94 protein-coding genes (2 of these 94 running past the window's edge) are annotated in these 115,343 nt (G+C 67.0%); 52 read left to right on the forward strand and 42 right to left on the reverse strand.

Annotated features, from left to right (window positions below; genetic code table 11):
- On the forward strand, positions 1-451 hold the end of the coding sequence (locus AC3G88_RS10015) for an ImcF-related family protein (RefSeq protein ID WP_488893368.1). 3,017 nt of this gene lie to the left of the window's left edge; only the last 451 of its 3,468 coding nucleotides appear in the window; its start codon lies beyond the left edge, outside the window; the stop codon is at positions 449-451.
- A gap of 28 nt (positions 452-479) precedes the next feature.
- Here the strand turns inward: AC3G88_RS10015 and AC3G88_RS10020 are convergent, their stop codons facing one another.
- Genes AC3G88_RS10020 through AC3G88_RS10030 form a run of 3 tightly spaced genes read right to left on the reverse strand, consistent with a single transcriptional unit; the run spans position 480 to position 3,551 of the window.
- Positions 480-1,331: a citryl-CoA lyase gene (locus AC3G88_RS10020; RefSeq protein WP_487522848.1), complete on the reverse strand. Its 852-nt coding sequence runs from the start codon at positions 1,329-1,331 to the stop codon at positions 480-482.
- A complete protein-coding gene (locus AC3G88_RS10025; protein WP_488772656.1) occupies positions 1,328-2,527 on the reverse strand; it encodes a CaiB/BaiF CoA transferase family protein in 1,200 nt (399 codons plus the stop codon). Before AC3G88_RS10025 ends, AC3G88_RS10020 begins: the two co-directional genes overlap by 4 nt.
- Before the next feature lie 34 nt (positions 2,528-2,561).
- Positions 2,562-3,551, reverse strand: a complete 990-nt coding sequence (locus tag AC3G88_RS10030) for a Bug family tripartite tricarboxylate transporter substrate binding protein (RefSeq protein WP_488772655.1) — start codon at positions 3,549-3,551, stop codon at positions 2,562-2,564.
- 241 nt (positions 3,552-3,792) lie between these two features.
- Here AC3G88_RS10030 and AC3G88_RS10035 point away from each other — a divergent pair, with 241 nt between their 5' ends.
- Positions 3,793-4,458, forward strand: a complete 666-nt coding sequence (locus AC3G88_RS10035; protein ID WP_488772654.1) for a hypothetical protein — start codon at positions 3,793-3,795, stop codon at positions 4,456-4,458.
- A gap of 87 nt (positions 4,459-4,545) precedes the next feature.
- On the opposite strand, the gene AC3G88_RS10040 is transcribed toward AC3G88_RS10035, so the two are convergent.
- The 5 genes from AC3G88_RS10040 to AC3G88_RS10060 all read right to left on the reverse strand — a co-directional run bounded on the left by AC3G88_RS10040 (position 4,546) and on the right by AC3G88_RS10060 (position 9,114).
- Positions 4,546-5,232 (reverse strand): phosphorylase, encoded by a 687-nt coding sequence (locus AC3G88_RS10040; protein WP_488772653.1) that lies wholly within the window; start codon positions 5,230-5,232, stop codon positions 4,546-4,548.
- Between the two features lie 5 nt (positions 5,233-5,237).
- Positions 5,238-7,238: a squalene--hopene cyclase gene (gene shc / locus AC3G88_RS10045; RefSeq protein WP_488772652.1), complete on the reverse strand. Its 2,001-nt coding sequence runs from the start codon at positions 7,236-7,238 to the stop codon at positions 5,238-5,240.
- A gap of 74 nt (positions 7,239-7,312) precedes the next feature.
- Positions 7,313-8,161: a presqualene diphosphate synthase HpnD gene (hpnD, locus tag AC3G88_RS10050; RefSeq protein WP_488772651.1), complete on the reverse strand. Its 849-nt coding sequence runs from the start codon at positions 8,159-8,161 to the stop codon at positions 7,313-7,315.
- 85 nt (positions 8,162-8,246) lie between these two features.
- Positions 8,247-8,786: a BON domain-containing protein gene (locus tag AC3G88_RS10055; protein WP_488772649.1), complete on the reverse strand. Its 540-nt coding sequence runs from the start codon at positions 8,784-8,786 to the stop codon at positions 8,247-8,249.
- 124 nt (positions 8,787-8,910) lie between these two features.
- Positions 8,911-9,114, reverse strand: coding sequence for a cold-shock protein (locus tag AC3G88_RS10060; protein ID WP_008650922.1), 204 nt, complete (start codon positions 9,112-9,114; stop codon positions 8,911-8,913).
- Positions 9,115-10,057: 943 nt separating this feature from the next.
- On the opposite strand from AC3G88_RS10060, the gene AC3G88_RS10065 reads away from it, so the two are divergent.
- The 9 genes from AC3G88_RS10065 (at position 10,058) to AC3G88_RS10105 (ending at position 26,679) form a co-directional block, all read left to right on the forward strand.
- The gene (locus tag AC3G88_RS10065; RefSeq protein WP_488772648.1) at positions 10,058-12,979 is read left to right on the forward strand and encodes a bifunctional glycoside hydrolase/polysaccharide deacetylase family protein; all 2,922 of its coding nucleotides are present in this window, start codon (positions 10,058-10,060) and stop codon (positions 12,977-12,979) included.
- The gene (locus AC3G88_RS10070) at positions 12,942-17,126 is read left to right on the forward strand and encodes a tetratricopeptide repeat protein (protein ID WP_488893369.1); all 4,185 of its coding nucleotides are present in this window, start codon (positions 12,942-12,944) and stop codon (positions 17,124-17,126) included. The genes AC3G88_RS10065 and AC3G88_RS10070 overlap by 38 nt, the downstream gene beginning before the upstream one ends.
- Positions 17,127-17,168: 42 nt before the next feature.
- Entirely contained in the window at positions 17,169-17,717 is a 549-nt protein-coding gene (locus tag AC3G88_RS10075; RefSeq protein ID WP_488893370.1) for a penicillin-binding protein activator LpoB, read from the forward strand.
- A gap of 26 nt (positions 17,718-17,743) precedes the next feature.
- Entirely contained in the window at positions 17,744-19,255 is a 1,512-nt protein-coding gene (locus AC3G88_RS10080; RefSeq protein WP_488772645.1) for a PelD GGDEF domain-containing protein, read from the forward strand.
- A 3-nt stretch (positions 19,256-19,258) separates the two neighbouring features.
- Positions 19,259-20,245, forward strand: a complete 987-nt coding sequence (locus AC3G88_RS10085) for a tetratricopeptide repeat protein (protein ID WP_400393885.1) — start codon at positions 19,259-19,261, stop codon at positions 20,243-20,245.
- The gene (gene pelF / locus AC3G88_RS10090; protein ID WP_488772644.1) at positions 20,242-21,843 is read left to right on the forward strand and encodes a GT4 family glycosyltransferase PelF; all 1,602 of its coding nucleotides are present in this window, start codon (positions 20,242-20,244) and stop codon (positions 21,841-21,843) included. Before AC3G88_RS10085 ends, pelF begins: the two co-directional genes overlap by 4 nt.
- Before the next feature lies 1 nt (position 21,844).
- Positions 21,845-23,215: an exopolysaccharide Pel transporter PelG gene (pelG, locus tag AC3G88_RS10095; RefSeq protein ID WP_092597606.1), complete on the forward strand. Its 1,371-nt coding sequence runs from the start codon at positions 21,845-21,847 to the stop codon at positions 23,213-23,215.
- A 240-nt stretch (positions 23,216-23,455) separates the two neighbouring features.
- Positions 23,456-24,157 carry a response regulator transcription factor gene (locus tag AC3G88_RS10100; protein WP_488772643.1) on the forward strand — a complete coding sequence of 234 codons (702 nt, stop codon included), beginning with the start codon at positions 23,456-23,458 and terminating at the stop codon, positions 24,155-24,157.
- A gap of 86 nt (positions 24,158-24,243) precedes the next feature.
- Positions 24,244-26,679 (forward strand): CHASE2 domain-containing protein, encoded by a 2,436-nt coding sequence (locus AC3G88_RS10105; protein WP_488772642.1) that lies wholly within the window; start codon positions 24,244-24,246, stop codon positions 26,677-26,679.
- Positions 26,680-26,839: 160 nt separating this feature from the next.
- Here the strand turns inward: AC3G88_RS10105 and AC3G88_RS10110 are convergent, their stop codons facing one another.
- Positions 26,840-27,718 carry an MlaA family lipoprotein gene (locus AC3G88_RS10110; RefSeq protein WP_488772641.1) on the reverse strand — a complete coding sequence of 293 codons (879 nt, stop codon included), beginning with the start codon at positions 27,716-27,718 and terminating at the stop codon, positions 26,840-26,842.
- Between the two features lie 95 nt (positions 27,719-27,813).
- Positions 27,814-30,540: a hopanoid transporter HpnN gene (gene hpnN, locus AC3G88_RS10115; RefSeq protein WP_488772639.1), complete on the reverse strand. Its 2,727-nt coding sequence runs from the start codon at positions 30,538-30,540 to the stop codon at positions 27,814-27,816.
- A gap of 176 nt (positions 30,541-30,716) precedes the next feature.
- Here hpnN and AC3G88_RS10120 point away from each other — a divergent pair, with 176 nt between their 5' ends.
- Positions 30,717-31,346: an MlaC/ttg2D family ABC transporter substrate-binding protein gene (locus AC3G88_RS10120; RefSeq protein WP_488772638.1), complete on the forward strand. Its 630-nt coding sequence runs from the start codon at positions 30,717-30,719 to the stop codon at positions 31,344-31,346.
- A 109-nt stretch (positions 31,347-31,455) separates the two neighbouring features.
- Here AC3G88_RS10120 and hpnH read toward each other — a convergent pair whose 3' ends face one another.
- Both hpnH and ispH read right to left on the reverse strand, forming a co-directional pair.
- Positions 31,456-32,622: an adenosyl-hopene transferase HpnH gene (gene hpnH / locus AC3G88_RS10125; protein ID WP_092597627.1), complete on the reverse strand. Its 1,167-nt coding sequence runs from the start codon at positions 32,620-32,622 to the stop codon at positions 31,456-31,458.
- Between the two features lie 33 nt (positions 32,623-32,655).
- Entirely contained in the window at positions 32,656-33,654 is a 999-nt protein-coding gene (ispH, locus tag AC3G88_RS10130) for a 4-hydroxy-3-methylbut-2-enyl diphosphate reductase (protein WP_488772637.1), read from the reverse strand.
- A 238-nt stretch (positions 33,655-33,892) separates the two neighbouring features.
- Between ispH and hpnA the strand changes: the two genes are divergently transcribed.
- On the forward strand, positions 33,893-34,873 hold the full coding sequence (gene hpnA, locus AC3G88_RS10135) for a hopanoid-associated sugar epimerase (protein ID WP_488772832.1): 981 nt from the start codon (positions 33,893-33,895) through the stop codon (positions 34,871-34,873).
- A 30-nt stretch (positions 34,874-34,903) separates the two neighbouring features.
- Here the strand turns inward: hpnA and AC3G88_RS10140 are convergent, their stop codons facing one another.
- The 4 genes from AC3G88_RS10140 to AC3G88_RS10155 form a co-directional block, all read right to left on the reverse strand.
- Positions 34,904-36,049, reverse strand: coding sequence for a glycosyltransferase (locus AC3G88_RS10140; RefSeq protein ID WP_488893371.1), 1,146 nt, complete (start codon positions 36,047-36,049; stop codon positions 34,904-34,906).
- A 5-nt stretch (positions 36,050-36,054) separates the two neighbouring features.
- Positions 36,055-36,915, reverse strand: a complete 861-nt coding sequence (locus AC3G88_RS10145; RefSeq protein ID WP_194946577.1) for a ferritin-like domain-containing protein — start codon at positions 36,913-36,915, stop codon at positions 36,055-36,057.
- A 320-nt stretch (positions 36,916-37,235) separates the two neighbouring features.
- Positions 37,236-37,511 carry a hypothetical protein gene (locus tag AC3G88_RS10150; protein ID WP_488772635.1) on the reverse strand — a complete coding sequence of 92 codons (276 nt, stop codon included), beginning with the start codon at positions 37,509-37,511 and terminating at the stop codon, positions 37,236-37,238.
- Between the two features lie 140 nt (positions 37,512-37,651).
- Entirely contained in the window at positions 37,652-37,906 is a 255-nt protein-coding gene (locus AC3G88_RS10155) for a hypothetical protein (RefSeq protein WP_488772634.1), read from the reverse strand.
- A 199-nt stretch (positions 37,907-38,105) separates the two neighbouring features.
- On the opposite strand from AC3G88_RS10155, the gene AC3G88_RS10160 reads away from it, so the two are divergent.
- Positions 38,106-39,227 carry an AGE family epimerase/isomerase gene (locus tag AC3G88_RS10160; RefSeq protein WP_488772633.1) on the forward strand — a complete coding sequence of 374 codons (1,122 nt, stop codon included), beginning with the start codon at positions 38,106-38,108 and terminating at the stop codon, positions 39,225-39,227.
- Positions 39,228-39,284: 57 nt separating this feature from the next.
- Here AC3G88_RS10160 and AC3G88_RS10165 read toward each other — a convergent pair whose 3' ends face one another.
- Complete coding sequence (locus AC3G88_RS10165) at positions 39,285-40,139, reverse strand: LysR family transcriptional regulator (RefSeq protein ID WP_488772632.1); 855 nt, start codon at positions 40,137-40,139, stop codon at positions 39,285-39,287.
- Positions 40,140-40,270: 131 nt separating this feature from the next.
- On the opposite strand from AC3G88_RS10165, the gene mdtD reads away from it, so the two are divergent.
- A complete protein-coding gene (mdtD, locus tag AC3G88_RS10170; RefSeq protein ID WP_488772631.1) occupies positions 40,271-41,683 on the forward strand; it encodes a multidrug transporter subunit MdtD in 1,413 nt (470 codons plus the stop codon).
- Positions 41,684-41,699: 16 nt separating this feature from the next.
- Here the strand turns inward: mdtD and AC3G88_RS10175 are convergent, their stop codons facing one another.
- The 4 genes from AC3G88_RS10175 to AC3G88_RS10190 form a co-directional block, all read right to left on the reverse strand.
- A complete protein-coding gene (locus tag AC3G88_RS10175; RefSeq protein WP_488772630.1) occupies positions 41,700-42,866 on the reverse strand; it encodes an AAA family ATPase in 1,167 nt (388 codons plus the stop codon).
- Between the two features lie 101 nt (positions 42,867-42,967).
- Positions 42,968-43,339, reverse strand: coding sequence for a hypothetical protein (locus AC3G88_RS10180; protein WP_153949304.1), 372 nt, complete (start codon positions 43,337-43,339; stop codon positions 42,968-42,970).
- A 106-nt stretch (positions 43,340-43,445) separates the two neighbouring features.
- Entirely contained in the window at positions 43,446-44,117 is a 672-nt protein-coding gene (locus AC3G88_RS10185; RefSeq protein WP_488893372.1) for an alpha/beta hydrolase, read from the reverse strand.
- Positions 44,118-44,204: 87 nt separating this feature from the next.
- Complete coding sequence (locus AC3G88_RS10190; protein ID WP_400397355.1) at positions 44,205-44,507, reverse strand: hypothetical protein; 303 nt, start codon at positions 44,505-44,507, stop codon at positions 44,205-44,207.
- Between the two features lie 492 nt (positions 44,508-44,999).
- On the opposite strand from AC3G88_RS10190, the gene AC3G88_RS10195 reads away from it, so the two are divergent.
- The 6 genes from AC3G88_RS10195 to AC3G88_RS10220 all read left to right on the forward strand — a co-directional run bounded on the left by AC3G88_RS10195 (position 45,000) and on the right by AC3G88_RS10220 (position 57,026).
- Positions 45,000-48,998: a cobaltochelatase subunit CobN gene (locus tag AC3G88_RS10195; RefSeq protein ID WP_488893373.1), complete on the forward strand. Its 3,999-nt coding sequence runs from the start codon at positions 45,000-45,002 to the stop codon at positions 48,996-48,998.
- A 270-nt stretch (positions 48,999-49,268) separates the two neighbouring features.
- Entirely contained in the window at positions 49,269-50,333 is a 1,065-nt protein-coding gene (gene cobW / locus AC3G88_RS10200) for a cobalamin biosynthesis protein CobW (protein ID WP_488772626.1), read from the forward strand.
- A 29-nt stretch (positions 50,334-50,362) separates the two neighbouring features.
- The gene (gene cobN, locus AC3G88_RS10205) at positions 50,363-54,145 is read left to right on the forward strand and encodes a cobaltochelatase subunit CobN (protein WP_488893374.1); all 3,783 of its coding nucleotides are present in this window, start codon (positions 50,363-50,365) and stop codon (positions 54,143-54,145) included.
- A complete protein-coding gene (locus tag AC3G88_RS10210; RefSeq protein WP_488772623.1) occupies positions 54,142-55,173 on the forward strand; it encodes a magnesium chelatase ATPase subunit I in 1,032 nt (343 codons plus the stop codon). Before cobN ends, AC3G88_RS10210 begins: the two co-directional genes overlap by 4 nt.
- Before the next feature lie 146 nt (positions 55,174-55,319).
- Positions 55,320-55,853 (forward strand): vWA domain-containing protein, encoded by a 534-nt coding sequence (locus AC3G88_RS10215; protein WP_488772622.1) that lies wholly within the window; start codon positions 55,320-55,322, stop codon positions 55,851-55,853.
- Between the two features lie 99 nt (positions 55,854-55,952).
- Complete coding sequence (locus AC3G88_RS10220; protein WP_488772831.1) at positions 55,953-57,026, forward strand: methyl-accepting chemotaxis protein; 1,074 nt, start codon at positions 55,953-55,955, stop codon at positions 57,024-57,026.
- A gap of 4 nt (positions 57,027-57,030) precedes the next feature.
- On the opposite strand, the gene AC3G88_RS10225 is transcribed toward AC3G88_RS10220, so the two are convergent.
- A complete protein-coding gene (locus AC3G88_RS10225) occupies positions 57,031-57,915 on the reverse strand; it encodes an alpha/beta hydrolase (protein ID WP_488772621.1) in 885 nt (294 codons plus the stop codon).
- Positions 57,916-58,378: 463 nt separating this feature from the next.
- Here AC3G88_RS10225 and AC3G88_RS10230 point away from each other — a divergent pair, with 463 nt between their 5' ends.
- Positions 58,379-58,882: a copper resistance protein CopQ gene (locus AC3G88_RS10230; RefSeq protein ID WP_488772620.1), complete on the forward strand. Its 504-nt coding sequence runs from the start codon at positions 58,379-58,381 to the stop codon at positions 58,880-58,882.
- Positions 58,883-59,152: 270 nt separating this feature from the next.
- Positions 59,153-59,767, forward strand: a complete 615-nt coding sequence (locus AC3G88_RS10235) for a TetR/AcrR family transcriptional regulator (RefSeq protein ID WP_487522862.1) — start codon at positions 59,153-59,155, stop codon at positions 59,765-59,767.
- Between the two features lie 116 nt (positions 59,768-59,883).
- Here AC3G88_RS10235 and AC3G88_RS10240 read toward each other — a convergent pair whose 3' ends face one another.
- From AC3G88_RS10240 to AC3G88_RS10260, 5 genes are all read right to left on the reverse strand, one after another.
- The gene (locus AC3G88_RS10240; protein ID WP_488772619.1) at positions 59,884-60,816 is read right to left on the reverse strand and encodes an MBL fold metallo-hydrolase; all 933 of its coding nucleotides are present in this window, start codon (positions 60,814-60,816) and stop codon (positions 59,884-59,886) included.
- A 327-nt stretch (positions 60,817-61,143) separates the two neighbouring features.
- Positions 61,144-62,724, reverse strand: coding sequence for an isocitrate lyase (locus AC3G88_RS10245; RefSeq protein ID WP_488772618.1), 1,581 nt, complete (start codon positions 62,722-62,724; stop codon positions 61,144-61,146).
- A 295-nt stretch (positions 62,725-63,019) separates the two neighbouring features.
- Positions 63,020-63,769 (reverse strand): alpha/beta fold hydrolase, encoded by a 750-nt coding sequence (locus AC3G88_RS10250; RefSeq protein ID WP_488772617.1) that lies wholly within the window; start codon positions 63,767-63,769, stop codon positions 63,020-63,022.
- Positions 63,766-64,797 carry a M14 family zinc carboxypeptidase gene (locus AC3G88_RS10255; protein ID WP_488772615.1) on the reverse strand — a complete coding sequence of 344 codons (1,032 nt, stop codon included), beginning with the start codon at positions 64,795-64,797 and terminating at the stop codon, positions 63,766-63,768. The genes AC3G88_RS10250 and AC3G88_RS10255 overlap by 4 nt, the downstream gene beginning before the upstream one ends.
- A 24-nt stretch (positions 64,798-64,821) precedes the next feature.
- Positions 64,822-65,736: a LysR substrate-binding domain-containing protein gene (locus AC3G88_RS10260; RefSeq protein WP_488772614.1), complete on the reverse strand. Its 915-nt coding sequence runs from the start codon at positions 65,734-65,736 to the stop codon at positions 64,822-64,824.
- 193 nt (positions 65,737-65,929) lie between these two features.
- On the opposite strand from AC3G88_RS10260, the gene AC3G88_RS10265 reads away from it, so the two are divergent.
- Positions 65,930-67,189, forward strand: coding sequence for a glutamate carboxypeptidase (locus AC3G88_RS10265; protein ID WP_488772613.1), 1,260 nt, complete (start codon positions 65,930-65,932; stop codon positions 67,187-67,189).
- A 2-nt stretch (positions 67,190-67,191) separates the two neighbouring features.
- On the opposite strand, the gene AC3G88_RS10270 is transcribed toward AC3G88_RS10265, so the two are convergent.
- Both AC3G88_RS10270 and AC3G88_RS10275 read right to left on the reverse strand, forming a co-directional pair.
- A complete protein-coding gene (locus AC3G88_RS10270) occupies positions 67,192-69,342 on the reverse strand; it encodes a phosphocholine-specific phospholipase C (protein ID WP_488772612.1) in 2,151 nt (716 codons plus the stop codon).
- Positions 69,343-69,406: 64 nt separating this feature from the next.
- A complete protein-coding gene (locus tag AC3G88_RS10275; protein WP_488772611.1) occupies positions 69,407-69,589 on the reverse strand; it encodes a hypothetical protein in 183 nt (60 codons plus the stop codon).
- 470 nt (positions 69,590-70,059) lie between these two features.
- Here AC3G88_RS10275 and AC3G88_RS10280 point away from each other — a divergent pair, with 470 nt between their 5' ends.
- On the forward strand, positions 70,060-70,542 hold the full coding sequence (locus AC3G88_RS10280; RefSeq protein WP_343655674.1) for a hypothetical protein: 483 nt from the start codon (positions 70,060-70,062) through the stop codon (positions 70,540-70,542).
- Between the two features lie 17 nt (positions 70,543-70,559).
- Here AC3G88_RS10280 and AC3G88_RS10285 read toward each other — a convergent pair whose 3' ends face one another.
- Complete coding sequence (locus tag AC3G88_RS10285) at positions 70,560-71,708, reverse strand: DSD1 family PLP-dependent enzyme (protein WP_488893375.1); 1,149 nt, start codon at positions 71,706-71,708, stop codon at positions 70,560-70,562.
- Positions 71,709-71,873: 165 nt separating this feature from the next.
- Between AC3G88_RS10285 and AC3G88_RS10290 the strand changes: the two genes are divergently transcribed.
- The 3 genes from AC3G88_RS10290 to AC3G88_RS10300 all read left to right on the forward strand — a co-directional run bounded on the left by AC3G88_RS10290 (position 71,874) and on the right by AC3G88_RS10300 (position 74,445).
- Entirely contained in the window at positions 71,874-72,248 is a 375-nt protein-coding gene (locus AC3G88_RS10290; RefSeq protein ID WP_488772609.1) for a DUF6152 family protein, read from the forward strand.
- A 3-nt stretch (positions 72,249-72,251) separates the two neighbouring features.
- Positions 72,252-72,752: a DUF6644 family protein gene (locus tag AC3G88_RS10295; RefSeq protein ID WP_488772608.1), complete on the forward strand. Its 501-nt coding sequence runs from the start codon at positions 72,252-72,254 to the stop codon at positions 72,750-72,752.
- A gap of 148 nt (positions 72,753-72,900) precedes the next feature.
- Positions 72,901-74,445, forward strand: coding sequence for a methyl-accepting chemotaxis protein (locus AC3G88_RS10300; protein WP_488772607.1), 1,545 nt, complete (start codon positions 72,901-72,903; stop codon positions 74,443-74,445).
- A 45-nt stretch (positions 74,446-74,490) separates the two neighbouring features.
- On the opposite strand, the gene AC3G88_RS10305 is transcribed toward AC3G88_RS10300, so the two are convergent.
- Complete coding sequence (locus AC3G88_RS10305) at positions 74,491-75,084, reverse strand: 2-hydroxychromene-2-carboxylate isomerase (RefSeq protein WP_488772606.1); 594 nt, start codon at positions 75,082-75,084, stop codon at positions 74,491-74,493.
- A 167-nt stretch (positions 75,085-75,251) separates the two neighbouring features.
- On the opposite strand from AC3G88_RS10305, the gene AC3G88_RS10310 reads away from it, so the two are divergent.
- The 6 genes from AC3G88_RS10310 to AC3G88_RS10335 all read left to right on the forward strand — a co-directional run bounded on the left by AC3G88_RS10310 (position 75,252) and on the right by AC3G88_RS10335 (position 81,478).
- Positions 75,252-75,959, forward strand: a complete 708-nt coding sequence (locus tag AC3G88_RS10310; protein WP_488772605.1) for a PadR family transcriptional regulator — start codon at positions 75,252-75,254, stop codon at positions 75,957-75,959.
- A gap of 2 nt (positions 75,960-75,961) precedes the next feature.
- On the forward strand, positions 75,962-76,798 hold the full coding sequence (locus AC3G88_RS10315; RefSeq protein WP_488772604.1) for a siderophore-interacting protein: 837 nt from the start codon (positions 75,962-75,964) through the stop codon (positions 76,796-76,798).
- Between the two features lie 71 nt (positions 76,799-76,869).
- Positions 76,870-77,259 carry a hypothetical protein gene (locus AC3G88_RS10320; RefSeq protein WP_488772603.1) on the forward strand — a complete coding sequence of 130 codons (390 nt, stop codon included), beginning with the start codon at positions 76,870-76,872 and terminating at the stop codon, positions 77,257-77,259.
- A gap of 121 nt (positions 77,260-77,380) precedes the next feature.
- The gene (alaC, locus tag AC3G88_RS10325; protein ID WP_400396295.1) at positions 77,381-78,598 is read left to right on the forward strand and encodes an alanine transaminase; all 1,218 of its coding nucleotides are present in this window, start codon (positions 77,381-77,383) and stop codon (positions 78,596-78,598) included.
- Positions 78,599-78,699: 101 nt separating this feature from the next.
- Positions 78,700-79,641, forward strand: coding sequence for a LysR family transcriptional regulator (locus AC3G88_RS10330; protein ID WP_153949329.1), 942 nt, complete (start codon positions 78,700-78,702; stop codon positions 79,639-79,641).
- 229 nt (positions 79,642-79,870) lie between these two features.
- Positions 79,871-81,478, forward strand: a complete 1,608-nt coding sequence (locus AC3G88_RS10335; RefSeq protein ID WP_488893376.1) for a methyl-accepting chemotaxis protein — start codon at positions 79,871-79,873, stop codon at positions 81,476-81,478.
- A 138-nt stretch (positions 81,479-81,616) separates the two neighbouring features.
- On the opposite strand, the gene AC3G88_RS10340 is transcribed toward AC3G88_RS10335, so the two are convergent.
- Entirely contained in the window at positions 81,617-81,754 is a 138-nt protein-coding gene (locus AC3G88_RS10340; protein WP_153949331.1) for a hypothetical protein, read from the reverse strand.
- Between the two features lie 196 nt (positions 81,755-81,950).
- Here AC3G88_RS10340 and AC3G88_RS10345 point away from each other — a divergent pair, with 196 nt between their 5' ends.
- Positions 81,951-83,756, forward strand: coding sequence for an ATP-binding cassette domain-containing protein (locus AC3G88_RS10345; protein WP_488772601.1), 1,806 nt, complete (start codon positions 81,951-81,953; stop codon positions 83,754-83,756).
- A gap of 41 nt (positions 83,757-83,797) precedes the next feature.
- Here the strand turns inward: AC3G88_RS10345 and ggt are convergent, their stop codons facing one another.
- A complete protein-coding gene (gene ggt, locus AC3G88_RS10350; RefSeq protein ID WP_488772600.1) occupies positions 83,798-85,423 on the reverse strand; it encodes a gamma-glutamyltransferase in 1,626 nt (541 codons plus the stop codon).
- A gap of 10 nt (positions 85,424-85,433) precedes the next feature.
- A complete protein-coding gene (locus AC3G88_RS10355; RefSeq protein ID WP_488772599.1) occupies positions 85,434-86,417 on the reverse strand; it encodes a Bug family tripartite tricarboxylate transporter substrate binding protein in 984 nt (327 codons plus the stop codon).
- A gap of 121 nt (positions 86,418-86,538) precedes the next feature.
- On the opposite strand from AC3G88_RS10355, the gene AC3G88_RS10360 reads away from it, so the two are divergent.
- A complete protein-coding gene (locus AC3G88_RS10360; RefSeq protein ID WP_488772598.1) occupies positions 86,539-87,477 on the forward strand; it encodes a LysR family transcriptional regulator in 939 nt (312 codons plus the stop codon).
- On the opposite strand, the gene AC3G88_RS10365 is transcribed toward AC3G88_RS10360, so the two are convergent.
- Together AC3G88_RS10365 and AC3G88_RS10370 are read right to left on the reverse strand one after the other, a co-directional pair.
- The gene (locus AC3G88_RS10365) at positions 87,439-88,452 is read right to left on the reverse strand and encodes a LysR substrate-binding domain-containing protein (RefSeq protein ID WP_488893377.1); all 1,014 of its coding nucleotides are present in this window, start codon (positions 88,450-88,452) and stop codon (positions 87,439-87,441) included. The two genes, AC3G88_RS10360 and AC3G88_RS10365, sit on opposite strands and share 39 nt — an antisense overlap.
- A gap of 39 nt (positions 88,453-88,491) precedes the next feature.
- Positions 88,492-90,336: a CocE/NonD family hydrolase gene (locus AC3G88_RS10370; RefSeq protein ID WP_488893378.1), complete on the reverse strand. Its 1,845-nt coding sequence runs from the start codon at positions 90,334-90,336 to the stop codon at positions 88,492-88,494.
- A gap of 359 nt (positions 90,337-90,695) precedes the next feature.
- Here AC3G88_RS10370 and AC3G88_RS10375 point away from each other — a divergent pair, with 359 nt between their 5' ends.
- Positions 90,696-91,670 (forward strand): Bug family tripartite tricarboxylate transporter substrate binding protein, encoded by a 975-nt coding sequence (locus tag AC3G88_RS10375; protein ID WP_488893379.1) that lies wholly within the window; start codon positions 90,696-90,698, stop codon positions 91,668-91,670.
- A 37-nt stretch (positions 91,671-91,707) separates the two neighbouring features.
- On the opposite strand, the gene aspT is transcribed toward AC3G88_RS10375, so the two are convergent.
- Together aspT and AC3G88_RS10385 are read right to left on the reverse strand one after the other, a co-directional pair.
- Positions 91,708-93,396, reverse strand: coding sequence for an aspartate-alanine antiporter (gene aspT, locus AC3G88_RS10380; RefSeq protein WP_488772594.1), 1,689 nt, complete (start codon positions 93,394-93,396; stop codon positions 91,708-91,710).
- A 63-nt stretch (positions 93,397-93,459) separates the two neighbouring features.
- Complete coding sequence (locus AC3G88_RS10385; RefSeq protein WP_488772830.1) at positions 93,460-95,079, reverse strand: bifunctional aspartate transaminase/aspartate 4-decarboxylase; 1,620 nt, start codon at positions 95,077-95,079, stop codon at positions 93,460-93,462.
- A 281-nt stretch (positions 95,080-95,360) separates the two neighbouring features.
- Here AC3G88_RS10385 and AC3G88_RS10390 point away from each other — a divergent pair, with 281 nt between their 5' ends.
- Both AC3G88_RS10390 and AC3G88_RS10395 read left to right on the forward strand, forming a co-directional pair.
- On the forward strand, positions 95,361-95,486 hold the full coding sequence (locus AC3G88_RS10390) for a hypothetical protein (protein ID WP_488772593.1): 126 nt from the start codon (positions 95,361-95,363) through the stop codon (positions 95,484-95,486).
- A 111-nt stretch (positions 95,487-95,597) separates the two neighbouring features.
- On the forward strand, positions 95,598-95,831 hold the full coding sequence (locus AC3G88_RS10395) for a hypothetical protein (RefSeq protein ID WP_488772592.1): 234 nt from the start codon (positions 95,598-95,600) through the stop codon (positions 95,829-95,831).
- Between the two features lie 44 nt (positions 95,832-95,875).
- Here the strand turns inward: AC3G88_RS10395 and AC3G88_RS10400 are convergent, their stop codons facing one another.
- The gene (locus AC3G88_RS10400; RefSeq protein ID WP_488772591.1) at positions 95,876-96,784 is read right to left on the reverse strand and encodes an ATP-dependent Clp protease proteolytic subunit; all 909 of its coding nucleotides are present in this window, start codon (positions 96,782-96,784) and stop codon (positions 95,876-95,878) included.
- A gap of 33 nt (positions 96,785-96,817) precedes the next feature.
- Here AC3G88_RS10400 and AC3G88_RS10405 point away from each other — a divergent pair, with 33 nt between their 5' ends.
- Positions 96,818-97,681: a hypothetical protein gene (locus AC3G88_RS10405; protein WP_488772589.1), complete on the forward strand. Its 864-nt coding sequence runs from the start codon at positions 96,818-96,820 to the stop codon at positions 97,679-97,681.
- Between the two features lie 155 nt (positions 97,682-97,836).
- Positions 97,837-99,564, forward strand: coding sequence for a cation:proton antiporter domain-containing protein (locus tag AC3G88_RS10410; protein WP_488772588.1), 1,728 nt, complete (start codon positions 97,837-97,839; stop codon positions 99,562-99,564).
- 19 nt (positions 99,565-99,583) lie between these two features.
- Here the strand turns inward: AC3G88_RS10410 and AC3G88_RS10415 are convergent, their stop codons facing one another.
- The gene (locus tag AC3G88_RS10415; protein WP_488893380.1) at positions 99,584-100,603 is read right to left on the reverse strand and encodes a hypothetical protein; all 1,020 of its coding nucleotides are present in this window, start codon (positions 100,601-100,603) and stop codon (positions 99,584-99,586) included.
- 94 nt (positions 100,604-100,697) lie between these two features.
- Positions 100,698-102,221: a MocR-like pyridoxine biosynthesis transcription factor PdxR gene (gene pdxR / locus AC3G88_RS10420; RefSeq protein WP_488772585.1), complete on the reverse strand. Its 1,524-nt coding sequence runs from the start codon at positions 102,219-102,221 to the stop codon at positions 100,698-100,700.
- A 140-nt stretch (positions 102,222-102,361) separates the two neighbouring features.
- Here pdxR and AC3G88_RS10425 point away from each other — a divergent pair, with 140 nt between their 5' ends.
- From AC3G88_RS10425 to AC3G88_RS10465, 9 genes are all read left to right on the forward strand, one after another.
- Positions 102,362-103,627 (forward strand): 4-aminobutyrate--2-oxoglutarate transaminase, encoded by a 1,266-nt coding sequence (locus AC3G88_RS10425; RefSeq protein WP_488772583.1) that lies wholly within the window; start codon positions 102,362-102,364, stop codon positions 103,625-103,627.
- A gap of 301 nt (positions 103,628-103,928) precedes the next feature.
- Positions 103,929-104,906, forward strand: a complete 978-nt coding sequence (locus AC3G88_RS10430; protein ID WP_488772582.1) for a Bug family tripartite tricarboxylate transporter substrate binding protein — start codon at positions 103,929-103,931, stop codon at positions 104,904-104,906.
- A gap of 71 nt (positions 104,907-104,977) precedes the next feature.
- Positions 104,978-106,567 (forward strand): gamma-glutamyltransferase family protein, encoded by a 1,590-nt coding sequence (locus AC3G88_RS10435; protein WP_488772581.1) that lies wholly within the window; start codon positions 104,978-104,980, stop codon positions 106,565-106,567.
- Positions 106,568-106,768: 201 nt separating this feature from the next.
- Positions 106,769-108,208, forward strand: coding sequence for an FAD-dependent tricarballylate dehydrogenase TcuA (gene tcuA / locus AC3G88_RS10440; RefSeq protein WP_488772580.1), 1,440 nt, complete (start codon positions 106,769-106,771; stop codon positions 108,206-108,208).
- Positions 108,195-109,367 (forward strand): tricarballylate utilization 4Fe-4S protein TcuB, encoded by a 1,173-nt coding sequence (gene tcuB / locus AC3G88_RS10445; RefSeq protein ID WP_488772579.1) that lies wholly within the window; start codon positions 108,195-108,197, stop codon positions 109,365-109,367. Before tcuA ends, tcuB begins: the two co-directional genes overlap by 14 nt.
- 47 nt (positions 109,368-109,414) lie before the next feature.
- Positions 109,415-110,203 carry a class II aldolase/adducin family protein gene (locus AC3G88_RS10450; RefSeq protein WP_488772578.1) on the forward strand — a complete coding sequence of 263 codons (789 nt, stop codon included), beginning with the start codon at positions 109,415-109,417 and terminating at the stop codon, positions 110,201-110,203.
- 236 nt (positions 110,204-110,439) lie between these two features.
- Positions 110,440-111,438 carry a Bug family tripartite tricarboxylate transporter substrate binding protein gene (locus tag AC3G88_RS10455; RefSeq protein ID WP_488772577.1) on the forward strand — a complete coding sequence of 333 codons (999 nt, stop codon included), beginning with the start codon at positions 110,440-110,442 and terminating at the stop codon, positions 111,436-111,438.
- 8 nt (positions 111,439-111,446) lie between these two features.
- Positions 111,447-112,451 carry a D-2-hydroxyacid dehydrogenase gene (locus AC3G88_RS10460; RefSeq protein ID WP_488772576.1) on the forward strand — a complete coding sequence of 335 codons (1,005 nt, stop codon included), beginning with the start codon at positions 111,447-111,449 and terminating at the stop codon, positions 112,449-112,451.
- A gap of 159 nt (positions 112,452-112,610) precedes the next feature.
- Positions 112,611-112,991 carry a response regulator gene (locus AC3G88_RS10465; protein WP_488772575.1) on the forward strand — a complete coding sequence of 127 codons (381 nt, stop codon included), beginning with the start codon at positions 112,611-112,613 and terminating at the stop codon, positions 112,989-112,991.
- A gap of 23 nt (positions 112,992-113,014) precedes the next feature.
- Here the strand turns inward: AC3G88_RS10465 and AC3G88_RS10470 are convergent, their stop codons facing one another.
- Entirely contained in the window at positions 113,015-113,656 is a 642-nt protein-coding gene (locus AC3G88_RS10470) for an HD domain-containing protein (protein ID WP_488772574.1), read from the reverse strand.
- Positions 113,657-113,832: 176 nt separating this feature from the next.
- Here AC3G88_RS10470 and AC3G88_RS10475 point away from each other — a divergent pair, with 176 nt between their 5' ends.
- Both AC3G88_RS10475 and AC3G88_RS10480 read left to right on the forward strand, forming a co-directional pair.
- A complete protein-coding gene (locus AC3G88_RS10475) occupies positions 113,833-114,819 on the forward strand; it encodes a GlxA family transcriptional regulator (RefSeq protein ID WP_488772573.1) in 987 nt (328 codons plus the stop codon).
- Positions 114,820-114,939: 120 nt separating this feature from the next.
- Positions 114,940-115,343, forward strand: the 5' portion of a protein-coding gene (locus AC3G88_RS10480; RefSeq protein ID WP_488772572.1) for a PAAR domain-containing protein. Its footprint extends 193 nt past the window's final position; 404 of the gene's 597 nt are visible here — the first part of the coding sequence; its start codon is at positions 114,940-114,942; its stop codon lies off the right edge, out of view.

Consider the following 115,343-nt stretch of genomic DNA (forward strand, 5'->3'; position numbering starts at 1 on the left):
GCCGCTGCATTACTTCAATCAGAAGGAAGCCTGGATGTCCATGCGCTGGCCATCCGACAATCTGCAGGACCCTGGCACCCGCCTGCAATGGCAGACCGAGACGGCTGGAGCGAGCAAGAATCATGAGTTTGCCGGCGCCTGGGGGTTCGTGCGGATGCTGGAGCGGGCGAGCGTTACGCCCGTCGATAGCGCAACTTTCCAGTTGAGCTGGCAGGCCGTTGCCGAAACCGGCGTACGCAGTGACGGAGGCGGTGACAATGAAAGCCTGAACGCCCGCCTGCCGCGTGAGGCCGCGCCAGCGGATATGACGTATCCGATTCGCTACCTGCTGCGCTCGGAAGTCGGCCATGGACCGCTGGAAATGCTATGGCTGCGCAACTTCGTATTGCCTTCGCGCATCTTCACGGATCAGGCGCCGGCGTCGGGGGGCGCGCCGGCGTCCCGCGCGTAGTGGCCGTCAGGCGGTCGTCACGCAGCCATCAGGCCGCAGGGTCTCCTGTCGGCACATCCCGCTGCGGGTGGCCGTCGTATGTCCACAGAAACTGCCGGGGGATCGGGCCCTTGTTGCGGCCGCCCTGCTGGGTCTGCTCCCAGGCGTGCGACAGGATGCCCACCGAGCGCGACAGGCAGAACAGGCCGCGCGCCAGCGGTGCCGGGAAGCCCAGTTCCGCGTAGATGACGGCGGTGGCGCCATCGATGTTCATCGGGATCGGCTTCTCCCGGCCTTCGCCGAGCTTCTTTTCCACGGCGCGTGCGATGGCGGCATAGCGGCCCGAGACCACGCCCGCGTCGGCGGCCTGGTCCACCAGCGCCAGCAGGCGCGGGGCGCGCGGGTCCAGCGGGTGGAAGCGGTGACCGAAGCCTGACACGAACTTGCCGTGTAGGTCGCGGTAGTTTGCCAGACCAGCGGCCACGGCGTCGTCGAACGGCACGCCTTCGTCGAAGCGCCGCGCGATGTCCTGATACAGCTCCACGGCCTGCTCGCCGGCGCCGCCGTGCACGTCGCCCAGGACATTGACGGCCGAAGCCATCGCGTTGTTCAGCCCCACGCCACAGGTGGCGGCCATGCGGGCGATGGCGATGCTGGGTGCCTGCGGACCGTGGTCGACGGCGGCCATCAGGGCTGCGTCAAGCAATTCGCCCTGGCGCTTCTCGGGCAGTTCGCCACGCAGCATCAGCCAGATCATCTGGGCAAACGACACGTTGCCGATCAACTGCTCGATCGGGTAGCCGCTGTAGCGGATCTCGCCGGGCTTCATGTCGATGATCTTCGTGCGCCACCAGTCCTGTGAGGCCTGCCGGCCCGCGTCCATCGGAAATGCTTCGCTCATAGTGCGCGCTCCTGTTTCAGGGTGGCAATGTCGTCGGCCGCGTAGCCGAGTTCACCAAGAATGTCGTCGGTATGCTGGCCCAGCTGCGGCGGCGGGGTATCCACCGACGGTGCGGTGCCATTGACCTTGAAGCCCGTGCGGAGCAGGCGGATGTCGCGGCCCACGCCAGGCACGTTGGCAAAGTCGCCGATCATGCCGCGATCGCGTACCTGCGGATGCGCGAGCACGTCGGGCACCTTCAGCACCGGGCCGGCAGGCACGCCGGCTTCGTTCAGCAACTGCCACCATTCGGTGGCCGGCTTCTTCGCCAGCTCGGCTTCGAGTTCGGCGGTCAGCGCGGCGCGATTGGCCAGGCGCGACTGGCGCTCGGCAAAACGCGGGTCGCCGGCCAGATCGGGACGGCCCACCACGCGGCACACGGCCTCGAACTGTTCCTGCTTGTTGGCCGCGATGTTGAGCGGCCCGTCCCCGGTACGGAACGTGCCCGAAGGGCTGGCCGTCATGTTCTCGTTGCCCATCGGCACCGGGTCCTTGCCGGCCACCAGGTGGTTCGACACCACCCAGCCCATGGTGGCCATGGTCGCTTCGAGCATCGACACGTCGAGGAAATAGCCCTCGGTGCGGTCGCGGTCGGCCAGCGACGCCGCAATCGCAAACGCGGCCGTCATGCCGCCGATGGTGTCGGAAACCGGATAGCCCACGCGCAGCGGCGCGCTGTCCTTGTCGCCGGTGATGCTCATCACGCCCGACATGCCCTGGATGATCTGGTCGTAGGCCGGCAGGTCGGACAGCGGGCCGTCCTGGCCGAAGCCCGAGATCGCGCAGTAGATCAGGCGCGGATTCACCGGTTTCAGGTCGTCGTAGCCCAGGCCAAGCCGGGTCATCACGCCGGGGCGGAAGTTCTCCACGACCACGTCGGCGCTCTGCACCAGCTTGCGGAACACTTCCTTGCCACGCGCGTGCTTGAGGTTGATCGTGATCGATCGCTTGCCGGGGTTCTGTGCCAGGAACGACACCCCCATCAGGTTACGGTTCAGTTCGGCGTCGGCGCCCAGCTGGCGCGCCAAGTCGCCGGTGCCCGGGGTTTCCACCTTGATGACCTCGGCGCCCATATGGGCCAGCTGGTGGCAGCAGAAGGGCCCGGCCAGCACGTTGGTGAGGTCGAGCACGCGGATATTGCGAAGCGGCTTGTGCATACGGTTCTGCCAGGAAATGGTTAGTCGGCGCGGATCAATCGACGCGAGCGCCCGATTCCTTGACGATCGCGCCCCAGCGCGTGTTCTCGCTCTTGATGAAGGTGGCCAGCTCTGCCGGCGTGCCGCCGCGCGGCTCGCTGCCTTCGTCATGCAGCTTGGTGATCGTGTCCTTGTCCTTCAGCGCCTTGTTGACTTCGGCGTTGAGCTTGGCCACCACATCGGCCGGCGTGCCGGCCGGTGCCACCAGTGCCTTCCAGTCCTCGGCCTGGAAACCAGCATACCCCTGTTCCGCCACGGTTGGCACGTTGGGCAGCAGCGCCACGCGCTTGGCCGATGTCACAGCCAGCGCGCGCAGCTTGCCGGCCTTGATCATCGGCATGGCGATGGGCGGCGTGGCGAAGTAGAAATCGGTCTGGCCGCCCATCAGGTCGGTCAGCGCGGGCGACGCACCCTTGTACGGCACGTGCAGTGCCTTGATGCCGGCGCGGCGCTGGAACATCTCGCCCGTCAGGTGGCCCACGGTGCCGGTGCCGGCCGATGCCATCGACAGCGGCTTGGTCTTGCCGGCGTTCACCAGATCGGCCAGCGTCTTGTACGGCGCGTCCTGGCGCACGATCAGCACCACCGGCTGCGCGGCAACCAGCGCCACGGGCGTGAAGTCCTTCACCGCGTCATAGGGCATCTTGGGGTACAGCGTCGGGTTGATCGCCAGGTTGGCGGTCTGCCCCATGCCGATGGTGTAGCCATCGTTCTTCGCCTTGGCCACGAGGTCCAGGCCAATATTGCCGCCCGCGCCGGCACGGTTTTCTACGACCACGGTCCACTTGGTGGCGACGCCCACCTTGTTGAACACCAGGCGCGACAGCACGTCGGTGCCGCCCGCCGGCGGGAACGGCACCACCAGGCGGATGGGCTGCGCGGGGTAGGCGTCGGCGGCGATGGCGGGCGCGGACAGCAGCGCCGGGGCGGCGGCGAGGGCCAGCAACGTGTACGCAAACTTGCGGCGCAAGGGCAGACGGGTCATGCTTGTCTCCGTTTTATGTTCTATTGTACAGAACAACGATCTTAAAGAAGGAATGATCGTGAGAATAGGAGCGATGGGGAGGGCTGTCAAGCGGGGCTTGGCCGTAGCTGCTGCAGTCGGCCTGAATGCGCAGTGCGTGGATTTCGTTGTTTGCCGATCGAACTTTGGCCGGAGTCTCGATAGCCTTTCGATCCTTGTGCCGAGTTCATCACGGCGCTCACCTTGAAGGGGCTATCCAATCATGCAACGTTCGATCCCGCCGTCACCGAACCGTCTTGAAGTCTCCAGAAGCCGACGCATCCTGATGCTCTCCATGCTGTCTTTGCCTGGCGTGTCGGGCTGTACCGGTGCGATGTTGTCCGATGCGGTCCGACTGGAACGCAGTGGCGAGTACAAGGAGATTATCGACCAGGTCATGTTGACCGTAGATGGCAAGAAGCTCGTAGTGATCGCCCCCACATACCACTACATCTTCGACGTGCAGCCGGAATTCTCCGACCTTCTGCGTTTACCACTGCACCGGAAGCTCAGTGCTCGGTTCTCTACGTTCGATATTCATCCAGGCGGCATCGCGTCCGGCACCGTTTGGCTGACGCTGAACGATCCTGACGATCAGGAGTATGCCAAGGCGCTATCGCTTGGATTCAAGGGGCCAAAGACGGAGGCCCGCAAGCGTTACGAAATTTCGGGCGAACGTTATCTCGCGCGCGACTTCAAATTGCCGGCCAATCTCAAGCAGCTAAACCGATCCTACGAAATCACGGTTGTGGAATGGTCCCGAGGGGCTAAGCAGGCAAAGATTCTTCTGACGCCGCTGACCGTGGCAGCTGACGGTGTCATTCTCCTGGCCGCGATTCCACTAGGGTTACTGTGGTATTTCTCGGGTGCGAAGATGAGTCTTATGTGAGTAGCGCCCACGGCGGCCTTTTGTGCGCCGCCCAACGGTGTTACCCCTTGGCTCGGCGACTTCTGGGAACAGGCTCGAAACGCCGCCTCAAACAGCCACGGGAGCCGGCAGCGCAAAGCCGGCGCCCACAGCACGACGCGCCTCCGCCAACGCCTTCTTCGCAATCGAAGCGTCGCGGCCCAGCCGCAGCAAGCCGCCGAGCTGGTGCGGCGCCTTGAGCAGTCCGAGGACGACCGCGCCAACGTCGGTACTGCCGTCTTCGGCCATGCCGGCGAATGCCAGCGGTGGCACGGCGCGGTCGGCCGGGTCGATCACCACGCGCAGCGCGGCGAACGGGATGCCCAGCGTCTGGGCGGCGCGTGCGGCGATATGCGATTCCATGTCGACGGCCAGGGCGCCATGCGAATCATGGAGCGCCGTCTTGTCGGCTACGGTCAGCACCGGTGTGTCGGAGCCGGCCAGCAGGCCGCTTTCGGCGTGGGGCAGGGCACGTCGCAATGCGGCAGTCCAGTAGGGCGCCGTGCTGTACGACGTCTGACCGCTGCGCACGGCCGTGGCGACAATGACGGCGCCGGGCGGCAGCGTGGGATCGAGGCCGCCCGCCACGCCAAAGCTGATGACGCCGGCGCAGCCCTGCATCAGGCGGATATCCAGCGCACGCGCCAGCATCACGCCGCGCTGGCCGTACAGCGTCTGCACATCGGGGCTGGCCGCGATGCGGGCTTCGAAATCCATGCCGCAGACCACCAGGACCGGCGATTGCGGGGATGCCACGGCGCTCACAGCCCCCAGGCCACGGCGTGGTTGCCGTCGCGTAACAGGTTGCGGAAGCGCGCCAGCGCCCAGAGCGGGAAAAAGCGCGAATAGCCGTGGTAACGCAGATAGAACACGCGCGGGAAGCCTACTGCCGTGAAGTACGGCTCGTCCCACAAGCCGTGGCTCGCCTGGGTGCGCAGTAGGTATTCCACGCCGCGCGCCACGGCCGGGTGATCGCCGGCGCCGGCGGCCATCATGCCCAGCATGGCCCACGCCGTTTGCGATGCGGTGCTGGGCGCCTTCTCGTAGCCGCGGTACTCGAGCTTGTAGCTGTCGCCCGATTCGCCCCAGCCGCCATCGGCGTTCTGTATCGACGCCAGCCACTGCGCGGCGCGCTGCATCTCCGGCGCGTCGGCGCCGATGCCGGCCGCGTTGAGGCCGCACAGGGCGCTCCACGTCCCATAGATATAGTTGGTGCCCCAGCGGCCAAACCAGCTGCCGTCGGCCTCCTGCTCGTCGAGCACGTAGCGCAGCGCGCGCGCCGCCGGTTCGCTATTGGCCGGCATCTGGCCAAGCTGGCACAGCATGGCCAGGCATCGCGCCGATACATCGGTGGTGGGCGGGTCCAGCAGCGCGCCGTGATCGGCGAACGGGATGTTGTTCAGGTACAGATGCGTGTTCTCGGGCTCGAACGCGCCCCAGCCGCCGTTGCTGCTCTGCATGCCGATGACCCACTCGCAGGCGCGCGCGATGGCGGGCGTGTACCGGTTCGAGCAGTCGCCGCGCTCGGCGCGGTCCATCGCGGCGGCCACCACGGCCGTGTCGTCCACGTCGGGGTAGTGCGCATTGTTGTACTGGAAGGCCCAGCCGCCGGGCCGCACGTTCGGGCGCCGCACGGTCCAGTCGCCGCGCAGTTCCAGTTCCTGCAAGGGCACCAGCCAGTCCAGCCCGCGCGATGCCGCGGCTATCGCGCGCGGCTCGCCCACTTCCAGCAGGGCATGGGCCGCCAGCGAGGTGTCCCACACCGGCGACAGGCACGGCTGGCAGTAGGCTTCGTCATCGCGTACCACCAGCAGCTTGTCGATGGACTTGCGGGCAATGGCGCGGTCGGGGTCGTCGGGCGGCACGCCCAGCACGTCGAACATCAGCACCGAGTTGACCATCGCCGGGAAGATCGCGCCCAGGCCGTCCTCGCCGTTCAGGCGCTCGACCGTGAAGGCGCGCGCGCGCTCGATGGCGCGCTGGCGCATGCTGCGCGGAAATAGCGGTTCGACCACGCGTACCACGGCGTCCAGCGCGCGGAACACGCCCACCCACATGGGGCTCTGGTGCGGCGCCCGGCGCGGCAGGCGGGCGGCCTGGCAGGGGCGCAGGAACAGTTCGTCGATGCCGATCTTGCGGGGGTTGCGCGCCTGCGGCCGCAGGCTGTTCAGCACCAGCAGCGGCACGATGACCGTGCGCGCCCAGTACGAGACCTTCGACAGATGGAACGGAAACCATTCGGGCAGCAGCATGATTTCCACGGGCATCATCGGCACGGCCTGCCACGGCATCACGCCGTACAGTGCCAGCAGCGTGCGCGTGAAGACATTGCTTTCCTCGGCGCCGCCCATCGCGTGGATGCGACCGCGTGCCCGGCGCATATGCTCGGCCTGGGGATCGTCGCCAGCCATCTTCAGCGCGAAGTACGCCTTGACGCTGGCGCTGACGTCGGAGCCGCCCGCGTGGAACAGCGGCCAGCCGCCGTCGGCATTCTGGATGCGGCGCAGGTAGTTGGCGATCTTGCCTTCCAGTGCCAGGTCGGGGGTCTCGCCCAGGTAGTGCACCATCAGGATGTACTCGGCCGGGATAGTGGCATCGGCTTCGAGTTCGTAGACCCAGTGGCCGTCGGCCTGCTGCTGCGCCAGCAGCGCATCCACGGCGTGCGCGATGCCGTCGTCGAGCGGGTCGGGCAGGGACGCCTCGGTGGAGCGCCGGTTCAGCGTGTCGTCATGAGGGCGGGTGATGGTTGCAGCCTGGTTCATCAATTCGGGGGCACTTCTCTCATGGCAATGCGGCGGCCACGGCCGCGTGCATCACATCGGCAGAAAACATGCGGTCACGCAATGGCATGCCGCAGCACGATCCAGGCAAGCTTGGCCTTGTTGACGCGCACGCGCGTGCGCGGGGCCAGCCAGCCACGGGTCAGCAGGCGCGTCAGGATCTCGTGATAGACCTCGTACATGATGCGCGGCGAGCGCACCACGCGCGACGGGCAGCGCGCCATGATGGCGGCCGACGCGTCGTAATGTGCCTGGGCGTCGCGGGCAATGCCGCGGCAGACCGTATCGATCGACGGATGATCGATCACGGCCCGTGGGGTGCCGGCCGGAATGCCGGCGGCGGCCAGCGCCTCGGCGGGCAGGTAGAGCCGGCCGATTTCTGCGTCTTCGTCCAGGTCGCGCAGGATGTTGGTCAGTTGCAGCGCGCGGCCCAGGTGGTGCGCCAGTTCGATGCCCGGCTGTTCGTCCAGGCCGAACACGCGCACCGCCAGGCGGCCAACCGCGCTGGCAACGCGGTCGCAATACAGGTCGAGCGTGGCCGCATCGGGCGCCACGATCGTGCTGACGACGTCCATGATCATGCCGTCGATGACGGCGTGGAAGTCCTGCTGTTGCAGGTTGAATGCCTTGATCTGCTCGTCGAGCGAGCGCAGCGCGGCGGGCGCGTTGCCCGCGTAGCAGGCTGCGATGTCTGCGCGCCAGTCTTCCAGGGCTGCCAGGCGGTCCGCGTGCTGGGTGTCGCCGTCGGCGATGTCGTCCACGGCGCGGCAGAACGCGTAGATCTCGAACATGGCCTGACGCTGCGACGGCGGCAGGATCCGCATGGCGGTATGGAACGAGCTACCGGAAGACACGGCGGGTCCGGCGAGCGGAGCGCCAGGCGTTGCGATTTCAGAACCGGCCACGGGTTTCCTCGGCACGCTATATATCAGGCGGTCTATGGGAAGCCGCCCGGTTAGGGGTTTTCAGGGTCGGGCGATTATAGCAACATCACCGATTCGGGGTATTTGTGACGGTTGAGGCGCCCGATGCCGGGTATCGCGCGTAGGGAACGCCACGTGACGGCGTGGCCGTGGTCTGGTCGATCACCTTTTCCACGTCGGGAATTTCACGCATCGCGGCCACGAAGGCCGGCCGGTCGAAATCCTTTCCCACGCAGCCTTGCACCGTCAGCCAACGGCCGCGCACCATGATCCAGAGCGAACTGTTTTGCCAGGCAGGCAGCGTGCGGCGCAGGTCCTGCAGCCGCCGTTGCAGCGATTCGGCGATTTCCGTGTCGTACTGGTATGCGTTGGCCAGCCGGCAGCGGCCTTCCGCATAGCAGTGGTTGCCTTCCTCGATGCGGTGGTGTGCCTCGCGTTTCCAGTCGTCCTCGGAAATCCGTGGCCCGGCTGGTTCGGGACAACCCGGAACGGCACTGGAAACGCGCACGAACGGGTCATTGCCATAGTTGCGCAGCGATTGAGCATGCACGATTTTTGTCGCCACGATAAATAGCGCGACAAACGCAATCGCGACAATCCATACCATTCGCCTATTAATCGACCAGCCGGTCGAAACGTCAGCAAGGCAATACATTATCGGCGGCATAAAAGCAGAAAGCCCCGCCGAAGCGGGGCTTCCCAGGCCAGATAATTGGCCCGGCGATTCAGGCTTAGATGGCCTGGATCTTCGTGGCCTGCTCGCCCTTCTGGCCCATGGCCTTCACGTATCGGACCTTCTGGCCTTCCTTCAGCGACTTGAAGCCATTGCCTTCAATCGCCGAGAAATGCGCGAACAGGTCGTTGCCGCCTGCGTCCGGGGTGATGAAGCCAAAGCCCTTGGCGTCGTTGAACCACTTAACGGTACCGGTTTCCATATATCTATCCAACCTTGAATTTCAAATGAGCGTGATTGCCCGACCAAGCATGTTGCCCACAACGAACCGGAGCAATAACGCTACAGGCCGGTGCACATGCGAGCAGCCATTCTGACGGTTTTTTTTCGCGTGTCAATCAGACTATCCCCCTAACGGTATTTCGGCATGCGAACAGCAGATATTAGAGATTTCTAGATCATTTGGGGGTTTGTCTGACATCAGACTGAATCGCCTGGCGGTATGACACGCATTTCCGTATCTGTGGTATCGACAGTTGGTACGCAGCCGTAACCCCCGGCGGCACCACGCTGCCATATATGCCACAAAACCGTTCCGCCAACGCTACTCCATATGGACTATGGCTACCAATGGATGATGCCGTGACAATGCGCGTCATACCAAAAACCGGTTGCCGCAGCGATGCGCGCGAGCCGGAAAAATCCCGGGGCACCAGGCACCGGATCCGTGAACGGGGAATCAGATGTCATCACATAGTTAGCCAGTCCTTGGCACGCGGGCCTTGCCGCGCCCGCTGCCGGCATCATGCCGGCCGTCTTCCTGCCGCATTTCCCTGCCGCGTCATTCTTCAAAGCAGGCCCATGCCATACCAGAACCGGGCAGGGTGGCACGCGCCTGTGTCGGCCGCATGACAGGACGGCGTCGGCACAATTTTTGACAATCTCGGTCCGGCGAATGGCCTAGCATCCGACCTGCCCGTGAATTAGTAAAAACACTAGTTCCGACGGGGCGACGGCATAATGCGGGGCCCGCGACGCCAGGAAGCGGATGCGGCGGACGCGCGGCGACGTACCGCGCGCCATACCAACAAAGAAAAAGCGGACAACAACGAGTGAAGCCATTGCAGCGTTTAATCCGGGGACTTTTCCATGAAGTTGGCAGCGATGCGCCACGCCGCGCCGTGGGGCGCGTTTGCCGGCATGCGATGCTGGCCGTGGCCGTCGTCGCATCGGCGGGTGCCGTGATGCTGGCCGCGCTGACGCCGTCGGCCGATGCGCTGGCGCAGGCAGCCGAGGCGGCCCAGGCTCCTGTGGCACCCAAGGCCGCCCGGGCAGCCAGCACGCCCGCCGCGCCCAACGTCGCCTTCCACTACGGCAGCAAGCCGCCCGTCGATCTGCTGCAGGCATTCGACGTGGCCGTGGTCGAACCCGACAGCGGTTTCGATCCGCGCCAGGCGAAGACCCCGAACACGGCATGGTTTTCCTACGTGAGCCTGGGCGAAGTGCTGCCCAGCCGCGCGTACTTCAGGGACATCCCCCAGTCTTGGCTCACCGGCAGCAATGACGCCTGGAATGCCCGGGTGGTTGACCAGGCCGCCGATGGCTGGCCCGCCTTTTACGTCGACAAGGTGATCGCGCCGCTGTGGGATCGCGGCTACCGCGGCTTTTTCATCGACACGATGGACTCGTACCACCTGGTGGCCCGGACCGACGCCGAGCGCGCCAGGCAGGAAGCCGGCATGGTGCGGGTGATCCAGGCCATCAAGGGCCGCTATCCGGATGCGAAGCTGCTGTTCAACCGCGGCTTCGAAATCCTGCCGCAGGTGCATGCGCTGGCCTATGGCGTGGTATTCGAATCGCTGTTCCGCGGCTGGAACCAGGCGCAGGGCGCCTATACCGAGGTCAGCCAGCAGGACCGCGACTGGCTGCTGAACCAGGCCCGCATCATTCGTGACCAGTACAAGCTGCCGGTCATCTCGATCGACTATTGCGCACCGGCCGACCGCACGTGCCAGCGCGATACTGCGCGCCGTATCCGCGCACTCGGCATCACGCCGTACGTGACCGATTCCGGCCTGCAGACGGTGGGCGTCGGCCAGATCGAGGTGCTGCCGCGCCGCGTGCTGGTGCTGCAGGAAAGCCAGCCGGGCGTGTCGATCGACAACAGCGAAGGCGTGCGCTTCGTGTCGATGCCGCTGAACTACCTTGGCTATCGCGTCGAGTTTGCCGAGACGCGTGATCCGCTGCCGGAGATCACGCCGGACCGCTATGCGGGCGTGGTGGTCTGGTCCAACGGCTATTTCACGCGCAACGCAGCCCGCTACCAGGCCTGGCTCGAAAAGCTGAGCGGGCAGGGTGTGCCGGTGGCATTCATGAACGGCTTCGGCATGCCCGCGAACAGCCCGCTGCTGCGCAGCCTGGGCTTGAAGGCGGTGAAGGGGCGCGTATCGAGCCCGGTGCAGATCGTGTCGCAGGACAAGATGATGGGCTTCGAACAGCCCGTGGCGCCCGATGCCACCGAGGCAGTCGCCGTGCAGGTGCAGGATGGCGCTGCCAACACGCGCTCGCTGCTGCGCCTGCGCGCGGGTACGCTGACCTACGACGCCGCGGCCATCACCAGGTGGGGCGGTTATGTGACCGGCCCCTATGCCGTCCGCCAGAACTACGCGATCCGCCAGAATTCCTCCAGCGACCAGGACCGCTGGATCGTGCAGCCGCTCGATTTCCTGCGCGAGGCCCTGCGACTGCGTCCGATGCCGGTGCCCGACACCACCACCGAAAGCGGGCGCCGCCTGCTGACGATCCATATCGACGGCGACGGGTTTGCCTCGAAGGCCGAGATTCCTGGCGGCGGTTTCGCCGGCGAGGTGCTGTTCCGGGAAATCTTCGACCGCTATCGCCTGCCGATGACGATGTCGGTGATCGAAGGCGAGGTCGGCAAGTCGGGCATGTACCCAAAGCTGACCGCCGAACTGGAGCCGATTGCACGCAAGATCTTCGCGCAGCCGTATGTCGAGGTGGCCAGCCACACCTATTCGCACCCGTTCGAGTGGGGCCGCACGGTGCCCGGTCAACAGAGCGACGCGCGGGTCACGGAGGGCGACGAGGAATTCCACCTGGCCATCCCCGGCTACAAGATGGACCTGAACCGCGAGATCGGCGGCTCCATCGACTACATCAACAAGGTGCTGTCGCCGAACAAGCCGGTGAAGATGCTGCTGTGGCCCGGCGACTGCCAGGCGCCGCCGGAAGCCATCAAGCTGGCCGATGCCGCCGGCGTGCTGAACATGAACGGCGGCGACACGCTGATCACGCGCAGCAATCCCACCTGGACCGCCATCGCGCCGCTCGGTATCCACAAGGCCGACAACACGTTCCAGGTATTCGCGACCAACCAGAACGAGAACGTCTACACGAACCTGTGGCGCGGCCCGTACTACGGTTTCGAGCGCGTGATCGAGACCTACGAGATGACCGAGAAGCCATATCGCTTCAAGGCCGTGAACATCTACTACCACAGCTACGCGGGCACCAAGGCGGCATCGCTGAAGGCGCTGCGCAAGGTGTACGACTACGTGCTGACGCAGAATGTGTTGCCGATGCACTCCACGGACTACGTGCTCAAGGTGCTCGACTGGCAGGACATGGCCGTGGCACGCGAACTCGGTGACGGCGCCGATGGCGCCCCGGCCAGCGGCGCATGGGTGGTGCGTGGCGACGGCAACCTGCGCAACCTGCGCTGGGTCGGCGCCGGTGTGCCGGACGTGGCCACGGCACAAGGCGTGACCGGTTCGTCGCCAGCCCCGGGCGGCGGCGTTTATGTGCACCTGGACGGCGGCCATGCGCGCTTCAGCGTTGTGCCGGCCGCCACGCAGGCGGTGCCCGAACTGCCCGAGGCCAACGGCCTGGTGCGTGACTGGCACCGCGATGGGGGCACCACCCGCTTTGCTTTCTCCGGCTACTACAAGCCGTTCTTCCGGCTTGCCAATGCCGGCCAGTGCAGCGTCACCGTCGATGGCAAGCCCGCTCGCGGCGTGCGCGAGAACAACACGCTGCGTTTCGATACCCCTGCGGTGAATGATCCGATCCATGTCCAGCAACAAGTCGAAGTCCGCTGCGGCGCCTGAGCGCGAGCGGCTGTTGCCGCCGGCGCTGGTTCTGACCTTTACCGCGATGGTGGGGGTGGGCCTGGCGCTGATGTTTCCGCGCGAAACGCTGCGCGAACGCCTGCTAGGCCAGGGCCGTACGGTTGACGGCCTGACCGTCGCCTATCTCGAGGCGTGGTCGCGCGTGGCCCCCAACGACACGAGCTTCATGAGCGTGCTGGCCGAGCAGTACGCGCGCAGCGGCCGCCTGGACGACGCCGAGAAAATGCTCGAACGCATGATGGCCGTGCAGGGGCAGGACATGACCGGCCATATCCTGCGCACGCGTATCGAGATCACACAGCAGCGCGCCTATGCGGCGCAGCCCGAATCACCCGAGCGTGCCGAGCGTCTGGCGCTGATGAAGGACCTGCTCAAGCAGGCCACCGCCGACGGCGCCATGCGCGGCTGGTCGCTGGCCGACCTGCAGACGCTGGCCACGCAATCGCGCCAGATCGGCGATGCCGACGCGGCCAGCGTGCTGTTCCGCGCGCTGGGCAGGCGCGATCCCGCCAATCTCGATTTCTACAACCGGCAACTGGCCAGCATCGCCCTGGCCGGCGGCAACTATCGCGATTCCGCGCAGGCGTTGTTCGACGCGCAGGCGCGCAGCAAGAACCTGTACGAACAGCGCACGCTGTTCCTGCAGGCGCTGCAGACGCTGCAGGCGGGCAACCTGCTGGATGAGGCGCTGGTGGAAGCCGAGCGTCGCGGCGCCAGGCTGCTCGAAGATCCCGACGTACTGCGCTACCTGACCAGGCTGGCGCTGGCCGCCAACAAGCCGGACGTGGCGGCGAAGTACGTCGAGCGGCTGCTGAAACTGTCGGCCGGCAAGCCGTCGGGCGCCGCGCAGATCGCGCTGGCGGCGCTGCGCCGTGATGCCGCACGTGCCCAAGTGCGTCGCGTGTCCGACACCGAGCCGTGGCTGGCCCGGGGCGATGTTTTCCTGGATGGCCCGCGCGGCGTTGCCATGCGCGACCGGATGGGCGATTTCGGCCTGCGCCGCGTTCACGTGCAGGCCGCGCAGGCACCGATGCCGGCCCAGGCCACGCCCAAGCCGGGTCCGGGCAATCCGACGCAGGCCGAGGCCCAGGCCGCCGCCAAGGATGAAGTGGCTGCAGCCGTGGCGGCCGGCAAGGCGTTCAACGCCGACGACTACGACCTGGCCTACCGCGTGTTCCTGGCGGCGGGCAAGCTCCACCAGGCCCAGGACGTGGCGCGGACGGCGGTGCGCAAGCTGCCGAACGAGCCCGTCTGGCGCGAGCGGCTGGCGCAGGTAGCCGAATGGAACCGCCAGCCGATGATCGCGCTGCAGAGCTGGCTCGAATACGCGCAGGCGACCAACGACGAGCGCGCCTGGAACAACGTGATGCGCCTGGCGCCGGGCCTTAACGACGATCGCGCCTACCTGGCCGCGCTGCGTCACCGTGCCACGGGCGGCGACCTGAAGACCATCGACGAGGTGGTGGCTGCCTACGAGCGGCTGGGGGAGCCGGAGGCCGGCATGGCCTTCCTGGACACGCTGGCAAACGGCCCGAACGGCCGCCAGGCGATGGAACGCAATGCCGATCTGGCCGAGCGCGCGGGCAAGGACGATCGCGCCTTCGAACTCTACGGTCAGCTCGAGAAACGCTTTGGCGCCCGGCCGCGATACGCGGTCAAGCGCGCCAATATCTTGTTTGTGCGGGGCCGTCTGAATGAAGCGATGGATGCGCTGCTGCCGGCGCGCAAGCAGGCGGGCCCGCAGGACCTGCTGTACTGGCGCACGTACACCGAGCTGGCCCGTCTGACGCAACGCGACGATCTGCTCAAGGACGGCTATCGCCAGATGATGTTCGCCATGGCCGAGACCCGTGACGACCACTGCATGCAGTTTCCGCCGGGTGCCGCCCGCAACGACTGCATTGCCGAGGTGCGCGACACGGTGGAGGCCGACTATTCGAACCTGATTGCGTACTACGACCGCTCGCCCATCGACGCGGGCCGGATCGCCGAAGCAAGCTGGCGCAAGAACGGCAAGTTCGACCAGTTCCAGCTCGCGGTGTACTACTACACCCGCGCGCATGCCTGGCGCCGTATCGACCAGCTGCTGGCGGACCTGCCTCCCGAGCAGCGCAGCGAAGCCGAATCGTCGGCGGTGTTCCTGATGCGTCGCGCCGAATACTGGCGCCTGACCGGCAACCGCGACCGCGCGCTGGCCGACCTGCGCCGTGCCGCCGCGCAGCCCGATGCGGACAGCGAGACCTTCGGCGCGCTGCTGTGGGCGCTCGTCGACAGTGGCACCGACAGCGAAGTGCGCGCGGTGATGCAGCGACTGAAGCCCAGTGCCGAGCAGGACCCGGGCCTGTGGGGCGCGTATGCCGCGGGCGCCATGCGCTTCCAGGACGGCTATACCGCGCTGCACTACCTGCGCAAGATGCAGCAGGGCAAGAACGCCGATCCGCTCTGGCTGGGCCTCACGGCCGACGCGTACGAAGCCATCGGGCAGACATCGACGGCCTGGCGCATCCGCAGGCAGGCGTGGATCGACCTGCACCACGCGTGGGCTGCGGGGGGCCAGCACTGGGCCAATGCATCGGCAAGCGACGATGAAGACGGCGACACGGAAGACGACACACAGGATGGTCCGGCACGGGGCGACCTGCGCCGCCAGACGGTGGCGCTGGGCCAGATCTTTGCGTCCGGCGATGTGTCGCGCAGCCTGGTCATCGAGATGCTGCGCCGCGACCGTGCCGAAGTGGCCGCACGCCGCGCCGCGCCGGGCGATGCGAAGTCGCCGTCGCAACTGGGCAATGTGCCGGGGCTGCCGTCGCTGGACGCGGTGCCGCCGGCCGCGCTGACCGAGGCACAGCGCCGTCGCCAGGGCCAGATATCGGCAGCCAGCCGCGAGGTGGCGCTGGCCTGGGCGATGTCGTCCGAATCGAACGATCTGGCCCGGGCGTGGTTGGCCCGGCAGTATGCCGACCGCATGCAGCGGCCCGCGTATGCCGAGATTTCCATCGCGCTGGACAGCAACGACATGGACCAGCTCGACCGGATCATGGAGCGCCAGGCGGGCCGGGTGCCGGTGGCGAACCAGATCGAGGCCAACCGCCAGCTCGACCGCCTGTCTACCGCCCAGACCCAGGCGTTTGAAACGCAGGAGCTGGCCCGTACCGACGACGCGCTCCAGCAGACGCTGGAAGATGCGCTGCTGTTCAATGCCCAGGCCATCGAGCCGCGCGTCACGTTCCAGCGCCAGAAGCCGCTCGAGTACTACGAGTACAGCCTGGCGGGCGGCGCGCGCCTGTGGGACGGCTATGCGGTGAACCTGCGCGGCGTGTTCCGCGACCAGCGCAGCGCCGACCGCACGCAGCTGGACAACGTGCCGGCATCGGACCGCCGTGCCGAACTGGCGCTGAGCTATCGCGACAGCCAGAAGAACTGGCTGCTCGGGATTGGCCGCCGTGACGGCCTGGAAAACTTCACCACGGCACGCCTGACCGGCAACTGGAACCAGGAAGGGCGCATCCAGTACACGGGCACGGTGGGCTACAACCAGCCGGCCGACGAATCGGCACAGCTGCGCGTGGGCGGCATGAAGGATGTGGTGGAACTGGGTGCCACGTGGCGCCTGGGCCTGCGGGAGTTCATCAGCGGCCGCGCCCAGTACAACCACTTCCACGGTCAGGACCGCACCGCGCTGGGCCATGGCATGGTCTTCGACGTCGAGGCCGGCTATCGCATCCGCACGCAGTATCCGGACTACACGGTGCGCATCGTCGGCACGCGCGGCATCTACAGTGCCAATGGCGGCACGCTGTCGCCGACCATGCAGCGGCTGCTGCCGGCCGGGGATGACGAGGCCACCCCGGCGTTCTACATGCCGCAGAGCTTCACGCAGGCCGGCGTGCTGTTCGGGTTCGGCACCGACCTGATCGACGACTACACGCGCAAGTGGCGGCCCTTCATGGAAGCCGGTGCTCTGTACGACACGCGCGCGGGGCACAACTTCCGCGGGCAGGTGGGCGTGGCGGGATCGGTGTTCGGCAACGACCATCTGTCGCTGTACGTCTCGCACGACACCGCGGCCCGCACCACGGGAACGCCGCTGACCGAAGTTGGCCTGCGTTATCGCTGGCTCTATTGATGAACAATTGACTGGATTTCAAGGTAACGAGGGGGATCGAAGATGAACAAGACCAATACCCGCATGGGTCGCCTGATGGCATGGGTGGTGGCAACCGGCGCCGCAATGTGGCTGGCTGGCTGCGCCGTGACCGACGTGGGCCGCGCGCCGCCGATGGCTGCCGGCGATACCGTGGCCGTGCTGCCGATCGTGAACTACACCGAAACGCCGCAGGCGGGTCTGCGCGCCGAAGCCATCGCCGAGTCGCTGCTGAAGACGGGCGGCGTGGCCAACCTGAAGCGTTATCCGGCGGCGCTGAACCCCGAAACGCTGTTCGAGCCGGCCGAGCGCGAGTCGGTGAGCAAGACGCTGGAATGGGCGCGCGGCGAACGGGCGCGCTACGCGCTGACGGGCGCCGTGCAGGAATGGCGCTACAAGGTGGGTGTCGATGGCGAACCGGCTGTGGGCATCTCGCTGCAACTGATCGACGTGTCGAGCGGCCAGGTGGTGTGGTCGGCCACGGGCAGCAACGCCGGCTGGAGCCGCGAGTCGCTGTCGGGCGTCGCCCAGAAGCTGCTGCGCCGCCTGCTGGCACCCTTGATGCAGGGTTGAGTTGAACCGGGTAGACAAAAGGACGGGTGACAAGCGTGGCTAACACCGCCGATAACAAGCGTCAGGCGACCCGCCAGGGCCAGGGCATTGGCCTGGGCGGGCGCTATGCGCGCTGGCTGGCGCCCGCGGGAGGCGGCGCGGCCGCCGTGCTGGAGATGATCGTCGTGATGGCGGTGGCCATGGCCATCGCCTGGGCGATCCTGCCGCAAAACCCGCTGCTGCTGGGTCTGGGCTTTCCGTGGGCATGGCTGCTGCCGGTGATCCTGGCGCTGCGCTATGGCACGCTGGTGGGCGTGGGGGCGGTGCTGATGCTGCTGGGCGGCTGGTTCTTCTTCGACACCATGGGCAGCCATGGCGAAGCGTTCCCGCGCATGTTCTTCCTGGGCGGCCTGCTGCTGGTGCTGGTGACCGGCCAGTTCGGCGACGTGTGGAACACGCGCCTGGCGCGCGCACGCGCTGTGAACCGCTACCTGGACGAGCGGCTCTCCGCGCTGACCAAGAACCACTACCTGCTGCGCATTTCGCACGCCCGGTTGGAGAACGATCTGCTGGCCCGCCCGACCACGCTGCGCGACACGCTGTCGCAGCTGCGTGCCGTGGCCATGCAGGACGCCGCGCGCGGCAGCAAGGCGGAGCTGCTGGCCGGCGCCCAGCCGATGCTGCAGGTGGTGGCACAGGCGTGCCAGATCGAAGGGGCCGCGCTGTTCGCGTGCACGGGCGAGCGCGTCGTGCCCGGGGCGGTTGCCGCCATCGGTCCCGACTTCGCACTGGACGTCAACGATCCGCTAGTGCGCCACTGCCTGGAGACGCGCGAACTCGCGCATCTGCGCACCACGGGCCTGCAGCAGGACGCCGAAACGCGCTACGTGGCCGTGGCGCCCGTGCTGGCCGGTTCGGACCGCCTGATCGGCGTGCTGGTCGTGGAGCGCATGCCGTTCCTGTCGCTGACCTATGAAAACCTGCAGCTGCTGATGGTGCTGATGGGCTACTACGCCGACGGCGTGGAGCATGCCCAGGCCACGCACGGCATCCAGGAGCTGGCCCCGGCCATTCCGTACGCGTTCGCGCTGGACTATGCGCGCCTGTCGCGTCTGCGCCGCGAGACCGGCATCCAGAGTTCGGTGGTGGCGCTGGTGTTCGACCTGGACGAAGCGCGCGACGCGCTGTTCGAGCAGGTGGTGCGCAGCCGCCGGGCGCTGGACGTGGCCTGGCCGGCGCGCGGGGTGCATCAGCGTGCCATGCTGACGCTGATGCCGCTGTCGGACAGCCAGGCGGTGTCGGCTTACCTGGTGCGCATCGAAGACATGCTGCGCGCGCAGTTCGGTACCGATTTCGCCAGCGCGCACATCGGTGTCTACACGCTGCCGGTGCCGGCCGCCGGTGCCGAAGAGGCGCTGGTGCGCCTGCTGCACCGCTGCCATCTTGACGGCAAGGACGGCACCGATGGCAACGATGGCACCGTCAAGCCGGCGGTCAGTGCCGCTGTCCCCCCCGGACCGGGCGCGGCCGCGTCGGCCGGACAGACGCAGGCGGGCTGACGCATGGGCAAGCTGACCATCGGTGGCACCGCCTCGCAGATCGCGGCACTGTACCTGCTGTTTCACGGCGGCACGGGGTTGCCGCTGCTGCTGTCGTTCCTGGGCCTGCAGGCCGTCGCCGCCGGGCTGCTCGGCCTGGCGGTGTGGCGTCTGCTGCCGCGGCGCTTTCGTACGCCGTTCGGGTGGAGCTACGCGTACATGGCGGCGTTCTGCTTCTTCGTGCCGCTTGGCGGCACGCTGGTTTGCCTGGGCAGCCTGCTGTTCTCGAAGCTGTTTCCGCATCGGCGCGACAGCGCCGGCATTGCCTCGGTGGCGCTGCCCGAATTCGTGACGCACCTGATCCAGCGCGTGACGCATGGCGGCGGTGCGCGCCTGCGCGCCCAGCTGGGCAACACGCGCGCGCCGCTGCCGGAACGCATGACGGCGCTCGTGGCGATGCAATCGATGCCCACGCGCACGGCCAGCCCCGTGCTGCGCGAACTGCTGGCCGACAGCACCGACGACATCCGCCTGCTGGCCTACGGCATGCTGGACGGCGCGGAAAAGCAGTTGACGCAGCAGATCCTGGCCGAACTGCCGCGCCTGGAATCGGCCGATACGCCGCAGGCACGGCTGGAAATCAACAAGCGCCTGGCCGACCTGTACTGGGAACTGATCTACCAGAACCTGGTGCAGGGCGATGTGTATCGCTACACGGCGAGCCAGGTGGAACGCTACGCCAGTGCCGCGCTGGAGATCGACGACAGCAATGCGGCCCTGTGGTACATGCGTGGCCGCCTGGCGCTGACACGCCACGCGCCCGGCGAGGCGCGCGACTTCCTGGGCCGCGCCGAGACGCTGGGCTTTGCGCGCGAGCGCGTGCTGCCGCTGCTGGCGGAAGCGGCCTATCAGGAACGCGACTATGCCGCGGTGCGCCGCCTGATGGCGGCTTTCGACAGTCCTTCGCCGCTCCCGCTGGTGCGGCCTCTGCTGCGGTACTGGCAATCATGAGCGAAATTCTGGTCAAGGGAACGTCCGCCGACGTCATGCTGCTGCTGGAAGGCACGTTCCCCTATGTAAGCGGTGGCGTGTCGAGCTGGGTCAACCAGATGATCCGCGCGTTTCCCGATATCCGGTTCGGCATCGTCTTCATTGGCAGCCGCCGCGAGGACTATGGCGACATGGCCTACCCGCTGCCCGGCAACGTCGTGCACCTGGAGACCCATTTCCTGTACGACTTTCCGCCGCCACCGCTGGTGCATGGCACGGCGGGCGACGCGCGCGCGTTCGACAAGTCGGACACGCTGCACGAACTGCTGCGCGAGCCGGGCAAGGAAGCCGAGGCCGGCGAGCTGATCCGCGAACTGATGCCGCAGCTGCGCGAGGGCGGGGCGCTGTCCGAGGACGCGTTCCTGTACAGCAAGCGGGCCTGGGACACGATCACGAGCCAGTACCGCCAATTCTGCACGGACCCGTCGTTCACGGACTACTTCTGGACCATCCGCATCATGCACAAGCCGCTGTGGCAGCTGGTGCGGATTGCCGACGGCCTGATCCCGGCCAGGGTCTACCACACGGTGTCCACTGGCTACGCCGGCTTTCTGGGCGCGATGCTGCGCCACCGCAACGGCCGTCCGCTGCTGGTGTCCGAGCACGGCATCTACACCAAGGAACGCAAGATCGACCTGTTCCAGAGCCAGTGGATCCGCGACAACCGCAACATCTTCGAACGCGACATTTCCCAGATCAGCTATTTCCGCGAACTCTGGGTGCGCTTCTTTGAAACGCTGGGGCGCGTCTGCTACGAGGCCGGCGACGAGATCACGGCGCTCTACGAGGGCAACCGCCGCCGCCAGGTGCTGGACGGCGCGATGGCCGAGCGCACGCGCAATATCCCGAACGGCATCAACCTGCCGCGCCTGTCCGCGCTGCGCGAGAAGCGTGCGCCGGGCGTGCCGCCGGTGCTGTGCCTGATCGGCCGCGTGGTGCCGATCAAGGACATCAAGACCTTTATTCGCGCGATGCTGACCGTGGTGCGCGAGTACCCCGAGGCCGAAGGCTGGATTGCCGGCCCCGAGGACGAGGACCCCGAATACGCGCGCGAATGCCGCAGCCTGGCCGAAAGCCTGGGCCTGGGAGCCAAGGTCAGGTTCCTGGGCTTCCAGAAGATCGACGAACTGCTGCCGAAGGTGGGCGTGCTGGTGCTGAGTTCGATCTCCGAGGCGCTGCCGCTGGTGGTGCTCGAAGGGTTCGCCGCCGGCGTGCCATGCGTGACCACCGACGTGGGATCGTGCAGCGAACTGGTGTTTGGCCTGCCCGGCGACGACGCCGCGCTGGGCGCCGCGGGCGACGTGGTGCGCATTGCCGATCCGGCCGCGCTGGCCGGCGCCGCGCTGGGCCTGCTGCAGCATCCTGACCGCTGGCACGCGGCGCAGGCCTCGGGCATTGCGCGCGTGGAAAAGTACTACACGCAGGAGCAGATGGTGGGCAGCTATCGCACGCTCTATACCGGGCTGATGGCGATGCCGGACAACACGCGCCGCGCGCATGGCGGCGCCAGCCCCGCGAAGTGCCCGGTGCACCACGGCGCGCAGGCAGGAGGACGCTGAGATGGCCGGTATTGGATTCGAACTTCGCAAGATGCTCCGGCGGGACAGCCTGTCGGGCATGCTCAGCGCGTACGCGTATGCAGGCGTGATCAGCTCGGGCCCGTGGGTGCTGTCGATCCTGGGCATCCTGCTGATCGGCCTGCTGTCGATCGGCTGGGTGATCCCCGGGGCGCTGATCACGCAGTTCCAGGTGTCGGTGACGTATCTGATAGCGTGCAGCCTGATCCTGACCGGGCCGATGCAGCTGTCGTTTACGCGCTTCACGTCGGACCGCCTGTTCGAGAAGCGCGCCGACCTGGTGCTGTCGAACTATCACGCCGTGGCGCTGCTCTGCACGGCGCTGGCCGGCGCCATCGGCCTGGCCTGCGCGGTCTGGGCGTTCCCGGAACAGTCGGTGCTGTACCGGCTGCAGATGATGGCCGGCTTCGTGATCATGAGCAATATCTGGATCGCGGCCATCTTCCTGTCGGGCATGAAGCAGTACAAGGCCATCGTATGGACGTTCTTCGTCGGCTACACGATCACCGTGCTGGCGGCGCTGGCGCTGCGTTCGCATGGGCTGGAGGGCCTGCTGGGCGGCTTCGTGTTTGGCCAGCTGTGCCTGCTGGTGGGCATGATCACGCTGATCTACCGCAATTACACGAGCCACCGGTTCATGTCGTTCGAGGTCTTCCAGCGCCGCTTTGCCTACCCGAGCCTGATCGCCATCGGCCTGTTCTACAACCTGGGCATCTGGATCGACAAGTTCATGTTCTGGTACGCGCCGTCCACGGGCCAGCCCGTGATCGGCCCGCTGCATGCGTCGATCATCTATGACATCCCGGTGTTCCTGGCCTACCTGGCCATCATCCCGGGCATGGCCGTGTTCCTGGTGCGGATCGAGACCGACTTCGTGGAGTACTACGACGCGTTCTACAACGCGGTGCGCGGCGGCAGTTCGCTGGAGCACATCGAGGACATGCGCAATACGATGGTGCAGACCATCCGCCTGGGCCTGTACGAGATCGTCAAGGTGCAGGCCATCGCGTCGCTGCTGCTGTTCGTGGTGGGGGGCTGGCTGCTGCGGCTGCTGGGCATCTCGGAGCTGTACCTGCCGCTGCTCTACGTGGACGTGATCGGCGCCAGCCTGCAGGTGGTGCTGCTGGGCGTGCTGAATATCTACTTCTACCTGGACCGGCGCCGCGAGGTGCTGATGCTGACCGGCACGTTCGTGGTGCTGAACTTCGTGCTGACGCGGCTGACGCTGTCGCTGGGGCCGGCCTGGTACGGCTATGGTTTCGCGGTGTCGCTGCTGATCGTCGTGGCGCTGTCGCTGTACCTGCTGGACCGCAAGCTCGACCGGCTCGAGTACGAAACCTACATGCTGCAGTAAGCCGGCATGTACCGGGGCCGCCGCGCAGCGTGGCAGTGCCCCGGCTGCTTCCCGCCCGCGGTGGCCTCGCGGCGCGCCACGTTTTCATTACGCCCGCAAGGCAGGGCGACGACCTGCGGCGCGCCTGCAACACCCCCGGCGGTGCCTCCCCTCTAACGTAGCCTCGACGCGCCATGGCGCGTTTCGGTAACATGACGCCGCCGTGCCCGACACACAGGCCGCAGTCATCAGAGGGATGTAATGAGAATTGCCTCAGTAGAGGACGATGCCGCCCAGGCCGAACAGATCCGGCTGCTGCTGGAAGAGGCCGGGTTCAGCTGCACCAGCTTTCCGACCGGCTCCGCCTTCCTGCGCGCGCTGCGCGATCAGGCGTTCGACCTGATCCTGATGGACTGGCAGTTGCCCGATACCAGCGGATACGAACTGGTCATCTGGGTGCGCCAGCACTCGGGCCGGCTGCCGCCCATCCTGTTCCTGACCAGCCGCATCGACGAGGCCGATATCGTGGCGGGCCTGGGCGCGGGCGCCGACGACTATCTGGCCAAGCCGCTGCGCCCGTCCGAATTCGTGGCGCGCGTCCGTGCGCTGCTGCGCCGTGCCTACCCTGACACCGTGCACGACGACGAACTGATCCGCCAGGGCGACTACGTGGTAGACGCGCGCCGCCGCAGCATCGCGGTGGCCGGGCAGATTGCCGACCTCTCGCCGCGCGAATTCGACCTGGCGCTGTTCCTGTTCCGCAATATCGGCCGGCTGCTGTCGCGCGAGGTGATCGAGCAGGCGGTCTGGGGCCGCGCCATGGATGCGGGCTCCCGCACGCTCGATACCCACGTCTCGCGCCTGCGCATCAAGCTGGCGCTGCGCCCCGAGCACGGGGTGCGGCTGACGTCGGTGTATTCGCACGGCTACCGCTTCGAGGCCGGAGGCGCCGCCGATGCGTAGCCGGCGCTGGCCTGGGTGTGCGGCGCGGTGTGGCGGCATGGTCGGCCTGATTCTGCCTGGCAGATCAAATCGTGGCGTCGAGACGGGTGTCCGCTAGCCGGGCCGCCGCCTTCTTTCATCGTCGCACCCGCGTGGAGTGGGTGCTGCTGCTGGCCGCCGTGGTGGTGGCCACGGCGGTGGTGGCGCGTTTCAACTGGTTCGAGCGTGCCGACCTGGCGCTGCTGGACTTTTCCATCGCCAGCCAGCCCCATGCCCCGCGCAACGACATCGTACTGGTGGCCATCGACGATGCCAGCATCGGGGCCATCGGCCGCTGGCCGTGGCGCCGCACGGTGCTGGCGTCACTGATCGACCATATTGCGGCCGACAAGCCGCGCGTGATCGGTCTGGACGTGATGCTGTCAGAGCCTGACATCCGCTATCCGGCCGACGACATGGAACTGGCCCAGGCCATTGCCCGCGCGCGCAACGTGATCCTGCCGGTGGTGGCGGAAGCGAGTGCGGCCGGCCCCGTCATGCGTCATCCGCTCGAAGCGTTCGCCGCCACCAACGGCCATATCAACCTGAGCGTCGATGCCGACGGCGTGGCCCGTTCCGTCTATCTGCGCGAGGGCGATGGCGATTCGCCGCCGGTCTGGCATTTCGCCGCCGCGATGGCCGCGTACGGGCAGCCGTCGCCGCCGTCGCCGGAGTCGTTCCGCCACGAACGAGCACGGCGCATCGACAGCGCGGGCTGGATCAGCCAGGACCGCCTGCGGATTCCATTCGTGGGGCCACCCGGCACCTTCGCGCGCGTGTCGGTGCTCGACGTGCTGTCCGGCCAGTTGGGCGCTGGCTTCTTCCGCGGCAAGGACGTGATCGTGGGCGCGATGGCCACCGGCATTGGCGACGTGGTCGCCACGCCGGTGTCGCGCGACCGACGCGGCATGAGCGGCGTGGAGATCCTGGCCAACACGCTGCAGGCGCTGCGCGACGGCACGGGCATCGTGCGCGTGCCTGACCTGGCCGGATGGTTCGCCACATTGCTGCCCGTGCTGCTGGCCGCGCTGGCGGCCTGGATGCTGACCCCGCGTGACGCGTTGATCGCCGTGGCCGTGCTGGTGGCCGCCCTGATCGGCGGCAGCATCATGCTCGTGGGCAGCATGCAGCTCTGGTTTGCGCCGTCCGCGGCCGTATTCGGCTGCCTGCTCGTCTACCCGCTCTGGAGCTGGCGGCGCCAGGAGGCCGCGCTGCGGTTCCTGTCCGAGGAACTGGCGCGCCTGATGCGCGAGCCCGGGCTGCTGGGCGCCCCGGCCCGCATTGACCATTCGCTCGATGGCCGCATGCAGGCCGTCTACGACATGACTGCCCGGCTGCGCGACATGCGGCGTTTTCTGTCGGACGGGCTGGAAAGCCTGCCCGAGGCCACCGTCATCTGCAACCTGGACGGCGGCATCCTGGTGGCCAATCGCCGTGCGGTGGCGCTGGTGCCTGTGGTGCTGCAGGGCATCAACGACCTGCCGCAGCCTGCCCGGCTGGGCGAGTTGCCGACCGCCGATGCCGATGCCTATGCCGATACCTACGCCGACGCCTACGGCGGTCTCGACCGCCCGGGGCTGCCGGACGTCATCGAGACGCTGTTCCCGGTGCCCGGCCCCGGCCTGGCGTACTGGGATGCCCTGTGCGGTGCGCTGGATGCCGACGCGCCCGTGATGTCCTCATCCGATTCGCACGGCGTGGAACTGGCTACCGAGGACGACCGCCGCTACCTGCTGCATGGCGCGCCGCTGCACGGCGAGGCGGGGCGGCCGGCGGGCGTCATCGTCAGCCTGATCGACATCACCACCGTGCGCCGCGCCGAACGCCAGCGCGAGCAGACGCTGCACTTCCTGTCGCACGACATGCGCTCGCCGCAGGCGTCGATCCTGGCGCTGATCGACCTGCAGTCGCGGCCCGAGCGGGCGATGACACAGGAAGAGTTGCTGGGCCGCATCGGCGAGCATGCCCAGCGCACGCTGGCGCTGGCGGACGATTTCATCCGGCTGGCGCAGGCCGAATCGCAAAGCCTGCCGTTTGCCGAGGTGGACCTGACGGCGCTGGTGCTGGATGCCACCGACGAGCTATGGGCGCTGGCCAGGACCCGCGGCATCGAGTTGCGGCTCGACCTGGACGGCGACGGCGTGACGTTGCGCGCGGCGCCCGCGCTGCTGGTGCGGGCCATCGCCAATCTGGTCAGCAATGCCATCAAGTTCAGCCCCGACGGCGCGCCGGTCACGGTGGGTCTGCGACGGCTCGGGCCTTACATGGCCATCGAGGTGACCGATCTGGGCCCAGGCATCGCACCCGAGGCGCAGGCGCGCCTGTTCCGGCCGTTCAGCCGCGTGCATGCGCCGGCCAGCGATGCCCCGTCGGGCAGCGGCCTGGGTCTGGTCTTCGTGAAAACGGTGGCGGAACGCCACGGCGGACGGGTGATGCTGCGCAGCGCGGCGGGCGAGGGTGCCACATTCTCGATCTGGCTGCCGCTGCGCTCGCGCGCCGGCTGACGGCGATCATCCAGCGATCAAGTCGCAATGCTTGCCGACACAATTGTTGGCAATCTCTTTTGAAGAAATTGCCTACGATCTGTCGGGCCACGGACACCGCATCCGTGGTCTTGCTGCCCACGCCGTGCCCCGGCGTGGGCGTTTTTTTAGCAGGCGGCGCCTACTTGGCCATGCCCGGTGCCGGGGCCGGCGTGGCCGGGGTCTCGGGTTTGGTCGATGTGTCGGGCTTGGCTTCGCCTTCCGGGGTCTTGGGCGCTGCCTTGCCTCCCGGTGCGGACGGCGACGATTCCTCTTCCTCGTCATACGTCGGCAGCGTGTCGCCGCCGCCGGTCAGCAGGTACTGGCGGCGCTGCGTGTAGGCGTCGCGCACGAAGGCGTACTTGTCCAGCGCGGCCTGCGACAGCAGGTCGGTGGCGCCCAGCATGTTGGTGCGGGTGTTCACGACGTTGAGGCCGAACATCGAATAGCGCCAGGCCGTATCGAAGTAGTGCGCCGGGTCCAGGAAGATGCTCCCCGCCACGCCCACGCCGTCACGGATCGAACTGGGGCCGAACAGCGGCAGCACCAGGTATGGGCCGGCCGGCACGCCCCAGGTGCCCAGCGTCAGGCCGAAGTCCGTGGAATGGCGCGGCATGCCGGCGGCCGTGGCGACGTCGATCAGGCCGCCGATACCCAGCACCGTGTTGACCGCCACGCGCATCATCGTTTCCACCGCTTCCACGGGCTTGCCCTGGAGCACGTTGTTGGCGAAGTTGCCGACGTCCGAGAAGTTGTTGAAGAAGTTGGTGACGGCCAGCCGTGCCGGTTCCGGCGTGACGGCCTTGTAGCCCTTGGCCAGCGGCTGGGCCACGTAGGTGTCGGCCTTGTCGTTGACCGTGAAGACGACCCGGTTCATCGGCTCCAGCGGGTCCGCCGGGTTGGCATTGGGGCCTGTGGCGCAGCCGGTGGCCAGCAGGGTCAGCGATGCGGCGGCCAGGGCGGTGGCAAGCCGGGGCGATGCAGGCGCCGCGGCGCGCAGGAGCGAAAGACGGGAGAGCATGTCGAGACAGTCTTTTTCGTTTCTTGTGATGTGGGGACGGCGCACCCGGCAGCGCCGGGACACGTCCATCCGAACTGCGCCGGTAGGCGCCCCGGCTACCGCCGGGACTTGCCAGCGTCCGACCCTGAAGATTTATCGGCAGATTGTGCCATGGTCGTAGCCACCGTGAGAGGGGGAAGCGACGGTCCCAGCGGTTCCGCACGGCCGTTCAGTTCGCGGCGCGGGCGGCCCATCAGGATCGGCTGGAAGAATACGGCACCGGCCAGCGTGCAGATCAGCGCCAGCGCCAGCAGCTTGCCCATGCTGGCCGTGCCGGGGTGATGCGACAGCCAGAGGCTGCCGAAGGCCGTGGCCGTGGTGCCGGCGCTATATAGCACCGCATGCGTGAGGCTGGACTGCAGCAGCTTGGTCTTGCCGTGGCGCCAGGCGATCACGTAGTAGATCTTGAACGCCACGCCGATGCCCAGCAGCAGCGGCAGGGCGATGATGTTGGCAAAGTTCAGCGAGATGCCGAGCACCACGCACAACTCCAGCGTGACCAGCCCCGACACCAGCAGCGGGATCAGGGTCCGCAGCACGTCGCCGACGCGGCGCAGGGTGATCCAGAGCAGCACCGTGATCGACAGCACCGCCCAGATGCCGGCATGGATGAAGGCGTTCATGATGGTATCGGCCGATCCCTTGATGGCGATGGGGCCGCCCGTGGCGTCAGGCTGCACGCGGGCCATCACGGCAATGAACTTGCTCAGCGCCGCCTCGCGGGCGGCTTCGTTCTTCGCACCGGGCGGCGGCAGCTTCGGGCTCACATTGACCAGCGCCTGTCCATTCGGCGCGAGCCAGTCGCGCGCCAGTTCGGGCGGCAGCGTCTGTTGCGACACCGGTTCGGGCTGCAGCGCGTTCTTCAGCGAGCCCAGTGCCAGGCGCAGCGGCAGCGCCACGGCCAGCTCGGCGCGGTCGCGCACGGCGGGCGTCGCGTCAGCCAGCTGCTTGAGCGCGCGCGACAGATGTTCGGCCGATTCGGCGCCCGGGCCCGGGTGATCGAGCGCGGCCAGCGACAGCTGGCGCGACGCATTGCGCAGCGACGCCACGCGCAGCGCGTCGGTGGCCGGCGTAGCGGTCGGCTGCGTCAGCACCGGCATCAGGCTCTTGGCCATGCCGGCGATGATGGCCAGCTTGGGAGCCTGATCGTCTGGAATGAAGGTCTTCAGCGTGACCACGCGCGCCACCTCGGGCAGCGCCTTGAGCCTCGTGGCGGTGGCTTCGGCATCCTTCAGCGTGGGCGCCAGCACCTTGATGTCGTCGGTGCCGGCCTGCGGCGCGTCCTTCAGCGCCAGCAGCGTGGACATCGATTCCGAGTGCGGATCCTTCAGGTGCAGCGGGTCGAAGTCGAAGCGCAGGTGCGGCAGCAGCGGGGCGCCGCCGATCAGCACGGCCAGCACGCCAACCAGCGTGCCCTTGCGATGGCGCTCGAAAAACGCGTCGGCCGGGGCCAGCCAGCCGAAGCCGGGCATTTCTTCCTCGGCGCGCGGCGCCAGCACGCGGATCAGCGCCGGCAGCATCGTGAACGTGGTGGCGAAGGCGATGAACATGCCCACGCCGGCAATCTTGCCCAGTTCGGCCACCCCGCGGTAATCGGTGGGCAGGAAGCAGAAGAAGGCGGCCGCCGTGGCGGCTGCGGCCAGCGTCAACGGGCCGGCCACGTCGCGGGCGGCCAGCGTCAGGGCCTGATCCAGGTCGCCGTGGTCGTGCCGTTCGGCACGATAGCGCACACCGAACTGGATGCCGAAGTCCACGCCCAGGCCCACGAACAGCACCGCGAAAGCCACCGAGATCATGTTCAGCGCGCCGACCATCATCAGACCCAGCGCGGCGGTCATGATCAGGCCCGAGAGCAGGCTCACCAGCACGGCCGTGATCAGGCGGGCGGAGCGCAGTGCCATCCACAGGATGCCGATCACCACGATCAGCGTCAGCACGCCGTTGAGCACGGCGCCTTCGCTGACCGAGGCGAATTCATCGTCGGCCAGCGGCTGCGGGCCGGTCAGCCGCACCACGGCGTTGTAGCGTTCGGTCAGCTTCAGTTGCGTGGCGGCGGCGCGGATGGCATCGCTGGCGCCCGAGCCGGCCTTGAGGTCGCTGAAGTCCAGCACCGGCGACAGCGTGACGAAGCTGAATGCGCGGCCGTCGGCATTGGGTTTGAGGCTGTCGTCGACCAGCCCTGCCCATGACAGCGCCACGGGCTTGTTGGCCAGCACGCCATCGATGGTACGGGCGCTTTCGCCCAGCAGCTGGTCCATGTCGGACAGCTTGATCTGGCCAAGCTGCAGCGGCAGGTTGAGCGTGGTGGTGAGCAGGTCGGACAGGCCGCGCAGCGTGGGGTCGTGCGCCAGGTTGTTCAGCAGCGGCCGGGCCTGCCCGAGCTTGCCGGCCATGTCCTGGACACTGGCGGTATCGGCAAACAGCAGGCCATTGCGTTCGAAGAACGGGCCCGAGCCGGGCTGGCCCACGGCCTTGAAGCGGTTGGGCTGCTGGCGCAGCGCGTCGGCCAGTTCGTTGGCGGCGGCGTCGGCCAGTTCCTTGGCCGGGGCCTGCACGACGGCCAGGATCATCTTGTCGCGCTGCGGGAACGCTTCGCTGATGGCCGCGTCGTTTTTCGCCCACGGGGCGTCCGATTCCAGCAGGCGGCTGATGTCGGTATTGATGGCGAAATTGCGAGCAACATAGACGCCGCTGCCGAGGGTGAGCAGCAGGGCGATGCCGATCACGAGCCAGGCGTGAACGGTGGCGAATTTGACGGTGCGAACCAGCAGCGGTCTGATCATGAGTCCTGTATCTTCAGCGCCCGATGCGGCGGGGGCGCATGGGCGGCACCCGGAGTATAGCGGTTGAAGCGGGGCATTCCGCACCCGCCGCCACGCGCGCCTGGCAGCGAGGCAACATCGCGATCCGCTATATACTGGCTCGACTGGCCAACCCGGCCGTATTGCTTCGATGAGTCATGAACCGTTACGGAATCCTTCCCGCCGCCATCATCGCGCCGATCGCCGCGGTGGTCGTCGTGTCTGCCGCCCACGCGCAAGTCAATACCAGCGCCGCGCCGGACAAGCTCGTGCAGTCCGCCGTCGAAGGCGTGATCACGAAGATCAAGTCCGATCCTGAAACCCGCGCCGGAGATCTTGCAAAAATTACCGCCGTTGTCCAGCGCGAATTCCTGCCCTTCACCGATTTTGGCCGCACCACGCGGCTGGCGGTCGGCAATGCCTGGAAGCAGGCCACTCCAGAGCAGCAAAAAACGCTCCAGGAACAGTTCACGGCACTGCTGGTGCGCAGCTATGCGGTGTCGCTGTCGCAACTGCGCGAACAGAGCCCGAAGTTCTCGTACAAGCCCGCCAAATCTGGCAATAACGCCAGTGACGCGGTCGTGGCGACGCGTGTGATGAACAACGGCGACGAAATGCTGATCGACTACCGCCTGCAGAAGGGCGCCGACGGCTGGAAGATCTACGACATCAACATGATGGGCGCGTGGCTGATCGAGGTGTATCGCAAGCAGTTCGCGGACATCGTGGCGCGCGACGGCATCGACGGGCTGATCAAGTACCTGAACAGTCACAACGCGCGCGCGTAACCGGCAGGCGCTGGGGACCCAGCATAAAAAAACCGGGTCTGGTCGCCCAGTCCCGGTCTTTCTTCAAGCGGCCGCCGATCGAAGATCGGGCGGCCGTTTTTCATGGTGCTCAGTGAACCTGCGCGGCCTGGACGGCCTCGGCGCGGCTGCCCTGCGCCTTCTTCAGGTTGCCGATCTCGGCCAGCTTGATCTCCACGTGGCGCGAGAACACGTATTCGGCGGGGCGCTGCTTGTCCAGCGGGATGTCCGGGGCCATCGGGCCGTCGGTCTTCACGCCGCGCAGGCTCACGCCCAGCGCCTTGAGCGGGTGCGAGAACGTGTCGGCCACGGCCGTCGCCTCGAAACCGCTGTGCACCATGCAGTTGGCGCACTTTTCGTAGTTGCCAACGCCGTAGGCGTCCCAGTCGGTACCTTCCATCAGTTCCTTGAAGGTCTTCACATAGCCTTCGCCGACCAGGTAGCACGGACGCTGCCAGCCGAACACGGTGCGTGCCGGGTTGCCCCACGGCGTGCACTTGTAGGTCTGGTTGCCGGCCAGGAAGTCCAGGAACATCGTCGACTGGCTGAACGCCCACTTCTTGCCGGCGTTGCCGCGCGCCAGGATGTCGCGGAACAGTTGCTTGGTCTTGCCGCGGTGCAGGAAGTGCTGCTGGTCCGGCGCGCGTTCGTAGGCATAGCCCGGCGACACCGTGATGCCGTCCACGCCCATCGCCTTGACCGAGTCGAAGAACTGGGCCACGCGGTCCGGCTTGGCATCGTTGAACAGCGTGCAGTTGATGTTGACGCGGAAGCCACGTTCCTTGGCCATGCGGATGGCTTCGACGCAGCGGTCGTACACGCCTTCCTGGTTGACCGAGTGATCGTGCATCTCGCGGTCGCCGTCCAGGTGGATCGACCACACGAAATACGGGCTCGGCTGGTACTGGTCGATCTTCTTTTCCAGCAGCAGGGCGTTGGTGCACAGGTAGACGAAACGCTTGCGGGCGATGATGCCACGCACGATTTCCGGCATGTCCTTGTGCAGCAGCGGCTCGCCGCCGGCGATCGACACCACGGGGGCGCCGCATTCGTCGACCGCTTCCAGGCATTCCTGCACCGACAGGCGCTGGTTCAGGATGGGGTCCGGATAGTCGATCTTGCCGCAGCCGGAGCAGGCCAGGTTGCAGCGGAACAGGGGTTCGAGCATCAGGGCCAGCGGGTAACGCTTTTGCCCGGACAGATGCTTGCGTGCGATGTAGGCGCCTACGCGGGCGACCTGGAGAAACGGAATGGCCAAGGGGGTGCTTCCTGTCAGGTTCAGTGTGTCGGTTCAGCCGGCCGCCGTCTGGTCGGCAAGCTGGGCGTCACTGATATCAGTTGTTCGTCTGGCCCCTGGGGCCAGCGTTGCATCGGCTAGTTCAGCCGGCAGGCGGAATTCGGCATGTTCCTCGATGCCTTCCATGACCGATACGTTGACCGGACCAAGGCGTCGCAGGGCGGCAATGACGTCTTCCACCATGTCTTCGGGTGCCGAAGCACCCGCGGTAATGCCAACCACGTCGGCGTTGCGGACCCAGGCCGGGTCCAGTTCGCTGCCGTCGGCAATCAGGTAACTCGGCACGCCACTTTCCGTGCCGATTTCGCGCAGCCGGTTCGAATTCGAACTGTTGGTGGCCCCGATCACGAGAATGACATCCACGCGCGCGGATAATTCCCGTACCGCACTTTGCCGATTTTGCGTGGCATAGCAGATATCGCGCGTGCTCGGCCCCACAAGATCGGAAAAACGCCGGTGGAGCGCCGCAATGATATTACGGGTGTCGTCCACGGACAACGTGGTCTGGGTGATATATGCCACAGGTGCGTCGGCCGGCAGGTCCAGCGCGGCCACTTCAGCCTCGTCCTGGACCAGCAGCACTTTGCCCGGAATCTGCCCCATCGTGCCCTCCACCTCGGGGTGGCCGGCGTGGCCGATCAGGATCACGTGGCGACCGGCGGCGGCGTACTGGCGGCCCTGGTTATGGACCTTGATCACCAGCGGGCAGGTGGCGTCGATCGCGTGCAGATCGCGGCGCTGTGCCTCGGCGATCACACTACGCGCCACGCCGTGGGCGCTGAAGATGGTGACCGCGTCACCCGGCACTTCGTCGAGTTCCTCGACGAAGCGCGCGCCTTTTTTCCGCAGCGATTCCACCACATGCTTGTTGTGGACAATTTCGTGGCGAACATATACGGGAGCGCCGTGCTTGATCAGGGCACGGTCCACGATTTCGATCGCACGGACCACGCCCGCGCAAAAGCCCCTGGGTTTGGCAAGGATCACCTGCATGGAGACGGCCCCCCGACCCTCTTGTGAGGATTCGAAGACATCAGTTATTTTGGTATTCCGGCATCACTTTTCCGGTTCACGGTAGGTACTATATACCGGGTCGGATTTTCATGCCGCCGCGTTGGCTGTTGCCAACAGGGTCATTCCGGTGAAAATGCCGCCCTGCGTCTTGGTATAACGGCGGATTCTCGTTCAACGCGTCCGCAACGCCCATAGGGGATTTGAAATTCACAATTGCATTCTCGTGACAGGGGCTTCGGGCTTCCTGGGTTCTTCGGTCATGCGCCAGGCGCTGGAGCGCGGCTTCCAGGTGCGGGTGCTGGTCCGTGCCACCAGTCCGCGCGCCAACCTGGCCGGGCTGCCGGTAGAGATCGTGGAAGGCGACATGCGCGATCCAGCCGCCATGGCGCGTGCCATGGCCGGCGTCCGCTACCTGTTCCATGTGGCGGCCGATTACCGCCTGTGGGCGCCCGATCCCGAGGAAATCGTCCGTTCCAACGTGGACGGCACGGTCACGACGATGAACGCGGCGCGGGACGCCGGCGTCGAGCGCATCGTCTATACCAGCAGCGTCGCCACGCTGCGGGTAGCCGGCGCCACCGGTCCGGTGGACGAGACCGCCGCCATGGCGGGCCACGAGGCCATCGGCGCCTACAAGCGCAGCAAGGTGCTGGCCGAGCGCGAGGTGGAGCGGCTGGTGGCCGAGGGGCTGCCCGCCGTGATCGTGAATCCGTCCACGCCGATCGGGCCACGTGACGTGCGCCCCACACCGACGGGCCGGATCATCGTCGAGGCGGCCACGGGAAAAATCCCGGCATTCGTCGATACCGGCCTGAACCTCGCCCACGTCGACGATGTGGCGAACGGTCATTTCCTGGCGCTGGAAAAAGGCCGCATCGGCGAACGCTACATTCTTGGCGGCCAGGATGTGCTGCTGCGGCAGATGCTGGCGGACATCGCCGGCATGGCCGGGCGCAAGGCGCCCACCATCGAACTACCGCGCTGGCCGCTGTACCCGATTGCCCGGGTGGCCGAAGCCGTTGCCCAGTTCACGAAAAAGGAGCCGTTCGTGACCGTTGACGGCCTGAAGATGTCGCAATACCGGATGTTCTTCACGTCGGCCAAGGCCGAGCGCGAGCTGGGCTATACCGCGCGCCCATACCAGGAGGCGCTACGCGATGCGCTGAACTGGTTCCGCGATAACGGTTACTTGAAATAACCGGCCGGGCGCGGCCCGACCGCCAGGTGCTCAGGAGCGGACGGGCGCCTGGTTGCGGCCCTTCCACTGACCGCCCCTGCGCAGATAAAAGCGGCGCGCCGAATCGAGCGTGGCGCCCAGATAGAACAGCGCCGTCAGCGGCAGCAGCGGTGCCAGCCATGCGGGCTGCCGGTACTCGCGCAGCATCGGACGGTAGCTGATTGCCATCAAGACCCAGGCCAGCCAGGCTGGCCATGCCGCTGCGCCGCCGGCCAGCGCCAGCACGGGCGGGGCCAGATAGGTCAGGATCATGCCCAGCGTGGCACCCGCCAGCATCAGCGGCGAATAGTGCAACTGCGTATAGGCACTGCGCGCAATCATGTTCCACAGGCTTTGCCAGTCGTCATACGGGCGCAGCGACACGCTGTCGTCGGCCAGGTCGAGCCGGATGGAACCGCCTGCCTTGATCTTCGCCGCCAGGCTGCAGTCGTCGATGAGCTCGCCGCGAATCGCCGCAAAGCCGCCGATCCGGGCCAGTGCCGAACGCCGCGCCAGCATGCAGCCGCCGGCCGCGCCGGCCACCTTGCTGTGCGGGTCGGCGACGCGCTGGAACGGGTAAAGCTTGGCGAAGTAGAAGACAAAAGCCGGCACGATCATGCGTTCCCACCACGATTCGCAGCGCAGACGCACCATCAGGGACGTCAGGTCGCGCTGCTCGTGTTCGGCGCGGGCGACCAGTTCACGCACGGTGTGCGGGCCGTGCCAGATGTCGGCGTCGGTCAGGAACACGAACGCGGCGTCGGGCATGCGCTGGTCGGCAGCGGCCAGCCCCTCGGACTGCGCCCAGACCTTGCCGCTCCAGCCGGCCGGCAGGTCGCGCGCGCCGATCACCGTCAACGCTTCGCCCTTGCCGATGGAAACGGCGGCGGCCCGGGCGATATCGGCCGTGCCGTCGGTGCTGTGGTCGTCCACCACGACGAGCTGCAGGCGGCCAGGATATTGCTGGCTTAGTACCCCGGTCACGGCGCGGGCAATCACATCGGCTTCATTGCGGGCCGGAATCACGCCGATCACAGGCGGCCAGTGGGCCGGTTGAGGGGAGGGGGCGGGTTTGCGCACGCGCCAGAATCCGGCGCGGGCGAATACCAGTACGCACCAGACCACCAGGGTCAGCAGGGACAATCCGAACAGCAGCATGGGTCTTATTTGATGAATCGCCGCGCCAGGCGGGCCAGCCTGGGCACGGTGGTGGGCCGGACAAGGCGCGCATCATACCCCGCCATGCGCCGTTCGTTCTCGGCCAGGCACAGATCGATCATGGCGCCGGCCGACAGCGTCTGGCCCAGCGATCCGGCGGCGTTCATCGGAAAGTTGGCGTCCTGCGCGGTGCCGTCCGCCTTGACGTCGATGCCCTTGGCCAGGCCGATGCGCTCGCGGATCAGGAACAGCCAGACGCGTGCGACCTTGAGTGCGAAGGCCGGGCGGCGCCACCACGGCAGGCTCTTGCGATACCAGGCCACCCAGTTGGCAAAAAACAGGATATGGCGGCCTTCTTCCTGGATCACCGGCTCGAAGGTCTCCACCAGCTCGGCCGGAAAGAAGCCCGAATCCTTGGCTGCCGCGAACAGGCCGAAAGCGGCGAAGCTGTCGATGCACTCGCTGTAGCCGGTGACCAGCCAACCCCATTCGGCGTCGGCGGGCGGCAGGTATTCGGGTTCAGGCGCCAGCGTGATGCCGTACGCCTGTACCAGCTTCGAGAGCACCACCTTGTGGCGCGCTTCCTCGTCGGCATCCATTTCCAGCGCGCTGCGCAGCAGGGCATCCTTCTGGCGGGCGGCAAAACTGTGCACCCGTACCGATGCGCGCCCTTCGGTCTGTACGGCGATATCCCAGATGGGCAGCGAGGTCACGCGCTTGAGCGCGTCGGGCGGCAGCTTTGGCCAGTCGATGACCGACGGCTTGTACGGGTTGTGGGTCTGCAACAACATGTTGCAGAACATGCGCAGGTGTTCGGCCGAGCCGATGCGCACCGGCCCGTCCAGCGGGTCGGTCCAGTTGCGCATGGCGTGGTCCGCCAGATCGATGGCCGTGCGGGCCACGGTGGCGGCCACGGCAGCGGCGCGGGCCTCACTGGTTTCCGGGATCGACTGGACGCGGGCAACGGGCAAGCCGTCTACCGCGCCTTCGATTTCGAATGCTTTCTTCATCGGCGCTCCGGGCAGGGATAGCGGCAGTCATTGTATCCAGCCGGAGCGGTTGGTGCAGGATTGTGTCGAAAAAGACAGTCCAGCCGGCCAGCCAGTGGGGGCGGTCGTTGGCGGGCGGCAAGCAATGTGTGGCAGGCCGGCGCAATGCCGGCCATGGGCCCTGGATGCGGCGCCGCTCAGCGTGCGTGGTGCGCGCGTTGCGGCCTCGGTGGTTGGCGATGCCATTCCTGTGCGATATCCGGGAAGACATCGCACTCGCCGCGAACGATGTTCTCGATCGTGGCGCAAATCCCCTCGGTGCCACGTGGCCCGACGCAGACAAGGCTGCGCGGGGTTTCCGAATGGGCCGGAATGGCGTACACGTGCATCCCCTCGCGATAGAGGGGATGCTGGGTCAGCCGCTCGTTCAGGATTTCGACAAAGCGGTTGGGGCTAACGGTCGGCTTGTCCATCGCTTTTCTCCCTACGGGCTTCCAGCCTATGGCGGCCTCCGGCCATGTTCAAGGGGCTCAGCGGCGCTTCAAGCGCCCATTGGGTCGCATCGTCACGTAATGTCACGCAAATTCACGCATTGCAACCACGTTCGGTTCGACTAGTGTCGGGTGCCGGCGACTTCGTCCGTGGTGCGCCGGCCGTCGAGCATGCCATTGCCGGCGACCCAGCAGGCAGCTTCGGCTTCGGCGTGCGACGGATAGTCGGTTTGCGCCTCAATGGTGCTGTCGCAGTCGGCGCCGCCGCATTTTTCCTCGACGATGATGCGCCAGGTGTAGCGTCCGGGCCGGTCTTCCATGACATGCATGACCAGGGTGCGGCGCTGGTCGGACAGGGACATCGGATGGGTCTGCATAACGGTACTCCGTTGATTCACCACCAGGCAGGGGCCCCGGTGGACTTTCAACATAGCACCGCACCGCGCCATTTCCAGCAGGAAATGCCGCAGTGCGGCGTCCGCGGCCTATGCTGGGGGCATCGGTCCTGATATCGTGTGCGGCCTTGGGTTCCTGGGGGCCATGTCGCGCCCGGGGACGGCAGACCGGACCTCTACCATGCCTGTTTCCACGACCCTTACCGACCGCATTGCCGCGCTGCTGGCGCATTTCGATACCGCCGTCCTGCCGTCCTGGACGGGGCCGGGCTGGAATCCGTCGATGGCGCTCGCGCACGAGGCGCTGGACGGCGTGTCCGGTCAGCCGTTGCCCGACAAGCGTTACCGCGCCATGGCCTGCGCGCGCCAGCTCTATGTCTTTGCGACGATGGGCAATCTGCCGCACGCCGCCACGCTGTTCAATTCGCTGGTTCGCCATTTTGGCGATGGTGCCGGAGGCTGGATCTACAGCATCGACGCGCGGGGTGCGCCGCTCGATGCCACGCGCGATCTGTATACCTACGCTTTCGTGGTGTTCGCCTGCGCGCATTACCACCGGGCCAGTGGCGACGCCGCGGCGCTGGAGACCATGCAACGCACCATCGCCGCGATCGAGGCGCGCTTTGCCGACGGCAACGGTCTCTATCACGCGGCACTGGCGCAGAACTTCGGGCCCAACGAAAGCGGTGTGCTGCAGAACCCGATCATGCACCTGACCGAGGCCTACCTGGCGGCGCTGGATATCACCGGCGACGCCTGGATGGCCCAGCGGCTGAAGACGCTGGCCGATGCCGTCCACGTCCGGTTTGTCGACCCGGCCAACGGTTGCGTTGCCGAACTGCCGCAGGGCACGCCGGGCAACCGGATCGAGCCCGGCCATCAGTTCGAGTGGTATTCGCTGGTCATGACGGCCCCGGCGCTGTTTGCCGATGGCCCGCTGGCCGCGTCGCTGCCGCAGGCGTTTGCGTTCGCCCGCCGCCATGGCGTGGCGGATGCCACATTGGGCGTGTGTGCCGCGCTCGACGGCCACGGCGCGGTGCAGGACGCCACCGAGCGGATCTGGGCCCAGACCGAATTCGCCCGGGCGTTGATGGTCAAGGCATCGGTGGAACAGGACGCGGCGGCGCTGGCCGAACTGGAAACCTGGATCGACCGGTTCCGCGCACGCTTCCTGCACGCGCGCGGCTGGCACGAGTGCCTGGCGCCGGACGGCGCCGTCATCCGGGCCGAAATGCCGTCCACCACGCCGTACCACCTGCTGACGGCCTGGCAGGCGCTGCGCACGCTGCTTCCGGCGGCCTGACCCGCCGGCCGCCTGATCCGGCTGATCCGGCTGGCCCGGTTGGCCGGGATGGGCGCGTCAGTCCACGCGTGCCCGCAGGTCGCTCTTGCGGATCAGCTGCAGCAGGGTGTCGGCCGGGCGGGACAGGCGCCCCGCGGCCAGCGTGATGAATTCGACGTCGGGCAGGGCGGGCAGGGCATCGACATTGACGGGCGGCACCAGTCCGCCGCCGGTCAGGTTCTGCGCCCGTACCGTGATGCCAAGGCCACCGCGCGCCGCGGCAATGCAGCCCGAGTGACTGCTGCTGGTGCAGACCACCCGCCAGCGCCACCCCGCCGTGGCCAGGGTGTCGAGCACCACCGATCGTGTGACGCTGGGCTCGTTGACCAGGATCAGCGGCAGCGGCTGGCCCACATCGACCACGGTCCCGGGCCGCGCCAGCCATTCGAGCTGGCCGCGAAACAGCGGCACGCCACGCCGTTCTCCTTCCCGCCGTTTGCCGATGATCAGGTCCAGCGTGCCGGCCTCGATCCATTCGTACAGCTTGCTGGTCATGCCGATGGTGATTTCCAGTTCCACGTCCGGGTGCGTGGCGCGGAAGGCCGCCAGCACATTGGGCAGCGGCCCTTGCGCCAGGTCTTCGGAACAACCGAGCCGAACGCGACCCTGCAGACGCGGCGCGCTGAACTGCTGCTCGGCGCGGGCCAGCGATTCCAGGATCAGGCGGGCATGTACCAGCAGCGCCTCGCCATCGGGCGTCAGCGCCAGCGAATGGGTATCGCGCACGAACAGGCGCCGGTTGACGTGCTGTTCCAGCCGGCGGATGTGGTCGCTGACCGACGATTGCGACAGGCCAAGCTGGCGGCCGGCGTCGGTAAAGCTATGCGCGGTGGCCACCGTGGCGAAGGTGTGAATCCAGACGGGATTGAGCATCGGTGCATTGTCATCGGATTTTCCGATGGCAGTCAATAAACCCAGAGGGGTTCCCGATGGGGTGCCGGGTGCGTACCATGCTTGCACGGTCCGGGTTTCTCCCGGGCTGGCATGACAGCAGGATTTTCCCAATGAATACCGCCCCCGCCCCCGCCGCCCGCCAGGCCGTCTCCCATAAGGCCATGCTGTGGATTGTCTTCGCCGGCTTTTTCATGCAGACGCTGGATACCACGATCGTCAATACCGCGCTGCCATCGATGGCGCACAGCCTGGGCGAAAAGCCGCTCGACCTGAAACCCGTGGTGGTGGCCTATACGCTGACCATGGCGATGTTGACCCCGGCATCGGGCTGGCTGGCCGACAAGTTCGGCACGCGCCGCGTCTACTTCAGCGCCATCCTGATCTTCGTGCTGGGTTCGGTGTTCTGCGCCACGGCGCATACGCTCACGCAACTGGTGATTGCGCGGGTGCTGCAGGGTGTGGGCGGCTCGATGCTGCTGCCGGTCGGCCGGCTGGCCGTGCTGCGCAACATCCCCGGCGAGCAGTACATCGCCGCGCTGGCGTTCGTGTCGATTGCCGGGCAGGTCGGGCCGATCTTCGGGCCGGTGCTGGGCGGCTGGCTGGTCCAGAGCGCGTCGTGGCACTGGATCTTCCTGATCAACGTGCCGGTCGGGCTGGTGGGACTTTTCGCGGTACGCCGCTACCTGCCCGCGGGCGAAGCCGGTGTGGCGCCGCCGTTCGACTGGCTTGGCTGCGGTCTGCTGTCGCTATGCATGGTCACGTTCTCGCTGGCGCTGGAAAACGGCGCGCATAGCCCGTGGAGTGCCTTGCTGGCTGCCATCAGCATCGGCAGCGCGCTGCTCTATATCCCCCATGCGCGCCGGCATGCCACGCCGCTGTTCCGGCTGGCGCTGTTCCGCGAGCCCAACTTCAGCGTGGGCCTGATTGGCAACCTGGTCTGCCGGATCGGGTCGGGCGCGGTGCCGTTCCTGCTGCCGCTGCTGTTCCAGCTGCAGCTGGGCTATTCGCCGCTGCACTCCGGCATGATGCTGCTGCCGGTGGCCATTGCCGGCACGATCTCCAAACGCTGGATCGTGCCGCTGGTGAATCGCTTTGGCTACGACACGTTCCTGCTCGTCAATACGGTGATCGTCGGCGCCTCGATCGCGTCGTTCTCGGCTATTTCGCCGGGCTGGCCGCTGGCCATGTCGATCGTGCAGCTGGCCACGTTCGGCGCCGCCAATTCGATGCAGTTCGCGGCGATGAACAGCGTGACGCTGAAGGGACTGACCCGCGAGGACGCCGGCAGCGGCAACAGCCTGTTCTCGATGGTTCAGATGCTGGCCATCGGCCTGGGCGTCACCATCGGCGGCGGGCTCGTCAGTCTGTTCTCGGTGAAACTCGGTGTCGCGGCGCCGGCCTACCGGCTGGCCTTCCTGTCGGTGGGCATTATCACGCTGTTCTCCGCCCTGGTGTTCCGCCGGCTCGATGCCGAACGACTGAATCCGAAAAGCGTGAAACGGGCGGCGGTACAGGCGCCGTAGACAACTGGACGGGGCCTCAGCCTTCGGACGGCGGCCAGCCGTCACGCTCGCTGAGTTCCTTGAACCATTCGTGCATGGTGGAATCCTGCACGGAATATTCGCCGCGGGCCGATTTCCATACCAGAGCCGGCGATCGGTCCCGCAGGCTTTCCAGCGCCGCCTGGACTTTTTGCGGCGAAACGGTCATGCCGGGGCATTGCTGACGGTAGAACGCCAGCGATTCTGCGTCGTAAGGCCGGAACTTGCTGCCGATCGACAGCATCCGTGCCAGCACCGCCTGCTCAAGCGGCTTGAGGCCCAGGTAGTCGGACTTCATCTGTGCCGTGTCCTGCGCCTGCCGTCTGCGGGCGGCGGCAAGTACGCGCAGTTCGAACCGCTCGCCGTTATCGGCTTCCAGCGGGTTCAACGATTCCCCGATGGCAGCATGGAAGAACTGTGGCCGATATCCGAAAAGCTGGAACGCTTCGAGCAGCGCCGGCTGATCGACTGGCCGCAACTCGCTGCGTTGCTGCTCGATCAGTGCCGCGACGTGCGCCACATAGCTTTTGCCCAAGGTGGGCATCTGGTGGATGGACGAGCCGTAGAACGGGGCGCTGGTGGTGTTGACCAGCCGTAACAGTTTGTCGCGGTCCGAGCCGGACATGACAAGCATTAGCGCGATAGCCTCGGGCGTGTTCATCTGATCGCGCGCTGACTTCAGTGCGGCCATGGCGGTTTCGCCAGATTCGCTGGTCAGTGCATGCTGGGCTTCGTCGATCAGCAACGCGATGGGCTTGCCCGTTTTCTTGTGCAGCGCCTGGAGGGCCTGCGGCAATGTCGCCCCGTCGATACTGCCCACCCGGGAGGTGTCTATCTTCAGCGTGCCCGCGATGGTGACGCTTTCCAGGCGCGCCTTGCGGGCAGTGCGGGCCACCACGCCCTGATTCTCGGCCAGTGCGTGCGCGATCCCTTCCGCAATCAGCGCGCCGGGGTCCTTCCGCTGGTCTGACCAGAGATCGACGTAGATCACCAGTACGTCCGCCTTTTCAAGAGCCGGGCGCAAGTCGTACTGCAAGAACATCGATTTTCCGGTGCGTCGGGGTGCCGCGAGAAACAGCCCGTTCTGTGCGTCGCCAAATACCGCAAGGCCCTGCAACTGGGCGGCGAGCTCGGAGGCCAGCTCCGGTCTGCTGAAGTAGCGCATCCGTTTATCTTGAATTATCCTGAGTTGGATAATTTATTGAAACGGGGATAAAAGTCAATAATTCGCGGCCGGACGCCAGGTAAAGTGATGTTTAATCTACATCAATCCTCCACCCCATTCTCGCGCAGCATCCGGTCGCATTCGTCCAGCATGTCGTGGGCGAAGGCTGACTGGTAGTTCGGATCCAGGGCTTCCATCATCTCGTGCGAGGCGTACAGACCGGCTTCGCGCGACAGTGTGGCGGCCAGTTGGCGGGCCAGCTGGTCGCTCAGGTCCGACAGCAGGCGCCGCTCGGACAGCGCCAGCTGCAGCTTCGAGCGCGACAGCCAGTTGCCGGCCAGCGTGGCGCCCTGGGCTTCGGTCATCCATTGGCCGTGTTCGTAGAACGCGGATAGCCGTTCGGCCATCAGCGCGAACATCAGCGCCTTGCGGGTGTTGAAATCGATGCGGGGGGGCGGCGAGGCGGGGATCATTGGCGAAAATCCTGAAGGGCGGGGCGCGTGATGGTAACGCACCCGGTAACGCACCCGGTAACGCACCCGGTAGCGCACCCGGCAACGGAAGCGCCAGAAAGGCTTGTCAGCCCAAGCGCGCCTGCAGCCATGTGCCGATATCGGCGATCTCTTCCAGGCAGACCGAATGGGGCATGTTGCCGTACGCATGCCAGGTCACCGGCTGGCCGCGTTCGGTGAGGAAATCGCGGGCGCGGGTGCCCAGGGTCAACGGCACCACATCGTCGGCCGTGCCGTGGGCGGCAAAGATCGGCGTGTTGGCGTTGGCCGGGGTGGCTTCGGCCGCGATCAGTTCGGGCGACGGAATGTAGGTGGACAGCGCGATCACGCCGGCCAGTGTCTGCGGGTGCGTCAGGGCCGTGGTGTAGGCAATGGCGCCGCCTTGCGAGAATCCGGCCAGCACGATGTTCGCGGCCGGAATGCCACGCCCGATTTCGCGGTCGATCAGCGCACGGATGGCGTCGCGCGACTGCTTGATGCCCGCCACGTCGGCCTTGCGGCCGGCTTCGTCGAGCGAATAGATGTCGTACCACGCGGGCATGACGTAGCCGCCATTGCAGGTGACGGGGATGGCCGGGGCATGCGGAAAGACAAAGCGCACGGCCAGGGTGTCGGGGAGGCCCAGCTCGGGCACCACGGGTACGAAGTCGCTGCCATCCGCCCCAAGCCCATGCATCCAGATCACGGCGTGGGTCGGATTCGGTGCGGTGTCGATTTCAATGGCGGCCAGCAAGCTCATGGCCGTTCCTGTGAATGCGGGAAAGCGGCCAGTATCGCACGGGCGCCGGAGCGTCCGTGCGACGGCTTGTCAGGCTTCCAGGCGGGGTCAGGCGGCCGTGGGAACGATCGGAATCGTGGCCAGGCCAGGGGTGCTGCGAGCGGGCGCCGCCTGCAACTGCGGCGTTTCGGGTTGCGGCGGCGACGCAAAGCGCCGGTCCGCCACGCCTTCCACGCCGGTGGCGTGTACCTCTTCGAGGAAGGCGATCATGTTGCGGTAATAATCGACTTGCATCTGCGCTTCAAGCAGGCGACGTTCTGCCTGGAAAAGCGTCAGCCTCATGTCTTGCAGTTCCTTCTCGGCGATCTTCTCTGGCGTCGGCGGACTGAACAAGTTTGCAAGCGAACGCATGGCAGTTACCTCCCGGGGCTGTCGTACGGCGTGTGAGTCGTTTCGGTTGTGTGCGCGCCATGCGGTCAAATATAGACGATTCGGCGCAAGGTACACGATGGGTCACCATGCATCATGTGGGCTCCCCCACAAGAATGATTGCCGTCACCCGGATGGTGGGGTAGATTTACCGCCCATCAGCCGGGAGCCGCCTTGGGGCATGTCCCGGCTTTGTCTTTTTTACATCCGACCTGGTAGCGAACTTGCCGATTGTGGCGAAAGCTGCCGTTTGGGAGCGTTATCCGTATCGGACATGGCTAAAATCTGTCGTCGGTAAAAAAACCACATCCTGTTAGCCCGCTGCAACAGCGGGGGCAACGCGACACGATACCGAGGGCGGATACATCACAGCCGTATGACGGGCAGGGCTGCCTGGCGGGTAGAATGCCGCGCCGGCGTCCCTTTTTTGCGCCGCCACTCAAGCTCTCTCCACGCCCCCAGTCCGCTTCCGACGTGCCCGCGCTTTCTGCCGCCTGCCGGCGCCTGCTGCCATGCCTTCTTCGCCTGTGCCTGATCCTGCCGATGCTGGCATGGGGCGCGCCGGTGCGCGTGCTGGTGGTGGCATCGCAAACGCATCTGCTGCCGGCCGCCGCCGAGACATTCCGTGCCGTGCATGGCAATGACGTGGCCGAATTCACCTTTACGACGACCGCACCGGATGCCGGCACCCTGGCGCAGGCCGACGTCATCCAGGCGTGGTTCGTGCCGGCGGCGGTGCTGCGGCAGATGGCACCGGGCGTACAGCAGGCGCAGTCGCGCGGTGCGCTGGTATCGGCCGCGCCCGCCGACGTGGCCGAAGGTGCCTGGCGCCTCCACACCGATGCCGCGCTGAATGCCGCGATCCAACCCTATTGGGACGCGGGCGGTGCCGACAACCTGGCCGCGGCGCTGGCGGCGGCTGTCGCGGCGCACCAGCGCGCCGCGGGCGTGACGCCGATCGCCGTGCCGCCGGTCAAGCCGGCGCCGGCGGCCGGCATCTACCATCCGCGCGCACCGCAGCCGTTCGCGTCGTTGGACGCATACCTGCGCTGGTATCGGTCGACGGGGCGTGTGCGCGATGATGCACCGCTGGTCGGCATCTCGTTCTATGCCACCCACTACCGCCAGCGCGACCTGGCGCACATCGATGCATTGGTCGATGCGCTGGAACGGCAGGGCATCGGCGCCGTGCCGGCGTTCGGCTGGCCGCTGTCGAGCCTGGATGCCTTGCTGACGCAGGACGGCACGACGCCGCTGCGGGCGCTGCTGGCCCTGAACCTGACGATTCCGCGCGCCGAAGACAAGGACTGGCTGGCGCGCCACGGCCTGCATGCCATCAACCTGATGGCCACGCGCGACAGCGCCGCGGCGTGGCACGCCGACGTGCGCGGCATTGCCGGCGAGCGGCTGCCGCTGCTGCTGGGGGCGCCCGAACGCAGCGGCGCCACCGAGCCGGTGCTGTTTGCCACGCAGGAAGACCACGACGGCGCGAAGGCCAGCGCCGCCGTGCCCGAGCGCGTGGACGCGGTGGTCGCGCGCGTGCGGCGCTGGATTGCGCTGCAGGACAAACCGGCTGCACGCAAGCGTGTGGCCGTGCTCTACTACAACAATCCGCCGGGACGCGGCAACATTGGCGCGAGCTATCTGGCGACGCTGCCCACGCTCGCGCAGATCTTGCAGCGGCTGCAGGCCGCCGGCTACGACACCGGGCGCGACATGCCCGACACCGCCACGCTGACCGCGCTGCTGGAAGCCAATGGCCGCAACGTGGAGACCTGGTCGCCCGGCGAACTCGATCGCATGGTACGCGCCGGGCACGTCAAGCTGGTGCCGCTGGCGCAGTACCGCCGCTGGTTCGATACCTTGCCGGCGATGTTCCGCGATGCGGTGGTGCGCGCCTGGGGGCCTCCCGAACGCAACCCGTTGATGCGCGCGCACGATGCCAACGGGGCGCCGGCCTTCGTGGTGCCAGGGCTGTTCTTCGGCAATGTGTTCGTCGGCCCGCAACCGCTGCGTTCCACCTTCGACAGGGCGATGGACGCCGCGCACGACACCATCACGCCGCCGCCGCATTCCTATGTGGCCGCCTACCTGTGGTACCGGCATGCATTTGGCGCCGACGCCGTGGTGCATGTCGGGCGTCATGGCACCCTGGAATGGCTGCCGGGCAAGCAGGTGGGCCAATCTGGCGACGAGGCCTCCGAAGTCCTGCTGGGCGACCTGCCGAACGCCTATATCTATATCCAGGATGGCGGCGGCGAGGCCATCCAGGCCCGGCGCCGCAGTGCGGCGGTACTGGTGAGCCACCTGGCGCCGCTGCTGGCTGCCGCCGGACAGCCGCCGGCGCTGGCATCGCTGGACGAAGCCATCGAACAGGCCGATGCCACGCGGGACAGCGCGCCCGATCTGTCGGCGCAGTACCGCAAGCAGGCGCTGGAACAGATCCGGACACTGAAGCTGGACCGGCAACTGGGGCTGGACGTCAACGCACCGTGGGACACCATCGAGCCGGTCGTGCATGCCTTCCTGCACAAGGTGGAGGCCGAGCCGATGCCGCTGGGCATCCACGTGCTGGGTCAGATGCCCGCGCCCGCCGATCAGACCGACGCGCTGGCGATGATGCTGGGCGCCCGTACCAGGACTGATCCGGCGCGGTTGCACGCCTGGGCCGCCAATCTGGTGGCCGGCCACCAACCGGCCCTGGCGGAGGACGTCGGAGACGATCCTCGCCGTGCGCTGGACGCTGGCCGGCAATGGCTGGCGGACTTGCGTGCATCGCCCCAGGCCGAACTGGATGGGCTGATCACGGTGCTGGCGGGCCGCTATCTGCCCAGCGGGCCATTGGGCGATCCCGTACGCGTGGCCGACAGCCTGCCAACCGGGCGCAACCTGCACGCTTTCGACGGCGCCCGGATTCCCACGCGCGCGGCCTGGGCGCTGGGCAAGGCGATGGCCGCGCAGACGCTGGAACGCTTCCGGCGCGAACACGGCAATTGGCCCGAAACGGTGTCGATGGTGCTCTGGTATGGCGAGACCGAACGCCATCAGGGCGCCATGGAAGCCGAGGCGCTCTACCTGATGGGCGTGGAGCCGGTGTGGAATGCGCGCGGCAATGTCGAGGACGTTCGGTTGATTCCCGATGCCGAACTGGGCCGGCCGCGCGTGAACGTGCTGCTGACCACGTCCGGCATTTACCGCGACGGGTTTGGCGACAAGATCGCGCTACTGGACAAGGCCGCCCGGCTGGCCGCCGCGGCCGGAAATAATGCAATTAGCCGCCATGACCGGGACGTCGCCGCAGAGTTGGCCCGGCAAGGCGTCGGGCCGGAGCAGGCCGGCAGGCTGGCGCGGGCGCGCGTATTCGCGGCGAAACCGGGCAACTACGCGATCGGCGTGCAGCAGATGGTCGAGCAAAGCCGCGACGCCCAGGGGCCGCCCGATGGCCTGGCCCGCCAGTACCTGCGTTACATGAACTTCGCGTACTCGGCCGATGGCTGGGGCGAATCGGCACCGGGGGCGCTGGCCAGCCATCTGAAATCGAACCAGGCCGTGCTGTTCTCGCGCACCAGCACGCTTTACGGGGCGCTGGACAACGACGATACCTACCAGTACGCGGGCGGGCTGACGGCCGCCACGCGGGCGGTCAGCGGCACGGCGCCGCCCCTGTGGCTGCACAATCTGCGCCGGGAAGGGCAGACGCAGACCGTCGATGCGCGCACGTGGCTGGCCACCGAGTTGAACGCCCGGCAGTGGAATCCGAAGTGGATCGCCGCAATGCAGCGGTCGGGCTACGCGGGCGCCCGCGAGATGTACAAGGAAGTGGAGCACCTGTACGGTTTCCAGGCGACGGTGCCCGAGCAGATGCCGGGCGCATTCTGGCAGCAGACCTACGACGTCTATGTGGCCGACAAGCTAGGCATGGGCATGGACGCGTTCTTCCGCGCGGCCAATCCGCACGCGCGGCAGGGCATTCTGGCGCGCCTGCTGGAGGTGGATCGCCAGGGCAGCTACCGCTTCACCGATGCCGAGCGCCGCGAACTGCTGCGCCAGTACGCGGAAAGCGTGCAACGCGACGGACTGTCATGCACCGCCAACACCTGCGGCAACCCGGTGCTGATGGCGCATGTCGCACGGCAGGGCAAGGCCGCGCGGATCGACATGCGGGCGTTGGGCCGGGAACTGGCCGATGCGGTGGTGGCGCCGGCCGGGCAGGGCGCCAAGGCGCGGCCTTCGCCATCGGAGACGAAGGCCGCGCCGGTGCATCCGGTGCCTGGGCCCCCTGCCGTGCCTGCCGCGCCGGCCATCGCACAGTCGGACACGGAACACGTGACCGGCCAGCGGCTGGCGCCACAGGTCGTACCGGTGCCGGCAGCGCCCGCCGAACGCGCGCGGCACCTGGCGTTCGCGCTGATGCTGGCGGCGCTGACGATCGGCGCCGGTGCCATCGCCGCGTGGCGCCGAGGCAGGCGTTAGCGGCTGCTGATGCGCTGTGCCCTCTCCCCCAACCCCTCTCCCGCGCGCGGGAGAGGGGAGCGAAGCCACAGCCATTTGCAAGCCGATCGGTGTTCTCCCTCTCTCCCGCCTGCGGGAGAGAGGCGGGGGAGAGGGCACGGCAAACCAAGTCGCGACCCGTCCTGGATTGCATCGCCCGCGCCGCAGAGGGACACCGTCCTCACGTGCAAATAGACAGCCCCTTCCGATCTCCGTATCCTGATCGCCTTCGCAAATTCCGCCCGAGCCTCCATGCAAACCTCCAAGATTCCGGCCACCATCGTCACGGGCTTTCTTGGCAGCGGCAAGACCACGCTGCTGCGCCATATCCTCGATCACGCCAATGGCCGCCGCATCGCGGTGATCGTCAATGAATTTGGCGAACTGGGCATCGACGGCGAAATCCTGAAGGGTTGCGGTATTGGCTGCGACGACGCGGGCGAGCCCACGGGCCAGCTGTACGAACTGGCCAACGGTTGCCTGTGCTGCACCGTGCAGGAGGAATTCTTCCCCGTCATGGAGCACCTGCTGGAGCGGCGCGACCAGATCGACCACGTGCTGATCGAAACGTCGGGCCTGGCGCTGCCCAAGCCGCTGGTGCAGGCCTTCCACTGGCCCAGCATCCGCAATGCCTTCACGGTGGATTCGGTGGTCACCGTGGTCGATGGGCCTGCCGCGGCGGCCGGCCAGTTCGCCGCCAATCCGGTGGCGGTGGACGCGCAACGCCGCGCCGATCCGAACCTGGACCATGAGTCGCCCCTGCATGAACTGTTCGAAGACCAGCTGGCCAGCGCCGACCTGGTGATCCTGAACAAGACCGACCTGATGGACGCCGCGCAGATCGCCAGCGTGGAAGCCCTGGTCCGGCCCGAGATCCCGGCCGAGGTCAAGATCGTGCCGGCGCAGGCTGGCAAGCTCGACGTGGGCATGCTGCTGGGCCTGCAGCGCGCGTCGGAAGACACGATTCACCTGCGCCCCGACCATCATGGCAGTGCCGACGACCCCGACCATGCCGATCACCATCACGACGACTTCGAATCGGTGGTGGTCCAGGCCGGCACGGTGGACCGGGATGCGCTGGTGGCCGCGCTGCAAAAGCTGGTGGCGGCGCACACGATCTATCGCGTAAAGGGCTTTGCCACGCTGCCGGGCAAGGCCATGCGCCTGGTGCTGCATGGCGTGGGCCAGCGTTTCGACAGCTATTTCGATCGCGCGTGGCGTGCCGGCGAGCCGCAGGGCACGCGCGTGGTGCTGATCGGCCAGGAACTCGATGGCGCGGTGCTGCAGGCATCGCTGGATGCCGCGCTGGCGCGCTGACCGCTGACGCAGTCGAAGCGACCCAGGCGATGCACCTGCTGTCCACCCGGCCCGGCGGCTTTGTCGAAGACAGCGCCGTGGTGCTGCGCATCGCGCAGACGCCGGGCGATATCGTCATCCTGAGCGCGGCCGACACCACGCTGTCGCTGCTGGCCGCCGCCGTGCCCCGGCTGGGCGCCGAGTATCCGAGCGTGCGGCTGGCCAACCAGATGTACCTGCGCCAGCCGGCGTCGCTCGATCTCTATATCGACGACGTGCTGCAGCACGCGCGGGTGGTCGTGGTGGACCACCTGGGCGGCGCCAGTGACTGGGCCTACGGGCTGCAGCGGCTGCCCGAACTGGCGCGCGCACGCGGCCAGTTGCTGGTGATGTTCTCAGGCGACCTGGACGAGGACGACAACCTGGCGCGGCTTGGCAGCGCGCCACTGGCGCTGTCGCACCAGCTCTGGCGCTATCTGCGCGAGGGCGGGGCGGCCAATGCCGAGCAGTTTTTCCGCTGCCTGGGCCAGCATGCCTGTGGGCACACGGCGCCGGTGCTGCCGGCACAGGTACTGCCGCAGGCGGCGCTTTACCATCGCGATCATGGCGTGGCCACGGTGCAGGACTGGCAGCGCGAATGGGCGGCGCGCGGGCTGGACGGCGCGCCCGTGGTGGCGCTGCTGTTCTACCGGTCGCACCTGCAGGCCGGCAATACCGACGTGTTCGATGCGATGGCCGAGGCGTTGCTCGATGCGGGCCTGTGTCCGCTGCCGCTGGCCGTCAGCTCACTCAAGGAGCCGATCTGCCGCGAGGTGCTGCAGCGGCTGTGCGACGCGCACGGCGTCTCGCTGGTGCTCAATACCACGGCGTTCTCGGTGGCGTCGCTCGACACGGCTGGCGAAGCCGATCGTCCGCTGGCCAACGACGCGCCGGTGCTGCAGGTGATCCTGAGTGGCGGCAATCGCGAGGACTGGCTGGCCGACAGCCAGGGACTGGGCACGCGCGACGTGGCCATGCATGTGGCGATGCCCGAGGTCGATGGCCGCATCATCACGCGCGCGGTGAGCTTCAAGGGGCTGGCGTATCGGTGCCCGCATACCGAGGTCGATGTGGTGCGCTATCGGCCCGACGCCGAACGCGTGGGTTTTGTCGCCGAACTGGCGCGCCGCTGGTGCCGGCTGCGCACGCTGCCGGCCGCCGATAAGCGCCTGGCGCTGATCCTGGCCAACTACCCGGCCAGCGAAGGACGCATCGGCAATGGTGTCGGGCTCGACACGCCGGCGTCGGTCGTGCAGATCCTGGCCATGCTGAAGGCTGCCGGCTATGCCGTGGGGCCGCTGCCCGCCGATGGCGATGCGCTGATGCAGGGGCTGACGCGCGGCGTGACCAACGATCTGGCGCAGCATGCGTGGCGCCCCGCGTTCCAGAGCGTGGCGATGGCCGACTACCTGGCGTGGCTGGCGCAGCTGCCGCGGGCCAACCAGGACGCCATCGCCGCCCGCTGGGGCAGCCCCGATGCCGATCCGATGGTGCGCGATGGCCGCTTCATGATCGCCGGCGTGCGCACCGGCAACGTATTTGTCGGCATCCAGCCCGCGCGGGCGTATGGCGTGGACGACTACGCCAGCTATCACGATGCCGAACTGGTGCCGCCGCACGGCTACCTGGCGTTCTATTTCTGGCTGCGGCACACCTTCGGCATCGATGCCGTGGTGCATGTCGGCAAGCATGGCAACCTGGAGTGGCTGCCCGGCAAGAGCGTGGCGCTGTCGGATGCCTGCTGGCCCGATGCGATCCTGGGCCCGCTGCCACACCTGTATCCGTTTATCGTCAACGACCCGGGCGAGGGCGCGCAGGCCAAGCGGCGCACCCAGGCCGTGATCATCGATCACCTGATGCCGCCGCTCATGCGCGCCGAGAACTACGGGCCGCTGCAGGACCTGGAGCGCCAGGTGGACGAATACTACCAGGCGCTGACCGTGGACCCGCGCCGCGCGAAGCTGCTGCGCCGCGAGATCCTGAAATCGATCGTCGGCCAGCAGCTGCATCGCGAACTGGGCATCGACGCCCCGGCCAGTGGCGACGAGGAAGACGCGCTGCTGAACCGTACCGATGCCTGGCTGTGCGAACTGAAGGAGTCCCAGATTCGCGACGGACTGCATGTGTTCGGGCAGTCGCCGCAGGGCCGCCAGCGCCGCGATACGCTGGCCGCGCTGGCGCGCTTTCCGGTGGGGGATGGGCGCGATGGGCGGGCCAGCCTGCTGGGCGCGCTGGCGGCGGACCTGTCGCTGGGCGACGGCTTCGATCCGCTCGACGCCGACTGGGCCGCGCCCTGGACCGGACGCCGCCCCGCGGCGCTGGCCGCAGTGGATGACACGCCGTGGCGTCATCACGGCGATACGCGTGAGCGGCTGGAAATGCTGGCACTGCGCCTGCTGGACGACCACGCCCCGGTCGGGCCGCAATCGGCGGCCGTGCTGGCGCGCCTGCGCGAGCAGGTGGCCCCGCGCCTGGATGCCTGCGGGCCGCAGGAGCTTCTGCAACTGCAGCGCGGGCTGGCGGGCCGCTTCGTGCCCGCCGGGCCCAGCGGCGCGCCGTCGCGCGGCCGTCCCGACGTGCTGCCCACCGGACGCAACTTCTATTCGGTCGACACGCGCGCCGTGCCCACGCGCACCGCGTGGACGCTGGGCCTGCGCGCGGCCGACCAGCTGATCGAGCGGCACCTGCAGGAGCACGGCGAGTATCCGCGTGCGGTGGGCCTGTCGGTCTGGGGCACGGCGACCATGCGCACCGGCGGCGACGATATCGCGCAGGCCATGGCGCTGCTGGGCGTGCGGCCCAAATGGGCGCATGGCAGCCATCGCGTGGTCGATTTCGAGATCCTGCCGATGGCGATCTTCAACCGCCCGCGCGTGGACGTGACGCTGCGGGTGTCCGGCTTCTTCCGCGATGCATTCGCCAACCTGGTGGCGATGTTCGATGCCGCTGTGCGGGCGGTGGCGGCGCTGGACGAGCCCGAGGACATCAACCCGATCCGCGCCCGCGTGCTGGCCGAACAGCATGCGCTGACGGCGCAGGGCGTGGACGCCGACGCCGCGCTGGAACGGGCCAGCTGGCGGGTATTCGGCGCGCGGCCTGGCGACTATGGCACGGGCCTGCAGGCGCTGATCGATGGGCGGCGCTGGCAGACCGATGGCGACCTGGCGCACGCCTACCTGCACGCAGGCGGTTATGCCTACGGCCAGCAGGCCGATGGCGTCGAGGCCCGCGACACGTTTGCCGCGCGGCTGGCAGAGATCGACGTGGTGCTGCAAAACCAGGACAACCGCGAGCACGACATCCTGGACGCCAACGACTACTACCAGTTCCAGGGCGGCATGGTGGCGGCCGTGCGCCATCTGGGCGGCACGCAGCCGGCCATCTATCATGGCGACCACGCCAACCCGGCGGCACCGCGCGTGCGGACGCTGGGCGAGGAGATCGCCCGGGTGATCCGCTCGCGCGTGGTCAATCCGAAGTGGATCGATGGCGTGAAGCGGCACGGCTACAAGGGGGCGTTCGAAATGGCCGCCACGGTGGACTACCTGTTCGGCTACGACGCCACCGCCCGCGTGGTGGGCGATCACCAGTACGCGCTGGTGGCCGACGCCTACGTGCATGACGACGCCACGCGCGATTTTCTGGCGCGGCACAATCCGCGCGCCCTGCAGGGCATCTGCGAGCGCCTGCTGGAAGCCATGGAGCGCGGACTTTGGCAGGAACCGGGCGACCAGCGCGAGCGCATCGCCCATCATCTGCTCGACAACGAACAACGTCTGGAAGGGATGCAATGACCCACACTGCCCATGGCGCGGCCATGCGCCCGATCTTTCCGTTCAGCGCCCTGGTGGGGCAGGAATCCCTGCAACAGGCACTGCTGCTGGCCGCCGTGGACCCCGGCATCGGCGGTGTGCTGGTCACCGGCCCGCGCGGCACCGCCAAGTCCACCGCGGCGCGGGCGTTGGCCGAATTGCTACCGCACGGCCAGTTCGTGACGCTGCCGCTGGGCGCCAGCGAAGAGCAGCTGACCGGCACGCTGGACCTGGGGCACGTGCTGCAGCAGGGCGAGGTGCGGTTCCAGCCTGGCCTGCTGGCACGGGCGCACGACGGCGTGCTGTACGTCGACGAGGTGAACCTGCTGCCCGATCCGCTGGTGGACCAGTTGCTCGACGTGGCGGCCAGCGGCGTCAACGTGGTGGAGCGCGATGGCGTCTCGCACCAGCATCCGGCGCGCTTCGTGCTGGTTGGCACGATGAATCCCGAGGAAGGCGAACTGCGGCCGCAATTGCTGGACCGCTTCGGGCTGGCGCTGGCCCTGTCGAACTACCAGGACCCGGCCGCGCGCCAGGCGATCGTGCGCGCCCGGCTGGCGTTCGATGCCGATCCCGATGGCTTCCGCGCCAGGGTGGCGCAGCGCCAGCAGGCGCTGGCCAGCCAGGTCGCCCGTGCCCGCGCGACGCTTGGCGCGCTGCCGTTCGGCGACGCCGTCCATGACCGGGTCAGCGCGCTGTGCCTGGCGGCTGCCGTGGACGGCGTGCGCGCCGACCTGGTGATGCTCCGCGCGGCGCGCGCACTGGCCGCATGGCAGGGCGCGGCGGATATCGACATGGGCCATGTGGACGCCGTAGCCGAGCTTGTGCTCCATCACCGCCGCCATGCTGGCGCGCCGCCGCAGCCGGGCCAGACACCGGCTAACCAGCCTCAGCCCCAGGCGAGGGATCATGGCGACCCCTGGGGCGCGTTGCCGCCGCCGCAACCAGCCGGCATGGCCGAGGTCAAGCCGCTGAAGCCGTTCGGGAAGCTGCCACCAAAAAAAGCCTGAGCCACCGGCGGCCATCCGGGCCGGACCGGACCGGCGGCCATCGGTGGCAACTCATCCGTCCGTCATCCCCACGGCAGACCGCGCACGGCGGCACGTCCGGGGCACGTATTCACTGGCCCCGCACGCTGGCCGCCAAGCGCCGCGCGATGCTGGATGCCGCGCACCTGCGCTTCCGGCGTGCCGATGCGCGCGCCGGGGTGCTGCACTGTTTCGTGCTCGACTGTTCCGGCTCGATGGCCCACGGCGAGCCGCTGGCCCTGGCCAAGGGCGTGCTGGCGCGGCTGGTCGAGCGGGCCTATCAAGCACGCGCCGACGTGGCGCTGGTCTGTTTTGCCGGGCAGCACGCCGAAGTGCGCCTGGCGCCGGCACGTGCCCGCCCGTGGAATGACGACTGGATACGGCCCATTGCGGGTGGCGGCGGCACGCCACTGTCGCTGGGGACGGCGCGGGCCGACCAGTTGCTGGCGTGGCAGGCCCGGCGCCGGCCCGCCCAGCAACGCTGGCTGTGGCTGCTGACCGATGGCCGCAGCACGGAATCGCCGGCGCGTCCCGCCTGGGCCGACCACGTGGTGGTGGTCGATGTCGAGCGGCAGGCGCTGCCGCTGCGGCGCTGCCGGCAACTTGCGCAAGCCTGGGGCGCCGATCTCCAGACCGCCGGTTCGCTGCAGATCCGGGCCTAAAGTTTTGCCGCAGGCCCGCCGTTAGTCCATCGATAGCCCCGGGCAACTTGGGGCAAATATCGAGGAGCGGAACCGATCATGGCCTGGGACAACTTGAGTATGCGCACCCGGTTGGGTGCGGCATTTGGGGTAATCGTGCTGCTGGTGGCAGCCATGCTGGTGCTGGCGCTGGGCCAGGTGGCCGATGGCAGCACGCGCAGCTGGCTGTGGACGCTGGCCATTGCCGTGCTGGTCTTCAGCGTGATTTGCTGGTTCCGGCTGGCCCGGGCCATCGAGGAACCGCTCAGGGAGGCCGAATTCATCGCCGAAACCGTGGCGGCGGGCGACCTGAGCAAGGATTTCGAGACCGAGCGCGGCGGCGACTTCGGCCGGCTGCTGGGCGGCCTGGGCGAGATGGAGGACATGCTCACCGACTTGGTCACGCGCATCAAGGGGGCCAGCGATTCGATCTCGTCGGCCTCGCAACAGATCGCGGTGGGCAATACGGATCTGTCGCAGCGCACCGAGGAGCAGGCCGCCACGCTGCAGGAAACCGCATCGAGCATGGGCGAACTGACCGCCATGGTGAAGCAGAACACCGAACGCGCGCGCACGGCCAACGGGCTGGCGGCGTCGGCATCGGGCATCGCCGAGCGCGGCGGTTCCATCGTCAGCGACGTGGTGCAGACAATGGACGCCATCAGCGTCAGTTCGCGCAAAGTGACCGACATTATTGCCGTGATCGAGGGCATTGCATTCCAGACCAACATCCTGGCCCTGAACGCGGCGGTGGAAGCGGCGCGCGCCGGCGAGCAGGGACGTGGCTTTGCCGTGGTGGCGGGCGAGGTGCGCACGCTGGCGCAGCGCAGCGCGGCGGCGGCCAAGGAAATCAACGTGCTGATCAGCGATTCGGCGCGCCAGGTGGAAAACGGCTCGGCGCTGGTGGGCCAGGCCGGGCAGACCATGGAGGAGATCGTCCAGGCCGTGCGGCGTGTGACCCAGATCCTGAGCGAGATCGCCGTGGCGTCGGAGCATCAGAGCGAAGGGATCGAGCAGGTGAATGTGGCCGTCACGCAGATGGATGACGTGACGCAGCAGAACGCCGCGCTGGTGGAGCAGGCCGCAGCCGCATCGGCGGCACTGGCCGATCAGGCCCAGGAACTGCAGAAGGTGGTGGGCGAGTTCAAGCTGTAACGGCTCAGTCGTCTTGCAGCCGGCCGCCCTGCAGCCATGCGATGACGGGCGCCCAGAACGTCTTCATGAACGGCGCTTCGATGGCGGCGTTGTGTGGCAGGTCTTCGAAGACCACCAGCCGGCTCGGGCCATGCGCCGCGCGGGCCAGGTGCTCGGCCTGGCGGAACGGGATGGTCTCGTCGCGCCGGCTGTGAATCAGCATCACGGGCAGTTTCGACGCCCGCAGCCGGGCGATGTTGTTCCACGGGTTCGGCAGCGCCCAGGCCAGCCAGCGCGGGACCAGCCCGGTGGCCACGGCCGCCGCCCGGGCCGAGGTGAAGCCGGCACCGATCACCAGCCCGTCGGGCAATGGTCGTAGACCGTCCAGTACATCGAGCAGCACGCCGCTGCCCAGCGAATATCCCATGACATAGTGCCGCGCCGCCAGCGGGGAGGCCGCGCGGAACTGCGCGAAGGCCGCCAGCGCATCTTCCCGCAGGTGGCTCACGCTTGGCGTGCCGGTGCTGGCGCCGTATCCGCTGTAATCGAACACGAACGAACTGATGCCCGCCCGGTGCAGCAACGCCTGCACGGGCGCCCAGTCGGCCAGGCATTCCTCGTCGCCATGGAAGACGGCCAATGCCGGGGCGGCCGGGTTGCCGGCAGCCACCCAGGACGCACGCAGCGCCCGATCGCCACTCTTGAATGTGAATTGCCGCGACGCCACGCCCAGGTCATCGGGCTGCAGCGTGCGGACCTGGCCGGGCCCGAACGCATCGCGCTCGATGGCGCGGTACAGCAGAAGGCGGCCAACGCCGGCCATCACGGCCAGGCCGGCCAGGCCAAGGGCGCCCGCAAACCAGCGCCGGTAGGTGAGCGGGGCAGATTGCGCGGTGGAGACGGGCGGCATGGGAGGATGAGAAAAGGCGGGCAAGTGGGATAACCCTAGCACTTGTGATGCCAATGGGAAGCGGGTGTCGGCCGGTCGTCGCTGGGTGTTTCTTGAACAAGCCATTAAAAATCAACGACATATCTGCCAATTTAACGTCTTCGATCACACCGATAGAAATCTTTTTAGCCCCGAGGCCGAATTTCTTCTTGCTTATCTATCTACAGGTAGATAGTATTCAGGCCATGGACAGCGCGACGCCAAGCCGAAAGATCAAGACGGCAAGGCAACGCGAAACAGTCCAGGCAACACCAGGCAGTTTCAGTAACCGGAGGCGGTCTTTTTTTAAGCCCTGATCCTCTATCTAGCAGTAGATAGCGGATGCAGTGAGGACCAAAAAGAAGGCCGCCGAAATTGCAGCACAGACCCATTGCCGCGCGATCGACCCACGAACCGGATCGCCGGGCATAGCAAGGAGAGCACCATGAACGCCAAGACCATCCTGACCGCCGCCACCCTCGCAGCTGCTTTCGTGACGGGCGCCGCCCAGGCCGCACAACCGAGCGGCGAAGCCTACGGTTATACGTATCGTGTGAATGACCAACGCAGCGCCTTCACCGACGGTGCCCGCATTGGCAACCGCGATGCCTTCACCGACGGCGCCCGCATCGGCAACCGCGACGCCTTTACCGACGGCGCCCGCGTAACCAACCGCGATGGCCTGGTGGCCGGCATCGGCAAGCGTGATGTCTACACCGACGGCGCGCGCATCACGAATCGCGATGGCTTTACCGACGGTGCCCGTACGGCCGATCCGTACCTGGACGGTGCGCGCTTCGTCGCCGGCCTGGACACGAAGGGCGTTTCCGCCAGCCCGGCCCGCAAGGTGGATCCGTACCTCGACGGCGCCCGCGGCAATGGCCCGCGCAACCCGTACTTCGACGGTGCCCGCTCGGCTGACGTGTACACCGACGGCGCCCTGGCTTGATCCAGGCCAAGACCCGAATCTCGCCATGATCTGGCGATGACCCCGACGCAGACGGCACTCCACAAGGGTGTCCCTCTGCGTTTTTGCAGGCGAACTACCATGAAAGCGATCCGACACGACGCCCTGTTGTTGGGCGGATGGCTGGCGCTCTGCGCCGTCAGTGGTGCAGCCATCACAGTGGTGGTGCAGGCACTGGCCTGAACCGCCTGGCGGTTGACTCCGGGAAAATCCCGGTTGAGTATCTATCTTCGTGTAGATAAAGTACCAGCCATGAAAACGCAACCTGTCCGCGAGCAACTGCTCGAACATACGCTGGTCCTGATCCGCAGCCGCGGTTTCAATGGATTCAGCTATCGCGACCTGGCCGAGCTGGTGGGGGTCAAGACCTCCAGCATCCACTACTACTTCCCGTCGAAGGACGATCTGGTCCTGGAAGCGGTGAAGGAGTACAGCCGGCGCATTTCCGAGCGGCTGGCCGGCATCGATTCGAGCCTGCCGGTGCTGGAACAGGCGCGTCAGTATCTGGACCCGCTGCGCCAGACCTGCGGCTCGGGGCAGATCTGCCTGGCCGGCATGCTATCGACCGAAATCCTGAGCCTGCCCGAGTCGGTGCACCATGTGCTCAAGGAGTTCTATCACATCAACGAAGGGTGGCTGGCCAAGCTGCTGGAGCGCGGCCAGCGCGAGCGCGAGACGCCGTATCCGGTGCCCCCCGCCATGCTCGCCCAGGTGATCTATGGCTCACTGCAAAGCGGCCTCATCGCAGCGCGTCTGTTTGGCACCCATGAACGTCTGGATGCCGCCGCCGAGACGCTGCTGGGCGCCCTGTGCAACCAGCGGGCCAAGGCCTTGCTCGACGCCCAGGTGACCTGCGGATCGTTGTAAGCGCCTGCACCGGATTGCCGAATGGAAAACCGCCCGATGGCACAACGCCATCGGGCGGTTTTTTATGGCCCGGCGACACCTTGCAGCCGGGGTCGCAGGGCGGGCATCGGTATCCCTCAGTAATCCCACTGCACCGGCACGAACCGGAAGCCGTCGCCGTGCTTCGCGATATGGCCGATGGACGGGAAGGCGATATGCGCGGCGGCCAGCATGGCGCCCGTTTCGGCGGCCTCGTTGAGCAGCGCGATGCGCACATCCGCCGCCACATCAGGCTCGTGCTCGAAGCCGTTTTGCCATTCCGGGTGATCGAAGCCCACTTCGAAAATCGCGTCGCCCACGAACGTCAGCTTTTCGCCATTCGATGCGACGTCCACCACGCAGTGCCCCGGGGTGTGCCCGCCCGTCACGCGCGCCGATACGCCCGCCGCAACGTGAGCGGTCTGGTCGAACTGCACGATGTGCTCGCTGTAGAGCTCCACGAACCTGGCGGCAGCCTTGCGCAGCGCGGGAGGCACCGTTTCCGGCATCACGGTCTTGCTGAAGTCGGGGTTCTTCCAGAACGCGACTTCGGCGGCGGCGACGTGAATGCGCACGTCCGGGCGCAGCTTGGCCTTGACGCCATCGACGTTCAGGCCGCCGACGTGATCCATATGCATGTGCGTGATCACGATGTCGGTGATCGCAGCCAGGTCGATACCGGCCGTTTCCAGGCGCATGACCGACCGGCCGGCGCGCGTGAAGTACTCGAAGCCATCGCCCACGCCCGAGTCGATCAGGATCAGGCGGTCGCCGCTGCGAACCAGCGCAATATTCAGCGCCCAGTCGAACATGTCGCGTTGCAGGAAGCGGCCATCAAACCATTCGTTGCGGTCCGCCTCGCTCACATTGGTGGACATGGTGGAAGTCGGCAGCGGCAGAATGCCGTCGCTGATCAGCACCACATCAACATCACCCACGCGCACCGCATAGCGCGAAGGCACGAGTTCGCCAGCACCATCCTTGCCAAGGTTGGCCACCACCGGCTGCACGTTGCGGATTGTTTCGCTCATTTTCATTCGTCCTGTCCATTGAGTGAGTAAGCCGCACGGGGCGGCAGGCGCGATCCGCTTCAGTGGGCGGACATCCTCCTCGACCGTCGCACGGCTTGTGCAACCATCGTTGCGACGGATTCTAGGTAGCGCAGGCGAATGGCAGTAGCGTCACGAGAGCCTTCAGTATGTTGATCGGACGACAACAATCTGTGGCACAAAATGGACAAACGGCGATGGCTGGCGATGGGCAGGGCCATCGCCCGTGCGGCAGGCCCTCAATCGCTACGGCGCAAAAAAAAACGCCAACCCGTGATGGGTTGGCGTTTTGGCCATGGCACCAGACGATCAGAACTGGTTCATGGTGTTGTCCTTGCCGGCCGCCTTCAGGGCGGCTTCGCCGCTGAAGTACTCCTTGTGATCGTCGCCGATGTCCGAGCCCGACATGTTCTGGTGCTTGACGCAGGCAATACCCTGGCGGATTTCCTTGCGCTGCACGCCGGCCACGTAGCCCAGCATGCCCTGGTCGCCGAAGTATTCCTTGGCCAGGTTGTCGGTCGACAGCGCGGCGGTGTGGTACGTCGGCAGCGTGATCAGGTGGTGGAAGATGCCGGCTTCACGCGATGCATCGGCCTGGAACGTGCGGATCTTCTCGTCGGCAAGCTTGGCCAGTTCGGAATCGTCGTACTCCGCGCTCATCAGCTGGCCGCGCTCGTAGGCCGACACGTCCTTGCCCGCAGCCTTCATCGCGTCGTAGGCCTGCTGGCGGAAGTTCAGCGTCCAGTTGAACGACGGGCTGTTGTTGTACACCAGCTTGGCGTTCGGGATGACCTTGCGGATCTCGCGGACCATGCCGGCGATCTGCTCGATATGCGGCTTTTCGGTTTCGATCCACAGCAGGTCGGCGCCGTTCTGCAGCGACGTGATGCTGTCCAGCACGCAGCGCGCTTCACCCGTGCCGGCGCGGAACTGGAACAGGTTGCTGGGCAGGCGCTTGGGGCGCATCAGCTTGCCGTTCTGCTTGATCACCACGTCGCCGTTGCCCAGCGAGTCGGCCGAGATTTCCTCGCAGTCGAGGAACGAGTTGTATTGGTCGCCCAGGTCGCCCGGCGTGTGGGTCACGGCGATCTGCTTGGTCAGGCCGGCGCCCAGCGAGTCGGTACGGGTGACGATGATGCCGTCGTCCACGCCCAGTTCCAGGAAGGCGTAGCGGATGGCGCGAACCTTGGCCAGGAAGTCTTCGTGCGGCACGGTGACCTTGCCGTCCTGGTGGCCGCACTGCTTTTCATCGGACACCTGGTTTTCGATCTGGATGCAGCAGGCGCCCGCCTCGATGAACTGCTTGGCCAGCAGGTACGTGGCTTCCGCGTTGCCGAAACCGGCGTCGATGTCGGCGATGATGGGCACCACGTGGGTCACGTGGTTGTCGATCTTTTCCTGGATGGCGGCCTTGGCGGCGCCGGTGGCGGCATCGAGTTCGCGGAACAGGCCGCCCAGTTCACGGGCGTCGGCCTGGCGCAGGAACGTGTACAGCTCGCGGATCAGCGCGCTGACCGAAGTCTTCTCGTGCATCGACTGGTCCGGCAGCGGGCCGAATTCCGAGCGCAGCGCGGCGACCATCCAGCCCGACAGGTACAGGTAGCGGCGCTCGGTGCTCTTGAAGTGCTTCTTGATGGAAATCATCTTCTGCTGGCCGATGAAGCCGTGCCAGCAACCCAGCGACTGCGTGTACTTGGCCGGGTCGGCGTCGTACGCGGCCATGTCGGCGCGCATGATCTTTGCGGTGTATCGCGCAATGTCCAGGCCCGTCTTGAACCGGTTCTGGGCGCGCATGCGGGCGGCATACTCTGGGTTGATGGCGTCCCACGCGCTGCCGTGGCTTTCCTTCAGCGCTGCAATTGCCTTGATGTCGTCTTGATACTGGGCCATGTCGATTTCCTGAGAAGTGAGCGTGTTCGAGTAAAGGGTTGCGGGTGCCGCCGGGGGTCTCGAAGCCGAGCAGCGTGGAAATCATTGTATGGCGGTTTTGCTGCGCAGCAACCAACTCTTATATAAGACATAAGACTTTGTTTTTCCTTATTTTTCAATGGGATAGAAGACAAATTTTGAGATGTGAAACGCGTTTTCTCAGAACGAAACCGCAACGCCGACGCAGGCGGCGTCCGGATTTCGCAATGTGAAAGGGGCTTTCAGGTGTCGGATTCCGCCGGGGGCGGCGGATGGCTCACGGCCCGTGCATCGACGCGCCAGCCGTTTCGCACAGCCATTGCGGATCGTCGTGGGGCAGATCGTGTCCGGCCCAGGGATGTCGTGCGTGCGGTACGCCCCAGGCTGCCGCCAGACGCGCAGAGCAGCGGGGGTTGACCAGCCGGTCTGCATCGGATGACACCACCAGCGTGGGGCAGGCCGGCGCCGTGCCTTGCGCGCGGAAGCGCGCCGCGGCCAGCAACTGCAGCCACGCCGCCTCGCGCGACACCGGGGCGCTCTGGCCGATGTCCACCCAGTGCTCCAGGTCGGCGTCACGGGTATCGAGCCGTTCACAGGTCAGCCGATGGATGACGCGCTCGCAGCGTGCGCGGTCCTGCCAGTGGCGGGCCATGCCCAGCAGGGCTGGCCAGTTGCGCGGTCGCAGCCGTTCGGCGGGATGGCTGAATGGACGCATGCTCGTGTTGACCAGCACCAGGCCACTGACCTCGGCGGGCCAGCCTTGTGCCCAGTCGGTGGCCACCATGGCGCCCAGCGACATCGCCAGGATGTGCCATGGGCCGCTGCGGCCCGTGGCCTGGGCGGCGGCCCTTACGGCATGGGTCATGCCGAGCACATGGCCGGGGATCGGCAGGTGGCGTGCGGCGCCGTTGCCGGGCAGGTCGAGCATCAGCGGCGCGGGCAGCCCGTGGGCAGACCAGTGCGCGGGCAGGTTGCCCCAGTGCCGCGACTCGCGCGTCAGGCCACGCAGGAAGATCCATCCGCTCATGGCGCGGGCTTGCCGTTCTGCCAGTGCGCGCGGGCCTGCTCCAGCAGCTGCTGGCGGTGCATGCCCTGTGGCAGCCAGCGGTCGGGCGCCACCGCCACGCGCCCGAGGAAATCGAACAGGCTCACATGGCGCCGCAGCACGCGCGCGGTGCGGTGTGCCTTGATCGGATTGAAGATGCCGGCCCGTGAGAACAGCTGGCGCGGATTCTTCTTGATCCAGAGCCAGGACCCAAGCTCCAGCGTCATGGGCAGGAACAGGCATGCCGGCGGCGTGCGATCGTAGGCGTAGTCCCAGAGATCGCCATGCAGCAGGTACTGGTGGCTCTGCGGCTCGAAGGCATAGCCATGGTGGGGGTGAGCCTGTTCGAACATGGTCTTGAGCAGGTACATCTCGGGCAGGTGCGGCATCGGGGCATGCGTGCGCGCATACGGAAACCAGATGCTGTCACGCCAGCCGTAGCCGGAATGGCAGTCCACGGCAAAGCTTAGCGGACGGGGCAGCAGTTCGGATTCCACCACGCGCAGCAGCGCCATGCTTTCGGGTTCCATCGGCGAGCCCGCGCGTCCCCGATACCAGGGCAGCCAGCTGCCGATGCGCTGGCCGCCGGCCAGGAAGGGCACCCGGGCGTCGGCATTCTGCGGGGCGTTGCGCATCAGGTCCACGCCGTTTGGATTGGCGCGCGTGGCGCGATACATGCCACCGGGATTGACGATCGGCATGAACACCAGCCGCACGCTTTCCAGTTGCCGGTGCAGCAGGTCGTCCCAGCTCAGCCGGCACAGCAGCGAGCGCATGTAGTCCAGCACCAGTTGCGTGCCAATGCGTTCCAGGCCATGGATGCCGCCGAAGATGCCGATGGCCGGCGCATCGGGCGCGTGCGTGCCCAGGCTGGCCACCGGCACGGCGAAGGTGCGGCCGAGCACGTCGACATGGCACGCGGTGCGCGTGTCGAACCACGGTGCGCCCAGTTCCAGCAGCGTCAGCAGTTGGTCGTACTCCGGAAAACTGGATGGGACCGGACCGGTCATCGGGGGCGGGGGCTCGGGAGAGGGTCAGTTCAATATAGGCGCTGGCGGCGGCGTCTCGCAATGCGTCGCGGCCGCGCCGGCGGGCGCCACCAGGCAATCGAGCAGCGCGCCCACCAGGCGGGTGTGACGGCGGCCGTTCAGGCAGTACAGGTATTCGTGGATGACCGGCGCCGCGCTGGCGAAAGGCACGACCACCAGCGCCGGATCGCGCGGCACTTCGCCCGCCGGCATGACGCTGGCGCCGAGATTGTGGCGAATCGCCTCGCAGATGGCCTCGCGGCTGCCGATCACCGTATGGGGCGGCATGCCTGCGCCGGCTGCGCGCAGCGACGCCTCGGTGGCCTCGCGCGTCATCGACCCCTGTTCGCGCACCAGCAGATGGCAGGCGGACAGCTCGGGCACTTCCACCCGCGGCCGGCGCGCCAGCGGATGCACGGGATGCACCACCAGCACCATCGGGTCGGCCGCCAGCGTGACCCGGTGCAGACGGTCATCGTCCAGCGCGTGGGACGACACGGCGGCGTCGATGCGGTACTCGTACAGCGCCCCGATCATCTGCCTGGAGTTGCCGATCTCGATGCTGATATCGATAGCCGGGTAGCGTTGCCGGAAGGCGGCCACGCTGCGCAGGATGTAGTAGGGCCCGGTGGCGCCGATCCGCAGGTTGCCGAATCGCAGGTTGCCGGCATTGCGCAGCAGGAAGTCGGCATTGCTCTCCTGCTGCATGATCTGCTCGGCCACCGGCATCAGCGCCACGCCAACGTCGCTGAGGTCCACGCGGCTGGCGCGGCGGTGGAACAACTCCACGCCGTATAGCTCCTCGAGCTGCCGGATGCGCCCGGTGACCGTGGGCTGGCTCACGCGCAGCTGACGCGCGGCCGTGGTGATGCTGCCCTGTCGCGCCACCTCGTAGAAGGTCATCAGCAGGTCGCCAAGCATGGAACTCCCGGGGCAAATAGCGATAGCCGGCGACTATAAGGCGGAAATATGACAGCGTGACGAATCCATGCGCCCGGTCAATCGCCATGGGGCGGCGGCTGGCAATAATGCCGCCTCACGGCGCGAATGACCATCCAGAGATCACCAGACAGCGCCGACGCCGAGGGGGTTGTTTCATTCAGGAGTCAACACGATGTTCAGGAGATTGCTTGGCGCGGCGGCCATCGCTGGCGCAATGATGGTGTCTTACGGCTGTTCGGACAGTGCCGCCGCACCGCCAACCTACGACAGCGCGCTCGATGCGGCCGCAAGAGCGCAGCAGGCCCCGGTGCTGGCCACGCTGGAGGCGCTGGTCAATATCGAAACCGGCCCCGGCGACGCGGCCGGCATGAAGGCGATGGGCGACTACCTGGCCACGCGGCTGGCCGATCTGGGCGCCACCGTGACCCGCTATCCGGCCGAGGCTGGCGTGGTCGGCGACAACATCGTCGGCGTGTTCCAGGGCACCGGCACGGCGAAGATCCTGCTGATGGCGCATATGGATACCGTCTATCCGCGCGGATTCCTGGCCAAAGCGCCATTCCGGATCGACGGCAACCATGCCTACGGGCCCGGCATCGCCGACGACAAGAGCGGGATCGCCGTGATCCTGCACGCGCTGGGGCTGCTCGACGCGCGCGGCTTCCGCAACTACGGCACGCTGACCGTGCTGTTCAATACCGACGAGGAAACCGGCTCGTTCGGATCGCGCGCGCTGATCGAGCGCCTGGCGGCATCGCACGACTATGTCCTGTCGCACGAGCCGGCCTTTGCCACGGCCGAGAGCTTTGGCCTGGCCACCTCCGGCATTGCCCATGCGGAAGTCACCATCAAGGGCGTGGCTTCGCATGCCGGCGTCGCGCCCGAACTGGGCGTCAATGCGCTGACCGAGGCGGCGGACCTGATCCTGCGCACGCAGGACATCGACGACAAGGCGCGCGAGATCCGCTTCAACTGGACGCTGGCGTCGGCGGGGTCGGCGTCGAACGCGATTCCCGCCTCGGCCACGCTGACGGCCGACATGCGCTACGGCCGCAACGACGACTATGACGCCATCGTCGCCATGCTCGACGAGCGCGCCCGGCGCAAGCGCCTGCCGGCCGCCGAGATCATCATCGACATGAAGAAGGGGCGCCCGGCGTTCAATGCCTCCGCCGCCGGCCAGGCGCTGGCCGCGAAAGGGCAGGCCATCTACCAGGAGGTGGGCGGCAGCATCGGCATTGCCACCGCGCGCACCGGTGGCGGCAGCGATGCCGCCTACGCCGCGCTGTCGGGCAAGCCCGTGCTGGAGGGCATGGGCCTGCCCGGCATGGGCTATCACACCAATGCCGACGAATACATCCTGATCGACGCCATTCCGCGCCGCCTGTACCTGGAGGCGCGGATGATCATGGACCTGAGCCTGGGCCGGTAACCTCAAACGCCCATGGCCGGATCGGATGTGGTGTGCGTACCGTTCTCGAGCCGCCCGGCAAAGCGGCGGCTGAATCCGCCTTGCTGGGTGGTCACCGTGAAGTCGTACCAGTTGCCCTGCGGTCCGACCGGCCAGTGCTGGTCCAGCTCCTTGCCCGGCGGCAGTTCGAACGTGGTCGGGCCATCGTTGCGATAGGCGTTCGGCCTGACCGTGAACGTGCAGGCGGCGGTGCCCCGGTTGATCAGCGTCAGCCAGACTTCGGCATTGGCCTCGTCATAGCAGACGCGGATCTCGGGCGCCGCACCGCCGCCGGCGGCCTTCTGCGCGCTGACATCGCCCACAAAGGCGCGGTGGTAGCCGTTCGGGCCCAGCACCCAGAAGTCGTAGCGGCCCCCATCGGCGCTGACGTCGATGTCGGCCTTATAGGCATCGCCGGCGTCGAGGACAATGCGGCGCGGCACATCGCTCAGGTGCAGACGGTCGTAGACGTGGAACACGGCCGCCTGCTTGCCGTCATTCTTGAACAGCAGCGAGAACGTGTTGGTAACCGGGTTTTCCAGTCCGCTGGTATGCAGCGTGTAGGGCAGGGCGCGCGACGGGCGCGTGCCGCGCTTCTGCGTGGGCATCTGCTGGGCGGTCACGGCGGGCGCGGGAATCTGGGCCTTGGCGTCCTGGGCGGCGCGCTCGGCGTCCGCGCCGGACTGCGTCAGGGGCGTGATGCCCAGCGTCACGTTGGCGTTCGGGTTGACGAAGTCGAACGCCGTCATCAGATCGCCCATGATGGCGCGCCGGTACGCGCTGATATTGGTTTCGGCCACGCCGAACCGCTGCTCCAGGAAGCGCAGCACAGACGTATGGTCGAATACCTGCGAATTGACCCAGCCGCCGCGGCTCCACGGCGATACCACATACATCGGCACGCGCGGCCCCGGGCCGAATGGAGTCTTGTCGACGCTGTAGTACTCGGTCTTCGGGTCCAGCGCCGCCGATGTGTAGCCGATCGGTTCGCCCTTGGCCGTCAGCGCCGGGGCGCATGGCGGCGGCACGTGGTCGAAGAAGCCGTCGTTTTCATCGAAATTGATCAGCAGGACCGTGCGGCTCCATACATCGGGATTGGCGGTCAGCGCATCGAGCACCTGCTGGGTGTACCACGCGCCCTGCACCGGGCTGGAAGGCCCAGGGTGTTCCGAATAGGTGGCCGGGGCCACGATCCACGACACCTGCGGCAGCGTGCCGGCCGCGATGTCGTCGCGCAGCGCCTGCAGGAAGCCGCCGTCGGGCATGGTGTTGCCGATGCCCTTGAACAGCGGGTTGGTGGCATCGTCCGCCGGCGTGTAGGGCGGATACGGCGACCCATTCGCGGCATTGCCGCGCGCGGCGTTGGCAGCGCGGTACTTCTGGAAGCCGGCCAGCGGGTTGTCGGTGAAGTTGTCCGGCATGTTCTGGTAGACCTTCCAGCTCACGCCGGCCGCCTGCAGGCGCTCGGGGTATGTCGTCCACGTGTAGTTGATGCCGGTGGCGTCGAGCGAATCGCCGCTGTTGTCGATGACCGGGCCGCCATGCGTGCCGAACGGGTCGTTGGTGCCGGTCCAGTGAAACAGGCGGTTGGTGTTGGTGCCGCCATGGAAGCTGCAGTGGTACGCATCGCACAGTGTGAATGCATTGGCCAGCGCGAACTGGAACTTCAGTTCCTGCTCGGTGTAGTAACCCATCGACTGGATCTGCTTCGATGTGGGCCAGGCGCTCATGCGGCCCAGGTCATACGCGGCCTGGGCATCGGGCTGGCTGTGAGGCGTGCCGCTCACGCGCTGGGCATTGCCGGCGGTCTGGTCCAGGTGGTAGGGCAGCACGATGCGGTTCTTGTTGCCGCTGGCATAGGTCTGCTGGAACACGTTGCGGCCGCCCGGCAGCGGGATCGTGAAGCGGTCGCCGAACCCGCGCACACCGTTCATGGTGCCGAAGTAGTTGTCGAACGAGCGGTTTTCCTGCATCAGCACCACCACGTACTCGACGTCGCGAATGGATTTGGTGGCGTTGTTGGCCGGAATGGCCAGCGCCCGGCGGATGGCTGGCGGGAAGGCGGAAAGGGCGGCGGTGGCGGCGGCGCTGCCACCGGCCATCTTGAGAAAATTGCGTCGGCTGCTGGAAGTCATGTCGGATTGCCCGGAGGGATCGGATGCGCGGTCAGTGGATTGGCGTAGGGGGCTGGCGCGGCAATCAGGGCGCGCACTTCATTTGCGGCTTGGCGTCGGGCGTGCTGGCTCCCGGGCTGGCCGGGGTGTTCGACGGGGGCGTGCTGTCGTTGTCACCGCCACAGGCGGTCAGGGCCGTGCAGAGCAGCAGGGCGGCCAGCATGCTCAGCGGGCGCCGCCGGGCAAGGGTTCGAATGGCTTCGGTCATGGTCTGTGTCGGGTGCGGGGAGTGGCAAGTTGCAGCGCGTGACGCGCGATGCGGTCCGCAGAGTAAGCAGCGGGCAGGTCACCCGGGTGACATCCAGGACAAGATTTCCGATACCGCTATTCGTGATTTTTACGGTCCATGTACAGACATTGGGGACATGGGCAATATGAACGAAGGTGGCGTAGCGAACGCTTTCGGCAACCTTTCGGGGCGCAATTTCTGCTGCGATGCACCACGCCCTGTGCTATGGTTTTAGACGTTTCCCTCAAACCACGAACAGGTGCACCAAAGCAGTGACACTTGCGGAATTTTGGGAAGCCGCGCCAGTTCTGGCCTGCAGGGAAGTGACGCGAGATCCGAGACCTCTTGCTCGATTTTTGTTGCGGTTGCAACACGCCGTGACCTTGCTTGTAAACGGGGCATGCCGCCACCAAAGTGGTAGGCGGAAAGGGCGTTCGCAGGAGCTGCATATGGAAAACGAAACCGGTTACGTCTGGCATTACACGGTAGGTACCCCGCTGGTCGCCATTGCGCGTTCGGGCCGGCTCATGCCTGCTGCCGCACATGGGTCGGCCCCCCGATCCGGTGACGGAATTCTGTGGTTCTCGCGCAACCAGCAATGGGATCCGTCCGCGACGCGCGACGACGGATTGAGCCAGGCCAGGCAAACGCTGTCGCGTGCCGCCTTGCACACACGCTTTGGTCTCTACCGCTTTGGCCTGCCTGCGCACGACATGCGTCTGCTGCCATGGCCGACGGTCACGCGGGTGGCCGATATCGACGTGCCCGAAGCCATGACGATGGTCGCCAGCGGCCTGCGCTGCGGCGCGGCCCCCACCGACTGGATCGGCACGCTGACCGACGTGCCGCTGGACGATCTGCGATTCGAAAAATGGACCGGCGCCGCGTGGGCACCGGCCGACCTCGACGAACTGGTGGCCCAGTCCGCCTGATCGTCGGTGGCCGGGGCCTAGCGGCTCAGCCCGCGTGCCGATACCGGCCAGACACTTTCCACCACGCCCGCCCGGATGCCCACGATCTCGTCGTAGAGATTCAGCGTGGGATCGCAATGGCAGGGCACCAGCATCATCCGGCTGCCCAGCGCGGGCAGCTTGCCCACCAGGTCTTCATGTTTCGGCTTCACGATGCCGTGCTCGTCGTTGGCGGCCACGTAGTCCAGCGTGGCCGACTGCTTGCCATCGGTCCAGATCCACGGCAGCCCGGAGTCGACGGCCATCGACTTCAGCCCTGCGTCCACCACCGCCCGATCCCCGGCCGCCACGCTCATGACCGACGTGGCGATAAACAGGCTGTGCTCGAAGCGTAGCGCGCCCGCATAGTCGTTGGCGCCATAGTCGGCATCCATGAAGACATAGGAGCCCGGCTGGATTTCGGTATAGACGCCGCTGCCTAGGTCGAACTCGACGCTGCCGCTGCCGCCGCCCGTCACCACGTCGCAGCGTACGCCGGCAGCTTCGAGTCGCGCAATGAAGGTGCCGGTACGATCGGCCGCACGCGCGGCGCCATCGCGCCGTTCGTTCCAGCCGCGCAGATGCTGGATGCCGCCGTGATAGGCCTGCAGCCCGCGCATCGTCAACTGGCCATGCCGCGCAATGCGTTCCACCAGGGTCAGCATCGCGGCCGGGTCGGTGACGCCGCAACGCCCCTGCCCGACATTGACTTCGACAAAGACCCCCAGCCTGCTGCCGGCGGCTTCGGTGGCGGCGGCCAGGGCATCGACCTGCGCGATGTCGTCCACGCAGACGCTCAGCGTGGCATGCCGTGCCAGGTCGGCCAGCAGCGCTGCCTTGGCAGCCCCGGCCACTTCATTGCTGATGTGGATGTCGCGCACGCCGGCGCGCACGAACGGAATCGCCTCGCTGACCTTCTGGCAGCAGATGCCCACCGCACCCCGGGCGATCTGCGCCAGCGCGATATCGGGGCACTTGTGCGCCTTGGCGTGGGGCCGCAGCTTGATGCCGCGCCGGTCGGCGGCGGCCTGCATGCGGTCGACGTTGGTCGCAAAGCGATCCAGGTCCAGGACCAGGGAAGGGGTGTCGATAGTGTCGGCGGACTGGCCCGGCCGCGCGGCCGGTGGCAGATCGAAGGCGATGGACATGGCGATGGAAGAGACGCTGCAGCGGGGTGAAATAGGGCGACCCACAGCGTACCACGGCGTGCGGGATGCTCCGCCTTGCGCTCGGCCGTCGGTCATCTACGATGGGGGGGTGTTCTCGCCATTTGCCTCAGCCAAACTTCCGCCCCAGGGCAAAGGAGTCTCGCCATGATCTTCCCGCGCATCGCCGCTTCCCGCCCTGTGCTTTGCCTGGCCGCCGCGATGGCGCTGGCCAGCCTGCCAGCGATTGCCCATCATGGATGGTCCACCTACGACGAAACCAAGCCGCTCACAGTGACCGGCAAGATCGTGGAGACGCACTATGAGAACCCCCACGCCACGATCCGCGTGGACGTGCAGGGCAGACGCTGGCTGGCCGTGCTGGCGCCGGTGTCGCGCATGGAATCACGCGGCGCCACCGCCGAGAAGGTGGCGGTGGGCAAGCAGGTGACGATGGTCGGCTACGCCAGCAAGGAAAAGCCGGACGAGATGCGCGTGGAGCGCATCACATTCGACGGCGGCCAGATCGTGGAACTGCGCTGACCGATGGCGGATCTCGGCGCCCTGGCCGCCCAGCTTGCAGCCTCGCCGTTCGCGGTATGGCTGCGGGCGTCGGCCTGGGCCTATCCGGCCTGCGAGATGCTGCACCTGGCCGGCATGGCGCTGCTGTTCGGATCCATCGTGGTGGTGGACTTGCGCCTGGCCGGCCTGGGCCGCCAGTTGCCGGTGACGCCGCTGCTGCGGCACGCCTTGCCGGCCACCGTGGCCGGCTTCGTGGTGATCCTGCTGAGCGGCGCGTTGTTGTTCGTGGCCCATGCCGACGACCTGATCGGCAACCGCGCGTTCGTGGTCAAGCTGGGCCTGATCGTGCTGGGACTGGCCAATGCGGCATGGTTCCACGCCGGCCCCTACCGTGCGCTCCATGCCGGAAACAGCGGATGGGAAACATTGCGCCCGCCGCCCCCGGTGGCCCGCACTTGCGCGGTGCTGTCGCTGGTGACGTGGATGCTGGTGATCTGCGCAGGGCGGCTGATCGCCTACGTCTAGCCGACGTGCATGACGCCTGGGAGTGGCGCATGAGACACGTGTCAAGCTTCGAATTTGATGTAACGCAAACGCTGTGTATCGGGGGCCTCAAGGTTCAAGCAAGTGGGACGTTAAGGCTGGGCTGAATCCATACGTGTAGAGCCCCCCGATGAATAACTTGAGTATTCGCCACGGCCTGCTGGCCACGCTCGTGATCTTTGGCCTGATGATCGTATTTGGCGCCGTGCTGGGTGTCAGCCAGTTGAGCGCCAGCAGCGATGCCGCCGAACGGATCCACCTGATTTCGTCGCGGGCGATCCTGCTCAACGACGCCTACAAGGACATGACGCGCGCGCGCTCGGCGCTGACACGCGCATACAGTTCGGCCAAGGCCAGCGGCCAGGTCAACGACGACGCGCTGGCCAGCGCCACCAAGTCCATCGCCAGGTCGAAGGACGAACTCGAACGGTTCGAGAAGGCCGCCGCCTTCCCGGAACAGGATGCCACCACGCGCGACGACATCGTCGCCGCCGGCCGCGCCCACATGGACGTCGTGCAGCGCGGCCTCGATGCGCTGCGCAGCGGAGATCCCGACGGCTACGCGACCATCAACGACAAGGACATCACGTCGTCGGGGGCCAAATACTCGGCCGGCGTGGAGCGATTCCAGCAGTTCGCCGAAAAGCTGAACGAAGAGGCGGCCGGCGATGGCCGGCAGCGCCTGAATCGCGTGATCCTGCTGGTGTGCGTGGGCCTGGCCATGTCCGCCGGCCTGATCGTGGTGGTGCACCTGGCGCTGCGCCGCCTGGTGGTGATGCCGCTGTATCTGGCGCGCGACCTGATCATGCGCGTGGCCGACGGTGACCTGACCATCAAGGTGCCGCAGGCAGGACGCAACGAAATCGGCCAGCTGCTCGATGCCGTGTCGCGCATGCAGGCCGGCCTGACGCAGACCGTGGCCAAGGTGCGCGCGGGCTCCGACGCCGTGACCACCGGCGCGCGCGAGATTGCCGCCGGCAATACGGACCTGTCTTCGCGTACCGAGCAGCAGTCGTCGGCGCTGGAAGAAACGGCGGCCAGCATGGAGCAGCTGACATCGACCGTCGGCAACAACGCCGAAAGCGCCACGCATGCCAGCGCCCTGGCGCGCAACGCGGCTGACCTGGCCGCACGCGGCGGCGAGGTGGTGCGCGGCGTGGTGCATACGATGAGCGAGATCAACACCAGCTCGCAGAAGATCGTCGACATCATTGGCGTGATCGACGGCATCGCGTTCCAGACCAACATCCTGGCGCTGAACGCCGCCGTGGAAGCGGCGCGTGCCGGCGAGCAGGGGCGCGGGTTTGCCGTGGTGGCCGGCGAGGTGCGCAGCCTGGCGCAGCGCAGCGCCAATGCGGCCAAGGAAATCAAGGGCCTGATCGATTCGTCGGTCGACAAGGTGGACGCCGGCAGCCAGCAGGTGGAGCAGGCCGGCAGCACCATCGAAGAGATCGTGGCGGCCGTGAAGCGCCTGGCCGATACCGTCAGCGAGATCTCGGCGGCGTCGATCGAGCAGTCCAGCGGCATCACGCAGGTCAGCGAAGCCGTGTCGCAGATGGAGCAGGTCAACCAGCAGAACGCCGCACTGGTGGAGCAGGCGGCCGCAGCCGCCGATTCGCTGGAATCGCAGGCCAACCAGCTGGCTGCCGCCGTGGCCACGTTCCGGCTGGCCTGATTTCCCGGCTGGCTTGCGTGCCAGCCCCGGGGTGATATCGCACTATCAGCCGGCCAGCTGTTCCTCCACGAACAGCAGCCGGTCATTGCCCCAGTACAGCTTGTCTTCGACGATAAAGCTCGGCGCGCCAAAGATGCCGCGCGCCACGGCGTCGTCGGTCACGCGCTTGAGATCGGCCTTGACCTCCGGGTCGTCCAGCATCGCCAGCGCCTCGCGCGGGTCCAGCCCCGCCGCCACCAGCACCTTGCCGATCTCGACAGGATCGTTCAGGTTCCGGCCTGTTTCCCACATTGCCGTGAAGATGGCTTCCACATACTGGTGGAATGCCGCCTCGCCCTTGCGCTGGTAGCCGATGGCGCCACGCATCAGCGCCAGCGTATTGATCGGAAAGTGCGGATTGAGCCGGAACGGCACGCCATATCGCCGGGCCCAGCAGTCGAGATCGCCGTCCGACCATTGCCGCTTGGCAGGAATCTCCATCGGGCTGTGATTGCCCGTGGCCTTGAACACGCCGCCCAGCAACATCGGCCGCCACACGATGGTGGCGCCGGTGCGTGCGGCCAGCCGTGGCAATTCCTTGTACGCCAGATACGAATAGGGGCTGCCGAAGTCAAAAAAGAATTCCACCTGCCTGGTCATCGCGTGTCTCCGTTGGAATGGGTGATGCTGCGTCGTGGTTGTTGTGTGCTCAGGTGGCTTGCATTGTGACAGGAACTCCGCCGCATCGGCACCCGGCAAATCGGCCTTGACTTTATATCGTACGATATATATCTTACGATACGTCTTACGATATATCGGAGTGAGCAATGCGACACCATTTCAATCGGATGCACGATCACATGGGCCATGGGGGCCCGCACGGCAAGCACCACGGCGGCATGCGCGCCATGATGGCGATGAAGCTGACGGGCATGATGGGTGGCCGGGGCGGCGGCTTCTGGTCGCAGGGCGGCGGCGGCTTTGAAGGCGATGGCGATGGCTTTGACGGCGACAACCTGCGCCGAGGCCGCAAATTCAGCGCCGAGGACCTGCAGTTGCTGCTGCTCTCGCTGCTCGATGAAAAGCCATCGCACGGCTACGAGCTGATCAAGGCGCTCGAAACCCGCACGGGGGGTTTCTACAAGCCGAGCCCCGGGGTGGTGTACCCCGCGCTGACCTTCCTGGAAGACGTGGGCTATGCCACGGTGGACCTGGAAGGCAACAAGAAACGCTACCAGTTGTCGGAGGCGGGCCGCGCCTACCTGGACCAGAACCGCGCGCGGCTGGAGCAGATGGTGGCGCGCCTGCAGCACGTGGCGCGCAAGATGGATTTCATGCGCCGCGCCATGAGCGGCCAGCCCCAGCGCGATGTCGAGGAGGGCGGCTGGGCGCCAGAACTGGTGCAGGCGCGCGGTCGGCTGAAGCAGGCCCTGATGGTGCGCAGCGGCGCCACGGCCGACGAGCAGCGCCGGATTGCCGCCATCCTCGAACGCGCGGCCGACGAGATTGAGCGCGGCACCAACCAGCCGGAGTGAATATGAGCGATACCCGTGACCTGACCGTACAACGCGTGCGTCATCCGCTGAAGATGCGCCTGCTCAAGGTGCTGCGCACCCGGCAGGTGTCCCCGCAACTGCTGCGCGTGACGCTGGGCGGCGAAGACCTGGCCGATTTCGTTTCCGGATCGTTCGACGACCACGTCAAGGTCTTCTTTCCGGAGGCCGGTGCCGACAAGCCCGTGCTGCCGCAGGCAGGCCCGGACGGCATCAAGTTTCCCGAGGATCAGCCGCGCCCCCAGGCGCGCGACTATACGCCGCGCCGCTACGACACGGCCGCCTGCGAGCTGGATATCGAATTCGTGCTGCACGGCGACGGCCCCGCATCGACGTGGGCCGCGCAGGCGCAGCCGGGCCAGCACCTGGGCGTGGGCGGCCCGCGCGGGTCGTTCGTGATTCCGCGTGACTTCGACTGGCACCTGCTGATCGGCGACGACACCGCGCTGCCGGCCATTGGCCGCCGCATCGAGGAACTGGGCCCCGATGCGCGCGTGATCGTCGTGGCCGAGGTGGCCGATGAATCGGCACGCATTCCGCTGGCCACCGGCCCGCACGCCGAGGTGCACTGGATCCATCGCGACGAACATCGCGGCGAAGCCGACGAAGCGGCGTCCGAGGGCAGTCTGCTGACGCCCACGTTGCGCTGGCTGAGCCTGCCCGCCGGCGAGGGTTACGTGTGGGCCGCCGGCGAAGCGGCCGCGATGCGCGAAGTGCGCCAGTACCTGGTGAACGAGCGCGGCATCCACAAGACCCGCATCCGGGCATCGGCCTATTGGAAACGCGGCAACGCAGCCGTTCACGAAACGCTGGACGACTGACCCAAAGTCTGGTTCCCGCGGCGATGCGGCGCGGCTACACTGGCGGCTCGCCCATTGCCACGGACCCTGCCATGCCCTGCCTTCGCCCGTTGTTGTCGATTGCCGTGCTGACCGCTGCTGCCGGACTCACCGCCTGTGCCCCCGATTCGTTCCGCAACTACGAGGCGCGGGGTCTCAACAACTATCTCGACAAGATCCAGGCCGTCTGCGCCAACACGCGGCTGAACAGCCGGCCCCTGGGCGAATGGCTGCGCAGCGGCTCGGACGACAGCGACAGCAACTACGTGTACTGGCTCGACCAGACGTCGCGGCTGTACTACAACCGGATCACGGTGCCGCAGTATCGCGATTCGATCGCGGGCGCATTCGGCGGCAACCAGCCCAACGCCGACGCGCTGGACTGCATCGTGCGCAACCTGCCGCCCGACCGGCCGACCAGCCCGCCCGGCGGCATGTTCTGATTTTTTGCGGCCAGCCCGTTGTGCAAATGCGCGCGGCTGGCTAATATCAGTCCCCAGTGGCCGAGACAACGGCCACGACGTCGCTCGGACGGTTCCGGGCGCTTACGTAAAGGACTCCACCATGACTGCCGAATCCGGCAAGCGCCGTTTTGCGCGCATCGATCGTCTTCCCCCCTACGTCTTCAATATCACCGCCGAGCTCAAGATGGCCGCCCGCCGCCGTGGCGAGGACATCATCGACATGAGCATGGGCAACCCCGACGGCGCCACGCCGCCGCATATCGTGGCCAAGCTCGTGGATGCCGCGCAGCGGCCCGATACGCATGGCTATTCGGCGTCGAAGGGCATCCCGCGCCTGCGCCGCGCGATCTCGCACTGGTACCGCGACCGCTACGACGTGGAGATCGATCCGGACAAGGAGGCCATTGTCACGATCGGCTCGAAGGAAGGGCTGGCGCACCTGATGCTGGCCACGCTGGACCGTGGCGACACGGTGCTGGTACCCGATCCGAGCTACCCGATCCATATCTACGGCGCGGTGATTGCCGGCGCCGATATCCGCTCGGTGCCGCTGACGCCGGACATCGACTTCTTTGCCGAACTCGAACGCGCGATTCGGGGCAGCTATCCGAAGCCGAAGATGATCGTGCTCGGCTTCCCGTCGAACCCGACCGCGGCCTGCGTGGAGCTGGACTTCTTCGAGCGCGTGATCGCGCTGGCGCGCAAGCACGACATCTTCGTCGTGCATGACCTGGCCTATGCCGACATCGTGTTCGATGGCTGGAAAGCGCCGTCGATCATGCAGGTGCCCGGTGCCAAGGACATCGCCGTGGAGTTCTTCACGCTGTCGAAGAGCTACAACATGGCGGGCTGGCGCATCGGCTTCATGGTGGGCAATCCGGATCTGGTGGCCGCGCTGACACGCATCAAGAGCTATCACGACTACGGCACGTTCACGCCGCTGCAGGTGGCCGCCATTGCCGCGCTGGAGGGCGACCAGCAGTGTGTGAAGGAGATCGCGGCTCAGTACCAGGCGCGCCGTGACGTGCTGGCGCGCGGGCTGATCGAAGCTGGCTGGCAGGTCGATATTCCGAAGGCGTCGATGTATATCTGGGCCCGGATCCCCGAGCCATATCGCGCGCTGGGGTCGCTGGAATTCTCGAAGCAGCTGCTGGCCAAGGCCAAGGTGTCAGTATCGCCGGGCATCGGCTTCGGCGACTTCGGCGACGAGTACGTGCGCTTTGCCCTGATAGAGAACGAATCGCGAATCCGCCAGGCCGTGCGCGGCATCAAGGCGATGTTCCGCGCCGACGGGCTGGTCAAGCCGGCGGTGGCCTGAGACGTTCGCGCGGACAGCGCCGGCGTATCTGGTATAAGTCCCCCACAACATCGAAGCCGATCCCCGCGGGCGCGGGGAGGTCGGCCCAGCAGGGAGACCAGATGGAATTGCGCCAGCTTCAGTATTTCGTGCGGGTGGTCGAACTCGGCAGCATGAGCCGTGCTGCGCTAGAGCTCGACATGGTGCAATCGGCCGTCAGCCAGCAGATCAGCCGCCTGGAGAGCGAACTCTCCACCCGCCTGCTGCGCCGCACGCCGCAGGGCGTGACGCCCACCGAAGCCGGCCTGGCCTTTTTCCATGAAGCCCAGCTTACGCTGCGCCATGCCGAGCAGGCGCGCCGTGCCGCGCATCAGGCACGGCTGTCCGGCGCCGTGAGCGTGGGCCTGGCGCCAACCACGGCGTCGGTGATTGGCGTGCCGCTGATCCGGGCGATGCGCGAGCGTTATCCCGACGTCCGGCTGCATATCGTGGAAAGCCTGTCCGGCCACCTCACTGCGATGCTCAACGCGCGCCAGCTTGACCTGGCCGTGCTGTTCGGCACCCACGCCGCCCGCCGCTGGACCGTGATGCCGCTCCTGGAGGAAACGCTGTTCCTGATCCAGTCGCGCCAGGCGCTGCCGCAGGGCAAGGCCGACCCCCCCACGCAGCGGACGATGGCTGATCTGGCCGACGTGCCGCTGATCATGCCAAGCAGCGTCCACGGCCTGCGCAGCACGCTCGACGCCGCCTTCGCGCGCGCCAAGGTGACGCCCCGCGTGATCCAGGAGGTTGACTCGCTGGCCATGCTGATGGATGCCGTGGACATGGGCTTCGGCGCCACGCTGCAGCCGTGGGCGGCGGTAGGCCGCTATCCCGACGCGCAAACGCGCTTCCACCTGGCACAGATCGACGACCCGCAGGCGGGACGCCAGAACCTGCTGTGCAGCCTGTCCGACGACGAACTGTCGCCCGCCGCGCTGGCCTTGCGCGTGGTGCTGGCCGATACCGCACGCGGCCTGGTGCGTTCGGGCGAATGGCGCGGGGCGCGGTTGCTGGAAGGCTAGGCCCGTCATGTGACGGCGGGTCCCGCTCGCGCGGGCTGGCGGCTTCGCGCGGTGTCCCCCCACTTTGGAAGGGCCGGAATCCCGTTCAGTTGATCCCACAACCCACCGTTAGCTGATGACTGGAGAGGCCGAGGATACGGCTCGAACGGGAAACTTCGCGGACCCCACATCATGCCCAGCCAATGAATTCAGAGATCGGGAGGTAACGCCAATGCAAGGTTTTCAACGAATGACCGTCTTCCAGCGCATCATGTCAGCCTTCGCGGTGGTGCTGGCGATGACATGCGGAATGGGCGGCTTCGCGCTGTACGAACTGGGGCGTGTGGGCGATGCCACGCGGGATATCAAGGACAACTGGATGCCGTCGGTGCGCCATTCCCTTGAGATGAAGAGCCAGTTGAATGCCTATCGCACGTCGGAGTTGCAGCATGTGCTGTCCGCGTCGGAAGAGGAATTCCGCCGGTACGAGGCCCTGATGGGCAAGCAGCTCGATGCCTTCCGTGACGCCGAGAAGATCTTCGCCAGCCTGCTTTCCACGGAAGCCGAGCGGCTGACGCATCGCGAGATGACGGCGCTGATGACGCAGTACCTGGCCGTTCATGACAAGCTGCTGGCGCTGTCGCGCAGCGGCGACCGCCAGGGTGCGGTGGCCATGTTGCGTGGCGAATCGTTCCAGGTGCGCAGCCAGCTGGAAGCCAGTATCGACCAGGCGGTCAAACTCAACGTGACCGGTTCGGAAGCCAGCGGCGCGCATGTCGAGCAGGTCTTTGCGTCGGCGCGCAACATGATGATTGGCGCGCTGCTGACGATGGCGGTGCTGGTGGTTGCGCTGGCGCTGGTGCTGGCGCGCGGCCTGGTGCGTCAGCTTGGCGGCGAGCCGGCCTACGCGGCCCAGGTGGCCGGCGAGGTGGCGGCCGGCAATCTGGCGCTGGAAGTCGTGCTGCAGCCGGGCGATACGTCCAGCATGCTGCACGCGATGAATCGCATGCGCCTGACGCTGGCCGATATCGTCCGCCACATCAAGGCGTCCAGCGAGGCCGTGGCTACCGCATCGGGGCAGATCGCCCAGGGCAACGTGGATCTGTCGCAGCGCACCGAGGAACAGGCGTCCGCGCTGGAACAGACCGCGGCCAGCATCGAGGAACTGGCCGTCACGGTCAGGCAGAACGCCGACAACGCGGGGCATGCCGACAAGCTGGCGCAAAGCGCATCGTCGCTGGCCGAGAAGGGCGGCCAGGTAGTGGGCGACGTGGTCAGCACCATGGGCGATATCTCGAAAAGCTCGGGCCGCATCGTCGATATCATCAGCGTGATCGAAGGCATCGCGTTCCAGACCAATATCCTGGCGCTGAACGCCGCCGTGGAAGCGGCGCGTGCCGGCGAGCAGGGGCGCGGGTTCGCCGTGGTGGCCGGCGAGGTGCGCACGCTGGCCCAGCGTAGTGCGGCGGCCGCCAAGGAAATCAAGGAGCTGATCGAAGGCTCGGTCAGCAAGGTGCAGGAGGGCTCCACGCTGGTCGATAGCGCCGGGCAGACCATGCACGAGATCGTCGAAGCCGTGCGGCAGGTATCGCAACTGGTGGCCGATATCTCGGCGGCCTCGACGGAACAGACCAGCGGTATCGAGCAGGTGAACGCGGCGGTGACGCAGATCGACGATTTGACCCAGCAGAACGCAGCGCTGGTGGAAGAGGCGGCGGCTGCGGCCACCGCGCTTGACGAACAGAGCCGCAGCCTGCTGTCGTCGGTGTCGGTGTTCAGGCTGTCCGACCGGCGTGGGCTGGCGCGCAGCGGTGGCGTCTCCGATTTCAGCCGGGGCGGGGCGCCCGCGCTAGCCTGATCGACAGCCGAGATAGCCCGTACGGAGCAAGCCGGAGCCAGTCTCCGGCTTTTTCACGTTCCGCCGCCCGGGGCCTGGCCGGTAATCCTTACACGGCTTGCGCGTTTCTGGCCGGGCGCGGCATAGTCCGGCGCAGGGCTACCAGAATGTGGCCGCATAGCCCACCAGAATCAGCGCGAGGGCGATCAGGAATATCGGGTGCGTCCACGTATAGCGGCGGTTTCCACGCAGTTTCTGCATCTTTTCTTCGCGGTCCTGCACGTCGCCTTGCTGCATGGGTGTCCTCCTCGAAGTCCGGGGCCCGATGGGCCGACAAGGTGGGGGGTGTGCAGGATGCGTGCCATGCGGCCTGCCGGCCGTGTTGGCCACGATGCCAGACATCGGCCCCCAGGCTTGGCACAATGGCAAGCTTCGCCCGCGCCGTCGCCCACTGGCGATGGCTCGCGCGCCCCCGCACAGGAGAGATGACTGCATGACGGTGCCCGATATGTCCGCCTCGCCAGATCCGTCCGCTTCGCCCGACTCGCCCGACTCGCCCGATTCATCCGGCAAGCCCGCTCGTCCGCCCGCCGTCGGCCTCGGCAGCGCGGCGCGCGACCTCTATCGTGCGCTCTGGCGCCATGCGCATGGCGTGCGGGGCCAGATGCTTGGTGCGGCCGGGCTGTTGTCGGCGGCGCAGTTGCTGCGGCTGACCATGCCCTGGCTGGCCGCGCAGGCGATCAACGCGCTGCAGCAGGGCCAGATGGAGGTGGCCGGCCGCTGGATTGTCTACCTGATCGGCATCTACCTGTTGTCGTGGCTCTTGCACGGCCCGGGCCGGGTGCTGGAGCGCAATGTGGGGGTGAGGGTACGCGAACGGCTGTCCGACCAACTTTACGCGCGCATTGCGTCGGCGCCGCTGGCGTGGCGCGATGGCCGGCACTCGGGCGAACTGCAGCACCGCGTGGTGCAGTCCAGCCGCGCGCTATCGGACTTCGCGCAGAACCAGTTCGGCTACTTGCAGAGCGCGTTCAATTTCGTGGGGCCGATTGTCGCGCTGGCGCTGCTGTCGCGCACCAGCGGCGTGATCGCGGTCACCGGCTACGTGGTCATCGCGCTGATCATCCTGCGATTCGACCGCACGCTGATGCAGCTGGCTCGTGCAGAGAACGACGCTGAGCGCCGCTATGCCGCCGCGCTGCTCGATTTTGTCGGCAATGCCGGCACCGTGATCGGGCTGCGGCTCCAGGCCGCGTCACGCAAGCTGCTCGGCCATCGCATGGCGGCAGTGATGGCGCCGCTGCGGCGCGCGGTGGTGGTCAACGAAGGCAAATGGTTTGCCGTCGATCTGCTTGGCATGGGGCTGACCTGGGTCCTGGTGGTGGTGTATGTGCTACAGGCGCGGCAGCCGGGCCAGGCCGTGCTGTTGGGCACGGTCTTCATGATCTACCAGTATGCGCAGCAGGCCGCCACCGTGGTGGGCGCAATGGCCTCCAACTTCCAGAGCTTCGCGCGCATGCATACGGACTACGGCAGCGCCGAGCCGATCTGGGCGACGCCGGGCGACCCGGACGCGGCGGTGCCCGCCGTGATACCCGACGCCCCGTGGCAGACGCTGGAACTGCGCGGCGCCACGTGGCGCTACCCCGACGATGCGCGCGGCGGGCTGCACGGTATCGACCTGAAGCTGCGGCGCGGTGCGCGCGTTGCGTTGGTCGGGCCCAGCGGCGGCGGCAAGAGCACGCTGCTACGCGCGCTGGCGGGTCTCTATCGCCCGCAGCACGGCGAACTGCGCCGCGACGGCATGGCCGAGGACTGGATCGAACTGCGCGCGCTGGCCACGCTGATTCCGCAGGAGGCGGAGGTGTTCGAGGCCAGCGTGGAAGAAAACCTGACCTTCGGCGAGCCCGCCGATGCGGCGGCGCTGCAGGCCGCCGTGCATACGGGCGTGTTCGATGAGGTGCTGCAGCGCCTGCCCGACGGGCTGGCCAGTCCGCTCAGCGAGCGCGGGGCCAATCTGTCCGGCGGCCAGCGGCAACGGTTGGCCTTGGCGCGCGGCGCACTGGCCGCGCAGGGCAGTTCGCTGTTGCTGCTCGACGAGCCGACCAGTGCGCTGGACCCGCAGGCCGAAGGCCGCGTGTTCGACCGCATGTTCGCGGCGTTCCCGTCTGCCTGCATCGTCGCCTCGGTGCATCGGCCGAGCCTGCTGGCCCGGTTCGACACCATTGTCGTGGTGGAAGCCGGCCGTGTGGTGGACGCCGGACCTCGCGACGAGGTGCTGGCACGGCGCGGCGACTGAGCGTGCGGCGCCGGCCGCCAGTGGCGGCCGGCACGGTGCCATTACATCAGCGAGTCGGTCGAGTAGGCGACGCCATCGCGCCCGGGGTCCGCGCCGCCGCGCAGCGTGGTGCCGTCGATATGCACCGCATGGACCCATCCGATCGTGTAGTTGTACGGATTGCGGATCACCTCGTAGCCCTGCTGTTCGAGCTGCCGGCAGACTGCGCGCGGAATGCGGTTGCAGACGTCGATGGCATTGCTGGTCGACGAGAAGCGCGGCGCAGACACGGCGTCCTGGATCGGCATGCCGTGGTCCACCGCGTTCAGGATGACCTGCAGCACGCCCATGGCGATCTGCGTGCCGCCCGGTGCGCCGAGCACGATTTCCGGCCGGTTGTCGCGGAACACGATGGTAGGGCACGACGACGTGAAACGGCGCTTGCCCGGTGCGATGCTGCCCGCGCGGCCGGGCCGGGGGTCGAACACGCCCATGCACCCGTTATACATGAAGCCCAGGCCCGGCGTGATGGCGCCCGACGGCATGGCCAGCGAATGGGTCAGCGACACGCAGTTGCCGTCGCCATCCACCACCGACAGGTGCGTGGTATCGCGCGGCACCGCGTGTCCCGGGTTCACGCGCGTGACGGACACCTTCTCGTGCGCACGCACGGCGGCGGCGGTCTGCGCGGCGCGCTCGGCGGACAGCAGGCGTTCCAGCGGAATGTCGACGAAGGCCGGGTCGCCCAGATACATGTCCTTGTCCACGGTGGCCTGCTTCATGACTTCGCAGACGATGCGCAGGTATTCGGGCGAGTTGTGCGGCATCGCGCCCAGGTCGAACTGCTCCAGTGCGTGCAGCATTTCCAGCAGCATCGCGCCGCCGCCGGGGGGCTGGTTGGTGGCGATGACCCGGTCGCGATAGCGGCCGAACAGCGGCTTCTGGCGGATCACGCGGTAGCCGGCCAGGTCCTGGCGGCTCAGCAGGCCGCCGTTGGCCTGCATGTCGGCGACGATGGCATCGGCGATCGACCCCCGGTAGAAGGCATCGGCGCCATCGCGGGCAATCACGCCAAGCACATCGGCCATGTCGGCGTTGACGATGGGCGCGCCGATGGGCCGGGGCCAGCCGTCTTCGCGGCAGTAGACGCGGCGGCCCGATTCGCTGAAGGCCAGCCGCTCGCGGTTGCTGGCGCGACCCAGCGTGGCTTCATCCATCCAGAACGCATGCATGCCGGGGCGCACGAAATAGCCGTCGCGTGCCCAGGCGATGGCCGGTGCCACCACTTCGCGCCACGGCAGGCGGCCGTGGGCGGCGTGCATCGCCTCCAGGCCGCGCAGCGTGCCGGGCGTGGCAATCGACTGATAGCCGATGTCGTTGAGCCGGTCCTTGATGAAGAAGCCGAAGCCGTCGCGTGCCTCGCCTTCGAGCAGGTCGGCCCACATGTCGGGGCGCGCGCTGGCCGGGGCGGTGGCGTGGAAGTCGAAATACTCGTGTGCGCCGGCATCGCGCATGTAGACCGCGCCGGTGCCGAAGCCCGCGATGCCGCACATCAGCGGATCGACCACGGTCTGCGCCAGCGCGCAGGCCACGGCGGCGTCCACCGCGTTGCCGCCGGCCTTCAGGATCTCGACGCCCGACTCGGCCGCTTCCGGCTGCGGGCAGACCACCATTCCAGGATTTGTCATGGGATGGTCCTCACCGGGATTGGAAGTCGACGGAACCGAGCGCTTCCTGCACCTTGGCGGTGTCGCGCACGGTCATCTGCATCAGCATGCCGGACGGGCCCGGCATGGGCACCACCTGCATGGTCTTGAGCTTGTCTAGCGTGCCCTTGTCGGCCAGGAAGACCTGCGAGGCAGCGTGCAGGCGTTTCACGACATCAGGCGACGTGCCGGCCTTGGCGGCCACGCCCATCCAGCCCAGGTCGTCCAGCCCGGACAGGCCAAGCTCGGAGGCGGTGGGCACGTCCGGCAGGTCGGGCAGCCGCTTTGGCGCGAACAGCACCAGCGGCACCAGCTTGCCGGCGCGAATCTGCGGCATGGCCGTGCTCAGCACCGGCGCCATCACCTGGGTCTGGCCGCCAACGGTGGCCACCACGCCATCGGGCTCGCCCTTGTACGGCACGTGCGTCATGCGGATGTTCTGGTTCTTCTGGAACAGCTCCACCACCAGGTGGGTGGAATTGCCGTTGCCCGACGACGCGAAATTGATCTTGCCCGGTTTGGCGCGGGCGGCCGCGACCAGGTCGGCCAGCGAGTGGAAGCCGGTTTGCGGATTGGCCACCAGCACGAACGGCACCGTGGTCAGCACCGACACGGGGGTGAAGTCGGTTTCGGGCTTGTACGACAGCGGGGCATAGGCGAACTTGTTCAGCACCATCTGCGAGACGCCGGCCAGGAACAGCGTGCATCCATCGGCAGGTTGGGACAGCACGTACTTGGCCGCGATCACGCCACCGGCGCCGGCCTTGTTTTCCACGAGCACGGTGGTGCCCAGTTCCTTCGAGGCCCTCTCGGCCCACATGCGCGCGAGCGTATCGGTGCTGCCGCCGGCCTGCTGCGACACCACCAGCTTGATCGGCCGCGTGTTCCCCGCTTCGCCGCAGGCCCAGCCCGTTGCCGATGCACCCACTGCGAGCATCCCGGCCAGCAGTTTCCCCATGATGGAGATTTTTCTCATGTCGTGTCCTTCTTGATCAGTGGTTCCATGGATTGTTCCGCGGCCGCAGAAGCGTCAATATTGGCGCGGGATGCGCGGAACGGCCAATGAAATGTTCCGAACCTTGTATGAGTATTTATTCATGTTTCAGTCGCCGGACACCGTGGCGTGGGCGCGCCGGTTGCGGATGCGTCACCTGGAATCGTTCCTGGTGCTCCATGAGGCGGGGACGCTGACGCTGGCCGCCCAGCGGCTGCATATGACCCAGTCGGCCATGTCGCACTGGCTTGGCGAGATGGAGGATCTGGTCGGCACGAAGCTGGTGCTGCGCGGCAAGCGGATGAAGCTGACTGCCGCTGGCGAGGCCGTGCGCAAGCTGGCGCTACGCGTGCTGGGCGAGGTGGGCCGGACCAACGCGGAACTGCTGTCGCTGGCCAAGGGCGACGTGGCGCGCCTGCACATCGGCAGCGTGACGGCCGGTATCGCCCATCTGATTCCGCGCGCGGTGCTGGCCTTCCAGGCGCGCCACGCCGATGTGTCGTTCCAGGTGACCGAAGGCGTGTTCAACGCGCTGCTGAGCGGGCTCGAGGAGCGCGAGTACGACCTGGTGGTGGGCTCGATCGACGCGCGCGCCTATGGGCAGCATCTGGAGCACGAGGTGCTGTTCGCCGACGACATCGCCATCGTGGTGGGACCTGGCCATCCGCTGGCCGCGGCGCGCAGCGTAAGCTGGACCGACGTGTTCGGCTACCCGTGGCTGATGCCGCCACGCGACACGCTGATGCGGGTGCGGCTGGAAAACACCTTGCTGGAACGCGGCGGCGCCGGCATCAAGCCAAAGATCGAAACCGGGTCGATCGTGGTGCTGGAATCGGTGGTGCGCGGCAGCGACCATGTCGGCGTCTGCTCCGCGGCGATGGCGGCCCATCTGCAGAGCCGCGGCCTTGTCGCTATTCTGCCGCTGGCCGATGTGGGATCGTTCGGGCCGGTGGGCGCAGTGTGGCGCCGGGGCGGTGCCGACGAGATGCTGCTCGACTTCGTGTCACTGCTTCGCAGCGAGGCCCGGTTGCTGGGCCGATAATGCGTCGGCGCTGGCGCCTCTCAGGTTGCCCAGGGGGTTGACGCCTTTCCAGGTGCCCGTGGCGATGGCATCCAGGATGAGCTGCAGCAGCGCATCTTCCACCGTCTTGCACGCCAGGCCAAGCCGCGCGGCGCCCGCCACGCACAGGAACACGCGGCGCACCAGCGACGAATCGGAGATCGGCACGCACGCGAACGCATGCGGCGGTTCGGTGGCCAGCGCGCTCCAGGGCAGGATGGTCCACCCCATGCCGGCGCTGACCGCCGACAACAGCACCGACACCGCGCTGGTTTCGGCCACGAGCTTCAGTTCGAGCCCGGCGGCGACGAACGCGCGGTCCGTCAGCACCCGCACCGAATTGGGAAAGCTCGGCAGCAGCAGCGGCAGCGCGGCCATCTCGGCCAGCGTCAGCGCCGTGTCGCGCTGCGCCGAGGCAGGCCCAACGGCCATCAGGTCTTCGTCCAGCAACGGCACGAGATGCATGTTCGGACGCTGCTGGGCGTCCATGGCGATGCACAGGTCGAGCTTTTGCGCCGTGACGAGTTCGGCCAGGTCGGCACTGCTGCCTTCCACGATCTCGACGGTCACGTCCGGCACGTTGCGGGTGACGAACTGCAGCAGCGGTACGGCCAGCACGCGCGACGTGCTGGTGGGCAGGCCTACCCTGACGTGGCCTGACGGCACATCGCGGCCATGGCGTACGGCCGCATGCGCTTCCTCCATCTGGCGCAGCACCATCTTGGCGTGCCGGTACAGGATCTGGCCGGTCTCGGTGGGCCGGGCGCCAAACGGCCCGCGCACCAGCAGCCTGGCGCCCAGTTCGGACTCCAGGTTGACCACGTGCTGGCTCAGCGACGGCTGGGCAATATGCAGCGCATCGGCCGCGGCGGTAATGCTCTCGAGTTCGACGATGCGCGCGAAATAGCGAAGCTGCCGGAAATCCATGACTGCGGAAAGCTGGGGACGGATGCCCACTCTAGCACTTCACGTGCCCGGGCAGGCATCGTCCCGCCGTCAACGGCCGCTTGCCTGCGCCGCCACGGGCACGTCGATATGGCAGCCGCCGCTACCCAGACCCAGGGTCAGCCGCGGCGGTCGGCCGTGGGGCACTTGCGGAAAGTGGCCACGGTCGGCACCCGCGATGGACACGCGCAGACGGCTGCCGGCGGCCAGCGTCCATGCCACCGGCAGCAGCGCGAAGTCCAGCGCGACGGGTGCGCCCGGCGTCAGCCGTTCGGCGTCTGCCAGGCGGTGCGCGCGGTAGGGCCAGCTGGTGCGGTACTCGGGCGGGCACGGCTCGGTCTTGCGGTGCGACGCACGCAGCATGCCCTCGGTGATATAGCGCACCGTGCCATCGGCTTCCACTTCCGACAGATAGACGAATACCGCCGCGTCGGGCTGCGACGAGGACACCCGCAGATGGGCCACGACGTGGCCCGCAATCGCCATCGGCGATGGCAGTGGCGCCGAGTCGAAATGGGGCAGCGCTGCCTCATGCTCGCCCCAGTCCGCGTAGTAGTCCTCGATATTGGCGGCGCCCAGCCGCTCGTAGCGCGTCTGGCGGCCGGTGGTCCAGTCGAAGCGCACCTGCGTCGTGGTCGCAGCGGACCCGGCCTGTGGTGTGGTCGACAGCGCGCCGTCGTCGGTCAGGTACAGCCGGGTGCTGGCCGGGGCGGGCGGCCAGACGTCGGCCGGCTGCCAGTGGTCGTCATGGATGCTGTGGTAATGCACGCGGGCTTCGCGTTCCAGGCCGGTGGGCAGGCCAAGCAGGTGATGGTCGAAGAAGCGCAGCACTTCGCCCAGCAAGGGGAAATCCGATGCGGCGCGTTCGCGCCACGGCGACACGTTGGTGCGCGCACCGTGGTCCCACGGACCCAGCAGCAGGCGGCTGTCGTGGGACGGCAGCGAGAGGAAGCGCGTGATGGCGCCATTGGCATAGCCGCCGCCGTCGTACCAGCCCGAGATCGAATACACGGCGACGTCAGGCGCGATGCCGTCCAGATAGCGGTAAGGGCTGCAACTGCCGGAATCGAGCGATGGGTCGTGGAAGGCCGCGCCATCGCGGTAGGCGAACTCGGGCGCCAGGTCGGCCAGCGTGAAGTTGTTGCGGTGCTCGGCGACGGCGGCCGCCACCAGTGCGCCTTCGGTGTCCTCGTCGGTACGCTCGGGGCCCTCGAAGGTGGGATCGTTGAAGTAGGGGAAGCCAGCGACCAGGTCGCGACGGTCCTGGTCGAGCGCGAGCATCAGTTCGTCATAGGCTTCCACCCACACCTTGGACAGCATGCCGCCGGGGTACAGCTGTTCGCTGTAGATGTCGGACACCGAGAACAGCGGCGCAATGGCCTTCACTGCGGGATGGCCGGTGCTGGCCAGGAAGCAGGCCGCCGCGCCCAGGTACGAGATGCCGGTGGAGCCGATTTTGCCGTTCGACCATGGCTGGCTGGCGATCCATTCGGCCACTTCGTAGTAGTCGTCGCGCTCGGTGGGCGACCGCAGCGCATCGCGCGTGCCGAAGCTGGCGCCGGTGCCGCGTACATCGACCACGACCACCGCGTAGCCCTTGGGCACGAAGGCATCGCGGTACTTGGCGCCATTCGGGCTCGGCTCGGCACCCGCGCGGGAAAGCCTGAAACGTCGGTAGTACGGCGTGAAGATCACCACGGTGGGGAAGGCTTGCGGCGCGGCGGTGCCGGGCAACGGCTGCGGCAGGTAGACGTCGGCGGCCAGGCGGCAGCCGTCGCGCATGGGCAGATAGCAGGATGCTGGCCGGGCCGGTACGGAGAAGGTGGACGGACGGCTTGCCAGATAGGCGGACGGCGGCGTCAGCCACGCGTTGCCACGGGTATCGATGTCGGACATGACGGGTGTACTTGTGCAGAAGGGCCTGGAGAACGGCCCCATGGTACGGAGCCGTCGCGGGGTTGCGGAAAGACGAAATTCCGATCCGGTCATAGGTCGGCCCTATGACCGGCCGCGTTGCCACGGCCCGATCCGCGGAAAAACCTGCGTGCCGCGCACAAGGCCGGTGCGCGCCGCGCCGATGCTGCGTTGCAATGGTGCGCATGGACCCCATGGCTGGGCAGGCGCCTCAGGGTTTCCCCTGGGCATAGCTCCGGCCTATGTTGGCATCGACAATCCGTATTGGTCTCGGATCGCGCAGATCCCTACCATCGTCATGAAAATTTCGTGACTGGCTTCGATTCAATTGGAGAGTATTGATGTACCGACGTTTGATGGCTTGCGCGTTCATCGCCTCGGCGGTGCTGTGCCATGGCGCTGTACAGGCGCAGGATGCGTATCCGGGCCGGCCGATCCGGATGATCGTGCCGCAGTCGGCGGGTTCCGGCGGCGACGTGGTGGCGAGGCTGCTCAGTGACCGGCTGTCGCAAGACCTGGGGCAATCCATCGTCGTGGACAACCGTCCCGGCGCGAACGGCATCGTGGCAACGAGCACCGTGGCCAAGGCGGCACCGGACGGCTACACGGTACTGCTGACGGGCGTATCGCAGATCAGCTTCAACCCGCACCTGTACGCGTCGCTGCCGTACAACCCGCAGAAGGACTACACGTTCATCGCGCCCGTGGTCGATACGCCGTTCGTGATCGTGGCCAGCAAGGCCAGCGGCATCACGTCGATGCAGAGCTTCATCGACAAGGCCAAGCACAAGCCGGGCGGCCTGACGTTCAGCAGCGCAGGCGTGGGCAATTCGACGCACCTGGCCATGGAGGTGGTGGCGGACAAGCTGGGCCTCAAAATGACTCACGTGGCCTACAAGGGCTCCGGCCCGGCGCTGACTGGCGTGGTGACGGGCGAGGTGGACGCGATGGTGAGCGTGCTGGGTGCCGCGTTGCCGCAGGTAACCGGCGGTACGGTGGTGCCGGTGGCCATTGTCGGGCCGCAGCGCGTGAAAGAACTGCCCAACGTGCCGACGCTCAAGGAGTCCGGCATCGACGTGCCGCTGATGCCTAGCTGGTACGCGCTGGTGGGCCCGGCGGGTCTGGATCCGAAGATCGTGGCGCGGCTCAACGGCGCCGTGCAGGCGGCGCTGGCCGACCCGCAGATCAAGGCCAGGCTGGCATCGCTCTACCTGTTCCCGGTGGTGGGCAGTGCCGATGCCATCAAGCAGCGTGCGTCGTCGGAGTCGAAGGTCTGGGGCGACTTCATCCGCAAGCGCGGTATCCAGGCGTCGTGATGGCGGCCTGCTGGCAAGCGGCAGGACGGCCAGTTCATCAGGACAGGATCATGATGATCACCATCCCCCAGATGGTCAGCAGCGTGTTGCCTACCGCGTACGTCACGGTGTAGCCGAGGCCAGGCACCTGGCTCTTGGCCGCTTCGCACACCATCCCCAGCGCCGCCGTGGTGGTTCGCGCACCGGCGCAGATGCCCAGGATCAGGGCCGGGTGAAAGCGGAACACGAATTTTGCCAGGAACATGCCGATGATCAGCGGCACGGCGGTGGCAAAGATGCCCCATAGGAACAGGCTCACGCCGAGCTTCTGCAGCCCGGCGATAAAGCCCGGCCCGGCCGAGATGCCGACCACGGCGATAAAGACGTTCAGGCCGACCGAGTTCATGAACCAGAGCGTCGGCTCGGGAATGCGTCCGAACGTGGGATGGATGGCGCGGAACCAGCCGAAGATGATGCCGGCGATCAGCGAACCGCCCGCCGTGGAAATCGTCAATGGAATGCCGGCCACGTGGATCACGATGGCACCGATCAGCGCGCCGACCGTGATGGCCAGCGAGACGAAGGCGACGTCGGTGACGGTGGTGGGGCGATCCACATAGCCCAGCTGCTTGGCGGTGGCGTTGATGTCCTGCGTGCGGCCCACCAGCGTGATCACGTCCCCGCGATACAGCTGGGTCTTGGGCAGCACCGGAATCACGGTCTCGGTCGGGCCGCGCTTGATCTTCTTGAGGAACACCCCGCGCGCGCCGGGCCAGCGCGCCAGTTCCTGCAGCGGCTTGCCGTCGACTTCCTTGTTGGTGATGTAGATGTCGACGCCTTCAGTGTGGATGTTGAGCAGTTCCGCATCCTCCACCTCACGGCCGCTGGGGCCCAGCCGCGCAATCAGCTGGTCGCGCTTGCCGCCAATGGCCACCACGTCGCCCCCTTCGATCAGCGTGTGCTGGTCTACCTCGATGATCTTGCCGCCGCGCCGGATGCGTTCGATGAAGGCGCGCACACCGTCGCGCGTGCCGGCTTCGAGATCGCCCACGGACCGGCCGATGAACGGGCTGTCGGGGGCCACGGCGTAGGCGCGCACCTCGAACTCGTGCCATTCGGTGCCGGCGCCGCCGGCCGACCCGGCCCCCAGCATCTGCTCGTACTCCTTGCAGGCGGCCACCAGATCGATGCCCAGCAGCCTGGGCCCGATCTGGGCCAGGATGATGGCCGATCCCACGGTGCCGAAGATGTACGTGACCGCATAGGCAATCGGCATGCCGTCCAGCAGCATCTTGGTTTCTTCCGGCGGGCGCCCGAGCCGGTTGATGGCGTCGGTGGCAAGGCCCATCGACGCCGAGATGGTTTGCGATCCGGCGAACAGCCCCGCCGCCGAGCCCAGGTCGTACCCGGCGACCATGGCGGCCACCACGGATGCACCGAGCGACAGCACCGCCAGGATGGCCGCGAAGATCGCCTGCGGCACGCCATCCTTGGCGATGCCGCGCACGAATTGCGGACCCACCCCGTAGCCCACCGCGAACAGGAACATCAGGAAGAAGACCGATTTCACGTTCGCGGAGATCTTGACGCCGAGGATGCCGATGACGATGGCGACCAGCAGCGTCGATGTCACGGCCCCAAGGCTGAACCCCTTGAAGCTCTTGCCGCCCACCCAGTAGCCAATACCGAGCGCCAGGAAGATGGCGATCTCCGGATAGGCCTTGAGCGTATCAACGAACCACGTCATGGTGATGCCTCCTTGTCGGACCTCGGCGTTTGCGGCGAGACTGGATGGGCGTGGCGACCGCGCCTACCTCTTCTTCGAGCCGTTCTCCTTGCCGCCGCCGTTCTCGCGATAGCGCTCCAGATACTCATCGCGCAGCTTGCGCACCGAGCGGCCAATCTTGACGTAGTCCTCTTCGTTGAGGTTCGCCAGCGACACGCGGCCGGACGGATGCCGGGTGCCAAAGCCGCCGCCGGGCAGCAGCACCACGCCGGCCTCCTCGGCCAGCCTGAACAGCAGTTCGTGCGGCTGGATCGACTCGAGCAGCCACTTGACGAACTCGGGCCCCACCTCGCGGCTCATCTGTTCGACGTCGAGCAGGGTGTAGTAGTCCACGACGTTCTCGTCCACCTCGCCCAGCGGCGTACCCATGCCCCGGTACAGCGCGGCCTTGCGGCTCCGGATCAGTCGTTTCATGGCCTTCTTGTAGCTTTCGTCGGTGTCCATGAGCGAGAACAGCGAGAACAGCACCATCTGCACCTGCTGGGGTGTGGAGAGGCCCGCCGTGTGATTGAGCGCGACGGTGCGGCTGTCGGCCACGATGCGGTCGATGAACTGCAGCTTCTCGGGTTCGGTGGTGATGGACGCGTAGCGCTTGTTCAGGCCGGCGCGCTCGTCCTTGGGCAGGTCGGCCAGCTTTTCGTCGAACAGGTTCGACTTGTGCGTGGCAATCACGCCCAGACGCCATCCCGTGGCCCCGAAATACTTCGAGTACGAATAGACCAGGATGGTGTTGCGCGGGCACATGGCGAACAGCGACACGAAGTTGTCGGCGAACGTGCCATAGACATCGTCGGTCAGGATGATCAGGTCCGGACGCTCCTTGACGATCTCGGCGATGTATTGCAGGCTCTCGTCGCTGACCTTGACCGATGGCGGATTGCTGGGGTTGACGAGGAAGAATGCCTTGACCTTCGGGTCACGCAGCTTGTCGAGTTCCTTTTTCGGGTATTGCCAGCCATCGGCCGGATCGGCGTCGATCGACAATTCGGTCAGGTGGTATTCGGCCAGTTCCGGAATTTCGATATAGGGCGTGAAGATCGGCATGCCCAGCGCAATCGTGTCGCCGGCCTTGAGCAGGTGATTGACGCGCATCGAATTGAACAGATAGGTCATGGCGGCCGTTCCGCCTTCGACGGCATAAAGATCGAAATCCCCCAGGAACGGGTGCTTGCCGATCATTTCCCGGCGAATGTATTGCTTGACGATCTTTTCCGACAACCTGAGCATGCGGTCGGGCACCGGGTAGTTGCAGGCCAGGATGCCTTCGCACATCTCGTACAGGAAATCGCCGCCGTCCAGCCCGAGCTGGTCGCGTACATAGGACACGGCGCCGGCCAGGAAACGCACGCCCGGCACGTCGCGATGCTCGCGGGCAAAGAGGTCGAAGCGTTCCTCGATGCCGGCGCGGCGCGGAAAGCCGCCCACGCCTTCGGTCAGATACGAGAACGACCGCTCGGATTCGCGCATGGCGAACAGGCCCAGCTGCCAGAAGCCATGGCGCGGCACGGTAGCCAGGAAGTTGGGATTGCCGCGCCCGGCATTGAGCATGAGCCGGTTGGACACACTGCCGGCTAATTTGATCAGTTCGTCCTTCAGCTCGAATGGCGAAAGGCTGGCCAGCTTGGAGGTATCCCGCTTGCTCATCATGTATCTCCGGTTTTGATCCAATGTTGCAGCGCGAAAGCGGCCACTCGGGCACGCTCCATTTCGCGGGCTGCGTGACGAATGGGCACCCTGGTGAATCGGCAAAGTCAATTCCCGGTGCCACACACTATTCCCAGATACACAACGTAGTCTGCCCAGCGTTGGTGCTCAATTGGGCCAAAGGGCTACTGGAAGGGATTTACGCGGCATTTGAGGGTCCGGATTAGGCCAAGGTCCAATGGAAAAACGGGCGCCGGCTGCCAAATTCCTTGAATGACGGCATGCGGGCCGTGCTGTGGCCGCTGGAGCAACGCCAGGGCGATGTCAGGAAGATTCACGGGTTCGACGCGGCACGCCGGCTGGAACGGACCCGGCCCGAGGCGCTGCAGGCATTGCGCAAGCCGTGACCTGCTGCGCAACGATTTTTCATGTCCGATGAGGCAACTGTGATGGCCACTGTGATGCGTAATGGAAACTGTCAGGCGAAAGGGCGGGGCAGTCGCCATGCGAAGGCCTGCGTGCTGGCATGGCTGGCGCTGGTGGTGGCGTTGCCTGCCGCGCCAGCGTCGGCCACCGAGCAGGCCCAGCAACGGCGCCAGGGCCGCGACGTACGACAGGACACGCGTCAGGGGGCGCGCGAGACCAAGCAGGATTGCCGTGCGGCCGACCAGAAGAGCAATTCGGCATGCCGGCAGGACAAGCGGCAGACCAAGCAGGGGGGCCGGGAGACGGCGCGGGATATCAAGTACTAGGCGTCTCACTGATTGGGGGGGCGGGAGCCGCCAGCCCCGGACCATCAGGCGCGCTTCAGCACATCGATCCGGTTCCGATAGGCGCGCTGCAGGCAGGCCTTGTCGCTGCAGCGGTTGCGCTCGTCGCGCAGCCACGTTCGCTGGTCGTCCCGGACGCGCGTCTTGTTGGCCGCGGCCGCAAGCTTGCGGCCATACAGGTCGGCCAGTTCCTTGTCAGCCCGCGCAAGATCGGTATCGCCGCATACCAGTTGGGATGCCATCGAGGTCAGCCGGCTGCAGTCGAAACTGCGCGTAAGGGCCGCGTGGGTGTCGTTCCGCTTTTCGATGGGGCCCGGCTTGCAGAGCCCTTGCAGCGACCGGCAGACGACATTGCGGCCAACCCAGGCCATCTCGTGCGCGCCGTGGTCTGCCACGAAGCGGTTGATGGCGGCATGGGTGACACCTCGCTGCATGGCGTTTGCCGCGACGATCTCGTTACACAGGGAGTCCGACAGCAGGGCGGCGCCCTGGCGCTTGTAGCAGCTGTGGAACCCCAGCATTCCGGAACCCAGGATGCTGCGGCGCTCTCCGGACGCAAAAACGATCGACGCACAGGCCGACGCACACCGGGCACCGTCCGGCACCGCGGTGTAGACGCGCACCTTGTCCATCGCGTCCACCAGCCGGAAGGCTGCCTCCACGTTGCCGCCGGGGCTGTCCAGGATCAGCGTGACCAGGCCTTCGTCGTCACGGTCGGCGATGCGGGCCACGGCCCGGAACTTGTCGGCGTCACCGTCCTCGATGCGACCCTGGCCAACGATCATCCGCCGGTTCAGTTCGGGCTGGTGGTAGATACGGAATTCCATGGCCGGGGCGTTGGCGGAAAACAGGCCGCCCAGCAGCAGCAATCCCCGCAAGGCGTGCAGGAATGGCGCAAGCCCGGCTGGTCCGGCATGACTCTCGGCAGATCGCATCGCGCGCCTCGCTTTTCTCGCAAATATGCAAAAATGTCACGGATCAACCGATACATCGTGTCGCCCGGGGCACACATCAGAGAAGTGGGCGTCTTCAAATTCTTTCGCAAGGCCAGACGCGCGCCGGCTGAAGCCAGGCCGGCGCCGATGGCCGCACCGCCTGCGCTGTATGTTCAGGATACAACCAGTTCCTACGAGCGCGTCTTCAATCGCGTGATGGAGAGCGTGGTCGGCATCTCCCATGCCGACGCCGCCGAGATTCTTGCCATCGTCAAGCGCAGCGGGTCAGACGGCCTGAACATGGCCGGCTATTTCGAGCAGGTCTATTCGGGGTATTTCAGGGGCCGGGACTGGACCTGGACCGAGTACGACGACTGGGCGGCCATTTTCGCCGAGATGGGCGCGTTCCCATCGCACTGGACCGACATCGACCAGCCGCAGAAGCCGAAGACCCGCACCGAGGAACTGCTTGGCCAGCGTCTGCCGGATATCCGGGCGTTCCTCGATGCCCAGGGCGTCGCGTACTCGCCGCGCACCGGCAAGGTGCAACTGGTTGCGCTCGCCGAGCACACGGCTGGTCTCGAAGACTCCGCGCTGTGGCAGGCGGTGCTGGCAAGGCGCCGCCACGATGCGGCACTGGCGGCCGAGCGCCGGCCCCGGCTGCTCTATGACCTGCTGATGCGAACGATCGCCTACCGGGCCAAAAGCGAGCGCGATGTGGAACGCGCCAAGGCTGCGGGCGTCAAACGGTTCGACCTGATGCTTGCGATCGAGGCCGACCGGCCGTTCGTGGAGGTGGCGCGCAAGAGGAGCCCCTCGGCGGTGCCGCCTTTCTATCCCAACGACTTCACGTTGTTGCGGCCGATCATCGAGAACCCCGAATCCGGCGCCCGGTAGCCGGGGCACATCGATGCCACGGCCGGGCGGCAGACTCGCCGTGCCGCGCGGGCCGGGTCATGCCTGTCAGGAAAACGTTCGCGATGCGATGCCAGCATGGCAGTTACAATTCGTGAACGCCCCTTTGCCGCTTGACCTCCCGGACGCCCCTGCCCATGGATCACAACCTGACCCTCATCACCACGCTCGCCGCAGGCTTTGGTATCGCGCTTGTGCTCGGATTCCTCGCGGAGCGCATGAAGATACCGGCGCTGGTTGGCTATCTCGTGTCGGGCATCATCATTGGTCCGGGCACGCCCGGCTTTGTCGCGGATGTCCACCTGGCCGCCCAGCTTTCCGAGATCGGCGTGATGCTGCTGATGTTCGGCGTGGGCCTGCATTTTTCGTTGAGCGACCTGCTGGCCGTCAAGCGGATCGCCATACCCGGCGCCGTGGTACAGATGGGGATTGCCACGCTGCTGGGCATGGCCATCGGATGGGGCTGGGGCTGGCATTGGGGCACCGGGCTGATCTTCGGGCTGTCGCTGTCGTGCGCCAGTACGGTGGTCCTGCTCAAGGCGCTGGAAAGCCGGGGGGTGCTGGAAACCATGAATGGCCGCATCGCGGTCGGCTGGCTGGTGGTCGAGGATCTGGCAACGGTGCTGGTGCTGGTGTTGCTGCCGCCGCTGGCGGGGCTGCTGGGCGGGACGGTGAACGCCGACGCGCAGGCCTCGCAGGCGATCGGCATGACGGTGTTCCAGACGCTGCTGCAAGTGGTGGCCTTTATCGCGCTGATGCTGATCGCGGGGCGTCGGGTGTTGCCATGGCTGCTGTGGCAGGTGGCCAAGACCGGCTCGCGCGAGCTGTTCACGCTGGCGGTGGTGGCCGTGGCGATCGGCATCGCGTTCGGTGCGGCCGAGATCTTCAGCGTGTCGTTCGCGCTTGGCGCATTCTTTGCCGGCATGGTGATGCGCGAATCGCAGTTCAGTCACCGCGCGGCCGAAGAATCGCTGCCGCTGCGCGATGCGTTCTCGGTGCTGTTCTTCGTTTCGGTCGGCATGCTGTTCAAGCCCGAGATCCTGGTGGAGCAGCCGCTGCACGTGCTGGCCGTGGTGGCCGTCATCGTGGTGGGCAAGTCGCTGGCCGCGTTCGCGCTGGTGCTGGCGTTCCGCTACCCGCTCAATACGGCGCTGACGGTGTCGGCCAGCCTGGCCCAGATTGGCGAATTCTCGTTCATCCTGGCGGGGCTTGGTGTGACGCTCGGCCTGCTGCCGGAAGAAGGCATGAGCCTGATCCTGGCAGGCGCGCTGATCTCCATCGCCCTGAATCCGCTGCTGTTTGCGGCGCTGGAGCCCGTGCGGCGCTGGATTCTGGCGCGTTCGGCGATGGCCCGCAACCTGGAGCAGCGTGGCGACCCGTATGCCGAACTGCCGGTCACGACCGAACGCAAGTATCTGCAGGGCCAGGTGGTGCTGGTGGGCTACGGCCGCGTGGGTCGCCGGATTGCCAAGGCGATGCAGGAGCGCGGCATCCCGTTCGTGATCGCCGACGAAAACCGCGAGCTGGTGGAGAACCTGCGCAAGGCCGGTTTTGCGGCGGTGTCGGGCAATGCGGCCGAGCCGGCCGTGCTGATCCAGGCGCATATCGCCCATGCAGCCATGCTGGTGGTAGCCGTGCCGGAACCGTTGTACGTGCGGCAGATGGTGGAGACCGCCCGCACGCTCAATCCGCATGTCGAGGTGGTGCTGCGCACCCACAGCGAGGACGAGTCGAAGCTGCTGCGCAAGGAAGGGCTGGGCACCGTGTTCTACGGCGAGGAAGAACTGGCCAAGGGCATGTCCGGCCATGTGCTCGGGCGTTTCGTGCCCGAGAGCGTGAATGGTGCCAGCGCCGTGGCCCTGTAGCAGGCAGGCGGCCACGCCCTTAGAGGTAGCGTTCCGCCTCGTCGAGCAGGGCGCGGGGCGACACCATGTCGCCACGTGCGAACCTGACCAGCGTGAACGCGCGCACCAGCGGCGGATCGCCCGGCACGTGGGCGGTCAGCAGGTCGAGGTCACCGGCCGGCGTCGTGCTGTCCGGCGCCAGCAGCACATTCGTCGCGCTCAGGCGCAGCGGCCGATGCGCGATGGAAAACCCGGCTGGCGCGTCGGCAAGCGTTTCGTTCAGGCATTCGAGCTGCCGCTCCAGCGTGCCCGGTGTCGCGCTCAGCTGGGAGAGTGCCTGTTCGTTGCTGGCGATCTGTTCGCGCAGCGACGCGGCCTCGGCGGCGCTGACCGGCGCATCGCCGCCCACCACCGACCGCATGCCTGTGCCCTGGCGCTCGAACAGATGCAGGCGCGCCAGCAGCAAGGTCTGCTCGCGATCGAGTTCGTCGCGCCGCGACTTGCCCGCGGTGAACCGGGCCACTGACTCCAGAGCCAACTGGTCGAACATCCGGCGCACGATCTCGTCGCGCAAGGCCGCGTCCGAATCGGCGATGATCGTGATCCGGTGCTCGTTGAAGCTGATGTTGGTCTGCGGCACGTCGGATCGCATCACATCGCCTTCCAGCGCCACCCCCAGAGTGCGTCGCTCGGTCATGGTCATGCCAAGCACTGCGGTGGCCGTCTGCGTAGTCGGGGATGTGCCGAAAAATTCCCGCAGTTCGGGCGAGCGGCTGAACGTCAGCGCCACATCGTGCGGCGTGCCGAAGAAGGCGTGGATATAGGGATCGATGCCCCATGCATGGTCGCTGGCTTCGCGCGGTGCGGGAACGTCGTGCACCAGCGTGCGCACGTGCGTCAGCGCCTGGGCCAGGGCCGGCCGCAACTGCCGCTCATAGTGCGATACCAGCCGCAGGCGGGGATTGAGCCGGGTGACACGCTCCGCGAGTTCGGCAATCGCGTGCTTGTCGTGTTCGTCCGCGTGCGTGGTTCGCTCGCGCATCCATCCGATCAGACCCATCGTTCCGCTCCCGGCCAGTGTCCGCGTCCAGAGGGCGGAGAGCATCCGCCACGGTCGCTGCTACTGGATTGTAGGCAATAGCCCGGCTGGCGACTTACTGGCTGGCTTGCGTCCCCGTCACCCGGTGCGGGGCCGGCAGGCAGCCCAGCAGCACGTCGAACGCCGGGCCGATATGTTCCTCTGGCACGCAGGCGTAGCCAAGCAGCAGGCCCTTCTGGACCGCCTGCCCCAGGTAGTAGCGCGACAGCGGACGGACGATGATGCCGCGCTCGCGCGCCGTGGCGGCGATGGCCACGTCGTCGGCGTCGTCGGGCAGCCGCAGGACCAGGTGCAGCCCCGCGTTGCTGCCCTGGCGGTTCAGCGCGGCGGGGCCCAGGTAACGCTCGATCAGGTCGGCCAGCATCGCACGGCGCCGGGCGTAGAGCGGGCGCATGCGGCGGATGTGGGCGGCATAGTCGCCAGCCTGCATGAACTCCGCCACCGTGGCCTGCGTCATGAGGTGGCCGGCGCGGTACAGGTCGGCGTGCGCCGTCTGGAACGATGCGGCCAGCGCGCGTGGCAATACCAGGTAGCCCATGCGCAGCCCCGGATACAACGTCTTGCTGAAGGTGCCGATGTAGATCACTGGGGCATCTGGCTCCATCCCCTGCAGTGACGGGATGGGCTGCCCCGAGAAGCGGAATTCGCTGTCGTAGTCGTCCTCGACGATCCAGCTGCCGTGCTGGCGCGCGAACTCCAGCAGCGCGCGACGGCGCTTCAGGCTCATGACCGCGCCCATCGGGTACTGGTGGGACGGTGTCACGAAGACAAAGCGGGGCGGGGGCGCGTCGGCCGTCGTATCGGGGTCGGGCAGCGTCAGCCCGTCGTCGTCCACGGGCATTGGCACCATGCCGATGTCGCACACCTGCAGCACGCTGCGAATGCCCCAGTAGCCGGGTTCTTCCACCCAGGCCTGGTCGCCTGGCGACCCCAGCAGGCGCACCACGAGATCGATGGCCTGGTGGATGCCCTCGGTAATCAGCACCTGTCCGGCGTCGCAGCGCACCGAGCGCGCCACGCGCAGATGCGTTGCCACGGCTTCGCGCAAGGCCGGCAATCCCCCGCCGTGGCTGTAGCTGAGCCATTCCGGCTGGGGATTGCGCCACAGCCGTGCGGAAATCTGCGCATAGCGCCGGTGCGGAAACCTGCGCAGATCCGGCACGCCGGGCATGAACGCCCCCCACTGCGTGGGCGATGCGGAGGCATTTTCGATCAGCCGCCGGCCCCGGGCGGAGAGCCCCGGCATTTCGCGCGGTCCCGCTTCGGCCACTGTGGCGGCCGTGGCGTTCAGGTAGCTCTCGGGCGCCGTATCGGCCACAAACGTGCCGCTGCCCGTGCGGGCCCGCAAATAGCCCTCGGCCAGCAGCTGCTCGTACGCATACATCACCGTGTTGCGCGACAGGCCCAGCTCTGCCGCCAGGTCGCGCTGCGGGGGCAACCGGGTGGCCGGCGCCAGGCTGCCATCAAGGATGGCGCCGCGGATGCACGCATACAGGCCCCGGTTCAGGGGCTTGCCAAAGGCCGCCAGGCCATCGGGCCCCAGCCGCTGGAGCAGCAGGTCACCGCAGATCGATTTCAATTGGCACCATTGAATTTATGAAAGTGGCGCTGGATTGTAGGGCCAAATGTGATTGAAATGTGCGGAATCGCTGCGCAGTGCTGGACGGACATCCGGCGCGGCCGCTGCCGGCGCCGACCTGCCCCCTTCGCATTCCGACCATGAAAAACATCGAACTGAATCAACGCCGCAGCCTTGCCACGCCCCGCGGCGTGGGCGTGATGTGCGACTTCTATGCAGAGCGCGCCGAGAACGCGACGCTGTGGGACGTCGAAGGCCGCGCCTATACGGACTTCGCCGCCGGCATTGCCGTGCTGAACACGGGGCACCGGCATCCGCGCGTGATGCAGGCCGTGGCCGCCCAGCTGGAGCGTTTCACCCATACCGCATACCAGGTCGTGCCGTATCAGAGCTACGTGTCGCTGGCCGAGCGCATCAACGCGCTGGTGCCGATCACGGGCCTCAACAAGACCGCGCTGTTCACGACCGGCGCGGAAGCGGTGGAAAACGCGATCAAGATCGCGCGTGCCCATACGGGCCGCCCGGGCGTCATCGCATTCGCCGGCGGCTTCCACGGCCGCACGCTGCTGGGCATGGCGCTGACTGGCAAGGTGGTGCCGTACAAGGTGGGCTTCGGACCGTTCCCCTCGGACATCTATCACGCGCCGTTTCCCGGCGCGCTGAACGGCGTGAGCACGGAACAGGCGCTGCAGGCGCTGGACATGCTGTTCAAGACCGATATCGATCCGCAACGCGTGGCCGCCATCATCGTGGAGCCGGTGCAGGGCGAAGGCGGCTTCCAGCCGGCGCCTGCCGATTTCATGCGAGGCCTGCGCGCCGTCTGCGATCGCCACGGCATCGTGATGATCGCCGACGAGGTGCAGACCGGCTTTGGGCGTACCGGCAAGCTGTTTGCCATGTCGCACCACGACGTGCAACCGGATTTGATCACGATGGCCAAGAGCCTGGCCGGCGGCATGCCGCTGTCGGCCGTGTGTGGCCGCGCGCAGATCATGGACGCGCCGCTGCCTGGCGGGCTCGGTGGCACGTATGCAGGCAATCCGCTGGCCGTGGCCGCCGCCCACGCCGTGATCGACACCATCGCCGACGAGCAGCTGTGCGAGCGCGCCGCGCAACTGGGCGCGCAACTGCAGGTCCATCTCGAAGCCTTGCGTGCGCAGTGCCCGGCGATGGCCGAGGTGCGCGGCCTGGGTTCGATGATCGCTGCCGAGTTCGTCGATCCGGCCACCGGCGCGCCCAGCGCGGAGCATGCGAAGCGCGTGCAGACGCGTGCGATGGAAGCGGGCCTGATCCTGCTGACCTGCGGCACCTACGGCAACGTCATCCGCTTCCTGTATCCGCTGACGATTCCGCAGGCGCAGTTCGACGCGGCGCTGGCCGTGCTGGCCAGGGCGCTGGTCGACTGAAGCCACTGGCGCAGGCCACCGGGCGTGGGCCTGCGGCAAGACGCGGCAAGCACCATCCAGAGCGAGCGCCGGGCACACCAATAGTGCCTTGGCACCAGGGAGACAACACCAGCCTGCGGGCGCACCGGCAAGGCTGACCAAACCGGTGCGCCAGATACGCAAACTTCATCGATCTGAAGGGGGCGGACGGGGCTCGTGCCGACGACGCGGCGATGCCAGTGGCACGCAAATTGCGGACGGAATGGTGGCATCCGGCGTGTTCGCGCGGATGACCATCGTTCGATTCAATGAGGGTACAGACATGCGTTTCTCTTCTTTCCGAGCACTACTTTCCATCGGCCTGATCGCCGCGTCGTCGCTGGCGCAGGCGCAAGGCGGGCGCGACTGGCCCACGCAGCCGGTGCGCATCGTGGTGCCGTTCCAGGCCGGCTCGGCCACCGACCTGATCACGCGGCAACTGGGCGCCGGCCTGGCCAGGGAGTACGGCCAGAGCTTCGTGGTGGAAAACCGGCCGGGCGCGGCGGCCATGATCGGCAGCGAAGTCGCGGCGCGTGCGTCGGGCGACGGCTATACGCTGCTGATGTCGGGGCCGGCGTCGATGGTGACCAACCGCTTCCTGTACAAGAAGCTGAGCTACGACCCGGACGCGTTCGAGAAGGTTGCCGTGGTGGCGATCACCCCGAACATCCTGCTGTCGAATCCGTCGCTGCCGTTCAAGACGCTGCCCGAGATGGTGGCCTATGCGAAGGCCAACCCGGGCAAGCTCTCGTATGCATCGTTCGGTACCGGCACGACGTCGCATATCGCCGGTGAAATGCTCAAGGCCGTTGCCGGCATCGACATCGTCCACGTGCCGTACAAGGGCGCGGGCGAGGCGATTCCGGCGCTGTTGTCGGGCCAGGTGTCGATGTACTTCGACACCATCATGACCGGCCTGCCCTACGTGAAGGCGGGCAAGCTGCGCGCGCTGGGCATGTCCACGGCAAAGCGTTCGCCGCAGGCGCCCGAAATCCCGACCATTGCCGAGCAGGGCTACGCAGGCTTCGATATCGCGCCGTGGTATGGCATCGTGGCACCCAAGGGCACGCCGGCCGATGTGGTGGTCAAGCTCAACACGTCGATCAACAAGCTGCTGGCCACGCCCGACTTCCGCGAAAAGCTGGCCGCGACCGGCGCCGAGCCGCGTGGCGGCAGTGTCAACGACTTCACGGCGATGATCAACGCGGAGATCCCGCGCACGGAGAAGCTCGTGAAGCAGTCCGGCGTCGCCCTGCAGTAACGCTGCCGCAGCAACCCTCGTGGCGCCGCCTGCCGGCGCGCCATGTCCTGACTTTCTTACCTGTTCCGCCCATGTTGCCTTTCGATTGGTCTTTCCCGTATCCGTCCCAGAAGATGCCGCTGCTGGCCGCCAACGCCGTCAGCACCAGCCAGCCGCTGGCCGCGCAGGCTGGCTTACGCATGCTCTACGAAGGTGGCAACGCCATCGACAGCGTGATTGCCACGGCCATTGCGCTGACCGTGGTGGAGCCTGTCATGAACGGCATCGGCGGCGACATGTTCACGCTGGTCTGGCATGAAGGGCAGCTCTATGGTCTGAATTCCAGCGGCCGCGCGCCGGCGGCCTGGACGCCCGATTACTTCGCCGGACGCGACCGCATGCCGTCGGTCGGCTGGGACACGGTGACGGTGCCGGGCCAGGTGGCGGGCTGGAAGGCGCTGTCGGCGCGCTTCGGCAAGCTGCCGTTCGCGCGGCTGTTCGTGCCGGCCATCGAATACGCGGAGCAGGGCTTCATGGTGTCGCCACAAATCGCGCGCCAATGGGCCGCGCAGGTGCCGGTGCTGCGCGATCAGCCCGGCTTTGCCAAGGCCTTCATGCCCAACGGCCGGGCGCCGCAGGCCGGCGAGCGGTGGCGTTTTCCGGAGCAGGCCGCCACGTTGCGCAAGATCGGCGAGAGCGACGGCGAGAGCTTCTATCGGGGCGAACTGGCCGAGCGCATCGTGGCGTTTGCCCAGGAAACGGGCGGCGCGCTGCGTGCCGGGGATCTGGCTGCGCATCAGCCGGCCTGGGTCGAGCCGATGAAGCAGGACTTCCGTGGCTACACGCTGCACGAGATTCCACCGAACGGCCAGGGCATTGCCGCGCTGATCGGCCTGGGCATTCTGGATCGCTTCGACCTGGAAGGCATGGGCGTGGACAGCGCCGATTTCTACCACGTCGGCATCGAAGCCATGAAGCTGGCCTTTGCCGACCTGCACCGGCATGTGTCGGACCCGGCGACGATGCAGCATGCGCCGGCGGCGTTCCTGGACCCGGCATACCTGGCCGAACGCGCCGCGCTGATCGACCTGAAGCGCGCGGGCACGCCGTCGGCGGGCATGCCGAAGATCGGCGGCACCGTGTACCTGACGGCGGCCGACGCGGCGGGGTCGATGGTGTCGTTCATCCAGTCGAACTATCGCGGGTTCGGCTCGGGCGTCGTGGTACCGGGCACGGGCATTTCTCTGCACAACCGTGGCGAAGGCTTCAACCTGAAGCCGGGCCACGCCAATTGCGTGGCACCCGGCAAACAGCCGATGCACACGATCATCCCGGGCTTTGTCACCCGCAACGGGGCGCCGGTGATGTCGTTCGGCGTGATGGGCGGGTCGATGCAGGCGCAGGGCCACGTTCAGATGATGGCCCGGCTGGCCGCGTTCGGGCAGAACCCCCAGGCGATGAGCGACGCGCCGCGCTTCCGGGTGGAGCACGGGCCGGTCGTGAACGTCGAACACCACCTGCCGGCCGATGTGGTGGCCGTGCTGCGCGAGCGCGGCCACCGGGTGGAGGTGGCGCCGCGCGACAGCCTGGAATTCGGCTCCGCCCAGCTGATCTACAAGGCGGAACATGGCTATATCGCCGCATCGGACTCGCGGCGCGACGGGCAGGCCGTGGGATTCTGACGGGCGGGCGATGACCGGGGAGGGGGCCCGGCATCGCAGCGGGGGTATCGCGGGACACCCATCACGAATCGTGATACCCCCATGCCGCGCAAGGGCTTAGCAGCGTTTCGCCCTGCGGATAGAGTCGCGGAACAGACTCACGAAGGCATAGATCGCCGTGTCCATCCCCACTCACAATCCCCGCAGGCAGGGCGTCCGCGCATGATCGACGTCCTGGTAATCGGGGGCGGCAATGCCGCCCTCTGCGCCGCACTGATGGCCCGCGAGGCCGGCGCCAGCGTCATGCTGCTGGAAGCCGCGCCACGCGAATGGCGCGGCGGCAATTCGTCCCACACCCGCAACCTGCGCTGCATGCACGACGCGCCGCAGGACGTGCTGGTCGACGCCTATCCCGAAGAGGAATACTGGCAGGACCTGCTCAAGGTCACTGGCGGCCTGACTGACGAGACGCTGGCCCGGCTGGCCATCCGTGCGTCGTCGACCTGCCGCGACTGGATGCGCAGCCACGGCGTGCACTTCCAGCCGCCGCTGTCGGGCGCCCTGCACGTCGCGCGCACCAACGCGTTCTTCATGGGCGGCGGCAAGGCGCTGGTCAATGCGTACTACCGCAGCGCCGAACGGCTGGGCGTGCAGATCCGCTACAACGCGCCGGTCGATGCGATCGAACTCGACGGCAGCCGCTTCGTGGCCGCGCGTATCGGCAGCGAACGGATCGAGGCCCGCGCCTGCGTGCTGGCGGCCGGCGGCTTCGAATCGAACCGCGAATGGCTGCGCGAGGCCTGGGGCCAGAACGAGCGCGGCGAATGGCCAGCGGACAACTTCCTGATTCGCGGCACCCGCTTCAATATGGGCGTGCTGCTCAAGCACATGATCGCCCAGGGCGCCGACGCCATCGGCGATCCGTCGCAGTCGCACTGCGTGGCCATCGACGCCCGCGCGCCGCTTTATGACGGCGGCATCTGCACGCGGATCGACTGCGTGTCGCTGGGCGTGGTGCTGAATGCCAATGCCGAGCGCTTCTATGACGAGGGCGAGGACTTCTGGCCCAAGCGTTACGCGATCTGGGGCCGCCTGGTGGCGCAGCAGCCGCAGCAGATCGGCTACTCGATCATCGACGCCAAGGCCGTGGGGCGCTTCATGCCGCCGGTGTTCCCGGGCGTGAAGGCCGATACGCTGCCCGAACTGGCGCGCAAGCTGGGGCTGGACGAAGCCACCTTCATGCGCACCATCAACGACTACAACGCCGCTTGCCGCGTAGGCAAGTTCGACCATACGAAGCTGGACGATTGCCACACCGAAGGCGTGACCCCGGCCAAGACGCACTGGGCCCGGCCCATCGACACCGCGCCGTTCTTCGGCTACGCGCTGCGTCCCGGCATCACCTTCACCTATCTGGGGCTCAAGGTGAACCAGGAAGCGGCCGTGCATTTTGGCGGCAAGCCCAGCCAGAACCTGTTCGTGGCGGGCGAGATGATGGCCGGCAACGTCCTGGGCAAGGGCTACACGGCCGGCGTGGGCATGGCCATCGGCACGGCATTCGGCCGTATCGCCGGCACCCAGGCCGCCAGGGCGGCGCACACGGCCCGCCACGCAGGCGCGGCAATTCAGGCATCACGGGAAGAGGAACATGCAACATCTTGAAGCGCTGACGCGCGAGGCGGCGGCGCTGGCCAACGGTGCGCTGCCCCTGACCGGCGACGAGGCCGAAGTGGCCCGTACCCTGCAGATCTGCAATGCCTGCCGCTACTGCGAAGGGTTCTGCGCGGTCTTCCCTGCCATGACGCGCCGGCTGGAATTCCCCAAGGCGGATATCCACTACCTGGCCAACCTGTGCCACAACTGCGGCGCCTGCTATCACGCGTGCCAGTACGCGCCACCGCATGAGTTTGCCGTCAACATTCCGCAGGCGATGGCCAAGGTTCGCGTGCAGACCTATGGCGACTACGCGTTTCCTGCCGCGCTGGGCGGCCTGTACCGGCGCGCAGGCGTGACGATGGCGCTGGCACTGGCCGGCGGCCTGGCGCTGTTCCTGCTGATGGTGCTGGCGATGCGCGGCACGCTCTGGCATGAACCGCTGGCCGGCAACTTCTACGCGATCTTCCCGCACAACCTGCTGGCGGCCATGTTCGGCGTGGTGTTCCTGTTTGCCTGCGGGGCGCTGGGTATCGGCGTGACGCGGTTCTGGCGCAAGGTCACGCCGGGCACGCGCAGCGGCGACGAGCGTGGGGCCGCCGCGGGCGGCGCGGTACACGATGCGCTGAAGCTGAAGTACCTGGATGGCGGGCACGGGCAGGGCTGCAACAATGACGACGACGCCTTCACGCTGCTGCGCCGCCGTTTCCATCACTTCACGTTCTACGGCTTCATGCTCTGCTTTGCAGCGACTGCCGTGGCCACGCTGTACCACTATCTGCTGGACCTGCACGCGCCGTATCCGGTCACAAGCCTGCCGGTGCTGCTGGGCATCGCGGGCGGCATCGGCCTGCTGATCGGGCCGGCCGGCCTGCTGTGGCTGAACCTGAAGCGCGACGTGCGCACGATGGATACGAAGCAGAAGCCAATGGACCGTGGCTTCATCGCGCTGCTGTTCCTGACCAGCGCAAGCGGTCTGGCGCTGCTGGCGTTCCGCGACACCGGTGCCATGGCCGCGTTGCTGGCCGTCCACCTGGGCATTGTGATGGCGTTGTTCCTGACCTTGCCGTATGGCAAGTTCGCGCACGGCATCTTCCGCAGCGCGGCGCTGCTCAAGTTCCATATCGAAAAACGCCGGCCCAGCGATCTCGCGCTGGGTTCGGACTGAACCGCACCCACTGCATACAGATGCCAAATCCACCAAGGAGACACGTCATGACGAAACCCGGTGTGCTGAGCATCCCGTCGATGCGAGGCCAGTGCAGCGAGGCCGAATGGCAGGCACGCGTGGACCTGGCCGCCTGCTACCGGCTGGTTGAGCTGTATGGCATGGCCGACATGATGGCCAACCATATCTCGGTGCGCGTGCCGGACGAGGAGGACGCCTTCCTGATCAACCCGTACGGCATGATGTACGAGGAGATCACGGCGTCATGCCTGATCAAGGTGGACCACGCCGGCAAGATCCTGTCGACGCCCGACTTCGGCCCGCTGAACTATGGCGTGAACAAGGCCGGCTACGTGATCCACAGCGCCGTCCACCACGCACGCCCCGAGGTGGCTTGCGTGATCCACACGCATAGCTGGGCATCGATGGCCGTGTCGTCGCTGGCATGCGGGCTGCTGCCGATCACCCAGACCGCCATGCGCTTCCTGAAGATCGGCTACCACGACTACCAGGGCGTGGTGCTGGACACCGCCGAGCAGGCGTCCCTGATTGCGGACCTGGGCCGTGGCGAGGCGCTGATCCTGCGCAACCACGGCGCGCTGACCGTGGGCAATTCGGTAGGCGAGGCCTTCAACTGGATGCACCGGCTGGAACTGGCCTGCCGCTCGCAGGTGGCGGCCATGTCGTGCAATACGCCGCTGCAGCAGGTATCGCCCGAGGTGCTGGAGGAGACCTGGAACAACTATCAGCCCGGCACGCGCCGTCCCTACGGCCTGATGGAATGGCCGGCGCTGCTGCGCAAGCTCGACAGGCTGGACCCGGGCTTCCGGGACTGACGGGCGGGCGGGCGGGCGGGCGGACGGGCGGGCGGACGGGCGGACGGCATCGACCCTTCGCTTTAGCCGGGCGCGTTGCGTGCGCTGGCGATGATGTCGCGCGCCCGCGATGCCACGCTGCCCACCGCATGGTGGCGGTGGACCCGGCCCGGCGATAAGACTTCGGATAACGACACCGAAGCATCGAAGACACACAACGACAACGATAACGACAACGACTGGAACGGAGACATCGCATGCACCCCACAACGCCCGGGAATATCCGCTGGAACAATGCCGCCGTCAGGCTGCTGGGCTGCGCCCTGACAGTCGGCCTGGTGCTGGCCGCCCCGGCCCGCGCCGACGACTATCCCACCAGGCCGGTGCGCGTGGTGGTGGCCTTCACGGCGGGCGGCACTACCGACATGCTGGCACGCAGCGTCAGCCAGCAGCTGGCCCAACGCTTCAAGCAATCGTTCGTGGTGGACAACCGGCCGGGCGCCGGCGGCAACATCGGCACCGAATTCGTGGTGCGGTCGCCCGCCGACGGCTACACGATGCTGGTCAACTCGGTCGGGCCGATCTCGATCAACCAGTCGCTGTACAAGAAGCTCAACTACGATCCGCTGACCGATCTGGTGCCGGTTGTGCAGATCGCGGACGTGCCCAATGTGCTGGTGGTGCATCCGTCGCTGCCGGTGAAGTCGTTCGAGGAATTCGTGGCGTACGCCAAGGCGAACCCGGGCAAGCTGAACTACAGCTCCACGGGCGTAGGCACGTCGTCGCACCTGTCGGGCTTCATGCTGACCGAGCGGATCGGCACGCAGGCCACGCATATTCCGTACAAGGGCGCCGACGCGCTGAACGACCTGCTGTCGGGGCGCGTGCAGTTCATGTTCGCAACCATTCCTTCGGTGATGCCCCATATCCAGGCCGGCAAGCTGCGCGCACTGGCGGTGTCGAGCGCCAAACGGTCGCGCTCGCTGCCCGACCTGCCCACGGTTGCTGAAAAGGGCTTCCCGGGCTTCGAAGCGGGTTCCTGGTTCGGCTTCTTCGCGCCCAAGGGCACGCCGCAGGACGTGATTGCCAAGGTCAACCAGGCCGTCAACGAGGCGCTGCCGTCGCTGCAGGCGCAGATGGTCCGTGAAGGCGCAGATCCGGTGGGCGGGTCGCCGAAGCAGTTCGGCGACTTTACCCGCAAGGAATACGTCAAGTGGAAGGCCGTGGTGAAAGCCTCCGGCGCCACGGTGGATTGAGCCGCGCCATGTCAGCCAAGACCCTGCGTATCCTGCTGTCCGCTGCTGCCTTGCAGTCCCACCGCGCGGCCATCGACAAGACCATGGTGGTGGCCGGGGTGCCCTGGCAGGTGGTGGTCGTGCCCGAGGTGGACGAACCGCGCGCGGTGGATGCCGACGTGGCCTTTGTGTCGCGCGATGTGACCGGGCTATCGACCAAGCACGAGATCCTGCCCGCCACGCAGCGGTTCTATACGGCGATGCTTGACGCACCGTCGCTGCGCTGGACCCATACGCATTCGGCGGGCGCGGATCGCGCGATCTTTGGGCAGTTGCGCCAGCGCGGCGTGACGGTCACCACGTCGTCGGGTGCCAATGCGGGCGTAGTGGCCCAGACGGCGCTGGCCGGCCTGCTGGCGCTGGCGCGCCATCTGCCGCAACTGATCGACGCGCAACGGGCGTCGCGCTGGGCGCCGCTGATCGGCAGCGGGCTGCCGCGGGACCTGCAGGGCCAGCGCGCCACCATCGTTGGGTGGGGCCCGATCGGGCAGCAGATCGGCGCGGTGCTGCGCGGGCTGGGCCTGGCGGTGACGGTGGTCAGACAGCGTGCCGCGGCGATGGAGGCCGGATTCCAGACGGTCACGTTCGAGCAGTTCGACGCGGTCCTGCCGGATACCGACTGGCTGATCCTGGCTTGTCCGTTGACCGATCGCACGCGCGGGCTGGTCGATCGCGCCGCCTTGCAGCGGTTGCCGGCCGGGGCGCGGCTGGTGAACGTGGCGCGCGGTGAGGTGGTCGACGAACTGGCACTGATCGATGCCTTGCGTGCCGAAAGACTGGGCGGCGCGTACCTGGACGTGTTCGCGCATGAGCCACTGGCGGCGTCATCGCCGATCTGGTCGCTGCCCAACGTCATTGCAACGCCGCACAGCGCGGGCTTTTCGGATGGCAATGCCGCGCGCGTGGGCGATATCTTCCTGGATAATCTGCGACGGTGGTCGTCGGGAGAGACCCTGATAAACCGGGTGGAGTGATCAATTTCAGACGCTTCTGCATGGTATTGCGGAAATTTCAGCAACCTGCGCGGCGGCAAACGCGTTGACAATAGGTCATCGTATTTTCGACCCGCCACGACCGTGCCCAATACCGCGACTCCCGCACCGACTGCCGCACGCCCGGCAACCCGTCAGACGTTGCCACGCATCGTCGTCGCCGAAGACAACCCCGTATGCCAACTGGTGCTTGTCGAGCAGTTGCGAGCCATTGGCGGATGCGAGGTCGTGGCCTGCGAGGACGGCCATGATGCCTGGGCTGCGCTGCAGCGCGGCGCGGACTTGCTGCTAACCGATGTCGGCCTGCCGGGCATGAGTGGCCTGGGACTGGCGCGGGCGATTCGTCAGGCCGAGCGGATGGGCGACCGTCGCCTGCCGATCATCGCGGTGACCGCGACGGCAGATAGCACGACGCGCCGCAAGTGCCGTGCCGCAGGCATCGACTTGGTGCTGGCCAAGCCCGTCAGCCGCGAGATGTTGAGGTACCTGCTCGGCCGCTATGTCAGCCGCCAGTCTGCCTGACCGGCACACGCCGCAGGCAGGCATCAGCCCTTCCAGGCCGACGCGCGGATGACGCTGCAAAAGTTGCCGCGATGAAAATGCGGGTCCTTGTCGGCCAGCACATCGGCCTTGACGTTGCCAAACGTGGTGTCGGGCTTGTACCGGATACCGTCGTAGAACGCCTGGATGATGTCTTCCTTGAAGCGAGCGGTGCGCGGATGGACATGCACCACGGCTTCGCGATCGGCCTCGGCAAACGTGTCGTACCCGATGCCCAGCACGTCCATCTCGACGCCGGCCGTCACCAGCGCGATCTCCGGCGCCATGAACTCGGGGATGCCAGGCGTGGTGTGCAGCGCGATGGCGGTCCACACCTTTTCCACCTCACGTTCACCAATGCCACGGCTGCGCAGAAAATCGGCGGCCGCGTTGGCACCATCGACTTCGAAACGCTTGTCGGCGCTGCCGTGGGCATGGGTCAGGCCCATGTCGTGGAACATCGCGCCGGCATAGAGCAGTTCGGGGTCGTATGCGAGTCCCCGGTGGCGGCCAGCCAGCGCGGCCCAGTAGTAGACGCGGCTGGAGTGGTGGAAAAGCAGCGGCGACTCGGTGTCGCGCACCAGTTCGGTGATGTCCCGCGCCAGCTGGCTGTCGGGAATGGCGATGTCGGCGGCGGTGAAACGCATGGCGGCTCCTGTTCGTTTGGGTTGCCTCCAGTCTAGGGTTCGCAGTAGCATGTCTTCAATCGTCGTGATACGACGAATAGAGACATGCCCGGACAATCCGGACAATCCGGACAATCCGGACGATCCGTACAATCCGCACAATCCGCCCCGCCGTGCCTGAAAGGCACCATTTCGCCATGCCCGCTACCCGTGCCATCTGCCTGCTGGCCGTCGAAGGCGTCCAGTTGCTGGACGTATCCGGCCCGCTCGACGTTTTCGCCGAAGCCAATGTCCAGACAGGCGTCACGGTCTACCAGATGGTGGTGGTGGCGTTGCGGCGCGGGCCGCTGACGGCGTCGTCGGGGGCCAGGCTGCTGCCGGACATCGCGATCGAGGACGACACGGCGAGCGGTTCGCCGTCGCGATTTCACACGCTGCTGGTGGCCGGTGCACCGCATGCCGGCCACGCGCCGGCCGAGCCCCAGGTGCTTGACTGGATCCGCCGCACGGCGCCCTTGGCGCGGCGCTACGGTTCCGTCTGCAGCGGCGCCTTCCTGCTGGCCGAGGCCGGACTGCTCGATGGCCGCCGCGCCACCACGCACTGGTCTGTCGCCGATGCGCTGGCGGCGCGCTATCCAAAGGTGACCGTCGATGCCGATGCGATTCACGTGCGTGATGGCAAGGTGCGCACGGCGGCGGGCGTGACCGCCGGCATGGACCTTGCGTTGGCGCTCGTTGAGGAGGACCTTGGCCGGGATATCGCCTTGAAGGTGGCCAGCCAGCTCGTGATGTTTTTCAAGCGGCCAGGCGGGCAGGGTCAGTTCAGCCGCCGCGAAGCGCCCGCCGCGGCAAACCGCGCGGCGTTGCAGGAACTGCAACGCTGGGTAGCCGCCCACCCGGCGGCGGCCCACGACGTGCCAAGCCTGGCCGCGCGGATCGGCGTCAGCGCGCGGCACCTGTCGCGCCTGTTCCAGGAGGAGGTTGGCGTCACCCCGGCACACTGGGTCGAGGCCGCGCGCGTGACCGCCGCCCGGCAACTGCTCGAAGAAGGCAATATCGCCCCCAAACAGGCCGCTGCCGAGTGCGGTTTTTCCAGCGTCGACACCCTGCGCCGCGCATTCCTGCGGGTGGTCGGCGTGACCCCGGCGGAGTATCGCAAGCGGTTTGTGTCGGCGGAGGATTGATCCTTTTCCTATCGGCGCCGTTGCTTCTTCGGCATTGACGTTCGTAGTTCAAGGATTCGACGATTTACCGGCATATCCCGTGCTGAACAGAATGGCCGCTCACTTCCATGAGGGGCCAGCATGCCAGATATCCGATACGCACTGAAGAACGGCGACAAGACAACTACCGGCGGGATGCTCTGTGCATCGGGGGCCGGGATGATGACGCATCACGGCCAGCCGGTGGGGGTCGAAGGCGACATCGCGACATGTCCGGCTTGCAAGGGCACGGGCAAGGTCTTCAACGATTGCCGACCAAATTTCGACCTGATGGGGCGGCAACTGCTTGTCAGCGGCGCGCGCGTCTATTGCGGCTGCGCAAAGCCACCGCTTGTCATTCCATCGCAGTCGGATTTCACGCTTGAGGTCAGTGCGGGCAGGGCACCGGCGGCTGGCGTCGCCGAGTCTGCGGTGGCTGCCGCGGCCGTTGCCGAGAACGCCGGGAGTGGATCGAGTCCCCCGGCAGCCGCCCATGACGAGCAGAT

The organism is Cupriavidus sp. 86D6, from assembly GCF_057815095.1.

Bases quoted from the DNA above. Each gene is read 5' to 3' on its own strand.
- AC3G88_RS10020 (WP_487522848.1), bottom strand. From the start codon at position 1,331: ATGAGCGAAGCATTTCCGATGGACGCGGGCCGGCAGGCCTCACAGGAC.
- AC3G88_RS10025 (WP_488772656.1), bottom strand. From the start codon at position 2,527: ATGCACAAGCCGCTTCGCAATATCCGCGTGCTCGACCTCACCAACGTG.
- AC3G88_RS10030 (WP_488772655.1), bottom strand. From the start codon at position 3,551: ATGACCCGTCTGCCCTTGCGCCGCAAGTTTGCGTACACGTTGCTGGCC.
- AC3G88_RS10035 (WP_488772654.1), top strand. From the start codon at position 3,793: ATGCAACGTTCGATCCCGCCGTCACCGAACCGTCTTGAAGTCTCCAGA.
- shc (WP_488772652.1), bottom strand. From the start codon at position 7,238: ATGAACCAGGCTGCAACCATCACCCGCCCTCATGACGACACGCTGAAC.
- AC3G88_RS10055 (WP_488772649.1), bottom strand. From the start codon at position 8,786: ATGGTATGGATTGTCGCGATTGCGTTTGTCGCGCTATTTATCGTGGCG.
- AC3G88_RS10060 (WP_008650922.1), bottom strand. From the start codon at position 9,114: ATGGAAACCGGTACCGTTAAGTGGTTCAACGACGCCAAGGGCTTTGGC.
- AC3G88_RS10065 (WP_488772648.1), top strand. From the start codon at position 10,058: ATGCTGGCCGTGGCCGTCGTCGCATCGGCGGGTGCCGTGATGCTGGCC.
- AC3G88_RS10070 (WP_488893369.1), top strand. From the start codon at position 12,942: ATGTCCAGCAACAAGTCGAAGTCCGCTGCGGCGCCTGAGCGCGAGCGG.
- AC3G88_RS10075 (WP_488893370.1), top strand. From the start codon at position 17,169: ATGAACAAGACCAATACCCGCATGGGTCGCCTGATGGCATGGGTGGTG.
- AC3G88_RS10085 (WP_400393885.1), top strand. From the start codon at position 19,259: ATGGGCAAGCTGACCATCGGTGGCACCGCCTCGCAGATCGCGGCACTG.
- pelF (WP_488772644.1), top strand. From the start codon at position 20,242: ATGAGCGAAATTCTGGTCAAGGGAACGTCCGCCGACGTCATGCTGCTG.
- pelG (WP_092597606.1), top strand. From the start codon at position 21,845: ATGGCCGGTATTGGATTCGAACTTCGCAAGATGCTCCGGCGGGACAGC.
- AC3G88_RS10100 (WP_488772643.1), top strand. From the start codon at position 23,456: ATGAGAATTGCCTCAGTAGAGGACGATGCCGCCCAGGCCGAACAGATC.
- AC3G88_RS10110 (WP_488772641.1), bottom strand. From the start codon at position 27,718: ATGCTCTCCCGTCTTTCGCTCCTGCGCGCCGCGGCGCCTGCATCGCCC.
- hpnN (WP_488772639.1), bottom strand. From the start codon at position 30,540: ATGATCAGACCGCTGCTGGTTCGCACCGTCAAATTCGCCACCGTTCAC.
- AC3G88_RS10120 (WP_488772638.1), top strand. From the start codon at position 30,717: ATGAACCGTTACGGAATCCTTCCCGCCGCCATCATCGCGCCGATCGCC.
- ispH (WP_488772637.1), bottom strand. From the start codon at position 33,654: ATGCAGGTGATCCTTGCCAAACCCAGGGGCTTTTGCGCGGGCGTGGTC.
- AC3G88_RS10140 (WP_488893371.1), bottom strand. From the start codon at position 36,049: ATGCTGCTGTTCGGATTGTCCCTGCTGACCCTGGTGGTCTGGTGCGTA.
- AC3G88_RS10145 (WP_194946577.1), bottom strand. From the start codon at position 36,915: ATGCGCAACTGGACCGACCCGCTGGACGGGCCGGTGCGCATCGGCTCG.
- AC3G88_RS10150 (WP_488772635.1), bottom strand. From the start codon at position 37,511: ATGGACAAGCCGACCGTTAGCCCCAACCGCTTTGTCGAAATCCTGAAC.
- AC3G88_RS10155 (WP_488772634.1), bottom strand. From the start codon at position 37,906: ATGCAGACCCATCCGATGTCCCTGTCCGACCAGCGCCGCACCCTGGTC.
- AC3G88_RS10160 (WP_488772633.1), top strand. From the start codon at position 38,106: ATGCCTGTTTCCACGACCCTTACCGACCGCATTGCCGCGCTGCTGGCG.
- AC3G88_RS10165 (WP_488772632.1), bottom strand. From the start codon at position 40,139: ATGCTCAATCCCGTCTGGATTCACACCTTCGCCACGGTGGCCACCGCG.
- mdtD (WP_488772631.1), top strand. From the start codon at position 40,271: ATGAATACCGCCCCCGCCCCCGCCGCCCGCCAGGCCGTCTCCCATAAG.
- AC3G88_RS10175 (WP_488772630.1), bottom strand. From the start codon at position 42,866: ATGCGCTACTTCAGCAGACCGGAGCTGGCCTCCGAGCTCGCCGCCCAG.
- AC3G88_RS10180 (WP_153949304.1), bottom strand. From the start codon at position 43,339: ATGATCCCCGCCTCGCCGCCCCCCCGCATCGATTTCAACACCCGCAAG.
- AC3G88_RS10185 (WP_488893372.1), bottom strand. From the start codon at position 44,117: ATGAGCTTGCTGGCCGCCATTGAAATCGACACCGCACCGAATCCGACC.
- AC3G88_RS10190 (WP_400397355.1), bottom strand. From the start codon at position 44,507: ATGCGTTCGCTTGCAAACTTGTTCAGTCCGCCGACGCCAGAGAAGATC.
- cobW (WP_488772626.1), top strand. From the start codon at position 49,269: ATGCAAACCTCCAAGATTCCGGCCACCATCGTCACGGGCTTTCTTGGC.
- cobN (WP_488893374.1), top strand. From the start codon at position 50,363: ATGCACCTGCTGTCCACCCGGCCCGGCGGCTTTGTCGAAGACAGCGCC.
- AC3G88_RS10210 (WP_488772623.1), top strand. From the start codon at position 54,142: ATGACCCACACTGCCCATGGCGCGGCCATGCGCCCGATCTTTCCGTTC.
- AC3G88_RS10215 (WP_488772622.1), top strand. From the start codon at position 55,320: ATGCTGGATGCCGCGCACCTGCGCTTCCGGCGTGCCGATGCGCGCGCC.
- AC3G88_RS10220 (WP_488772831.1), top strand. From the start codon at position 55,953: ATGCGCACCCGGTTGGGTGCGGCATTTGGGGTAATCGTGCTGCTGGTG.
- AC3G88_RS10225 (WP_488772621.1), bottom strand. From the start codon at position 57,915: ATGCCGCCCGTCTCCACCGCGCAATCTGCCCCGCTCACCTACCGGCGC.
- AC3G88_RS10230 (WP_488772620.1), top strand. From the start codon at position 58,379: ATGAACGCCAAGACCATCCTGACCGCCGCCACCCTCGCAGCTGCTTTC.
- AC3G88_RS10235 (WP_487522862.1), top strand. From the start codon at position 59,153: ATGAAAACGCAACCTGTCCGCGAGCAACTGCTCGAACATACGCTGGTC.
- AC3G88_RS10240 (WP_488772619.1), bottom strand. From the start codon at position 60,816: ATGAGCGAAACAATCCGCAACGTGCAGCCGGTGGTGGCCAACCTTGGC.
- AC3G88_RS10245 (WP_488772618.1), bottom strand. From the start codon at position 62,724: ATGGCCCAGTATCAAGACGACATCAAGGCAATTGCAGCGCTGAAGGAA.
- AC3G88_RS10250 (WP_488772617.1), bottom strand. From the start codon at position 63,769: ATGAGCGGATGGATCTTCCTGCGTGGCCTGACGCGCGAGTCGCGGCAC.
- AC3G88_RS10255 (WP_488772615.1), bottom strand. From the start codon at position 64,797: ATGACCGGTCCGGTCCCATCCAGTTTTCCGGAGTACGACCAACTGCTG.
- AC3G88_RS10260 (WP_488772614.1), bottom strand. From the start codon at position 65,736: ATGCTTGGCGACCTGCTGATGACCTTCTACGAGGTGGCGCGACAGGGC.
- AC3G88_RS10265 (WP_488772613.1), top strand. From the start codon at position 65,930: ATGTTCAGGAGATTGCTTGGCGCGGCGGCCATCGCTGGCGCAATGATG.
- AC3G88_RS10270 (WP_488772612.1), bottom strand. From the start codon at position 69,342: ATGACTTCCAGCAGCCGACGCAATTTTCTCAAGATGGCCGGTGGCAGC.
- AC3G88_RS10275 (WP_488772611.1), bottom strand. From the start codon at position 69,589: ATGACCGAAGCCATTCGAACCCTTGCCCGGCGGCGCCCGCTGAGCATG.
- AC3G88_RS10280 (WP_343655674.1), top strand. From the start codon at position 70,060: ATGGAAAACGAAACCGGTTACGTCTGGCATTACACGGTAGGTACCCCG.
- AC3G88_RS10285 (WP_488893375.1), bottom strand. From the start codon at position 71,708: ATGTCCATCGCCTTCGATCTGCCACCGGCCGCGCGGCCGGGCCAGTCC.
- AC3G88_RS10290 (WP_488772609.1), top strand. From the start codon at position 71,874: ATGATCTTCCCGCGCATCGCCGCTTCCCGCCCTGTGCTTTGCCTGGCC.
- AC3G88_RS10295 (WP_488772608.1), top strand. From the start codon at position 72,252: ATGGCGGATCTCGGCGCCCTGGCCGCCCAGCTTGCAGCCTCGCCGTTC.
- AC3G88_RS10300 (WP_488772607.1), top strand. From the start codon at position 72,901: ATGAATAACTTGAGTATTCGCCACGGCCTGCTGGCCACGCTCGTGATC.
- AC3G88_RS10305 (WP_488772606.1), bottom strand. From the start codon at position 75,084: ATGACCAGGCAGGTGGAATTCTTTTTTGACTTCGGCAGCCCCTATTCG.
- AC3G88_RS10310 (WP_488772605.1), top strand. From the start codon at position 75,252: ATGCGACACCATTTCAATCGGATGCACGATCACATGGGCCATGGGGGC.
- AC3G88_RS10315 (WP_488772604.1), top strand. From the start codon at position 75,962: ATGAGCGATACCCGTGACCTGACCGTACAACGCGTGCGTCATCCGCTG.
- AC3G88_RS10320 (WP_488772603.1), top strand. From the start codon at position 76,870: ATGCCCTGCCTTCGCCCGTTGTTGTCGATTGCCGTGCTGACCGCTGCT.
- alaC (WP_400396295.1), top strand. From the start codon at position 77,381: ATGACTGCCGAATCCGGCAAGCGCCGTTTTGCGCGCATCGATCGTCTT.
- AC3G88_RS10330 (WP_153949329.1), top strand. From the start codon at position 78,700: ATGGAATTGCGCCAGCTTCAGTATTTCGTGCGGGTGGTCGAACTCGGC.
- AC3G88_RS10335 (WP_488893376.1), top strand. From the start codon at position 79,871: ATGACCGTCTTCCAGCGCATCATGTCAGCCTTCGCGGTGGTGCTGGCG.
- AC3G88_RS10340 (WP_153949331.1), bottom strand. From the start codon at position 81,754: ATGCAGCAAGGCGACGTGCAGGACCGCGAAGAAAAGATGCAGAAACTG.
- AC3G88_RS10345 (WP_488772601.1), top strand. From the start codon at position 81,951: ATGACGGTGCCCGATATGTCCGCCTCGCCAGATCCGTCCGCTTCGCCC.
- ggt (WP_488772600.1), bottom strand. From the start codon at position 85,423: ATGACAAATCCTGGAATGGTGGTCTGCCCGCAGCCGGAAGCGGCCGAG.
- AC3G88_RS10355 (WP_488772599.1), bottom strand. From the start codon at position 86,417: ATGAGAAAAATCTCCATCATGGGGAAACTGCTGGCCGGGATGCTCGCA.
- AC3G88_RS10360 (WP_488772598.1), top strand. From the start codon at position 86,539: ATGTTTCAGTCGCCGGACACCGTGGCGTGGGCGCGCCGGTTGCGGATG.
- AC3G88_RS10370 (WP_488893378.1), bottom strand. From the start codon at position 90,336: ATGTCCGACATCGATACCCGTGGCAACGCGTGGCTGACGCCGCCGTCC.
- AC3G88_RS10375 (WP_488893379.1), top strand. From the start codon at position 90,696: ATGTACCGACGTTTGATGGCTTGCGCGTTCATCGCCTCGGCGGTGCTG.
- aspT (WP_488772594.1), bottom strand. From the start codon at position 93,396: ATGACGTGGTTCGTTGATACGCTCAAGGCCTATCCGGAGATCGCCATC.
- AC3G88_RS10385 (WP_488772830.1), bottom strand. From the start codon at position 95,079: ATGAGCAAGCGGGATACCTCCAAGCTGGCCAGCCTTTCGCCATTCGAG.
- AC3G88_RS10390 (WP_488772593.1), top strand. From the start codon at position 95,361: ATGCGGGCCGTGCTGTGGCCGCTGGAGCAACGCCAGGGCGATGTCAGG.
- AC3G88_RS10400 (WP_488772591.1), bottom strand. From the start codon at position 96,784: ATGCGATCTGCCGAGAGTCATGCCGGACCAGCCGGGCTTGCGCCATTC.
- AC3G88_RS10405 (WP_488772589.1), top strand. From the start codon at position 96,818: ATGTCACGGATCAACCGATACATCGTGTCGCCCGGGGCACACATCAGA.
- AC3G88_RS10410 (WP_488772588.1), top strand. From the start codon at position 97,837: ATGGATCACAACCTGACCCTCATCACCACGCTCGCCGCAGGCTTTGGT.
- AC3G88_RS10415 (WP_488893380.1), bottom strand. From the start codon at position 100,603: ATGGGTCTGATCGGATGGATGCGCGAGCGAACCACGCACGCGGACGAA.
- AC3G88_RS10425 (WP_488772583.1), top strand. From the start codon at position 102,362: ATGAAAAACATCGAACTGAATCAACGCCGCAGCCTTGCCACGCCCCGC.
- AC3G88_RS10430 (WP_488772582.1), top strand. From the start codon at position 103,929: ATGCGTTTCTCTTCTTTCCGAGCACTACTTTCCATCGGCCTGATCGCC.
- AC3G88_RS10435 (WP_488772581.1), top strand. From the start codon at position 104,978: ATGTTGCCTTTCGATTGGTCTTTCCCGTATCCGTCCCAGAAGATGCCG.
- tcuA (WP_488772580.1), top strand. From the start codon at position 106,769: ATGATCGACGTCCTGGTAATCGGGGGCGGCAATGCCGCCCTCTGCGCC.
- tcuB (WP_488772579.1), top strand. From the start codon at position 108,195: ATGCAACATCTTGAAGCGCTGACGCGCGAGGCGGCGGCGCTGGCCAAC.
- AC3G88_RS10450 (WP_488772578.1), top strand. From the start codon at position 109,415: ATGACGAAACCCGGTGTGCTGAGCATCCCGTCGATGCGAGGCCAGTGC.
- AC3G88_RS10455 (WP_488772577.1), top strand. From the start codon at position 110,440: ATGCACCCCACAACGCCCGGGAATATCCGCTGGAACAATGCCGCCGTC.
- AC3G88_RS10460 (WP_488772576.1), top strand. From the start codon at position 111,447: ATGTCAGCCAAGACCCTGCGTATCCTGCTGTCCGCTGCTGCCTTGCAG.
- AC3G88_RS10470 (WP_488772574.1), bottom strand. From the start codon at position 113,656: ATGCGTTTCACCGCCGCCGACATCGCCATTCCCGACAGCCAGCTGGCG.
- AC3G88_RS10475 (WP_488772573.1), top strand. From the start codon at position 113,833: ATGCCCGCTACCCGTGCCATCTGCCTGCTGGCCGTCGAAGGCGTCCAG.